We start from the raw sequence: 112,781 nt of genomic DNA on the forward strand, positions 1-112,781 counted from the left end.
CCGACGATGCGCAATTCGCGGTCGAGCAGGACCCAGAACGGCTCGTAGCGCTGGTCATCCAGCGCCGCGCCATAGGTCCGGCTCACGGCGCGGTCGTAATCGAGGAAGTGGCGAATGCCCGGCAATTCCTGCGCGATCCGCTTTTGCGCAACATCGGACGGGTCGACCGTGACGCCGAAGAAGATCGCGTTCTCGTCGTCGAATAAAGCGCGGTTGGCCTTCATCAGGTCGAGCGCCTCTTTCGCCGCCGGCTGGCTCGCCGTGCCGTAGAACAGCATCAGCACATGGCGCCCGCCGACCGAATGGAAGGCGTAGCGGTCCGCCCCGTCTAGGGCCTTGGCGTGGAACCATGGGGCGTAATCGCCGGTCACGGGAGGCGGTGTCATGGCAGTCATGCAGCGCTTTTATCGCGCGCACTCGCCCCCCGCAATCGTGCTTAGAGCCAGCCCTCGCGCTCGTACCAGCGGGCGGTCATGGCGAGGCCTTGCGGGCCGAAGATGCGCGGTGTCCAAACCTCTGGTGGCGCGGCGCGTTCGGGGCGGCAGACCCAGTCGGGATGGGCCATGTAGCCGACCCGGTCGGGAGTGAGCTTCGCCTCATCTCCGCGCAGCAATCGGTCGCCGCGGGCGGCAAGCTTGAGGATGGGTTTGGGCAGGTGCGGAGCGAAAACCTTGCGGCCCACCGCACTGCCGATCAGCCGCGCCAGTTCGCCATGCTCGTAGCCACCCGCCTTGCCGTCATCGGGTTCGAGCGTCGCGCCCGGGGCAACACCCGCCGGGGCAAGCGCGAGCAGGCATTCTGCAAGATCGTCGACATGGATGATCGAGGTGTGGCCGCGCGGCGGGACGGGCACGACGCCGTATTTTGCCGAGCGGAACAGTTCGAACATATCCTTGTCGCGCGGGCCGTAGACGGCAGGCGGACGGACAATCGTGAAGTCGAACCCGCTTGTCTCGACAAAACCCTCCGCCTTCGCCTTGGACGCGCCGTAGAGCGAGAGCGAGGGCTCGCGCGCCGAGAGCGAAGAGATGAAGACGAAGCGCTGGACACCTGCCGCGCGCGCTGCATCCATGAGCCGCGTCGTCCCCTCGACATTGGCAACGTCGAACTGGCGCGGATCGGGCGTGTTGGTAAGGCCTGCGACATGGATGACGCTGTCGGCGCCTTGGCACAGGCGCTCGAGAGAGGCGCTGTCCGACAGGCTCCCCTCGACCCAGGTCACCCCTTCGCGCTGCTCTTGGCTGCGGCGGGTCAGGGCGCGAACCTCGATACCCTGCCGCTCGGCCGCATCGAGCACCGCTTGGCCTACGAAGCCGGTCGCTCCGGTCAGTGCGACTATCACGCGCGCACCATATGATCGCGGTGCACGACGGCGGCGCGCGGGGCATAGCCCAATTTGTCCGACTGCTGGTCTTCTCGCAGGCCGAGGATCGCGCGGCATTCCTCGGCTGTGTATTCTACGAGGCCTTGTCCCAGCCGTTCGCCTTTCGCGCCGTGGATGGCGACGAGGTCGCCGCGGCGAAAATCGCCCTCGACCTCGGTCAGTCCGGCGGCAAGGAGGCTCGCGCCGTTGGCCAGCGCCGCGGTGCAGCCTTCGTCAACGGTCAGCACGCCCGCGGGCGCGAGGCGGCCGGAGAGCCACGCCTTGCGCGCGCTTTCGTCGCCCTGCGGCCGGAACAGCGTCCCGCGCCCGGCGTCCAGCGCGCGGGCGATGGGTGAGGGGTGGGTTCCGTTTATGATGGCGAGCGCGATGCCCGCACGTTCGGCGATGCGGGCGGCCTGCAGCTTGGCGAGCATTCCGCCCGAGCCGAGGCCGGAGGTGCTTTCGCCCGTCGCCATGGCGATCACTTCGGGCGTCACGCCTTCCACCGTCTCGACCAGTTTTGCGCCGTCCTCTCTCGGATCGCGGTCGTAGAGACCGTCGACATCGGACAGCAGCAGCACCGCTTCGGCCTGCGCCGCCTGCGCCACCCGCGCGGCGAGCCGGTCGTTGTCGCCGAAGCGAATTTCCTCGGTCGCGACGCTGTCGTTCTCATTGACCACGGGGATTGCGCCAGCCTCGATCAGCCGTTCGAGCGTGGCGGAGGCGTTGAGATAGCGCCTTCGGTCTTCAAGATCGTCCAGCGTGACGAGCATCTGCGCCGCGATCAGGCCGTGCTGTCCCAGCATTTCGGACCACAACCGCGCCAGTTCGACCTGTCCCACGGACGCCGCGGCCTGCGCGTCGGCAAGGCTCCCGCGACCGCCCTTCGGAAGGCCCAGCTTGGCCGCTCCCAAGGCAATGGCGCCCGACGAGACCACGATAACCTGCGAGCCCGATGCCCCGATCCGCGCGATTTCCTGCGCCAGCGAGGCCAGCCATTCGCCGCGCGCCTTGCCTTCGCTGATGAGCAGGGCCGAGCCGACCTTGATTACCAGCCGCTTGGCGTCACGCAGTCCGGAAAGCGTCGTCACCGTCATGGGGCGTCAGATGGGCGACCAGTCGGGCTCGTCGCCCTCGTCCTCGACCTCTTCGGCCTGCGTTTCGGTGGAGGTGCGATCGGGCAGATAGGATAGCGTCGCGTCGAGCAATTCCTCAATGCCTTCGCCGGTCGCGCCCGAAATGGTGAAGACCTTGTCGGCGCCTGCGGCCAGCAATTCCTCGGCGAAGGCTTGGCCCAGTTCCGTGTCGGCAAGGTCGAGCTTGTTGAGCGCGACCAACTGCGGTTTATCCGACAGGCCTGCGCCATAGGCTTCCAGTTCGGCGTTCACCGTCTGGTAGGCCTCTGCCGGGTCCTGCCCGGCGATGTCGATCAGGTGGATCAGCACGCGGCAACGCTCGATATGGCCGAGGAAGCGGTCGCCGATCCCGGCGCCTTCCGCTGCGCCCGCGATCAGGCCGGGGATGTCGGCCAGCACGAATTCACGGCCCTTGTGTCGCACCACGCCCAGCTTGGGGACGAGGGTGGTGAAGGCGTAGTCGCCGACCTTTGCCTTGGCGTTGGTCACTTGGTTGATGAAGGTGCTCTTGCCCGCGTTGGGCAGGCCGAGGAGGCCGACATCGGCCAGCAGCTTCAGCCGCAACCAGACCCACATTTCCTCGCCCGGAATGCCCGGCTGGTGCTGGCGCGGGGCGCGGTTGGTGGAGCTTTTATAACTGGCGTTGCCGCGGCCACCCATGCCGCCTTCGAGAAAGACGATCTCCTGGCCGACCTCGGTGAAATCGGCGAGCACCTCTTCCTTGTCTTCCGAGAGGACCTGCGTGCCCACCGGCACATCGATCACCAGGTCGGGCGCGCCCGCACCGGTCTTGTCCTTGCCCTGTCCGTGCATGCCGCGCTTGGCCTTGAAATGCTGCGCGTAGCGGAAGTCGATGAGCGTGTTGAGGCCCTGCACGGCGCGGAAGACGATATCGCCGCCCTTGCCGCCGTTGCCGCCGTCGGGGCCGCCGTATTCGATATACTTTTCGCGCCGGAAGCTGACGGCGCCGGGGCCGCCCGCACCGGACTTGAGATAGATTTTGGCCTGGTCGAGAAAATGCATGGAAGCGCCCCTAATCGCTTTTCGCGCGCAAAGCGAGGCGCTTGGTCAACCTTAGCGAGTGAAGAAAGCCAATTGGGCCTTCTTGCCCCGGCCTCGCGTCAATTGCCTGTGTCCTCGTCGCTCCAATCTTGACAAGGACCCCTTTTGTTCTCACTTAGTTCCATCTGATTCGCAGGGGAGATCGCAGGGATGCAGGCCGATTTTTCGTATGAGCCCGTCCATGACGGGGCCGGATGCCAGATGAGCGTGACCGTGCTCGCCGACCGTGATGGGGTGCGTGACGAGATGCGCTGCGATGCCGAGGCGGCGGGATTTCGCGTGCTCGAATGCTGCGGGTTCGACGAATTTGCCAGCGGGGCGAGCGGGGCGCTGGGCGACCTCGTGCTGGTCGATTGCGGAGAGGTCGATCCGGCCTGCCTAGCGCTTTTGTCGCGGCTCGATATGCGCTGCGGGAAATCGGGGGCGCAGCTGGTCGTCTCCACCACGATGGAAGCGCTCGACGCGGTGTTCGGCTGCTTTGCCATGTCGGGCGCGCAGATCCTCGTTGATCCCGGCCGGGCCGAGCGCGTTATCGCCATCGGGAGGGTGCTGGCGGATGTCCCGAACCTGCGTCTTCGCGAGCTGGCGGAAGAGGACCGGCTGATGGTCCTGCGCCTGACCGAGCAGGTCAGCAAGCTGGCTGCAAGGCTGGAAGGGCTCTCTCCCGGACAGGGTGAGGGCGGCGGTGCGTTCCGGCTGGCCTCTCCCGTACAGGACTGGAAAGCGAGCGGTGACCATTATGTCATGGTGGACGCAGCCGATGCTCCGCAGCTGCCGCGCGGCGATGTCATCCGCAAGCTGATCCGCGCGCGTCAGCTGCGGGCGCGTTTCTTCGATGCCGAACTCTTTGCGGATCCGGCGTGGGACATTCTGCTCGACCTTGCCGCTGCCCGGTCGGAGCGCGCGCAGGTTTGCGTGACCTCGCTGTGCATTGCGGCAGGTGTGCCGGCGACCACGGCGCTGCGCTGGATCTCGCAGATGGTCGACAGCGGGCTCCTCATGCGCATTCCCGATCCCGCCGACCGCAGGCGCGCGCATATTGCGCTGACCGATGGCACGACCGACCTCATGGCGCGCTATTTTGCCGCCGTCGAAGTGGGCGCGATGGGCGAATTGCAGGCGGTTTAGGGCGGGTGCCGGATTTCTGGAGTTAGTCGACCAGCCACTCCGGCACACGCTCGGCGTCCATGATCGCCCCTGCGGCGATACGGTCCGCGACCACGGCGTATTTGTCGCCATCGACCAGCACCTCGGCCACGAAACCGCGCGAATTGTAGCTCGACGCCATGGTCGCACCATAGGCGCCCGCGGTGCGGAACACGGCGAGGTCTCCTGCGCCCAGGACGTCGATTTCGCGATCCATGGCAAAGGTGTCGCCCGTTTCGCAGATCGGCCCGACGATATGCGCGATGGTTTTCTCGCCGGTCGGCTCGACCGCTTCGAAATCGTGCCAGGCCCCGTACATGGCGGGGCGGGCCAGATCGTTCATGGCGGCGTCTACCACGAGGAAGGGCCGCTCGATCCCGCGCTTCACCCGGATGACGCGGGTGAGCAGGACGCCGGCGTTGCCTGCAATGACGCGGCCGGGTTCGAACATCAGCTGCACGTTCCAGTCCTTGGTCACGCGGGCCACCATGGCCCCGTATTCGGCCGGGGCGGGCAATTCCTCGCCTGCCTTGTAGGGGACGCCGAGACCGCCGCCGAGGTCGGCATGGGTGACCGTGCAGCCGCCCGCGCGCAATTCCTCGATCAGTGTGCCGACCTTGCCGAAGGCGGTTTCCAGCGGCTCTAGATCGGCCAGCTGGCTACCGATGTGAACCGCGATCCCGCGCATATCGAGACCGTCTTCCTTCGCCAGCGCCGTATAGATCGCAGCCGCGCGATCGAGTGGAACGCCGAACTTGTTCTCGCGCTTGCCGGTGGAGATCTTCTCATGCGTGCGCGCGTCGACATCGGGATTGACGCGCAGGGCGCAGGCCGCGCGCTTGCCGAAACGGCGGGCGATGGCGGCCAGCTCGTAGCCCTCTTCCTCGCTCTCGATGTTGAACTGGCCGATGCCTTCTTCGAGCCCCTGCTGCAATTCCGCATGGGTCTTGCCGACGCCGGAGAAGACGATGTCCTTGGGCTTCATCCCCGCCTTCAGCGCACGCGTCAGCTCGCCGCCCGAAACCACGTCGGCACCATAGCCCTCGTTCGCCAGCACGCGCAGCACGGCAAGGTTGGGATTGGCCTTTACGGCGAAGGCGATGTGTGGCTGTTTCAGCTCCGAAAGAGCGTCGCGAAATACGCGCGCATGGCGCACAAGGGTCGCGCGCGAATAGACATAGACAGGCGTGCCGACTTCCTCGGCAATCAGGGGGAGGGGCACGTCTTCTGCGAAGAGCACGCCGCTGCGGTGCTGGAAATGGTCCATGGCAGCGTCCCATGCCGCCGCGCCTCGGCAGAGTCGAGACAGCTTAGGTTCGCGAGAGATTATCTCGCCTTGACGCGATCAGGCGGGATCGTCGTCCTCTTCGGGCGGCAGGTCGAAGGGATCGTCCTCGCGCTCTTCGGAACGCGTGCGCAATTCGACCGAGCGATCGGGCGCGGCCTGCGTGTCGAGTTCGAGGAGGTCACGCGCGTCAGGCTGTACTTCCGCGCCGAAGGGTTTGGGCGGCAGGCTCTGTCCTGCAACCGGCGTCAATTCGGCCTTCTGCCCGCAGGCGGATAGTGCGACCAGCGCGGCAAGGGCGGCAAAAGTGCGTGTCACGATGCGAAATTCTCCAGCCGCTTGCGGGCTTCTTCGACCTGCTCCCTAACACGGACCGGCGCGGTCCCGCCATAGGAAGCGCGCGCGGCGACCGAAGCGTCCACCGAAAGCGCGTCGAACACGCGCTCGTCGATCCGTGTGTCGATGCTCTTGAGATCATCGATCGACAGTCCGTCGAGGGCGACACCCTTCTCGTCGGCGAGTTTGACAGCCGCGCCGGTGATGTGGTGCGCCTCGCGGAAGGGGATGTCGGCTTGCCGTACCAGCCAGTCGGCGAGATCGGTCGCGGTGGCGTGGCCCGCCTCGGCCGCCTCCCGCATGCGAGCGGTCTGGAACGTAGTGTCTGCGACCATTCCGGCCATGGCGGCAAGGCTCAGGTCGAGAAGGCCCGCCGCCTCGAAAACGGGCGGCTTGTCGTCCTGCATGTCCTTGGAATAGGCGAGCGGCAGGCCCTTCATGGTCACCATGACGCTGGTCGCGCAGCCGATCACCCGCCCCGCATGGCCGCGCACCAGTTCGGCCGCGTCGGGATTGCGCTTCTGCGGCATGATCGAACTGCCGGTCGAGAGCGTGTCGGGCAGTTTCACGAAGCCGAAGGGCTGGCTCGCCCAGATGATGAATTCCTCCGCCAGCCGCGACAGGTGGAGCGAACACTGGCTGGCCGCCATCAGGTAATCGAGCGCGAAATCGCGGTCGGACACGGCGTCGAGACTGTTGCGGGTGGGCGCCGCAAAGCCGAGCGCGGAGGCCGTCATCTCGCGGTCGACGTCGAAGCCGGTCCCCGCCAGCGCCGCCGATCCCAGCGGGCACTCGTCCATCCGCACCAGCGCGTCCGCGAAGCGCGAACGGTCGCGCATGAGCATCTCGAAATAGGCGAGGAGGTGATGGCCGAGCGTAACCGGCTGCGCGGTCTGCAAATGCGTGAAGCCGGGCATGATGCTGTCCGCGTGTTCGCCTGCCCGCCCGACCAGCGCACCCAGCACGGCGTCGATGCCTGCGATCGCGCGCTGCATGGCGCTGCGCACCCACATACGGAAGTCGGTCGCCACCTGGTCGTTGCGGCTGCGCGCGGTGTGGAGGCGTCCGGCAGCGGGGCCGACGATCTCGGTGAGGCGCGATTCCACGGTCATGTGGATGTCCTCGAGGTCCCAGTCCTCGGGCACGCCGTCGCGCTCGTATTCGGCCGCGACCTGCTGCAGCCCCTCGTCGATCGCCTTGGCGTCGGCCTCGCTGACGATGCCCTGCTTCGCCAGCATGGCGACATGCGCGCGGCTGCCTGCGATATCCTCGCGCCAGAGCGCCTTGTCGAAGGGGATCGAGGCGTTGATTTCGCGCATGATCGCGCTAGGCCCTTCGGCGAACCTGCCGCCCCACATGCTGTTGGAGCCCTGATTGTCCCGCTTTTCGCTCACGCTCGTATCCATTTTCGCCCTGTCGCTGGCCGCCTGCGATAGGAGCGCACCCGACGCGGCGCAAGAAAGCGGTGCTTCGAGCGCGGCAAGCGGCGAGATCGACCGCGGCAACGCGGGCGCGCTGATGCCTGCCGCCAATTTGCGTGACCTCGAGGAACGCGAACTCAATCTCGGAGCGGTGCAGGGCACGCCAGTGCTGCTCAACCTGTGGGCGACGTGGTGCGCGCCCTGCATCAAGGAAATGCCGCTGCTCGACGAACTGGCGGGCGACTATGGCGAAAGCTTGCGGGTCCTCACCGTGAGCCAGGACATGGGCGGCCCCGACAAGGTGGCGGATTTCTTCGCCCAGAACCGATTCGATCACCTGGAATCCTGGATGGACCCGCAGGCCGAACTCGGCTTCGCGCTGGGCGGTGGCTCGCTGCCCACCACCGTCATGTACGACGCGCAGGGGCAGGAAGTCTGGCGCGTGCGCGGCGACTACGACTGGTCGAGCGAAGAAGCGCGCGCAGCCATTGACGCGGTGCTGGCCAACTGAGTCTCCCCCTTGTGCGAAGCGCCCTTATGGTAGATAAGGTTTTTCTAATATAAGGTGGGAAAAGCGCGAGAGGACACGATCTTGGCCAGTGACAACAGCGATTTCGAGATTGTTATCATCGGCGGAGGCGCGGCAGGGATTGCCACCGCAGCGTCGCTTCACAAGCGAGAGCCGAGCCTCAAGATCGCAATCATAGAGCCTTCCGGCACGCATTACTATCAACCGGGCTGGACGATGGTCGGTGGCGGCGTATTTGATCCCGAGCAGACTGCGCGAGAGATGGCGCGGGTCATGCCGGATTACGTATCGTGGATTCGCCAATCGGCTGCTGCATTCGAGCCCGGCGATAACACCGTCATCCTCGCTGACGGGTCGCGGATCAAATATGTCTTTCTTGTCGTAGCCGCGGGTCTGCAGCTCGATTGGGATGGCGTTGAAGGGCTCTCCGACACGCTCGGGCGGAACGGCGTGACATCGAATTACCGTTTCGACCTCGCTCCCTACACATGGGAGCTCGTGCAGCAATTGCGGTCTGGAAAAGCGCTGTTCACGCAGCCGCCCATGCCGATCAAATGCGCAGGCGCGCCGCAGAAGGCGATGTATCTGTCCTGCTCGGAATGGCAAAAGAGGGGTGTTCTCAAGGACATCGATGTTCACTTCCACAATGCAGGCGGCGTGCTGTTCGGGGTGGCCGAATATGTTCCTGCCCTGATGGAGTACGTCGAGCGCTACGGTATCTCGCTCGATCTGAACGAACGCCTGACGGCAGTGGACGGGAGTGCGAAGACGGCCACATTTGCGACCGAGAACGGCAGCAAGACCGTTGAATTCGACATGCTGCACGTTTGCCCCCCGCAATCCGCACCCGACTTCATAAAATCCAGTCCGCTTGCAGGTGAGGGCGGTTGGGTCGACGTCGATCAGGAGACCCTTCGCCACGCGCGGTACGACAACGTGTTTGCCTTGGGGGATTGCTCCAACACCCCGAATGCGAAGACCGCCGCCGCGGCTCGCAAGCAGGCGCCGATCGTCGCAAGCAATCTGATCGCCACGATCCTGGGCAAGCCACTTCCCTCGCGATACGATGGTTATGGCAGTTGCCCGCTAACGGTCGAGCACGGCAAGATCGTACTCGCCGAATTCGGCTACGGCGGAAAGCTTCTGCCAAGCTTCCCGGGATGGGCGCTCGACGGACGCAAGCCTACCCGACGCGCATGGGTGCTGAAGGCCGATGTCCTGCCGAGGATCTATTGGGAGGCCATGCTCAAGGGCCGCGAATGGCTGGTCAAACCGGGACACGTTGGCTGAGATGGATCTGGTCTACTGGCTCTCGGGCGCGCTTTCGGGTGGTGCCACGGGCTTCGTGCTCGGTCTGATCGGTGGGGGCGGATCGATCCTTGCCGTACCGCTGATGGTCTATGTGGTGGGCGTCGCCAATCCTCATACGGCAATCGGGACCAGCGCGCTTGCCGTGGCAGCGAACGCGCTTGCCGGTCTTGTGAACCATGCGCGCGCAGGCACGGTCAAATGGCCCTGCGGCATGACCTTCGCCGCCGCCGGGATCCTCGGCGCGCTGGCCGGATCGACGGTGGGCAAGAATTTCGACGGGCAGAAGCTCCTGTTCCTGTTCGCCTTGCTGATGCTGGTGGTCGGCGTACTGATGCTGCGCGGCAAGGGGCGGGTGGCGGATGACGATGTGCATCTCGACCGGGGCAACGCACCCAAGCTGCTCGCCAACGGCCTCGGAGCCGGTGCGGTCTCGGGTTTTTTCGGCATCGGCGGCGGCTTCCTGATCGTGCCCGGCCTGCTCGGTGCGACGCGCATGCCGATGATCAACGCGGTGGGCACCAGCCTCGTCGCGGTGACCGCTTTCGGAATCACCACGGCGGGCAATTACGCCCTGTCGGGCTATGTCGACTGGGCGCTGGCAGGCGTTTTCGTGGCAGGCGGTGTGGTCGGTAGCCTGCTGGGCACGCGCCTTGCGCGCAAGTTGTCGAGCACCGGTGCGCTCACGAACATCTTCGCAGGCGTGATCTTCCTCGTCGCTGCCTACATGCTATGGCAAAGCTGGATGGCGATGTAAGGGGAGGCGCCCGTCGCTTGCGCTCGGGAGTTTTGATGCAAATCCATCCTCCGGATGGATTTGTCTTATCGAAACTGGTGGGCGCTGACGGGCTCGAACCGCCGACCCTCTCGGTGTAAACGAGATGCTCTACCAACTGAGCTAAGCGCCCCGACCGGTATCGGGTGAAGCGCCACATAGCGCGGCTGACACATAAATCAATTGCCGCTAACGCGCCTTCATGACGAAACTCACCGTTCTTGCCACCGGCGGCACTATTGCCGGCATCGCCGGCTCGGCCATCGCCCAGGATTACCGGGCTGGCGAGATCGGAATCGAGGATTATCTCGAAAAAGTCGGCGGGCTGGGGCTGGAGGCGGAGCTTTCGGGCCGCCAGATCGCCAATATCGATTCTGCCGACATGGGCCCGGCGGTATGGAACGCCCTGCACCCCGCGATACTGGAGGCCCTGGCCGACCCCGAATGTTCGGGCGTCATCGTCACCCACGGCACCGACACGCTGGAGGAAACCGCCTTTCTCCTCGACCTGACGCTGCCCGCCGACAAGCCGGTGGTGGTAGTCGGTGCGATGCGGCCTGCCGATGCCGTGGGCTATGACGGCTTGCGGAATTTCGCCAATGCCGTGCGCGTTGCCAGCGATCCGCAAGCCGCCGGGCGCGGCGTGCTGGTGGTGATGGGCGACCGCGTGTTCGCCGCGCGAGATGTGCGCAAGGTCCGCACGCGCGGGACCGAGGCGTTTCGCGGCTTCCCACGCGAATCCATCGGCTTGGTCACACCCTCGACGCTCGAATGGTTCGGCGCGCCCTGGCGGCAGGGCAAGGCGGCGCTGTCCGACTGGTACGACGACCTGCCCGAAGTCGTGATCGTCTATGTCCATGCGGCGCTCTGCGCGGAGGAAGTGTTGCGGCTGGTGGGCGAGGACACGCGCGGCATCGTGCTGGCCGGGGTGGGCGAGGGCAACATGCCCGAACGCGTGCGGCAGGAACTGGCGCTGTTCGCGCAAAACGGCATTCCCGTGGTCCGGGCGAGCCGTGCCGACGAAGGGCTGGTGGACCGCGAGCCCGAAGACGACGCCAACCGCTTCGTCGCCGCGCGCGCGCTCAATCCGCAAAAGGCGCGCATCCTTTTGCAGCTGCTGGTGGCGGGCGGGATCACCGACCCCGCCGCCATCCAGCGCAAATTCGACCGCCGCTAGGCCGGCGCGATCAGCCCTGAGGCGTGACGAGGTACTTCTCGCCCGTCTTCATCTGGCGATAATCGAGGATCGCGTCCTTCGTCAGCATGCCTTTCAGATTGACCTTGGTCTTGTAGCTGCTGTCAAAGGTGGTGGTCAGGTTGTCGAGCACGCGCTTGCGCATCCGCATCACCGTTTCCATGCCTGCGTTCTGCAGGAACGGCGTCAGCAACCAGCCCGACAGCGTCCAGCCGAAGCCATAGGCCGGCGTCAGCACGGTCGGGCCGAAATCGAGGCGGCCGTAAATGAACATGCGCTTCGCCTGGTTCGAACCATAGCGCGAATATTCGCTCATCTGGGATACGGCGACCTGCTCCATCGCCTTGAAGCAGCTGTCGACCATCTGGCCGCCGCCGATGGGATCGAAGCCGTAGAAGGCGCCCGTTTCCGAAATCGCCCCGCGCAGCTGGTCCATGAAATCGTCGTCGGACGAGTTCACGACATGCTTTGCGCCCTGCGATTTCAGCAGTTCGGCCTGATCGTCCTTGCGCACGATATTGACCAGATCCATGCCGTCCTCGAGGCAGATGCGGTTGAGCATCTGGCCAAGGTTCGACGCGCCCACGGTGTGCAGGATCGCCTTCTGGCCGTCGGCCTTGGCGTTTTCGACAAAGCCCAGCGCCGTCATCGGATTGACGAAGCTCGACGCGCCCGTCTCGCTGCTGTGGTCTCCTAGCGGCAGGCACATGGCGGCATCCGCAATGGCGTACTGGCTGAAAGCGTTGCCCGGCACGCAGGCGACGCGCTGGCCCATGAGCGCCTTGGCCATGTCGCTGTCACCGGTGGCGACGACGGTGCCGGCGCCTTCGTTGCCGGCGGGCAGCTTCTGTCCGTGACGCGCCTTGCTGCCGGTGTTGAACGGTTCGGGCATCTTGGCGACGACCTTGCCGGGCGAATAATCCGCGTTCTCGAAATCGGCAGCCCCGGTCAGGATCGCGAGGTCCGACGGGTTGATCGGCGCCGCTTCCATCTTGACCAGCACCTGGTTGCCGGTCGGCTCAGGGAAGGTGACGTCCTCCAGTTCGAGCGTGAGCGTGCCGTCGCTGGTCAGCGTGGTGAAAAGCTGTTTGCCGGTGGTCATCCAATTCCCTTTCGTTGCGGTTCGAAACCTGTTTGTGGGCCTCGCTACGCCTCGTTCAAGGGCTTGGCTAGGGTGCCGTTACGTCAGGCGTCGTCCGGATAGGTCGCATCGACGAAGTAGAGCCCGTGGGGCGGCGCGTTAAGACCGAGCGCCTGCCGATCCTTCGCTTCCAGCGCCTCTGCCAGCTGCTCCTCGCGCCAGCGCCCCATGCCGACGAGCGCTAGGCAACCGACCATCGAACGCACCTGATGGTGGAGGAAGCTGCGGGCGGCGGCGTGGATGCGCACCTCGTCACCTTCGCGCTCGACGTCGAGCCGGTCGAGTGTTTTCACCGGGCTTTGTGACTGGCACTGGACCGATCGGAAGGTGGTGAAATCGTGGAGGCCGACGAGCGCCTTGGCGGCGCGGTCCATCGCCTCGTGGTCGAGGTCCTGCGGGACCTGCCATAGCCGGTTGCGCTTCAGCGTCAGGGGCGCGCGGCGGTTGGCGATGCGGTAGACGTAGGAGCGACCCGTACAGGAAAAGCGCGCGTGCCAGTCGTCGGGCACGACCTCGCAATGGGTCACCGCGATGGGGTCTGGGCGGACCTGCGCGTTCAGCGCTTCCATCAGGCGGAAGGGCGCGATGTCCTTTTCGATATCCATGTGGCTGCGCATGGCGAGCGCGTGGACACCCGTATCGGTGCGGCCCGCGCTGAAGAGGCGCACGTCTTCGCCAGTGACGCGATACGCCGCTTCCTCGAGCGATTGCTGCACGCTCGGCCCGTTGTCCTGCCGTTGCAGCCCGACAAAAGGCGTCCCGTCGAATTCGATGGTAAGCGCGAAGCGGGTCACGATAGCGTGGCGCCCTTCTCGATAGCGTTGCCGCGCTGGAATTCCGCCCGGTCCATTGCGGGCTTGCCTGCGCGCTGGAGGCGTAGGGGGCGGATCGCGCCGTCGCCGCAAGCGATGGTGAGGTCGTCGTCGACCACCGTCCCCGCCTCTCCCGAGCCTTCGCCTACCTCGGCGCGCAGGAATTTGACCCGCGCTCCGTCCACTTCCGACCACGCGCCAGGGAAGGGTGAGAGACCGTGGATATGACGAACCACTTCCTCGGCAGTGCGCGACCAGTCGATCCGCGCCTCGGCCTTGTCGATCTTTTTGGCGTAGGTCGCCGCGCCGTCGTCCTGTTCCACCGCGTGCAGCGCGTCGAGGTCGATCAGCGTGCCGACCATCAATTGCGCGCCCAGCTCTGCCAGTTCTTCGGTCAGTTCGCCGGTGGTCTTGTCTTCCACCGGCGTGCGTACGGTGGCGAGCATGGGGCCGGTGTCGAGGCCCGCTTCCATCTGCATGATCGTCACGCCGGTCACCTCGTCGCCTGCCATGATCGAGCGATGGATCGGCGCCGCCCCGCGCCAGTGCGGCAGCAGCGAGGCATGGACGTTGAGGCAACCATGCTTCGGCGCATCGAGCACCGCTTGGGGCAGGATCAGGCCATAGGCCGCGACCACGCCGACATCGGCATCGAGCGCTGCAAATTTCTCTTGTTCCTCAGCCGATTTGAGCGAAGTCGGGTGGCGTACCTCGATGCCAAGCCTTTCGGCCAGCTGGTGGACGGGCGTCTTGGTAAGTTCCTTGCCGCGGCGCCCGCCGGGGCGGGGCGGCTGGGTGTAAACGCACACCACCTCATGCGCGGCATCGACCAGCGCCTGCAGCGTCGGCACGGCAAATTCCGGCGATCCCATGAAGATTATGCGCATGAAGCCTCTGTCTGGCCTTTCTCTGTTCCGCCAAGGCCCCTATCTGTGCCTCCATGGCATCGCAAGAGATCGAGACGCTGGCCTCCGCGCTGGCCCGCCTTCCCGGCCTCGGCCCGCGCAGCGCGCGGCGCGCCGTGCTGTGGCTGGTGAAACGCCGCGAAAGCGCGCTGCCCGCGCTGCTCGAAGCGCTTGCCACGGTGGGCGAGGCGCTGGTTGAATGCGACACTTGCGGCAATGTCGACACCACCAACCCCTGCGGCATCTGCGCCGACCCGCGCCGCGACGGCAAGGGACTGTGCGTGGTGGAGGACGTGGCCGACCTCTGGGCACTTGACCGCGCGAAACTCTTCACCGGCAAATACCATGTGCTCGGCGGCAAACTGTCCGCGCTCGACGGCATCCGCCCCGAGGACCTCAACATCGCGAGCCTGCTGTCCCGGGTCGAGGAAGGCGGGGTGGACGAGGTCGTCCTCGCCATGAACGCCACCTTGGAAGGCCAGACCACCGCGCATTACCTCGCCGAGCGGCTGGAGGACTTCCCCGTCCGCATCACCCAGCTTGCCCATGGCCTGCCGGTGGGAGGCGAACTCGACTATCTCGATGAGGGCACTCTGGCTCAGGCGCTGCGCGCCCGCAGGCCGCTCGGCTAAGCGATAACTGTGTCCGCCCCATTTCGATTGAAAAACGCGGGCCCCGCGCCTATCTGACGCTCCATGGCTATCCGTGAAATTCTCGAAGTGCCGGATCCCCGGCTCAAGGTCGTGTCCGAACCCGTGACCGAGTTCGACGACGAACTGCGCACCCTCGTCTCCGATATGTTCGAGACGATGTATGACGCGCCCGGCATCGGCCTCGCCGCGATCCAGGTCGGCGTGCCCAAGCGCGTGCTGGTGATCGACCTCCAGCCCGAAGACGAGGACGCGGAAGGCGAGGTCTGCAACCATGGCGGTCACGAGCACGTCCACTATCCGACGAAGAAAGAACCGCGGGTCTTCGTGAACCCCGAAATCCTCGACCCGGCGGACGAACTGGCGACCTATCAGGAAGGCTGCCTGTCGGTCCCCGACATCTTCGCCGATGTCGACCGCCCGGCCACCTGCCGCGTGCGCTACCAGGATCTGGAAGGCGAGACACACGAGGAAGAGCTCGACGGGCTGATGGCCACCTGCATCCAGCACGAGATGGACCACCTCGAAGGCATTCTCTTCATCGACCACCTCTCGCGCCTCAAGCGCAACATGGCGCTGAAGAAGCTGAAGAAATTGCGCGAGGCGGCTTAGGCTCAGTTGAAGAACCGAAATTCACACAAGGGCGATCGGTCTAGAGCCGCTCGCCCTTTTTCGTGTCTAGGCCAAACTTGGGTGGATTGTTGCGGCAAGGGGCTGGCGTTCCGCATGTGTTCCGCTTAATCTGCGCGGATGGAATTGGCTGTTATCGCAATCGTCGCGCTGGTCGCGGGTCTTGGTCTCGGATGGTTTTTCGGGTCGCGGCCCGTCGCCGAATGGCGTGTCCGTCACGGAGAACGCGAAGCCCAAGCGCGCGCGAGCGAGGACAAGCTCAAGGATATGACGCGGGACCTGGCGACCATGTCGGAACGGGCAGGTCGCGCGGACGAGCTGGAACGCAAGCTTGAGGCCGAGCGTGAGGCGCATGGCTTGCTCAAGGAAAAGGCCGCCGGGTTCGACGAACAGAAACGCCTGCTCGAAGAGAGCCGCGAGAAGCTGCTGAAGGAATTCGAGAACACGGGCGCCAAGGTGCTGGGCGCGGCGCAGGAGAAATTCCTCGCCAGCGCCAGCGAACGGTTCGGCCATTCGGAAAAGGCGAATGAGGAAAAGCTGAAAGCGCTTCTGTCGCCCGTCGGGGAACGACTGGCCAGATACGAAAAGCAGGTTGCCGAGCTGGAGGAAAAACGCACCGACGCCTTTGGTCGCCTCCACCAGCAGATCACCGAGATGCAACGCGGGCAGGAAGAGGTCCGGCGCGAGGCGCAGCGGCTGGGCAACAGCCTGACCAATGCCCCCAAGGCACGCGGACGCTGGGGCGAGCGGGCGCTCCAGAATGTCCTCGAACAATGCGGCCTGTCGGAACACACCGACTTCAACCTCGAACAGTCGATCGAGACCGATGAGGGACGCCTGCGGCCCGACGCCATCGTCAACGTGCCGGGCCAGAAGAAGCTGGTGATCGACGCCAAGGTCTCGCTCAACGCCTATCAGGCGGCCTTCGAAGCCGATGACGACGAGGAACGGCGGCGGCATCTCGACCTCCACGCAAAGTCCATGCGCAACCATGTCCAGACGCTCGGCAGCAAGGGCTACCAGAGCCAGTTCGACGATGCGCCGGATTACGTGGTGATGTTCGTGCCGGGCGAGCACTTCGTTTCCGCCGCGCTCGAACACGATCCCGAATTGTGGGACTTCGCCTTCCGCAACAAGGTGCTGCTGGCGACGCCCACCAATCTCGTCGCCATCGCGCGCACCGTGGCGCAGGTCTGGCGGCAGGACACCATCGCACGCGAAGCGGTGGAAATCGGGAAGGCCGGGGCGGAACTTTACGACCGTCTGGCAGTCGCCGCCGAGCATATGAAGCGCGTGGGCGGCGGGCTCGAAAGCGCGGTCAACAATTACAACAAGTTCGTCGGCAGTTTCGAGCGCAACGTGCTTTCTGCGGGCCGCCGCCTCCACGACAAGGGCATCGAGATCGGCAAGCGCGAGATCGAGGAAATCCCGCTGGTCGAAGCCAATCCGCGCTACAACGCTGAAGATGCAGCGCAAATCGAAGATGGAAGCGCAGAGAAGCGCGAAGCCGCCGAATAGGCCTCCTCCCAAAAGCCCCCTCCAGCTTAGTCATTCTTCAACCAACCTCTCCTATGAACGCCTGAAAGACGCCACAAGCAGACCGGGTCGCGCCGAAATTTATAATTTTGAATGTGCCGGAGCGGGCAAATGGAACTACGCAGGGAAGAGCGCTACTCGATCACCACCAACGGGCGGTACCGCAAGGGCACCGGCGTGCGGTTTGACATCGCCATCCGGAACCTGTCCGAATACGGTTGCAACTTTGCCGACCTGGTGGGGCGTGTCGAAGTGGGAGACGAGATCACCATCCGCATCGGCCAGATAGGCCCGATCGAATCGCAGGTCCGCTGGATCGAAAAACGCCAGGTCGGCGTCCAGTTCGACCAGCCGCTGCACCCTTCTGTCCTCGATCACATCATCGCGGCCGGTGGGCGCAACGAAAAGGCGGCGTAGGCCAGCGCCCGCGTCCGGGACTTGGCGAGCCCCCGCTTGGCCCTACAGGGGAACGGGCGGGGGCTGCAGGCCGATCTCTTCGATACACCAGCGGCGATTGCGGCCGGGAGGCAAGGGGCTGATCCAGGCCGTTCCGTCCAGCAGGTTGGCGTTGGCCGGATCAAGAAGTTGTAACGACACCGTCCACGCGACCGGACTTGGCCTCGCTGGCAAGGGGTCGGCGATGTTGACGCGGAATGCACCGAGACCAGCGACGCGGTCCGAGAAGCCCGCTGCTCCTGACAGCTCGCACCAGAAGGCAGCTGCCTCTTTGCTTCTGCCGCTCTGAAGCGCTTCGAAATAATCTGTGACCACTTCGCGAATCGGGGCGGGATCGACTGCCTCGGCGGCGTTATTCGGCACGACGTGCTCCTCCGGGCCGATCGGAGCCTCGTCTGTAACGGATTGGGGCTGGCACGCAGTCAGGAACAGGATAGCAAGGCCCGCGCTGGAAGTGCGCAGACCACTCATTCCCCGCGGGCCGGGGAATGCTCGAGCCCGGCCAGGACCTCGTATCCCAAGACCGCTGCGGCCACCGCTGCATTCAGACTGTCGGCGTGGCCTTTCATCGGCATGGTCACACGCAGGTCGCAGGCCATTTCATAGTCTTCGGGAAGGCCGCGGCTCTCGTTGCCGACCATGACGAAGCAGGGCGCGGCATAAGGCGCGCCGCGATAGGGCTGGGCGTCGCGCAGGGAGGCGGCGACGAGCTGGCCTTCTCCTTCGCGCAGCCAGCTTTCGAATTCGCCCCAATCGGCCTGCGCTATGTGTTGCGTGAACACCGCGCCCATGCTGGCGCGCACGGCTTCGACGCTGAAGGGATCGGCGCAGTCGTCGATCAGGATCAGCCCGCCCGCGCCGATGGCGTCGCCCGTGCGCAGCATGGTGCCGAGGTTGCCCGGATCACGCAGCGCCTGCGCCACCAGCCAGATGTCCGCGTGGCTGCGGTCGAGCGCACCCAGCGAGGTATCGAACTCGGCGAAGACGCCGGCAACGGCCTGCGGATTGTCCTTGCCGGTTATCTTCGCGAGGATGTCGGGCGTGGTCTCGATCACTTCGCCGCCGCTGGCCTCGACCGCCTCTTCCAGGGCCGAAAGCAGCGGGTGCGGATCGCGCCGGTCGGCCAGCACGAGCGTTTCGGGCACATGGCCGCATTCGCGCGCATCGGTGAGCAGGCGCAGGCCCTCGGCGAGGAACTTCTTCTCGCGCTTGCGGTGCTTCTTCTCGCGCAGCGCCCGCAGCGCCTTGACGGTGGGGTTGGAAAAGCCGGTGATGACACGGCGGTATTCGGCCATGTCAGGGCTCCCCGAAACCGTCCTCGACCATGGCGGAGAGGTCGGCGAGCACGGCGTCGGCTCCGGCACCTTCGACGATGATCTCGATCGTATCGCCCTTGGCCGCGCCCAGCATCATCAGGCCGAGGATGGAGCCGCCCGCGGCCTCGTTTTCGCCCTTGGCGACGCGCACCTTGCACCCCTCGGGCACCTCGGCCACCGCGCCGACGAACTTGGCGCTCGCCCGCGCGTGAAGACCGCGCTGGTTGACCACCAGCACTTGTTTCCTTGCCTCGCTCAACTTGCCTTCCGCGCGCTGTCGAGATCCTGGCCGAGGAATTCGCTGGCCACGGTGATGTAATTGCGCCCGGCGGTCTGCGCGGCGTTCACCGCGTCGACCACGTTCATGCTCTTGCGCGCGCCGGCAAGGCGGATGAGCATGGGCAGGTTGATCCCCGCAATCACTTCCACCCGGCCCGTGTCGAGCAACGAGATGGCGAGGTTGGAGGGCGTGCCGCCGAACAGGTCGGTCAGGATGATGGCGCCGTCGCCCGTGTCGACCGCTTGGATAGCGTCGGCGATATCCTTGCGCCGCTGCTCCATATCGTCGTTTGGGCCGATGCAGATGGTGGCCACGCCGTCCTGCTTGCCGACCACATGCTCCATCGCATCGATGAAGTGTTCGGCGAGCTTGCCGTGGGTAACGAGGATCATTCCGATCATGCGTAAAATAGCGTCCGTTTGCGAATTACCGAAGGTGTCAGGCTCGTTATCTCGATCATCGCCCGGTGGGGTCAGCTGCGCTCGATCGGGTCGGCGGGCCGGTCTCCCAGATTGCGGTGAATGACCGTGGGCGAAAATCCCGCCTTGCGCAAGACCTCGGCGGCGGCCTCTGCACTGTAGACCGAGCGGTGTCTCCCGCCGGTACAGCCGAAGGCGATGTTGAGATAGCTGCGATCCTGCGCGGCGTAGCGCGGCAGCAATTCGAGCAAGGTCTCGGAAATGCGGGCAAAAGCCGGCGCAAAGGACGGGTCCGCCTCGATATGCGCAGCGACGGGGGCATCGAGCCCGGTCAGCTCGCGCAGCTCCGGCACCCAGTGCGGATTATCGATGAAACGCATATCGAAGAGCAGGTCGGCCAGCGGCGGCATCCCGCGCGAAAAGCCGAAGCTCGACACGGTGACCGTCATCGGGCGCGCTTCCTCGCTGGCGAACTGTTCGCGCACCACCTGCTGGAGCTGGTTGCCGCCGAAGGTGCTGGTGTCGATCAGGACCTGCGCCCAGCTGCGCAGCGGTTCGAGCAGCTCGCGTTCGGCCTTGATGCCGCCTGCCACAGGCCGTTCGCGCGCCATGGGATGGGGGCGGCGGGTCTCGTTGTAGCGGCGTTCGAGTTCGGCGGCCGAGCAGTCGATGAAAAGCGTCGACAGCTCGACATCCTCGCGCGCGGCCAGCGCCTCGGCCTGCGCGATGACCTCGGCGGGGACGAAGCCGCGGGTGCGCGAATCGAAACCGATGGCGACGGGGCCATGGGTGTCGCTTCCCGTCTCCACGAGACTGGGGAGCAGCCGGAGCGGGAAATTGTCGATCGCTTCCCAGCCCATGTCTTCGAGCACCTGCAGCGCGGTCGACTTGCCCGCGCCCGACATGCCGGTGACGAGCAGGATGCGATGCCGCGTGCCGGGGGCGCTCACTGGCGCAGCCTCACTGGGCCGCCTCTTCACCCCTGTCGCCCATCTCGGGCACGACGAGGCCGTGCTTGCCCAGCGCGAATTCGGCGCGCAGCGCCTGCGTCGCGTCGCCGGGACGGAACAGCAGCACGGGAATGCCGGTCTGGGCGAGCTTGGTGGTCGCCAGCTCCATCGGATAGCGCGGCGCGAGCGTGGTCAGCTGTAGCACCAGCGCAATCGGCGCTTCGCAGGTCGGCAGCTCGACGAGGCCGACATTGCGCACCTCCAGCAGGCCGCGCGTGGTCTTGGGCGGGCAGGCGAGCGGGTAGCCGTCGACATCCTCGATGATGAGGCCGTCGTCGCCGATCAGCGTGGCGCCGCGATCGATCAGCGCCAGCGCGAGCGAGCTCTTGCCGCTGCCCGCTTCGCCCGCAATCAAGAGGCCGCGCCCGTCGATGGCGACGGCGGTGACGTTGGGTAGCCGTGTCTTCATCGGGCCGCCGGCAGATCGAGCACGAAACACGCGCCGCTGCCCCCGTCTCTGCGGCGTTCGACGTGAAGAGTGCCCTCATGCGCTTCGGCGATGGTGCGTCCGATCGCGAGGCCGAGGCCGGAGTGGTTGCCGAAATCCTCGCCTTCGGGGCGGTCTGAATGGAAACGGTGGAACACTTTCTCTCGCTTTTCCTCCGGGATACCCGGCCCTTCGTCGCATACGGTGAGGACGACACGCCCTTCGCGCCGGACGAGCCGCGCGTCAATAGCACCGCCCTCGGGCGAGAAGGAGACGGCGTTGTCGAGCAGGTTCTCGATCACGCGCTCGAGCCGCATGCCGACACCGGCGACGCAGTGGTTCGCCTCGTCGACTTCGACAGTGAGTTTGCGGTCCCTGTTCTCCCCGCGCGCCTCGCGGCTGGCGACAGTGTTGCGGAGCAGTTCTTCCATGTCGACGCGTTCGAATTCGGTCCGCGACATTTCCGCATCGATCCGGCTGGCGTCGGAGATTTCGGTGACGAGTCGGTCGATCCGGCGCACGTCGTGGGTGGCGATGTCGAGCAATTGCGCGCGCAATTCGGGATCGTCGACCTTGCCGAGCGATTCGGTGGCGCTTCGCAGGCTCGCGAGCGGGTTCTTGATCTCGTGCGCGACATCGGCGGCAAAGCTTTCGACCGCGTCGATACGGTGGCGCAGCGCCCCGGTCATGTCGGAAATGGCGCGCGCGAGCATGCCGATCTCGTCGCGCCGGTCGGGCAGGCGCGGCACTTCGACCTGCCGGTCACGCCCCTGCCGCACGCGGACCGCGGCCTGCACCAGCTCGCGCAAGGGTCGCACGATGGTCTGGGCGAGGAAGAAACTTAGCAGTGTCGACACGAGGAGGAAGAGGAGGACGACGAGCGCTACATTGGTCCGCGCCTCGCGCACGCTCTGGGTGATGTCCGCCGGGTTGCGGGTGATCATCAGCGTGTCGCCGTCGAGACCGACCGGTGCGGCGGCGTTGATGACATGGGTGCCGTCGGGCGCGTCGCGCAGGACGATCTGGGTCAGGCTTTCCTCGCGCGCGCGGACCAGTTCGGGCCAGGCGGCGGCTTCGTCCAGTTCCGGCTCGCGGTAATCCGGGAGGGCAGGCGCGCCGACCACACGGTCGAACCAGCGGTCCATGCGATAGGCGAAATCCGCGCGGTCGACTTCGGACGCTTCCGGTAGGTCGAAACTCGGCGGCGCGAGCTGGAAGCTGTCCGATTCCAGATTGCCCTCCGGTCCGTAGACCCGGATGCGCAGCCGCTGTTCCTTGCCGATCTGGATCAGCAGCGCGTCCTGGCGCTGCGGTGTCGCCCCGGCGAGCGCTTCGGCTGTGATCTGCGCTTCGACCAGAGCCAGCTTGAACCGCTCGTCCAGCAGCTGCTTGCGATAGCTGTCGAGATAAAGGACGCCGCCGCCCAGCAGCACCAGCGGCAGGACGTTGACGAAGAGGATGCGGCTGGTGAGCGACAGGCGCCGCGACCAGCGCAGTTTCTCGAGCCGCGGATCGCCCCGAAGGACGTTGCCCTTCTCAGCCATCGCTATAGCTGTAGCCTGCGCCATAGAGCGTCTCGATGGCCGAGAATTCGCCGTCCACGCTGCGGAACTTGCGCCGCATACGCTTGATGTGGCTGTCCACCGTGCGATCGTCGACGAAGACATCGTCCGGGTATGCCGCATCCATCAGCTGGTTGCGGCTCTTGATGACGCCCGGATGCTGCGCAAGCGCTTCGAGCAACAGGAACTCGGTCACGGTGAGCGAGACCGGCTTGCCGTCCCAGGTCACATGGTGGCGGGCCGGGTCCATCCGCAGGCGGCCACGTTCGATCACTTCGGGTGCAAGCTCGCCCGGCTCGATCGGCATCGGGCGACGCGCGTCGCTGCGGCGCAGGATCGCGCGGATGCGGGCGAGCAGCAGGCGCAGGCTGAACGGCTTGGCGATGTAATCGTCGGCGCCCATCTGGAAGCCGGCTTCCTCGTCCTGCTCGTCATCCTTGCTGGTGAGGAAGATGACCGGCAGCGGGGAATGTTCGCGCAGGCGGCGCAGCAGCTCCATCCCGTCCATCTTGGGCATCTTGATATCGAAGATGGCGAGGTCGGGCGGGTTGCCGAGCAGGGCGGACAGCGCCTGTTCGCCGTCCGAATAGACGCGGGTGGCGAAGCCTTCGGCCTGCAGCGCGATCGAGACCGTGGTGAGGATATTGCGATCGTCGTCGACCAGCGCGATTACCGTGCGATCGTCGTCCTGCGGCGTAGCGCCCTGTCCGGCTTCAGTCTCCATATTCCAGCCGGTTAACGCAGTTCTGCGGGCAAGACAACGCGAACCCTCGCAGGCGCGGGGAATTGTGCCGCAGCGGATTTGACCTTGCGGGGTCGCGGGACTATTGGCGGAGGCGACGGGTGCGCATTCGTATGCGCGCATGATTCTCGACTGACAAATTGTCTCTTTGACGCTGGAGATTTCAGTGACCACCGCACTTTCCCACTCGCTTGCCGCGCAGGGCATCGAGACCGCTGCCACGATCCATCCGAACCTCACCTCGGAAGAACTGACCGCCGCCGCGCTGGAGCGCGGCGAGGGGCGCCGCGCGAAGGACGGTCCGCTGGTGGTCGAAACCGGCAAGCACACCGGTCGCAGCGCGAAGGACAAGTTCATCGTCCGCAACGCCGAAACCGAAGACACGGTGTGGTGGGACAATAACGCCTCGATGACGCCGGAACATTTCGCCGCGCTCAAGGGAGATTTCATGGCCGCCGTGGCCGACAAGTCGGACCTCTTCGTGGCCGATCTTTTCGGCGGTTCGCAGCCCGAATATCGCGTGAAAGTGCGCGTGATCAACGAGCTCGCCTGGCACAACCAGTTCATCCGCACTCTGCTCGTGCGTCCGACGGCGGAAGAGCTTGATGGCTTCACGCCCGAATACACCATCATCGACCTGCCGACCTTCCAGGCCGACCCGGCGCGCCACGGTACGCGCAGCGAAACGGTGATCGCGGTCAATCTCGAAGAAAAGCTGATCCTCATCGGCGGCACCAAATACGCCGGCGAGATGAAGAAGAGCGTTTTCGGCATCCTCAACTACCTGCTGCCGCCCAAGGGCGTGATGCCGATGCACTGCTCGGCCAACATCGGCCCCGACGGCAAGAGCGCGGTGTTCTTCGGCCTGTCGGGCACCGGCAAGACCACGCTTTCGGCCGACGCCAGCCGCACGCTGATCGGCGATGACGAGCATGGCTGGTCGGACACGGCGGTCTTCAATTTCGAAGGCGGCTGCTACGCCAAGATGATCCGCCTCGACCCCGAGAGCGAGCCGGAAATCTACGCCACCACCAAGATGGCAGGCACTGTCCTCGAAAACGTGGTGATGGACGAGAACGGCGAGATCGACCTCGACGACAACAGCCTCGCGGAGAACACCCGCGGCGCTTATCCGCTGTCCTCGATCCCCAACACCAGCGCCGACAACCTCGGCCCGCCGCCGTCGAACGTCATCATGCTGACGGCCGATGCCTTCGGCGTGCTGCCTCCGATCGCGCGGCTGACGCCCGACCAGGCGATGTATCACTTCCTGTCGGGCTACACCGCCAAGGTCGCCGGCACCGAAATCGGCGTTACCGAGCCGACCGCGACCTTCAGCACCTGTTTCGGCGCCCCCTTCATGCCGCGCCACCCGAGCGTTTACGGCAACCTTTTGAAGAAGCGCATTGCCGAAGGCGGGGCCCAAGGAAACGTGACCTGCTGGCTGGTCAACACCGGCTGGACCGGCGGCAAGTACGGCGTCGGCAGCCGCATGCCGATCAAGGCCACCCGCGCGCTGCTCAACGCCGCGCTCGACGGCAGCTTGAACGACGCGGAATTCCGCAAGGACCCGAATTTCGGCTTCGAAGTGCCGGTGTCGGTTCCGGGCGTCGACAGCACCATCCTCGATCCGCGCGCGACGTGGGACGACAAGGACGAATACGACCGCACCGCACACAAGCTGGTGCAGCTGTTCGTGGACAATTTCGAACCCTTCGCCGCTCATGTCGACCAGGGCGTACGCGACGCCGCCCCCGCAGCCGCCTGATGAGATAGCCTGCAAGCGCAGGCGCACAGTTGGAGAGGAGGCCCCCGGCCGCGCCAAGGAGAGAGGGCGCGGACCGGGGGCTTTAAATTTGCTCGCTCCCCCTTCATGCTGCGGAAAGCCCACATGGTTGATTAGGACCGCCATGAACTTCCGCTCGTTCTTCCTGCCGTTTGCCGCCCTGTCGCTTGCCGTTCCTTCGGCGGCGCAGGCACCGGCCGAGCCGGTTGCCGTCGAGGAGGCCTACGCCGGCCCTACCGTCTATGTGGCGGATGTCGTGGCATCTTATCCGCACGATGCGAGCGCGTTTACGCAAGGTCTCTTGTGGCACGACGGCGCGCTTTACGAGAGCACGGGGCGCGAGGGGCAGTCGGTAGTCCGCAAAGTCGAACTTGAGACCGGCAAGGTGCTGGCACAAAGCGCCATCCCGCTCGACCAGTTCGGCGAGGGGCTGGCCCTGTGGGAAGACGAGTTCGTCAGCCTGACCTGGCGCGACGGGGCGATCCATCGCTGGAACACCGAGACGCTGGAACCGGTGTCGTCACGCGAAGACTATCCGCTCGAGGGATGGGGCTTGACCACTGCGCCCGAGGGGCTCGTCCATTCCGACGGAAGCGACACGCTACGGGTGCTGGATCCCGAGACCTATGAGGTACGTCGCGAAATCACCGTTACCATGATGGGCAAGCCCTTGCGGCGCCTCAACGAACTCGAATGGGTTGATGGGCTGGTCTACGCCAATGTCTGGAAAGCGCCATACATCGTCGCGATCGATCCTGCGGACGGGGTGGTGAAGAAGCTTATCTGGCTGAAGCCTCTGGTAGACACGACGCCGGTGGCCGATGGCGAGAGCGTGCTCAACGGGATCGCGTGGGACGCGGACAATGGCCGCCTGTTCGTCACCGGCAAGCTGTGGCCGTCGCTTTACGAGATCAGGCTGGTCGAAACCGACGGTCGGGTAAACTAGGCCCCGCTTATTCCTCCGCAGCGGTCACGGCGTTGCCGACCGCTTTTGCGGTATCGCGCGGTATCCACACGGTCCCTTCCTCCTCACGCTCCAGCTGCGCGATGTAGCGCCGCGCGGTGTCGGGCAATTCTCCGCCATGCGGGTCGCTGGCCAAGGGCGTCAGAGCGTCGATGGCGCGACCTATCTTGCCCTCGCCCGCCAGCATCAGGCCCGCATTCATCGCCAGAGCCTGATCGAACGGAGCGAGTTCGGCTGCGCGTTCGAGCGCGCGGCGCGCCGTCTCGTTGGGCTCGCGTCCCTGTTCGAGGAAGCTGCGATAGTAATAGATCAGCGGGAGCGGATGGTCGTTCTCGATCCGGTTGAGCGCGCCGAAGGTGCCCATGGCTTCGCGATAGGCAAGGTCCTTGTCCGCTTCGTCCGCTTCGGCCGCCAGCGCGAACTGCGCATAACCCTTCTGGACATAGGCGTTGGGCCGTGCCGGATCGAGGGCAATTGCGCGGGTCGCCACCTCAATGGCGGCCTGGTAATTGCCCGCGTCGTGCTCGGCCTCGGCCAGCGCGACGAGCACACCGGCATCGTCTGGATAGCGCTCGGCGATCTTGCGTGCTTTTTCGACCAGCTCCAACGCCTCTTCACGCGTGACGCCGCGCTGGGAGACCATGCGCACGTCCATCATCTTCGCCTCGCCCTCAGGTAATTCCCGCAAGACAACGCTGGCCGTGGGCGGCAGATTGTCGGCGGCAAGTGGAAGATAGAGCATCCGCCGCTGGCGCATATAATCCTCTAGCTCGTCATCGAGGACATCGAGGTCGCCGAAGACCTCGCGTCCGGCTTCGAGCGAGCCCTTTCCGGCAGCAACGGCCTGCCAGTATTCGTTGAGCTGGCCCTGCCGTTCATCGCTGAACCACAGCATATGAAACAGCGCCCAGCTGGTTCCGTAAAAGGAGCCGCGGTTGGTGCCGCCGCTATCGCGCGAATAGGCGCTGTCGAGCAGATCTTCGGCCGGGACGGCGCCGTCATAGCTTATCTCGGTCGCACGGTGATGGGCGGGGCGCCCAGTTTTCATCCCTCCGTCCTTTTCGAAACTGGAAGAGGAAAAGAACTCCGCTGCGCCCTCGCTCAGCCAGCGGGGCATGGCGAAACGCGAGCTCGAAATAAGAAAATGGTGGGCGTATTCGTGGAGCAGGACGACCGTCGAAAAGCTGGGATAGCCGCTCTTCATCTTGATATCCTGGACGAAGGCACGTGAGGCACCGGCACGCGGCTGGTAGAAGCCCGCGACGTTGCGGTTACCGCGGCTCAGCCGCCGAAGATCCCCGCGATCGCCCACCACGAAGATCGTGACCCGGTTCGAAGGGCTAGGCATTTCGGTCTCGCGCCCGGTCAAAACCACCATGGCAGAATGGAACCGTTCAAGATTCTCCGCGAATTCCTTGATGTCCTTCTCGCTGTCGTCGGCGTAGATGACGAAATGTTCGCTGGAGGCTTCGTACCAGTCGGCCTTCAGCGGCGCGGCTGCAAAGAGACCGAGCGATCCCGCCAGAAAAACAGTGCCTCTTATGCGTCCCATGACCGACCTCCCGCTGAACAATTCACGTATAGCCTAGCATTACGGGAAGGAAATTGAAGAAAAGGTTGAGCGAATTTCTTGGCTCAGACCTCGCTGGCGGGCGCGGCCAGCTTGTCCACGAAATCCCAGATCCGGCTGACCACCACCGAGCCTTCGCCCACCGCGCTCGCCACGCGTTTGACCGATCCGGCGCGCACGTCGCCCACGGCGAAGATGCCGTCGGCGCTGGTTTCGAAAGGGGTCGGGCGGCCGACTTCGGCGCCGGTCTTCACGAAGCCCTTCTCGTCCGTCTCGGCCATTCCGGCGAGCCATTCTGTATTGGGCGCGGCTCCGATCATGATGAAGAGCGCGCGGGTTTCGACACGCTTTTCGCCCTCGGGTCCGCGGAATGTTACCGCCTCGAGATGGTCCTCGCCATGCAGTTCGGTGACCTCGGTGTCGTAATGGATGGTGATCGCAGGGTCGGCTTCGAGCCGCTGGGTGAGGTAGCTCGACATGCTGGACGCGAGGCTGTCTCCGCGCACCACCAGGTGCACATGGGCGGCGCTGCGGCTGAGATACATGGCGGCCTGGCCTGCCGAATTGCCGCCGCCGATGACGACGGCCTCGGTGCCGTGGCAGAAGCGCGCTTCCATGTCGGTGGCCGCGTAGAAAATGCCTGCGCCTTCCATCTCCTCCAGCCCGTCCAGCGGCAGGCGGCGGTACTGCACGCCGGTCGCGACGAGGATCGCTTTGGCGCAAACCTCGTCGCCATCGTCGAGCGTGACGCAAAAACTGCCGTCCGCGCGTTTGGCGAGGCCGTGGACGCGGCGCGGCATGGCGAAGCGCGTGCCGAATTTCATCGCCTGGATCTGTCCGCGATAGACTAGGTCGGCCCCGCTGATGCCGGTGGGGAAGCCCATGTAGTTCTCGATCCGGCTGCTGGTGCCCGCCTGCCCGCCAATCGCCGTGTCCTCTATCGTCAGCGCGCACAGGCCCTCGCTTCCCGCATAGACGGAGGCCGCCACCCCTGCCGGCCCGCCGCCCACGATGAGGAGATCGTAAAGCGTCTCGCGGCAGACATCGAGATCAAGCCCGAGGAACTGGGCAACCTTGCGCGGGCTCGGGGCCTCCATCACGCGGTCCTTGCCGAGGATGACCGAGGGCCTGTGATCGGTCAGATTGCAGACCGCCAGCGTTTCGTCGTCGCGGCCGTCCATGTCGAGGCTCTGGAAGGGTATGCGGTTGCGGCTCAGGAACTGCTCGACCTTCTGGACCTTCGGATCGCGGTCGGCACCGATGAGTTTCACATTGCTGTTCTTGAGTTCGAACTGGCGTCGCCGACGGGCGGAGAACACCCGTATGACATGGTCGGACAATTCGGGCACCCGCGCCATCAGGTCGAGCATTGCGACGCGCGGAACTTCGAGAGTTCGCGTCCGCTTGGCAGCGCGCATCGGCAGGAGATAGGTGCCGGCGTTGAGAAAGGATATCTCGCCCATGAACTGGGTGGGGCCGAGCGAGCTTTCGAGCAGGCGGGCCTCCGAATAGGGGTCTTTCACCTCGATTTCGCCTTCGAGAACGTAGACAAAACGGTTCATGGTCTCGCCCACTTCGGCGACCATTTCGCCAGCCTCGTACTCGCATTCGCTTCCGATCTCGCGCAGCATGGCCACATGCGCGTCGGCCAGCGGCACGCGCGGCATGGTCTCGAGATTCTCTCCAAGCGTTTCCATCGTAATCCCCTTGGTGCCGCCTCAAGATAGGGACGGGTTAAGGGCAAAAAAGGTCCGGACGGCTCGTGAGGGCCTACCTCTTCTCCCGCTCATATTGCTTTGCGACCAGCGCCTTCATGGCGTCGGTCTCGCAAAAAGGATCGATGGGATCCTTCCCCTTGTCCATGGCGCGCTTGCACTCGAACGCGGCTGCGTTTTCGGGGATGAGCCGGGGCGGGTGCGACGTGGTTTCACCATCGCGGGTCACATCGGCCAGGAGCGCGATACGCTCGCGCAGATAGGTCCAGTCCTTGTCGCTGTCCGGAAGGGAGGCAAGCGGGATGGTATCCAGCACGGCGAGCGCTTCCTCGAACCGGCCCAACTCGCGATAGGCGTTGGCGAGGAGAAAGCGCAGATAGACCGATTCCCGGTCCTTGAGGTCGAGCGGCAAGGCTTCGACGCGTGTCGCGAATTTGGCGAGATAGCGGCCGCGGGTTTCCGGTTCGCGGTCGCTCTCCCAGATGGCGCGCATGAGCAGCCAGGGCGGCGTCTCTTTGCCGAGCAGGCGATCCTCCAGCCATTGCGCGCGGTAATAGGGTGTTTCATCCAGCTCGCGGTATTCGCTACGCTCGATCAGTTCTTCCAGCTGCTCGATTTCGGCCTCGTCGAACTTGCGGTACATCAAGAGGCCGTTGCCGGGGCATTCGGGAATGGCGAGCGGGAAGGACCAGCTGCCATAGGGCTTGCCGTCGGGGCGGCGGCCCCAGACCGAATAGCTGCCCGTGGTCTTGTGCTTGAATGTCTCGCCGCCGACCGCGCAGGTCATCTCCTTCGTGTAGGGAAAGCTGGCGGATGCGGGCGAGGCGGCTGCCAGAGCGATGCCGCCGGCAAGGCCCGCCAGGGCGAGCCGGATCACCCCCTTGCTCCTTCGATATAGCGCGTCACATTGGCCTCCATCACATTCATCGGTGCGTTCCCGCCGAGCACGACGGCGTCGTTGAAGGCCTTGAAGTCATAGGCGCTCCCCAACGCGGCTTGGGCGCGGTCGCGCTGCGCGACGATGCGGCTGTGGCCGAGCTTGTAGCCGGTCGCCTGTCCCGGCCAGCTGCAATAGCGGTCGACCTCGCCCGCCACTTCCTCGGGCTTGGAGCCGTTGCGCTCGACGAAGAACTGGCGCGCCTGTTCGCGGCTCCAGCCCTTGGCGTGAAGCCCTGTGTCGACGACCATGCGGCAGGCGCGGAAGGCGAGGGACTGGAGATAGCCGAGGCGGCCGACCTTGAACTCGTCGTAAGCACCCAGCTCGTCGGCAATCTGCTCACCATAGAGCGCCCAGCCTTCGCTGAAGGGGTTGAAGGCGAGGATCGAGCGGATGAGCGGGAGGCGGTTGGAATATTCGCCTTCCCAGACGTGGCCGGGGATCGTCTCGTGATAGGTGAGGTCGGCGAGGTCGTATTTGCGGTGGAGGTCGGTGGTGCGCAGGTTGATCCAGAAGCGGCCCGGGATGGTGCCGTCCTTGCTGCCCGCTCCGCCATAGGCACCCGGTGCGCCCGCTTCCTCGGCCACCGGGATGCGGGTGACTTCGAGGTTCGGGTCGACCAGCGTGTTGAAGGCGCGCGGCATCTGCCCTTTGATCCAGTCGATCCGCTCGTTGATGAAAGCGAAGATTTCCTCGCGGCCCTTGTCGCCTTCGGAGAATTTGTAGCGCGGGTCGTCGCCCAGGACCTGCATCCGGTCCCCCACCGATCCTTCGGTATAGCCGATTTCGCGCAGGATCGGATCCATGCGCGCGTGCAGGGCTTCGAGCTCTTCCAGCCCCTGCCGGTGCACCTCGTCGGGCGAAAGCGTGGTGGTGGTGCTGGAGCGCAGCGCCCAGGCGTAGAACTCGTCGCCCTGCGGACGCGCGGAGATGCCCGGCGCGGAGGTGGCGACGGCGCGCTCGGCCTGCAATTCCTGCAGCTGGGCGAACAATGCCTGCGCGATAGGGCCGGTTTCCAGCGCCAGCGCCGTATCGGCGCGCGTTTCGGGCAGGCCGGCCTCGGCCAGCTTGGCGCGAAGGTCGCCGGCGAAAAGTTCGCCCTTGCCCGCGCTTTCGATGGTTTGCTCCATCTGGCGGATCGCCTTGTCGAGCAGGAAGTCGGGCGGCACGACGCCCATGGCGCGCGCGGCGCGAATACGTTCGAGTTCGCCGCCGAGGACCTTGGGCACTTCTTGCAGCCGTTCGACATAGGCGTCAGCGTCGCTGGCGTCTTTCACCATGTGCGTCGACTGCATGAAGCGCGGCAGGCCGATATAGGCGCCGACGTTCTGGATCACGACATAGGGCGCGGTGCGCCAATTGCCGACCGGCACGTCGCCATAAGGCAGCGCAAATCCGTCGAGCGCGAGTTCATAGGCGCTTTCGACCACTTCGAGATTTGTAACATTGGTGCTGTCCAGCCCTTCGCGCGGGAAGGCGCGGACGCGGGCGAGGTCGCTCTTCAGCGTCGCGGCATAGGCGTCCTGCCCTTCTGGCGAGGCGTCGCCAAGCTGGGCGCGCAGGTAGGCGTATTGCCCGGAGTCGACGCCGAGGCCCGTGGCGCGGCCCGGCTCATGCTTGAGCAGGTTGTAGGCGACGTCCTCCAGCAGCGCCTCGGCCGTCTGGGCTGAGGTCCCACGCGGAACGCTGGCGCATCCGCCAAGGGTGAGGGCAGTCGTCGCGCCAAGTCCGGCGAGGACCTGGCGGCGGGTGGCTTCAAAGGTGCGTGTGGTCATGCGGGAAGTCTGTGCGCCCCCCGCATAACCCTGTCAAATCAATCGAGGAATTCGGCCGGCACCTTGCCGCCATTGGCCGACAGTTCGCGCATTGTGCGCTTGTGCAGCCATATGTTGTCTTCCGCGCTGCCTTCGTAGTTCTCGCGGCCCAGCTCCTGCGCCAGCGCCTTGCGGTTCTCGTAGGAGGAATCGACTCCGATCAGCTTCATCAAATCGACGATCGAGGTGCGCCAGTTGAGGCGGTCCGCGCCGGGCATGGAATCGAGGCTGTTCTCGACATCGACGACCGGGGTTGCGCGGCTCTGGGTGACTGGAGCATCGGCCCAGGCGTTGCCGGTCTTGGTGTCTGCCGGGACTTCGTTGGCCTTGGCTTCCTTGCCGAAAATCGCTTCCTTGATCTTGGTGAAAATTCCCATGGGTCACTCCCCTTCAAATGCGGTGCGGCGAAGGTGCCGCCTTCTCGCACTACCAACGGCAGGATCGCGCGCGCGTTCCTGCGCGAAGGATTCCCAAAGCGGGAAGCGGAGGCTATTGGGGGCGCATGCTCGACACCGTCCTTTCGATTACCGTCCTTGCCGCCATCGCGCTGTTCTTCGGCGCTTTCCTGCTGTGGCGGCGCACCGGCAATACCAAGAACGCCATGCTCATGGTCATCCTTGCGCTGGTGGCGCTGGTGAATGTGGCGATCTGGACAGTGCCTGCTGCCGACGGCGAAGCCCCGCTCGACAAGGTCGAACGGGGCTCGCGCTAGGCAGGTCTGGCCCGCAGGAGGCTATTCGGGCAGCTGCCAGCGCACCGAGGACGAGAAACTTCCCGCGACCGGTTCGCCATTAGGCCCACGCGCCGGTTCGAACCGTGCACGGCGTTGGATGAGCTTGCAGGTCGCCTCGTCGAGTTCGGAATGGCCGGTTGTGCTCGTGATCCGGCAGCCGGTGACCTTGCCCGAGGCGGCAATATCGAGCCGAAAGCCCGCCACGCCGGTGTATTCTCGCCGCACCCAGCTGGAACGATAGTCACTGTTCGTGAGCCAGGCGCCCGGATCGTTGCGCGGCTTGGCCGAGACCGGATCGAAGGTAGGCGTGGGCGCGGGCGGCGCGGGCTCGATCTTCGGCATGATCTTGGGCTGCGGCGGTCGCGGCGGCGGGAGGAGATCGGTCACGTCGATCTTCGGGGACGGCACCTCGAACTGGATGCGGGTCGGCGGGACATAGGGCGGAGGCGTGCTCGGCACCTGTTCGCTTACTTCGGGCTGTACCTCGGGTTCCTCCGGTTCCGGCGGCGGATCGAGCGGATAGTCGATCGGGTCCATGGGGCCGGTTTCAATCGGCGGCGCCATCTGCGTGACGCTCAATCCGGCGATGACGAGCGCCCCGATCGCGGACTGGACGATGATCGAACTGGCCAGGCCGGCTGGCGAAGGTCCGTTGTGCTGGTCGACATATGACATGGTCGTATCCTCTTCCTTGCGTCTCCCACTGATAGCAATGTTACAACATATCAATCAGAATGCAAGGCGCCTGTCCGAAATGACGTTTGAACAGGCCACGCGCACCAAAAAAGGGCCCGAAAAACGAACCCCTTAAAGAAGTCTATTGCAAAAACGGTCCGCGACTAGCGGACCGCAAGGCCGACCGGCCGCCCGCAGGTGCTCGACGCGGCACGCGTCGAAATAGCACCGAGGACGCTCGCGCGGAGGCGCGAGCGAAAATCCAATTACGTAATCGGGCAGGCCGGATCGAGGCGGAAGTCGAGATAGTTGTCGACCGACTTCATCAGCTCTTCCTGCTCGTTCTCGAAGAAGTGGTTCGCGCGCGGGATTTCCTCGTGATGCACGGTGATATGCTTCTGGGTGCGCAGCTTTTCGACGAGCTTGGTGACCGCGTTGGGCTGGACCACCGTGTCCTGCGCGCCGTGGATGAAGATACCGCTCGCCGGGCAAGGCGCGAGGAAGGAGAAGTCATACATGCTGGCCGGGGCGCCGATGCTGATCCAGCCGCGGATTTCCGGACGGCGCATCAGCAGCTGCATACCGATAAGCGAGCCGAAGCTCACGCCGGCAATCCAGGTGACGCTCGCATCGGGATGGACCTGCTGCACCCAGTCGAGCGCGCTCGCAGCGTCGGACAATTCGCCGATGCCATTGTCGAAGCTGCCCTGGCTGCGGCCCACGCCGCGAAAGTTGAAGCGCAGGGTGGCGAAGCCGCGGTTCACGAAGGTCTTGTAGAGACGCTGCGTGATCTGTTCGTTCATGGTGCCGCCGCCCTGCGGGTGCGGGTGCAGGATCATCGCCACGGGCGCGCGCGGACGCGGTCCGGGAGAGAAACGGCCTTCGAGACGGCCTTCGGGGCCGGGAAAGATGACGGTCGGCATGGGGAGGTGTACCCTGGCAGAAATGTGAGGTGCGCGGCCTGTTAGGGCTTCACGCGAAGTTGCGCGCTATATAGGGATTTGTCTCCAGTTCGCAATTATTTCGAGCACGTCCCGTCCCGACACGAATTTATCTCGATCACGCCGCCACCACGCCGCTCCGCCCGGAAGCGCGCGCCGCGATGGAGGAGGGCTTTTCGCTCTGGGCCAATCCCAGCAGTCCGCACGCCGAAGGCCGCAAGGCGCGCGCGGCGCTGGAGGATGCGCGCGAGCGGGTGAAACGCGCCCTCGGCTGGGAAGGCGAGGTGATCTTGACCTCCGGCGCGAGTGAGGCGGCTGCGCTGGCTTTTGGCGAATCCCAAGCAATGTACGAAGCGGTCAGCAAGGTCGAACATGACGCGCTTTGGTCCGAAGTAGAATATCGCGGAGCGAGCGCGATTGAAGTTGCGATTGATGGCTCGATAGACTTCACCAGCATTGAAAAGGCTGTGGTTGCAGCAGAGCCATATATCGATTTTCCCTACACGGTGGCGGTTGGTGCGCAGCACATCAATTCGGAAACTGGCAATCGTCAGGACATCGGTTCGATCGCTTCGCTTGTTCACGGCAACGACGGGTTGTTAGTCGTCGATTGCAGTCAATCCGCGGGAAAGTTTGCGATCCCAAAGCTCGCCGATATGGCCATCGTTTCGGCGCACAAATTCGGCGGTCCCATTGGGGTCGGCGCTTTGCTTGTTCGCGATTTTTCCATCCTTCATCCGCGCGGCGGGCAGGAGCGCGGCTATCGACGCGGGACCGAGAACCTGCCCGGCGTGCTCGGCATGGCGGCGGCGCTGGAGGCTTGCGGCGAACCCTATGTCGACCCGGGCATCCTAGAACCGCTTGACCAGCTCGCTCAGGAATGCCGCGACCTTGGCGGCACATGGCTGCCCGACCGCCTCTCCGACCCAACGCCCTATATCCGCGCCATCGCCATGCCGAAGATGAGCGGCAGCGCGCAGGTGATGCGCTTCGACATGGCGGGCATCTCGGTTTCGCAGGGCAGCGCCTGTTCCTCCGGCACGATGAAGACCAGCCACGTATTGCAGGCGATGCAAGTCGAACCCGATGTGGCCGACCGTACCATCCGCGCCAGCTTCGGCTGGAACACTACGCGCGAAGAGGTGGAACGCTTCTGCGAGGTATGGCTTGAACTGGCGAAACAGTAGTGTCCGTTCGTGCTGAGCCTGTCGAAGCACCGTCCTTCCTTTTGACTAGCGTGGCACCCGAAGTAAGTACGGCCGTAGGGCGTTTGCCCACCTACGGTTCCGACAAGCTCAGGGCGAACGGATAAGGGCGTTTGCGCACCGATGATCTACCTCGACTACCAGGCCACCACCCCGCTCGCCCCCGAAGCGCGCGACGCCATGCTGCGCTGGCTCGACGGCCCGGGCGGCACCGGCTTCGGCAATCCGCATTCCCCGCACAAGATGGGGCGGCAGGCCAAGGCGGCGGTCGAATTCGCGCGCGAGCAGGTCGCGGCGCTGTTCCCGGCAGGCGGCAAGGTCATCTTCACCTCCGGCGCGACCGAGGCGATCAACCTCGCCATCCGGGGCACCGCTCCGAAAGGCAAGGAGGCCGGCACGGTGTCCGTCTCCGCCATCGAACACGCCGCCGTGCTCGATACGGCGAAGGACGCAGGGGCCTGCCATGTGCTCAACGTCGCCAAGAACGGACAGTGCAACACAAAGCAGAGCCTGCCGCAGGATACGCGCCTCGTCTGCCTGATGCAGGTCAATAACGAGATCGGCACAATCCAGCCGACCGTCGAATGGCACCGCAAGGCGAAGGAGAACAACGCGCTCTATTTTTGCGACGCGGTGCAGGCCTATGGCAAGATCGAGGTGACCGGCGCCGACATGATCGCGATCAGCGCGCACAAGTTCCACGGGCCCAAGGGTATCGGCGCGCTGTGGGTGCGCGACGGGGTCGACTTGCACGAGGTGCAGACCGGCGGCGGGCAGGAACATGGCCTGCGCTCGGGCACGCTCAGCCCTGCGCTGATCGCCGGAATGGGCGCGGCGGCGGCCGAGGCGAAGGACCGGATGGAGCAGGACGGCGAACACGTGCAGAAGCTCTGGAAGCGGGCGACCGAAGTCTTCGAGCATTGGGAACTCAACGGCAGCGCGGAGGCGCGCTATCACGGCAATCTCAACATCCGCCCGCGCGGTCCCAACGGCGGGGGGCTCGACGTGAACCGCCTGATGAGCGATTGCCGCAATGTGATGTTCTCGGCAGGCTCGGCCTGCGCCAGCGGATCTGGCCGCACCAGCCATGTTCTGGAAGCGATCGGCCTGCCCAAAAAACTCGCCAAGTGTTCGATCCGCCTGGGCTTCGGGCGCTACACCACGCTCGAGGAGATCGAGGAAGCGGGCAAGGCGATCAACGAGGCGGCCAAGGCGCAAGGCTCGCTATGAAAGTCTCATTCCTCACCTCCGAAGGCGACCGCGTGGATGCGCAAGGCGAGCCGGGCGACAGCCTGCTGCGCGTGGCACAGGCGGCGGGAATGCCGCTGGAGGGAACCTGCGAGGGCCAGATGGCGTGTTCGACGTGCCATGTCGTGGTCGACAAGGAGTGGTTCGGACAGCTGCCGCAAGCCAGCGAGGAAGAGGAAGACATGCTCGACCTCGCCGCCGGAGTGCGTCGCACCAGCCGCCTTTCCTGTCAGATCGTGCTCACGGAAGAACTCGACGGATTGACGGTGAGCATCCCCGCCGAGAGCCACGACATGAGCCGTTAGTCCGACTTCGGTTCCTCCGGTCGCGTCCAGCCATCGTCGCCGATGCCGGTGGAGAAGCCGAGCCGCTTGAACAGTCGGATAGCTCCCCAGACCAGCAGACCGATGGGCAGGACCACGGTGACGAGCAGCATCAGCAGCGCAATGAGATTGCCGAAGATCGCGGCGAGGCTGCCCCAGGCGCCGCGGATCGGGTCGAGGAAGCCGCCTTCGGTCGGCGTGCCCGCCTCGTATTCCAGCGTCATGGTCGTGTAAGCAACGCGGCCGCGCATTTCGGTGAGCCAGCTGCGCGCCTGGTCGATCTCCTCGTTGACCTGCGCCACGCCGCGTTCAGCCTCGACCAGTTCGGCGACCGTGCCCTTGCGGTTGCGGAGCACCTCCATCAGCCGGTCGCGCAGCACGGTGCGGGCGCGCAGGCGGGCTTCGGTGTCGACGATGCGCTTGGACAGGTCCTCACCCTGGATCGAGGAGGAGACAAGCTCGCCCTTCATGCCCTCGGAAGTCGCGGTGAGCGCCTTGCCGAAAGTCCGCGCCTCGCCGCTGGCGATGGCGATCTGCAGGCTGCCATAGGCGTAGTCGCCCTCGCTCTCGCCCGAGTTCATCGAAACGATGCGGCACACTTGCGGCCCCTTCGCCTCGCACATGTCGGCGTGCTTTTCCTGCATCGGGCGGATCAGCTCGGGCGCGACGCGAAAGCCATAGGCAAAGGTGTAGGCGACCTGCGGCATGCCGACGGGGAGCGGGGCGCTGGCGGATGGGAGGATGGGATCGCCGGGCGACGATGCGCTTCGGGGCGGGGCGGGCGGCGGCGGCGGCGGAACGGCAGCGGCGCGGGGCGCTGGCGGGCTCGAAGAAAAAACCCCTTCTTCGCGCGCCTCGTAGAACCCGAAATCCGCCTGGGGCGCTTCAGCCGCGTCGACCGTGGTCACACGCTCGGTGACCGAGTGCTCTTCGCCTTGGCCGCATGACGCCAGCGCAAGGGCCGAAAAGCCCGCCAGCAAGAGGGAACGTTTCTGCATCGAATCTCTCCTCACCATAATTGCGCCACAATGTGGCCACAATTTTGCCTCAATTGCAAACCCATTCGAATGTTACAACGTATCATTTAGGTGGGTGAGGTCAAGCCGGATGCAAAAACGGCCCCGCTGCGCAGAGCAACGGAGCCGCCAATTTCGCTTATGCGATGAGGGAGTTACGCGCTTTCGAGCTCGCGCTTCTCCACGGTTTCCCCGAGCATTTCGATAAGCGCCTTGCTGAAGGCAGGAATGTCATCGGGGTTGCGGCTGGTGATCAAATTGCCGTCGACGACTGCTTCCTGGTCGACCACATTTGCGCCGGCGTTCTTCAAATCGGTGCGGATCGAGGGCCATGCGGTGACCGTCTTGCCCTTAATGATGTCTGCCTCCGCGAGCAACCACGGTGCGTGGCAAATGGCGGCAATCGGCTTGTTCGCCATGTTGAATTCACGGACGATGGCAATGGCGCGATCGTTCATGCGCAGGATGTCGGGGTTCATCTGGCCGCCGGGGAGGAGGAGCGCGTCGTAGCCCGAACAATCGGACACTTCGTCGACCGTCATGTCGACCGTGACGCTCTCACCCCAATCCTTCTGGTCCCAGCCCTTGATTTCGCCCTTTTCCAGACTCACCACGGTGGTCTCAAAACCGGCGTCTTCCAAGTTGGCCTTGGGCTTCATCAGTTCCGACTGTTCGAAGCCGTTGGTGGCGAGGATCATTACGCGCTTGGTCATGGGAGTTTCCTTTGATTTCGTGTTACCCATGCAACGTGTGGGGATGACGAGCCGTTCCGTGCTGACAGGCGAGCCGTGGCTCTGATAGGGCGGATGAAAGACTCAGCTGGAAACCGTTCGGGCTGAGCTTGTCGAAGCCCCGTCCTTTTCTTCTGACGCTTGCTCAAAAGTGAAGTGCGGCCCTTCGACAAGCTCAGGGCGAACGGGAATTTTAGGTAGTTTATGGCCGCCAACGACACGACTCTCGACGACAACGACCCCTTCGACGCGATTGTCGATGCGCCCTTCGATTCCGCGCTTTCCGAGCGCTATCTCGTCTACGCGCTGTCGACGATCACGGCGCGTTCCCTCCCCGACTTGCGCGACGGGCTGAAGCCGGTTCACCGCCGCCTGCTGTGGACGATGCGCCAGTTAAAGCTCGATCCCGCCAGCGGGTTCAAGAAGTCGGCCCGCGTCGTGGGCGAGGTGATCGGTAAGTACCACCCGCATGGCGACACCGCCGCCTATGACGCGATGGTGCGCCTCGCGCAGGATTTCGCGCTGCGTTATCCGCTGGTCGAGGGGCAGGGGAACTTCGGCAATATCGATGGCGATAACGCCGCCGCCTACCGCTACACCGAAGCGCGGCTGACCAAGACGGCGATGCGCCTGATGGAAGGCCTCGACGCAGGCACGGTCGATTTCATCCCGACCTACAATAACGAGGAAGAAGAGCCGGAGATCATGCCGGGCCTCTTCCCCAACCTGCTCGCCAATGGCGCGAGCGGGATCGCGGTCGGCATGGCGACCAACATCCCCAGCCACAACGTCGCCGAAATCGTCGACGCGACGCTCGAAGTCATCGACAATCCGCATGTCGAACACGCGCGGCTGATGGAAATCTTCAAGGGGCCGGATTTCGCCACCGGCGGTGTCGTTCCCGAGAGCGCCGAGGTGATCAGCCACGCCTATGAAACCGGGCGCGGGTCCTTCCGTGTACGCGGACGCTTCCACGCAGCCGAGGCGGAGAAGGACGAGGACAAGGCGGCCGGTATCGAACGGCTGGGCGGCGGCCAGTGGCAGCTGGTCATCTCCGAAATCCCCTATCAGGTTGCCAAGGGCAAGCTGATCGAGCAGATCGCCGCAGCGATAGCCGACAAGAAGCTGCCTATCCTGGAAGACGTGCGCGACGAAAGCGACGAGCAGATCCGCATCGTGCTCGTCCCGCGCAGCCGCAATGTCGATCCGGAGCTGCTGAAGGAGAGCATCTACAAGCTCACCGACATGGAAACGCGCTTCGGCCTGAACCTCAACGTGCTCGACCGCACGCGCACGCCGATGGTGATGGGGCTGAAGGAACTGCTCGACAACTGGATCGCCAGCCAGATCGATATCCTCCAGCGCCGCAGCCAGCACCGTTTGGACCAGATCGCGCGGCGGCTGGAGCTGGTCGAAGGCTATATCATCGCCTTCCTCAACCTCGACCGCGTGATCGAGATCATCCGCACCGAGGATGAGCCCAAGCCGGTGATGATGGAGGAATTCAAGCTCACCGACCGGCAGGCCGAAGCGATCCTCAACATGCGCCTGCGGTCATTGCGCAAGCTGGAAGAGATGCAGCTGCGCAACGAGAAGGACGAACTGCTGAAAGAGCAGGACGAGCTGGAGAAACTGCTCGGCAGTCCGGCCCGCCAGCGCACGCGTCTCAAGCGCGACCTCAATGCGCTGCGCAAAGAGTACAGCGAGGACACCGCGCTAGGCGCTCGTCGCACCACCATAGAAGAGGCTGCGCCGGCAGTTGAATTCAGCATGGATGCGATGATCGAGAAAGAGCCGGTCACCGTCATCCTCTCGCAAAAGGGCTGGATTCGCGGGGCCAAGGGCCACCTGCCGCTCGATCAGGAGTTCAAGTACAAGGAGGGCGACGGCCCGGCCTTCGTCCTTCACGCCCAGACTACCGACAAGCTGCTGCTCATCGGCAACGACGGGCGCGCCTTCACGCTGGGCGCGGACAAGCTGCCCGGCGCGCGCGGATTCGGCGAACCGGTGCGCAACACGCTCGACATCGACGGGCAGGCGCAGATCGTCTCGGTGGTGGTGCATGGCGAAGGACAGGAAGTCCTGCTCGCCGCCAGCAACGGCAAGGGCTTTGCCGTCGGCACCGACGCGATGCTGGCCGAAACCCGCAAGGGGCGGCAGGTGATGAATGTGAAGGGCGATGTGAAACTTGTCGTCGCGCGGCCTATCGAGAAAGCGCACGACCACGTCGCCGTGGTGGGCGAGAACCGCAAGCTCGTCGTCTTCAACCTGGAAGAGCTGCCGCGCCTCGCCAAGGGGCAGGGCAACAAGTTGCAGAACTACCGCGACGGCGGCCTGTCGGATGCCACGACCTTCACCATGGAAGAAGGTCTCAGCTGGACCATGGGCGGCAAGGAAGGCCGCACGCGGACCGAGCCTGAGATGTGGCAATGGAAGGTCGCACGCGGTGGTGCAGGCCGCCTGCCGCCGCAGGGCTTCCCGCGGGATAACAAGTTTGGGTAAGAAAAAGGGCCGAGAGCGTTAGCTCCCGGCCCAGTGCGACCCTGGATTTCGGTGGCTCCAGGGGAACCGGTCAGCGAAAAGCTTCGCCGAATTACTGACCGCCGGCAGTGGCGTCCGCGCTTGCGGCCTGCGCCATGGCAGCGTCGATCTGCGCGATCGTGAGCAGGGCCATCAGGCCGTGGTCGGTCGCGGTGAAGTGTTCGCGCAGCAGCGTGACCTTGTTGGTCTCGTCACCGCCGCGGGCGATCACGACGTTGTCGCCATCGATCTCGAGGATCGTGCCGAGCGGTGCGTGCTCTGCGTCCATCGGCGTTGCGCCGACAACGAGGGCGGCTTCGAGCTTGGCAGCGGCTTCAGCGAGCTGCGCGTCGATCATGCCGTCGAGCTGCGCCTTGGTGACGGTAATCGTCGGGCCTGCTTCGCCCTGGCCGTACATGTTGACGGCGAGCGGAACCTGGTGCTTGCCGGTGTCGAGGACGGCCTGGCCGTTTTCGACCGAAAGGATCGTACCGACGGCGTTGCCCTCGGGGCCGGTCACGGTCGCACCCGCAACTACGGTGTCGTTGGCGAGGGCCGGAGTGGCGGCGAGAGCAGCGGCGACGATGGCCAGCTTTGCGAATTTCATGTGAATCTCCAAGACGTGTTCAACTCAATCGTCCCCCACACGCGAAATGCGCGTTCAGAACGAAAACTTCGATTGAGAGCGGCAACGAGAGTGGATGCCTCGTAGATCGGCCGCTTGCCCCCTTCCCGAGGAGCGGCCCGCTCTATGCCAAGCGGTGTGCTGGGTGGCAACCGCTGCAGGCCCTTTATGCTGCATTGCAGCTTAAGCGAAGATGAAGACGCAAAAAGGCAGCGTTAAGCTCTGGCGGATAGGGCCGCTTTTGCTAACACTGCCGGGAGGGCCTTTCGATGGCCCGCCGGAGGGTATCTAGGGACGCATGGACGCTACATCGCAGCAGAGCGCGCGGGCGCTGGAACCGCTCGCCTATCATATCGCACTGCAAGATCACTTGCGCGAGCACGAGCCGCAGGTCTGGGACAAGGTTGCAGGCGGGATGGACGAGGCCGAGCTTGCCGAACTGCGCGACACCATGCTGCGCAACACCTACCGGCTGGAGGAGGCGGGCCATCCGCAGGTCTTCGCGGCGCTGAGGACCGCGATGGAACGCCTCGGGATCGAGGCGCCCGCCACGCTCTACCAGGCGAACGACGGCACGATGAACGCCTCGCTGATCTATGTGCCGGGCGAAGTGCATCTCACCTTCTTCGGGCCGATCCTCGAAAAACTGTCCGAGGCGGAGCTTCTCGCGCTGATGGGGCACGAGCTGTCGCACTACCTGCTGTGGCAGATGGACGAAGGCGCGCACCATCGCACCAGCCGCATTTTCGACCACGCGCTTTCTTTCCCCGACGCCAAGCCCGCCCACCGCGAAACCGCGCGGCTGCTGAGCCTCTATACCGAACTCTTCGCCGACCGCGGCGCGGCCATTGCGGCGCAGGACACGGCCCCCGCCATTGCGGTGCTGGTCAAGACGATGACCGGCCTGACTTCGGTCGATCCCGAAGCTTACCTGCGGCAGGCGGAAGAGCTGGAGGCCAAGGGCGGCAAGTCGCAGGGGCATTCGCACCCCGAAGTCTATCTGCGCGCCCGTGCGCTCAAGCTGTGGTGGGAAGGCGATCCGCAGCTCGAAGACTGGCTCGAGGCGCGGGTGCAGGGGCCACTTTCGATCGAGGGGCTGGACCTCATCGGTCAGTACCGCCTGACCGCGCTCACCCGCGGCTTCCTTGCCCGGATGCTGGGCGAGGTGGAGGAAGGCTCGGACGAGATCGTCACGCAGGTGAAGGCGGTCTTTCCCGATTTCGCCGCGGACGAGGAAAAGCTCGATCTTGCGAAAGTCTCGGTCGAAAAGATCGACGACGCCACGCGCGACTATTTCATCGCCCTGATGTTCGATCTCGCCATGGCCGATAGCGATGCGACCGATGTGGTGATGCTCGCCGCCGCCAAGACCGCTGCCGCCATGGGCGCGACCGAGCGGCTGACCGGCTCGCTGCGACGCGACCTCAAATGGACCAAGGCGCGCGCCGACAAGCTCGTCGCGCAGGCGGCGAAGGCGGCATGAGCATGGACCAGACCCCCGAGATGCAGCCCGAAGCCAGCGCTGCCCCGCTCGAAGCCGGCGCGGTGAAGCCGCTGCGCGAAGTGCTTACGCAAACGAGCCAGCTTCCGCCCGACGATCTCGTCCACGCCATGCTCGGCCTGATGGTCGAGGTCGCCGAAATCCACGAGCAAGGCCGAGTCGCGCGCATCGGGTTCGATCATGTTGTCGAGACCACCGACGGCAGCCTCTCGCTGGTCGACCGGCAGGGCGAAGCGCCGCGTTCCAACTTGCGCGCCATCCATGCGGTCCAGCCGCAGGTCTCCAGCGCCTTGAAGCTGGTCGGCAATTACCGCGTCACGCAGGACGAAGGGCGCGGGACCAAGGTCGACGATCTCTCCGTCCTCGACGGCGACGAATTCGAAGTCACCGAGCCGGTCTACATCACGCGGCTGCGCAATTGGGAAACCGAGCTCGGCCATCACGACGAGATTACCGATGTCTTCCAGCTGGGCATGGTCATGGCCTGCCTCGCCTGCGGGCTGGACCCGATGGAGTTCGAGGACATCGAGCGGTTCTCGATGCACCGCGACAACCTCTTCGCCATCGCGCCGCGCCTGCACCCCGTCATCGCCTCCATCATCCTCGAGGCGACGCATCTCAACCGCCACGAGCGCGCGACCGATGTCGCCGAACTCGCGCGCCGTCTCGACACCTGGCGCGATCAGCCGACCGGTATCGAGGTGGAGCGCGTCATGGCCGAGGCGCAAGGCGTGCCCGGCCGCCGCGCTGCCGTGCTCTCGCACCTGCGCGACCGCTTGTTCGACCTCTCGCGCCGCAACCGGCTGATCCATTTCCGCGCAACGCAAAGCTCGATCAACTTCACCGATGCCAGCATGCCTATTGTCATGCGCATCGAGAGCGTGCGGGCGGATTCGCTGTGTACGTGGAAGGGCAAGTTCGTCGACGACGTGCTTGCGGGCGCGAAGGTGCCGCTCAATCGCTGGCTGCGCTTTGAAGACCAGCCGCAGATCCCGAGCCAGCTCGACCGGATCATGCAGGAAAACCGGCGTAACAAGAACGAATACGGCTTCTCCAGCCTGCGCCTGACCGTCGCCTTCCTGCACTGGCACAACCTCAAGGAAGCGCCGAACGAGCGCATCACTTCGCCGCTGCTGTGGCTCCCGGTCGAGGTCGCCAAGCGCAAGGGCGTGCGTGACCGTTATGTGATGACCTGCGCGGAGCCGATTGCCGAGTTCAACCCGGCGCTGCGCCACATGCTCCGCCAGCTCTACGACATCGAGCTGCCAGAGGCGGTGGACCTCACCGAAACCAGCATCGACGCCATCCATCAGGCGATCCGCGCGCAGATCCACGAGAGCGAACCGGGTGTGCGGCTGGAAATGCAGGAACGCCCGCAGATCCAGATGATCCTGCGCCGCGCGGTGCAGCGGGTGAACACATTCAACCGCCGCCGTTCCGGCTCGAAACAGACCATCAGCGCCAAGGCGGATTTCAGCTATGCGCGCGACGATTACCGCCCGCTAGGCCTCGCCCTGTTCGAGAAATTCGTGAAGCCCGATCCGCTGCCGCAGCGCGTGGCTGCGGGGGGCAGGGCATCGCCCAAGCGCGAGCTCATGGTCGCCGAAACCGAAGCGCAGACTTACGGCAAGGTTTCGGGCGCGGGCCACAAGTTCAGCTGGGAGATCGACCTCACGCAGGTCACGCTGGCGAACTTCAACTACAAGAAGATGTCGCTGGTGCGCGACTACAACGCGCTCATCGAAACGCCCGAAACGCAGCCCGCCTTCGACCAGGTCTTCTCGATCGAGCCCAAGCCTTTCACCGAAGGCGCGCCGCCGCCAATCCCGGCGGGTGAGCAATGGGGCGTGGTGCCGAGCGACGCGACGCAGGAACAGGCGGTCGCCTTTGCGCGCACGGGGCGCAGCTACATCATCCAGGGACCTCCCGGCACGGGCAAGTCGCAGACGATCACCAACCTGATCGCCGACTATGCGGGGCAGGGCAAACGCGTGCTCTTCGTGTGCGAGAAGCGCGCCGCGCTCGACGTGGTGTTCCACCGGCTGGGGCAGGCGGGTCTCGATGGCCTCGCGACCATCATCCACGACAGCCAGGACGACAAGAAGGAGTTCATTGCCGACCTGCGCGATCATTACGAGCGCTGGGGCAAGAACGCCGACGGGCTGGAAGAGGCGCAGGCGGAACGCGCGCGGACCGTCGCCGCGCTGGAGGAGCACGTCTCGCAGATCGCTGCCTTCGAAAAAGCGGTGGGCCATGCCGATGCCGAGGGCGCGATACCCTTGCGCGATCTCGTCCGCCGGGCCGCCGCTCTGCCTACACCGCCGCAGGGCATCGGCGCCGCCGAGCGCGAGACGCTGCCCAGCCTCGGTGACTGGGACGCCGCGCGACCGATGGCGGAGCGCGTCTTCCGCGCCCTGTCCGAGATCGTCGGCGCGTCCGACCTTGCGAGCCATCCCTTCGCCCGCCTTGCGCCCGCGCTGGTGCGGGACGATCGGCCATATGCGGTGCTGGAGGCGGCTATCGGGGCTGCCGAGAGCCAGCTCCAGCGGCTCGACCCGCTGGTCGAGGACGCACAGTTTCCGATCTCAAGCGCGACCCCGCTCGGCGAAGCGCGCGCGGCGCTGACCTTGGCCGAGCGCATGGTGTCGACCGGATTGGCGGAAACGCCCGGACTGCTCGACCCGCTCTCTCCCGCCTCGCAGGCGCTGCAAGGCGACATGGCGCGTATCGCCACGCTGGAAGCGCGCGAGAAGGCCGCGGCCGAGGAGGCGAGCGGCTGGCATGACCCGTTCTCGCCGGCGGACACCGCCGCCGGTCTCGAATTGGCGCGAGCCAAGGAAGGCTCGCTCTTCGCCTTCTTCAGCGGCCCGTGGCGCGAACTGAAGAAGACCGTGCAGGCGCGCTACGATTTCGCTTCCCACGCGGTGAAGCCGAAGATCGCCGCCGTGCTCGAATTGCTGGCGGCGCAGCACGCGGCCGGCGCCGCCGTGGATGAGGCGCGGAGCGAGGTGCAGGCACGGCTCGGCACCTCGGACTTGCCCGGCTTGCTCGCACTCCGGCAGGAACTCACGGACAGTACGCAGGACGGCGCGCCAGCCAAGGTGGCCGCCCTGTCGAAATCCGGCGACGGCGCCCATGTCCTGGCTCGGCTGGGTCAGGGCGCGGCGGCCATGCGCGCGCTCGACGAGGCGCTGGGCGGCGCGCTTGCCGGGATCGACGCTCTGACGCTCGACGAACTGGGCGAATTGCTGCGCGACCTGCGCGAAGCGCTCGACGATCTGCCCGATCTCCTGCCCTTCCTGGCCGAAGTCCATGGGGCCGAGCCAAGCGTGGCGGGCGTGCTCACCACGCTTGCCCAGCCGCTTGCCCAGATCGAGGCGCTGGTGGTCGACGAGGCCATCGCCGCGCGCGAGCGGGCCGCTCCCGACATCCGCCGCTTCGACATCGACCGCATGATCGCCCTTTCGCGCCGCGCCAGCGCCGCGCGCGACCTGCTGCGCGACCAGAACGCCGCCGCCATCCGCGCGACGCTCCACCGCCAGTTCCGCGACAATGTGAAGCTGTCCGAAACCTCGGTCACCCAGCTCGATACGCAGCAGCGCGCCTTCAAGAAGGTCTACGCCACCGGTCGCCGCGAGCTGGAGCACGAATTCGGCAAGTCGATGCGCTACAAGTCGATCCGCGAGATGGCGAGCGGCGACAGCGGGCGGGTCGTGAACGATCTGAAGCCGATTTGGCTCATGAGCCCGCTCTCAGTCTCCGACACGCTGCCGCTGGAACCCGAACTCTTCGACGTGGTCATCTTCGACGAGGCCAGCCAAATCCCCACCGAGGATGCCGTACCCGCGCTCTGCCGTTCGCGGCAGGTGGTCATCGTCGGCGACGAAATGCAGCTGCCGCCGACCAGCTTTTTCTCGGCGACGCTCAACGACGAGGACATGGAAGTGCTGGCCGAGGAGGATGGCGAGCAGATCGCCATCGTGCTCGACGCCGACAGCTTGCTCTCACAAGCCGCGCGCAACCTGCCTGCAACCCTGCTGGCATGGCATTACCGCAGCCGCTTCGAGGCGCTGATCAGCTTCTCCAACGCGGCCTTCTACGCCGGCCAGCTGGTCACCATCCCCGACCGCACGCTGCGCGCGCAGCACGATGCGCACGAGCCGGTTCAGTCGGACAGCGAGGAGGCGTGGAGCCATGGCACCAGCCGCCTGCTCTCCGCCCCGATTACCGCGCACCGAATGGAGGACGGCGTTTACGATCGCCGCTCGAACCTTCCTGAAGCGCGCTACATCGCCGGGCTGGTCCGCGACCTGCTCGCCCGCGAGACGGGACAGAGCATCGGCATCGTCGCCTTTTCCGAAGCGCAGCAGACCGAGATCGAGGATGCGCTCGAGCGGCTGGCGAATGAGGACAAGGATTTCGGTGCGGCGCTCACCCGCGAGATGGAGCGCGAGGAGGACGGGCAGTTCGCCGGGCTTTTCGTCAAGAACCTCGAAAACGTGCAGGGCGACGAGCGCGACATCATCCTGATGAGCGTATGCTATGCGCCGGGCCGCGACGGCAAGATGGTCATGAATTTCGGGCCCATCAACCAGCGCGGCGGCGAGAAGCGCCTAAACGTCATCTTCAGCCGCGCCAAGCGGCACATGGCTATCGTCAGCTCGATCCAGCCCGAGCAGATCACCAACATCCACAACGACGGCGCGCGGGCGCTGCGCAACTTCCTCGCTTTTGCCGAAGCGCAATCGGCGGGCGCGCATGACAACGCGCAGGCGGTGCTCGGCACGCTCAACCCCGATGCCGCGCGCACTTTCGACGCCGCGCTGCCGCTCGATCCGGTGCGCAGCGCAATTGCCGAGGCGTTGCGGGCACGCGGTCACGAGGTGCACGAGCATGTCGGCGGGGCGAGCTTCCGCTGCGACATCGCCGTGGTCGATCCGGCGGGCGGCGGCTACGCGCTCGGCGTGCTGCTCGACCGCGAGGGCACCGGCGAGACGGCCATCGAGGAGCGCTTCGTCTTCCGCCCCGGCATATTGCGCGCCTTCGGCTGGCGCGTTGTCGATGTGCCGGTGACCAGCTGGCTGCGCGCTCGCGAGCCGGTGATCGAGCGGATCGAGCAGGAGCTCAAGCGCTCCAGCTGGGACCTTGCCGACAGCGATCCGCTCGCCGGTACCACCGCGCCCGCGCCGCCGCCAAAGCCGCAGCCGGTCTCGGTCCCGACGACCGCGAAGAGCGAGCCCGAGCCGCCCAGGCCGCCAGAGCCCGAACAGGCAGGCGGGATGACCGAATACCGCCTCGTCGCGGGCGCATCGAACAAGTTCTGGCGCATCGGCGTCGAGGGCACCGATCTCACCGTCGAGTTCGGCCGCGTCGGCACCAAGGGCCAGCGCGTGGTGAAGAGCTTCGACGACGAGGACCGCGCGCGGCGCGAGATGAACAAGCTGGTCCTCGAAAAGACCCGCAAGGGCTACGAGGAGTTCGGCTGAGGCCTAGGTGTTCAAGTGCTTGAGCAGCGGCGCCTGTATGCTGCGATGCTCGACCACTTTCGACAGGCGTAGCGCGGCGGCGTCGATGTCGTTCCCGCCCATGGCGATCAGCGTCGCGATGGCCGCGTTGGCAATGATCTTGGAGCGGATCGCGTCGTCGCCGTAGGAGAGGTAGGTGGCCGCACTCTGAGCGGTCTTTTCCAGCCCTTCGATCGCGCGCGCACGGTCCGGCATGAGGGCGGTCAGCCATACCGCGCCGCGCAGGAACTCCTCGTTCTCTACGCTCACGCGCATCCATCCGCCGAGCGTATGGTGCGTGTTCAGCCTCTGGGGGTTCGCGTAGCTCGGCTGGCGCAGATGGAGCAGGCCGGTGGTGGCGGACTTGTTCTTGTAGCTGCGGTCGTCGTGGCGGACGAGTTCGGGGTGGAATTCGCGCGAGACGGTGTCGTTGCCGCCGCTTGCGACCACGATGGCGATCGCCCGGCCAAGCGCACGAACGTCGTTGACATGGCGCTCGGGCCATTCGGGATGCGCCTCTTCCAGCTTGGCGATGGCGCTGACGAAACGCTCGCCCTTGCGCACCTCGGTATAGCCCACGCGGCCGAGCACCGGCGTGTGGAACAACGCAAGCCAATCGTGCAGGCGCGCCTCTACCGTCTCGACACCGATCGGTTCGCACAGGGCGAGCGCTTCCTTGGCCCAGGCCTTGGTAGCCTTGGTTGCGCGGCGGCTGGTGATCATATGCTCGACCAGCGCGGTCCAGTCGGGGTCTTCCAGGTCGGCGAGCACATCGAGGCCGGGTATCTGGTCGGTCGTCCACAGGTAGCGCGAATGCGCGACCGCCGGGGCGATTGTCGAGGGTAGGTCGCGGTAGGCATCCGGATCGGTCCATCCGTTGCGCTTGCCGTTGTGCTCCTTGAGCTTCGCCGTCGGCGCCCCGCTGGCGCGCCATTTCGCATACTCCGGCTCGACCTCGCCCCAGGTTGGCCATTCGGCGGCAAAGGCCTCGGCGCTCTTCGACCAGGCGGGACTGCCCGAACCCTTGGTGTCGCGGCGGATCTCGTCGAGCCCGGCGGTGGTTTCAGCAAACAGGTCGGCCCAGAACTGCGCGTTGGGGCGGGCGGTGTCGGCGAAGGCCCAGGGGTTCTCGGCCCCTTCGCAGCGCTGCATCAGGAATTCGGTCGCGCTCACTTCGACCCCGGCGAGCTTCTCCAGCTTCTCGGCGCGGGCGAGCAGTTTGCGCTTGTTGGCCTTGTCGCGGAAATAGTCCTTCTCGCGGATCTGCGTCGCCATGGCGGCGAGGTCCTCGCAATCGCCCGCCGAGAGGTAGGCGCCCTTCTTGATCGCGCTGTTGATGAGGGCGAGAAGAGCGGCGAACCGGTCCTCGTTATAGGTCTGCGTGCGGTAGCCTTCGATCCCGGTAAGCAGGCCAAGAACAGCGCCGAGGTCTTCGGCTTCGATCTCGGTTTCGACATTGTTGCGCAGGACCTGTTCGCGCGCCTTGGTCATTACCTGTTCGCGCGGGGTGGGGTCCTTGATGAATTCGACGAAGGCGTTTTCTTCGCGGGTGCAGGCCACGAGCAGCTCGCCGCGTTCATGGGGAGCCATGTCGCGCACGACCTCCCAAACGAAATCGGCTGGCTGGCGCTTGTATCGGCTGGTGGTCTTCTGTCGGCGCGCCATCTCCTCGACATCGGCCACCAGGCGGTCGAGCGCGTTGCCCTCGCTACGGGTGCGCAGGCCGACACGCCGCTGCGGGGCGGCGCCGGCGATATTCTTCTTGCCGAAGACCTTGCCGCCGAAAATCCCGCGACCGAAATTCGAAAAACCCATCCTGCGACCCTCCTGACTTGGGAGGTTACTTATTCCGGGCGGGTTTCAAAGCGGTTTATGAAGCGGCCAATTCCTGTTCGAGCAGTTCGAGGACGCGGGACCGGTCGGGGAAGCCTTCCTCGACCCAGCGCGCTTCGACGGCGCGCAGCGTGCGAGCGACTTCGGGGCCTGCGCCAACGCCGCGCGCGACGATCTCTCCGCCCTTGAGCGGAAGCTGCGGGACGTCCCAATCGCGGAGTGCTGCGACGCTTTCGCCCTTCAGCAACAGCCGGTCGCGCGCGCCTTCGACCCCTTCGAAATAGGCCAGCGCGCGCGGGGCGGCGGCGTCTTCCTCGCGGCGTTCGGCGGCGCAGATCAGTCGGGCGCGCTGCTGGCGCGAGAGGCGCAGGCGTGCGGCAACGCTCTCCGCAACACTCTTGATCGGCGGGAGCAAGGCGGCGAGGCGGCGGACGGCGTCGCCTTCCACACCTCCGCGTGCCTCTGTCTCGACCAGCTGCGCGAGGCATTGCGTCTCGCGGTCGCGCGCTTCGGGCAGGATGACTTCGAGCACGCCGAGGTCCTTCATCAGGCGAAGCGTGGGCGAGGGCGCGGGCAGGGCGAGGATGGCGAGCAGTTCCATCGCCACCCGCTCGCGGCTAAGGCCTTTCAGCGTGTGCGCCAGATCGCGGCAGGCGTTAACCGCCTCCTCGTCCAGCGCATCGCCGAAGCGTGCCTGGAAACGGAAATAGCGCAGGATGCGAAGATGGTCCTCGCGGATGCGCTCTTCCGCCTCGCCGATGAAGCGGACATGGCCGCATTCGAGGTCCGCCACGCCGCCGAAGAAGTCATCGATCTCGAGGCTTTCGGGATGGGCGTAGAGCGCGTTAATGGTGAAGTCGCGGCGCGAGGCGTCGTCCTTCCAGTCCTGCGCAAAGGCCACGGTGGCGCGGCGGCCATCGGTCGACACATCGCGGCGCAAGGTGGTGATTTCGACCGGGCCTGCGGGCAGGATTGCGGTCACCGTGCCATGGTCGATGCCGGTCGGCACGGTGCGAATGCCCGCCTCGCGGCAGCGGTCGATCACCTCATGCGGCAGGAGCGGCGTGGCCAAATCCACATCGTGGATCGCCTTGCCGAGCAGCGTGTCGCGCACCGCGCCGCCGACATAGCGTGCGTTGTCGGCCCCCAGCGCGGCGATCAGCTGCGCGAGGTCTTCGCGTTTCGTCCAGTCTGCTAATGGCAAAGTGGCCAACTTAAGATCCGTTCGTGCTGAGCTTGTCGAAGCGCCGCTCTTTCTTCGAGTGCAGCGCCTAAGTGAAGTACGGCACTTCGACAAGCTCAGTGCGAACGGGGTTGGGGGTTCATCGGGTCACCCACGCCAGACGGCGCGAAAGATTGATGCAGATCGCGGCGGTCACGCCCCAGATGCGGTAGCCTTCGTGGTCCATCTCGTAATAGCGGCGCATGGCGCCCTTCCAGAAGACCTCGTTCTCGCTCCACCGCTTGCGGTCGAGGAGGTGTTCGAGCGGCGCCTCGAACCAGCTTTCGACCTCGCGCGGGTCGGGGCGGATGGGAAGATCGGCGGGCACGGTGGCGAGGACCGGGGTGATGTCGAAGCCGGTGCCGGTCTGGTAGCGGTCGGTCGTCCCGATGACGCGGACCGCCTCGCGGGTGATGCCGAGTTCCTCCCAGGCCTCGCGCAGGGCCGCCTCCACCGCATCCTCGCCCGCATCGATCTTTCCGCCCGGAAAGGCGACCTGTCCCGGGTGATCGCGCATGGTACGCGGGCGCTGGGTCAGGAGGACGGTCGGGTTTTCGCTCTCGGTCACCGCGATGAGCACGGCGGCATCGGCGGTGCGGTCGAGATCGGCAAAGCGCGCGTCGGAAAGGAGGCCTTCCACCTCTCGCGCATGCCCCTGCTCGAACAGCTGCGTCAGGCGGTCGAAGAGCGCGCTCATCCGGGGAGGAGGGAGAAGGTCTCGCCGCCGCTGGTGACGGTCCAGTCGTCCCCTTGGGCCAAGGCGATGCGGGCAAGCTGTTCGTAAGTGGAACGGTTCAGCCGCGCCTCGCAGCCGCGGCGAACGTGGAGATAGAGCGCTGGCTGGTCGGCATCGCCGGTCGCGCGGATCGGGTTCTCGGGCCCTGCGATCACCAGCTCGTCGGTGTTGAGGCGGAAGGCGAGGTCGCCGTCCACCTGGCTCACATCGGTGGCGATGAAGCAGGCGTCCTCCACTTCGATGGAAAGCTTCTGGTACGGCACGACCAGCCAGTAGCTGCCGTCTTCCTCGCGGTTGAGGAGGCCTGAAAAAGCGCGCACCATTGCTTTGCGGGTAATCTCGCTGCCGTCATGCAGCCATGTCCCGTCGGCGCGGATGACCATGTGGCTGTCGTCGACATTCTCGGGCGACCATTGCTCGACCGGGGGCAGGCGGCGTTCGGCCACGGCCTCGGCGATGTCGGCAAGGCTCATTCCGGCGAGTTCGGGGGGCGGGGTGTAGACCATGGTGGGAACAATGGATGGCGCGGGTCTTGGTGCCGCGCAATAGCCACTGCGAATAACGGGTCAGCGCGCCGTTTCGCTCGTCTCGTCGGTCCAGGGGCCGAGCATACCCTCGGAAGGCAGGATCGAGGGATTGCCGGTCCTCAGCAGCAGGCGCTCGCGCTCGAAGGGGCCGGGGCAGTGCCAGCCGCCGATGTGGTCCGCGGTAAAGCCCCATTGCCCGTAATAGTCGGGATCGCCGATCAGCACCTGCGGGAAGGGCGGCGCGCCGTCGTCGAAAGCGGCATCGATCGCGCCGAGGCTCGCGGCCATCAGCGCCTTGCCGAAGCCTTCGCCCTGCCGTCCGGGCATGACCGCAACCGGTCCGACCATGATCAGCGGATGAGGGCGGCCCTTGGGATCGGTCAGCGCGACCGGCCAAAGCTGGATCGAGCCGACAAGGTATTCTTGCTCGTCCAGCGCGGCGAAGCTGAGCGCGGGCAGGGGATCGAGCCCTTCGCGGATGCGATAGGCGGTGCGCGCGTGGCGCTGCTCGCCGAAAGCGGCGTCGAGCAATTGCTCGACCAACAAGGCGTCGATCGCGGAGAGGGGGACGAGTGTCGCCATGGGCCGCGCCGATTAGGGGCGCGCGCCCATGCTGTCGATCAAATTCGCCTTATTGCGGGCGAAGCTGGAGCAGGCGTCCGCCTTCTCCGTCTTCGAGCACCCACAAGGCGCCATCGGGACCTTCGATGACCGAACGGATGCGCTCGCCCATGTCGTAGCGTTCGACCTCGCGCGCCGTGTCGCCATCGAAGCTGACGCGAATGAGGGCCTTGGTCTTGAGGCCGGAGATCAGCGCATCGCCTTTCCACGCCGCGAAAAGGTCGCCGTCGAGGATGGTCATGTTGCCGGGCGCGATGACCGGGGTCCAGCTGATGACGGGCTTGGTAAAGCCGTCATCGGGCGTGTGGTCGGGAATGTTCGTGTCGTTGTAATTGATCCCGTTCGAGCGCACCGGCCAGCCGTAATTCGCCCCGCGCTGGACGAGGTTCAGCTCGTCCCCGCCCTTGGGGCCATGCTCGACTTCCCACAGCCGTCCCTGCGCATCGAAATCCATGCCCAGGATATTGCGGTGACCATAGGACCAGATCTCGTCGCCGAAGGGATTGCCCGCGGCCGGCGTGCCGTCGAGGTTCAGTCGGACGACAGTGCCGAGCGTGTTCGAGAGATCCTGTGCGGGCTCCTTCTTCTGCCGCTCGCCGCTGGCGATGTACATGTAACGCTCGTCCGGGCTGAAGAGGATGCGGTGCGAATAATGGCCGCGGCCCGAGACCTTGGGGCTCTGGCGCCAGATCACTTCGAGGCCCTGGATCGCGCAATCCTGATGATCCTCGCACACCATCTGGCCGCGCCCGACCACCGCGCCGCGCGTATCGCCATCACCGGCCTCGACCCAGCTGAGATAGATCGTGCGCCGGTCGATCGTGGAGGAAGCCTCGCTCGGCAGGAAGGCGATGTCGCCAAGCCCGCCCTGTCCGCCGTAGTCTACCTCCGGCACGCCAGAGAAGAAGATCGCCTTGTCGAAATTGCCGGTCTGGACGCCGCGGATCGTGCCGCTTTTCTCGGTCAGGACCAGCACATCGGTGCCGGGAATGAAGGCCGCGGCCCAGGGCTCGTTGAAACTGCCGTGCTCGGTGATCGCAAAACCGCTGAAGCCCGTGTCGGGCGGCGAGGTCGGCGTCGGCGTGGAGACTGCCTCGCCCCCACCGGTGGATGACGAGCCGCCGCAGCTTGAAGCCATGAGCAGCGGCGATAGGATGGCGGCAAGGACGGTAACGCGCTTCATGTTCTCTTCAACTCCCGCAGATGGCCTTCGCGATGCCCCCCTGATCGTGGGGGTGGACGAGGCCGGGCGTGGCCCGCTCGCCGGCCCGGTGGTCGCCGCCGCCGTGGTCTTGTGCAAGCCATGCCCGGGCGGCCTCGACGATTCCAAAAAACTTTCCGCCGCCAAGCGTTCCAAGCTCGAACCGCAAATCCAGCGTCGCTGCGCCTGGGGGCTGGCGGTGGTGGAGCCCGAAGAGATCGACCGGCTCAACATCTTCGGCGCGACCATGCTGGCGATGACGCTGGCGACACAGCGCTGCGTCGAGGCTTTGGGCGCCGAGCCGGTCGAGGTGCTGATCGACGGCAACATGACCCCGCACGGCAGGCGCGAGGAATGGCGCTGGCCCGCACGCGCCATCGTCGGCGGGGACGGTAAGGAAGCGTGCATCTCCGCCGCCTCCATCCTCGCCAAGGAATACCGCGACCGGATCATGGTGGAAGCGGCAAGGTCGCACCCGCATTACGGCTGGGAAAGCAACAAGGGCTACGGCTCCAAGACCCACATGGAGGCGCTTCGCATCCATGGCCCGACCCCCTTGCACCGCCGCAGCTTCGCGCCCGTCAGCCAGATGGCGCTGCTCTAGCCCAAGGTGGCGGAGACCAGCTTGCTGGGCAAAACGATCCGGCATGTCGCACCCTTGGAGGGGTAGTTCATCTCAACATGCGCATCGGCGCTTAGCGATGTCTGGATCAGGCGCGTGCCAAACCCTTTGCGTTCGGGCGCGCTCGCTTCGGGGCCGCCGGTCTCGGCCCACATAAGCTCGACATCGCCGTTTTCCAGCACCCGGCTGGTAATAACGATACGGCCCGTTTCGTTGGACAGAGCGCCGTATTTGACAGCGTTGGTGCCCAGTTCGTGCACCACCAGTGTCAGGCGTTCGGCCACCTGCGGCTTGATGGCCAGACGTTCGTCGATGTCGATGACCACCCGGTCCGCCAGTTCGGGCATGGACGCGCGTTCGCTGGTGTAGACGTCGCGCACCGAGACCCGCTCGTTGCGCGTGTTATAGGCCAAATTGTGGCTGCGCCCGATTGCCTTCAGCCGTTCCTGTAACACCTTGGCGTTTTCGATCCGGTCGCCGCCCTCGCGCGCAGCGAGGGCGATCAACCCGCTGATCGACGCGATGATGTTCTGCAGCCTGTGGTTGAGTTCGGCCGTGACGAGGCGCAGATGCTCCTCGTTGCGCTTGGTGTCGGTGATGTCGATGACATGGCCGATCAGGCGTTCAGGCCTTCCTTCGCTGCCTTCCAGCGGACGCCCATGCGCGCTGATCCAGCGCGTCAGCCCGTCGGCCCGACGAATACGGCATTCGAAAGCCCACTCGTCGCCATTGTCTAGGGCCGCGCCGTAAAGTTGATCGACCCGCTCGCGATCCTCGTCCACCACATGGCCGAGGAAATCGTCATAGGTCCAGCTGTCGAGCTTTTCCTCGTATCCGAACAGCTGGTCGTGCTTCGAATTGCGCCAAGCTTCGCCGGTCGCGGTGTCGAGTTCCCATATCCCGAGATGCGCGAAAGTCGCCGCCAATTTAAGATGATCGATTGCACTTCCGCGCGCGGCGAGTTCGCGTTCCATACTTCAGCCCCTTTTTCGACGGCCTTTATGGTAAGGATCGCGAACAATATCAAGATGTTGGGAGTCGGTTGATTGTTTCGGCTCAGTGCGGCTGGGGGTTGGGAATGTCGATGCGCTGGATGGCGCTCTGGCAATTGGGACCGCCGACCAGCCACACGCCGTCTTCCGACACCAGTTCGAGGAAGCAGATCGGGCGGCCTTCCTCGCACAGCTCGGCCCATTCGCCGCGGGCGTTCTTCTTGGCAACGTCGAGGGCGCCGCCGAGCGAGCCGGCTTCGAAGGCGTAGATGTTGATCGAACGGTGATCGTTGGCGGGATATTTCAACTGGTAGTGCGGCATACGAACCCTCGGATCGGGGGCAGATATGCGAACCGATTATGTTGTTACCTGCGGTTGCAGAACTGGGAAGGAATTGCCCTGCGGGAGCACCCAAGCGCATACATGATGCTCAATGCACGGCGACGGGGCAAGGCCGCGTCTGCCCGGCCATCCCGACCGCTGCACGTCTGGGCGAAAAGAATGAGGCGATGGGCGGTCGCACGTCGGCCCATCCATCTTGGTGCCGGGAAAAACGACCTGTGAGTCCTAACCGCCACACCCCACCATCTGGAGTCTGGCCGGAGGCTTCGGACTCAACATCTGGTGGGGGACTCGTTTCGTTCTCCCATGGTTAACACCATCTTTAGAGGTTGCGCCTAAACAACTGTCTTGACGCGGAATCCGTTTGGATTCACCCTGTGGATAACTACGGACAGGGGAATATCTATGGCGGTCCTGGAGACCACGAAAACGCGCGCCAAGGCGCCGGCGAAACGCGCACCGAAGCAGCTTTCGGTGGAACTGCCACTGGGTCAGATCCTCGATGGCGACTGCGTGGAAGCCATGCGGCAAATCCCTTCGGCCAGCATCGATCTGGTCTTCGCCGACCCGCCCTACAATCTCCAGCTTGGCGGCGATCTCAACCGGCCCGACGGCAGCCATGTCGATGCGGTGACCGACGATTGGGACAAGTTCGACACCTTCAAGGCCTATGACGATTTTACGCGCGACTGGCTGATCGAGGCCAAGCGCATCCTCAAGCCCGACGGCGCGCTGTGGGTGATCGGCAGCTATCACAACATCTACCGCGTCGGCGCGATCCTGCAGGATCTGGGCTTCTGGATCCTCAACGACATCGTGTGGCGCAAGTCCAACCCCATGCCGAATTTCCGCGGCACCCGCTTCACCAACGCGCATGAAACGCTGCTGTGGTGCAGCCAGGGGGAGAAAGCGAAGTACCACTTCAACTACCGTGCGATGAAGACGCTCAATGACGAGCTCCAGATGCGCAGCGACTGGGTCCTGCCGATCTGCAACGGCGCGGAGCGGCTGAAAGAGGGCGGCCACAAGGTCCACCCGACGCAGAAGCCCGAAAGTCTGCTCTACCGCGTGCTGCTCTCCACCACGGAGAAGGGCGACGTCGTGCTCGACCCCTTCTTCGGCACCGGCACCACCGGCGCGGTCGCCAAGCGCCTGGGCCGCGAGTGGATCGGCTGCGAGCGCGAGGGCGTCTATCGCGACGCAGCGCTGAAGCGGATTGAGAAGGAACTCCCGCTCGACGAAAGCGCGCTCACCACCATGCAGGCGGGCCGCAGCGCCCCCAAGGTGGCGTTCGGCGCGCTGGTCGAGAACGGCTACATCGCGCCCGGCACCAGGCTGTTCGACAAGAAACGCCGCTGGACCGCCACGGTGCGCGCCGACGGTTCGCTGGCGTACGAGAAACAAACCGGCTCGATCCACGGCCTCGGCAAGGAACTGCAAGGCGCGCCCAGCTGCAACGGCTGGACCTTCTGGCACTACGAGAACGGCGGCGAAGTGAAACCGATCGACGCCGCGCGGCAGCTGTACCTGCTGGCGGTGGAGGATTAGTCTTAGTCAAACTTTCCGGAAAAAGGTGACGCATGCCCTACCTGTGTTAGAAGGTGGGCAATGACGGACCTGAGGCCATTCGAAGAACTGAGCGCGGACCATCTCCGTCTCATCTTGAATACGGCGCATATCGGCATCTGGGAACTCGACCTGGAATCGGGCCACGCATCCAGAAACCACCATCATGACCGGATATTCGGTTATCACGAGGGGCTCGCCGAATGGACTTACGACAAGTTCATCGAACATGTGGTGCCAGAGCAGCGCGAGGAAGTTGATCGCCTTCAGAAGGACGCAATTGCATCCGGGGTAGAATGGGCCTTCGACTGCGCGATCATCACGGCCGATGGCGAGAGAAAATGGATCAGTGCCGCTGGCCGACCTCTTGCCGGACCGGGTGGCGATCCTGCGAAGCTCATCGGTCACGTCATCGACATTTCGGAGACGAAGGAGCGGGAAGCTAGACTCAGTCTTCTGACGGAAGAATTGAACCACCGGGTGCGGAACATGTTGTCCGTGATCAAGTCGATCGTGCGGTTGTCTGCGCGCAAGGCCAATACGGTGAACGACTTTGCGACTGCGCTCGAAGGGCGCGTCGCTTCGCTTGCAAGAAGCCATAGCCTCATGGTGGCGGACGCTTCGGCCAAGCTATGTCCGAGCGAAATTCTGCAGGAAGAGCTGGCTGCTATTCCCGGGATCGAAGATCGCGTGGATGTTCAGATCATAAACGAAGAGGCCATAACCGGCGCGGTCGGTCAGGGTTTGTCGCTCGTCCTGCACGAGCTTGTCACCAATGCCCTGAAATACGGCGCACTCTCCGGAAAAGAAGGAAATGTGAGTGTCTGCATTGAAGAGGTGGATGGCCAAATCAAAATTGCATGGAGAGAGTGCGGAGGTCCGCGGGTCGATACGGAACGCAAAGCCGGGTTCGGCTCTAGCCTGATCGCACAAGCTCTTTCGGGCCACGGAAAGGTTGATCTGCGTTACCCCGTGAGCGGTGTGGAATGCGATATTTCGCTCACGCCGTAACGAGGAAGTGGAGCAGGTTGTATCTGGATATATACGTAAAAAGCTCTGCGCTACTTTCGCCTGTTCCATTCTGATTGCATTCGGATAGGGCTCTCACATGACTGACAGCATCTACATTCGCCCCCTGGGCTTCGTTCCCGGTCCGCAGGCCGAGCATGGCAACGCTATCCGGCTGGCGGGAGGGATGGTCTATGCGAGCCGCTTTGCCGTCATCCTGCGCCGCGATGGTGCGGTTGCGGAGCGGTGGCTGGCGGCGCCCGATACCATGGCCGAGGTGCTGGGGCATCTGCCCGACACTGTCGCTGCCGACGCGGAAAGCCAGTGGGCGAACCTCACCCTCGCGCATCCGGCGCTGGAGCTGGGCGCGCGCACGGTGCAACTCGACCAGCCGCAGGTGATGGGCATTCTCAACGTCACGCCCGACAGCTTCAGCGACGGCGGCAAGCATGACGACGTCGAAACCGCGCGCGAGCACGCTGCGGCGATGGTCGAGGCGGGCGCGAGCATCATCGACATCGGCGGCGAGAGCACGCGGCCGGGCGCTAGGCCCGTCTGGGAAGGCGACGAGATCGAGCGGGTCGTCCCCGTGATCGAAGTCTGCGCGGCGATGGGCGCGGCGGTCAGCGTCGACACGCGCAAGGCGGCAGTGATGGAAGCCGCGCTCGACGCGGGCGCGGCCCTCGTCAACGACGTCTCCGGGCTCACCCACGATCCGCGCAGCGCCGAAGTGGTCGCTGCGCGCGGTTGCCCCGTGGTGCTGATGCACTCGCCGGGGCGGGGCGAGGACCTCCACGAGGGCGGCGACTACGACAACGTCGTGTTCGATGTCTTCGACGAGCTCCGCAATCGCCGCGATGAGGCGCTGGAAGCCGGAATTGACGCCAGCCGCATCCTGCTCGACCCCGGCATCGGTTTCGGCAAGAGCCTCGCCGAGAACCTGCTGCTCATCAACGCCCTGCCGCTGTTCCACGCGCTCGGCCACCCGCTCCTGCTGGGCGCGAGCCGCAAGCGGATGATCGGGGCGCTGGGCAAGGAAGAGGATGCCGACAACCGCCTCGGCGGCAGCCTCGCTCTGGCGCTCAAGGGCATGGACGCCGGCGTCCAGCTCGCCCGCGTCCACGACGTCCCCGAAACCGTCCAGGCGCGCAATGTCTGGCGCGGCCTGCGCGACGCGGCGCTGACCGATTTTTCGGATCTGCCGGGCTAACTAGCCGGGCGAGGCGGCACTGCCTGCGAGCAGCCCGCCGTCGAGCGTGAGCTCCGCGCCGGTCATGTAGCCACTTTCCGGCGAAGCGAGATAGACGCAGAGCGCGGCGACCTCCTCCACCGTGCCGAAACGCTTCATCGGCGTGTCAGCGACCAGCGCGGCCATCTTTTCCTCGCGGTCGGGGCCGTCGCCCAGCATCGGCTCCCAGATCTCGGTCAGGATTGCGGCGGGGTGGATCGAGTTGCAGCGGATCGCCCAGCCGTTCTGCGCCGCGTAGAGCGCGACCGATTTGGAATGATTGCGGATCGCCGCCTTGCTCGCCGCATAGGCCGCCGCGCCGGGTATCCCGACGAGACCAGAGCGTGAGGACATGTTGATGATCGAGCCCGCGCCTTTCTCCTTCATCGCTTTCAGCGCATAGCGGCAGCCAAGGAAGCAGCCATCGGTGTTGACCGCATGGACGCGGTGCCATTCGGCAAGGCTGGCGTTTTCGGGATCGTGGGCGGCAGGACCGTCCTCGAAGCCGGTGATGCCGGCGTTGTTCACCAGCAAGTCGATCGCGGGATAGGAATTGGCGAAGACGCTCCAGTCCGCCTCGCTCGCCACGTCCAGTTTCTCGAACTCGCAGCCGAGCTCTGCGGCGGCCCTGCGGCCTTCCTCAACGTCGATATCGGTCAGCACGACCCGCGCGCCTTCAGCTACAAAGGCCGCACACACGGCCTTGCCGATGCCGCGCGCACCGCCGGTTACCACGCAGAGCGTGTCGTTCAATTTTTGCATGGGATCACTTCCAGGAAATTCAGGTGAGGCAGAACGGGACTCCATGGTCCCGGATCGTATCATATCCGCCGCGGCGGTGGCCTTAGTTCACCTGACATGCTCCTCGAATGCGTGGACGGCCCAATGCCAGCCCTAGGCCGCGTTGTCGATCCCGAGTTCGTGGAGCTTGCGGTAGAGCGTCGAGCGACCGATGCCCAGGCGGCGGGCCACTTCGGTCATCTTGCCGTGGTAATGCCCGATGGCGAGGCGGATGATGTCGGCCTCGATTTCTTCCAGCGAGCGGATATTCCCGTCGTCCTGGTAGAGCAGCACGCCGAGCCCGCGCGCCCGGCTCTCGCCGCGGTCGGCATCGCCGAGCAGTTCGTTCAGGTGTGGGAAGCTGTGCGCGGTGAGCGCCTCGCGCTGTTCGTGGACGCAGGCGCGGAACAGCACGGTTTGCAGCTGGCGAACGTTGCCCGGCCAGTCATAAGCCTCGAGCAGCGACAGGCCGCTGTCGGCGATGGAATGGTGCTTCATCCCCTCCAGCTCGCCGATCTTGCCGAGGAAATAGCGGGTGAGGGCGGGGATATCGCCGGCGCGCTCACGCAAGGGCGGCAGCACGATGCGCGTGGCGGAGAGCGCCTCGAAGAGGCGGGCGCAGAAGTGCCCGTCCTCGACCAGCAGGGCCAGCGGACGGTCGCTTGCGGCAAGGATGCGCAGGTCGATGCGGAAGCCGTGCGCCGCGCCCGTAGGCCGGACGATGCCGGTCTCCAGCACATCGGCGAGCCGTTCCTGGATGTCGGGCGGAAGCGTGTCGACGCTGTCGAGCAGCAGCGTGCCCCCGTCGCAGGCGGCAAGCGTCCCTTCCTGCCGGTCGAAGGCGCCTGCAAAAGCGCCCTTCTCATGGCCGAAGAGCAGCGATTCCAGCGTGTTGTGCGGCAGCCCCTCGCAGGATACGAGCCGAACCGGCGCCTTGGCGCGGGTGGACGCGTGCTGGATTGCGCGCAGCAGCATTTCCTTGCCGGTCCCGCTCTCGCCCTCGACCAGCACGTGGCCGTGCCCGCGCGCGGCGGTGGCAGCCTTGGCGATGGCGGTGCGGAAGCTTCCGTCGGTCCCGACCATGGCGTCGAATTCGAGGATGGAGGGCAGTTTCTCGGTCAGCGGCTGCAACTCGTCGCGCGCCGGGAGCAGCCGGGTAGCGCTGCGCAGCGCCACCGCCAGCCGCTCGGGCGCGACGGGTTTCACCAGATAGTCGATGGCGCCCGCACGCATGGCCTCCACCGCGAGCAGCGGCGAGGTGCTGGCGGTGAGCATGATGACCGCCACATCGGGGCGTTTAAGCTTGATCTGGCGGATGAAGTCGCAGGCTTCCTCGCCCGGAACGCGGCCATCGACCAGCACGGTGTCGACATCCTTGCCATCCTTGCCCGCAAGCGTGGACAGCGCCGCGTCGCAGCTTTCCACCGTCAGCGCGCGCCAGCCTTCGCGGGTGGCGAGCGAGGAGATCAGGCGTGCCTGGGCAGGCTCGTCATCGACCAGCATCAGCAGGCGGGCATCTTCGGTCGCCATCGCGAACGGACTCCTCGATCTGTGCGCTTTGCCGGGAAATCGACGCACGCATTCTTGTGGGGGGCATCCTAGGACAAAGGGGTAAAGGTGCGATTAAAGACAATTTTCCGCCTTGCGTGGGGGATGGGCACCTCGCCTTTCCATACCCCCCTTGCCCGGTGCCGAAGGGCGATATAGACCTCCCCTCCAACAGACCATTTATCCAAAGAGGTACCGATCCATGAATTCCGCCAACGACCGGAAGGCGCACGAGAAAACCTACGGCGCGTTCATCGACATGCTGAAGTGGGTCATCCCCCTGCTGGCCGTGATCACCGCGGTCATCGTCGTGATGATCTCGGGCTGAGATAGCGCCTTTGCGGATCGCGGTGCTGAAAGAGCGGGCGCCCGGTGAAAGCCGGGTCGCCATCACGCCCGAAACGGTGAAGAAATTCGCCGCCCTGGGCGCCACCATCGCGGTCGAGGGGGGGGCGGGTGTCGCCGCCTCCATACCCGACGAAGTCTATAGGGAGGCCGGGGCCGAGGTCGCGACCGGCCCCAAGGCGGTCGAGGGCGCGGATATCGTGCTGGGCGTGCAAGCGCCCGATGTGATGGCGCTGGCCGGAGCCAAGCCCGGGGCATGGGTGGCGGCGACGTTCGATCCCTTCCGCGAGAAAGAGCGGGTCGAAGCCTATGCCAAGGCGGGTTTCGAAGCGCTCTCGATGGAATTCATGCCGCGCATCACGCGCGCGCAGAGCATGGACGTGCTCTCCAGCCAGTCGAACCTTGCCGGCTACAAGGCGGTGCTGACGGCGGCTAACGAATACGGCCGCGCCTTCCCGATGATGATGACGGCGGCCGGCACGGTGCAGGCGGCGAAAGTTTTCGTGATGGGCGTGGGCGTGGCGGGCCTGCAGGCGATTGCCACCGCCAAGCGGCTGGGCGCGCAGGTGAGCGCGACCGATGTTCGCAGCGCCACGAAAGAGCAGATCATGTCGCTCGGCGCGAAACCGGTGTTCGTGGAAAATGTCGCGGGCATCGAGGGCGAAGGATCGGGCGGCTATGCCACCGAAATGAGCGAGGAATACCAGAAGGCGCAGGCCGAACTGATCAGCTTGCACATCGCCAAGCAGGACATCGTCATCACCACCGCGCTTATCCCCGGTCGGCCCGCGCCGAAGCTGATTTCCGACGCGCAGATCGCCACGATGAAGCCGGGCAGCGTGATCTTCGACCTCGCCGTGGCGCAGGGCGGGAATGTGGAGGGCTCGCAGCCCGACCAGACGGTCGAGAAGCACGGGGTGAAAATCGTCGGCTATTCGAACACCGCCGGACACCTTGCGGCGGATGCTTCGGCTCTGTTCGCGCGCAACCTGTTCAATTTCCTGTCGGCCTTCTGGGACAAGGAGTCCGGCAAGCCGATGCTGGACGAGGAAATCGGCGATGCCGTGCGGCTGACGCAGGGTGGGAAGATCGTAAACGAGAGGCTGCTTGGGTGAGGTGGGCGTTTTTGGTTCTCACTTGCTCGCCGATAGTGGCAAGTTGCTCGCAGCTTAGCCCCGATCCTGTGTACACTGAGCGTGATGCGCGCGAAGGTGCGGTATTCCGTGCTCAAATGATCAGCCTCATGTTCAGGTTGGACACGGCCTGCATACCTCGCGATCGCGACGATTTGCGGGCTCTCATGAACAAGCCTGCCCGCGAGTTTGAAAGCTTTGTGGCGAGCTTGGCGGGGTCAACACGTGGTGTCGATGCTGCCGTCGCAGGTGCGGATTACAACCTTCGAAAGGCGCATGAGTTGTTGGCTACCGAAGGGATGGCTTGCTACAATTCTCAAGAGGATCCTGATGAGTTCTGGACGGGACAAGCACGTGTCGCGTCGGCCGAGATCAAGAACCTTAAGCAGCTGGCTAAGCGGATCGAAACCGGAGAGGAATAGACCTTGGACTTTATCAGTATCCTGTCGATCTTCGTGCTGGCGTGTTTCGTCGGCTATTACGTGGTCTGGTCGGTCACGCCCGCGCTGCACACGCCGCTGATGGCGGTGACCAATGCGATCTCCTCTGTGATCATCGTCGGCGCGCTGATCGCGGCGGCGGCGGCGAATGTGCCGGGGGCGAAGTGGCTGGGGCTGCTCGGCATCGTGCTTGCCAGCGTCAACATCTTCGGCGGGTTCGCGGTGACGGCGCGAATGCTCGCCATGTACAAGAAGAAGGAGAAGAAGTGATGTGCGACGTCCCTCCTTGTCCTCCAATTCCCGCCGAGATGATGGATCCGCCGACAGTCGAGGCGGCTGTTGAAGTTGCCGCGCACGCGCCCGTAAACCCCTGGGTGGCGCTCGCCTATCTCGTGTCGGGCGTGTTCTTCATCCTCGCGCTGCGCGGCCTGTCCTCGCCCGCGACGAGCCGGGCGGGTAACCGCTTCGGCATGATCGGCATGTTGATAGCCGTGGTGACGACGCTGGTGACGCATATGCCGCGAAAGGTCGGCGATGTGGCGAACAGTTATGTCGGTCCCGACTTCGCCAGTCTCGGCGAGATCCTGGTCGCCATCGCCATCGGTGCGATCATCGGCATAACCATTGCCCGCCGTATCGCGATGACCGCGATGCCGGAGCTGGTCGCTGCCTTCCACAGCCTTGTCGGCCTAGCCGCGGTGCTGGTGGGCTGGGCGGCCTATCTCAATCCGGGGGCGTTTAACCTGCTGACTTCTGACGGCGGAATAGGCGCAGTCTCAAAGGTCGAGATGGGCCTCGGCATCGCCATCGGCGCTATCACCTTTTCCGGCTCGGTCATCGCCTTCCTGAAGCTGTCGGGGCGGATGAGCGGTTCGCCGATCCTGCTGCCTGCGCGCCATGTCATCAATCTCGGCACGCTGGCAGCGATCATCGTGCTGACCGCGCTCTTCGCGATGGCCAGGCCTGCCGAGACCATGCCGCTGATCATTGCGCTGACGGTGCTCGCCTTCCTCATCGGCTTCCTGCTGATCATCCCCATCGGCGGGGCGGACATGCCGGTCGTGGTCTCGATGCTGAACAGCTATTCGGGCTGGGCGGCGGCGGCGATGGGCTTCACGCTCGGCAATACGGCGATGATCATCACCGGCGCGCTGGTGGGTTCATCTGGCGCGATCCTCAGCTACATCATGTGCCGCGCGATGAACCGCAGCTTCATCAGTGTTATCGCGGGCGGCTTCGGCGCGGACGACAGCGGCGCAGGCGGCGGCGAGGCCAAGGAGCAGCGCCCCTACAAGCAGGGCAGCGCGGCCGATGCGGCCTTCATGCTCGAACAGGCGGAAAAGGTCATCATCATCCCCGGATACGGCATGGCCGTGGCGCAGGCGCAGCACGCGCTTCGCGAAATGGCCGACCTGCTTGAGGAAAAGGGCGTGGAAGTGAAGTACGCCATCCACCCCGTCGCCGGACGTATGCCGGGACACATGAATGTGCTCCTCGCCGAAGCCAGCGTCCCGTACGAGAACGTCTTCGAGTTGGAGGACATCAACTCCGAATTCGCGCAGGCCGACGTCGCCTTCATTATCGGCGCGAACGACGTGGTGAACCCCGCGGCCAAGTCCGACAAGTCCTCGCCCATCTACGGTATGCCCGTGTTCGATGTGGACAAGGCCAAGCAGGTCTTCTTCATCAAGCGTTCGATGGGCGGCGTAGGCTATGCCGGTGTCGACAACGATGTCTTCTACATGGACCAGACCATGATGCTGCTGGCGGATGCCAAGAAGATGGTCGAGGAAATCGTGAAGGCGCTCGACTGACATCATGCGCAAGGCAATCATCTGGATAGCCGTGCTGGCGATAGTCGGCATGGGCCTGTGGGGCTATTTCGGCGGGTTCGAACGGGTGACTGCGGGCCGTATCGAAAGCGCGCTGGTGACGCGCGGTGTGCCGCAGCCGGTCGCCGCCTGCATGGGCACGCGCCTTTCCGAACGCCTCACCATCTCGCAATTGCGTGATCTCGAACGTATCGGGGAACGCGAAGCCGAGGCAGGCCTGCCCACCAGCACGGTCGAATTCCTCGAACGCATCCGCTCGGTGGAGGACGCCGAACTGATCGAGGTGGTCGGCACTTCGGCCGCCATCTGCTCGTTCACGGCGCGTTAGACGCGCTTGCAATAGTCTCCCCGCTCGGCACTATGCCAGTTCTGAGAGGGAGAGACTCATGAAGCGCATTGCCATCTTCGCCGCCTTGCTGGCCGGGGCCAGCCCTCTGGCCGCCGAGGTCCACACCGTCACGCCGGGCGAGGGCGCGCAGGAGCGGTTGCAGGAAGCGCTGATCCTTGCCGAGCCGGGCGACGAGATCGTTCTTGAGGCAGGCCGCTACACGCTGACCGACGGGCTCAGCCTCGATGTCGACAATGTCACTGTGCGTGGGGCCGGGATGGACGGCACCGTACTCGATTTCACCACCCAGGCGGGCGCGGGCGAGGGCTTGCTCGTCACCAGCGACAACGTCACCTTGCGCGATTTCGCGGTCGAGAACCCCAAGGGCGACGGGATCAAGTCCAAGGGCGCGGATAACATCGTCTACCACCGCCTGCGCGTCACCTGGACGCGCGGACCGCACCCTGAGAACGGCGCCTATGCGATCTATCCGGTCGAAAGCACCGGCGTGCTGGTCGACGGGGTCAAGGTCACCGGCGCCAGCGATGCGGGCATCTATGTCGGCCAGTCCGACCGCATCACCGTGCGCAATTCCATCGCCGAGGCCAATGTCGCCGGGATCGAGATCGAGAACAGCCGCAACGCGCTGGTCGAGCATAATGTCGCCACCCGCAACACCGGCGGCATCCTCGTCTTCGACCTGCCCGACCTGCCCGTGATGGGCGGCGGCAATGTGATCGTGCGCCACAACCTTGTGGTCGCCAACGACACGCCCAATTTCGCGCCTCCGGGAAATATCGTCGCGGGTGTGCGGCGGGGCACGGGCATCATGGTGATGGCCAATGAGGACGTGTTGATCGAGGATAACATCCTCTCCGGCAATCCGACCGCACCGGTCATGGTGATCGCCTATGTCCAGCCCTATGACGACGAGCGGTACAACCCGCTCGCGCGCAATATCGTGGTGGGCGAGAACGCCTTCAACGGCGGCGGCTACGATCCGCAGCTCGACGGGGCGGAAATGCTGACGGCGGCCTTCGGAGGCGAATTGCCGCCGGTCATGTGGGACGGCCTCGGCAGCCTCTACGTGGCCGAGGGTACGCCGGGTTGGACGCTGAACCTGACCGAACAGGGCAAGGGGCTGGGCGGTGCGCGACCTGCGCCGCTCACGGTCGAACCGCCGGCCGGCGCTTTCGATGTCAGCGGCATCGGCGCTCCTGCCGAAATGGAGGCGCGGCTGGGCGGATGATCGGGCGGCTTCTCCTCGCACTTTCCGCGTGCTGCGCGGCAGCGGCGATGGCCATGCCGCCCGCCATGCCCATGAACGTGAGCTATGAGGCGATCCTTGGCGATGGCTATCCCAGGACGCTGTCGGAATACGGCTTCTTCCGCGAGACTGCCGAGCATACGCCGGTTCCGGGCGTCTTTCCCTATCGCCTCAACACGCCGCTCTATTCCGATGGGGCGGACAAACTGCGTTTCATGCTGCTGCCGATTGGCGACAAGTTCATCGCTTCGGGCGAGGGGCTGATCGATTTTCCGGTCGGCACGGCGCTGATCAAGACCTTTGCGTTCGGCGAGGGCGAGGGGCGGCGGCTCATCGAGACCCGCGTGCTGCTCCATCGGGAGAGCGGTTGGGTGGCCTTACCCTACGTCTGGAACGCGGAGCAGACCGACGCTACGCTGGCGCTGGCCGGGGCGCGGATCGACCTGACGACACCGAAGGGCGAGGCGTTCAGCTACCGCGTGCCGAACAAGAACCAGTGCAAGGAATGCCACGCCGTTGATGGTGCGGTGGTGCCCATTGGCCCGAAGGCGCGCAACCTGTCACACGAATTCCTTGCGGAACTGGTGAACCGGGGCGCGCTCGACACCGTTCCCCAAGGTGCTGATCAGCTCCCCGTGTGGGAAGACCGCGAGAGCGCGAGCGCAGCTTCTGCCGCCCGCGCCTATCTCGACGTGAATTGCGCGCATTGCCACAGGCCGGGCGCGACCGCTTCGAACAGCGGGCTGGACCTGCGATGGGAGCAGGACGATCCGAAGGCGCTCGGCGTGATGAAACGGCCGGTTGCCGCGGGGCGCGGGGCGGGTTCGCACCTCTTCGACGTGGTGCCGGGCAAGCCCGACCAGTCGATCCTGCTCCATCGGATGCTCAGCAACGATCCCGGGGTCGCTATGCCCGAACTCGGCAAGGCGACGGTGGACGAGGAAGGGACAGAGGCGGTGCGGCGCTGGATCGCGGAAATGCCGGCGCGCTGACTTTCCTACCCCAAGCCATGGGCGCTATGGGGAGGGGCATGAACGAAACGCCGACATACGCGAGGGAAGAGGCTGGAAGCCGTCCGGGAAATTCCTTTCCAGGACTGTGCTCCATGCGCTCCATCCTTAAGGCTAGAGCGCGCGAAACTGAACGGGGAGCGATCGAATGAAGTGGGTCTGGCGCGGATTGGGCGTGATTGCGGCGCTGCTGGTGGCGGCGTTCCTTGTGCTGCGGGTGCCCGACACCGATCCTGCCGAAATGCGCGCCAAGTATGGCACCGCGCCCTCGCAGTTCCTCGACATCGGCGAGGGGCGCGAGATCCATGTGCGCGACGAAGGCCCGCGCGATGCGCCGGTCATCGTGCTACTCCACGGCTCCAACGCCGACCTGCACACATGGCAGGAATGGGCCGAAATCCTGCGCGAGGACTTCCGTGTGATCCGCTTCGACCAGCGCGGCCACGGTCTCACCGGGCCTGCTCCCGACGACGACTACAGCGCCGAAGGCTTCGGCGTGGATATCGACGCGGTGACGGCCAAGCTCGGCGTCGACACCTTCACGCTTGCGGGCAATTCCATGGGCGGCGGGATCGCGATGGCTTACGCACTCGACAAGCCGTGGCGGCTCGATGCGCTGGTGCTGGTCGATGCAGGAGGCGCGCCCGTGAAGCGCGAGGGCGGGGGCAATCTCGCCTTCACCCTCGCCGGAATGCCGGTGGTGGGCGATGTGCTCAGCCAGTTGCTGCCGCGCAGCCTTGTCGCCAAGAGCCTCTCGCAAAGCGTCTCCAACCAGGAGGTGGTGACCGAGGAAGCGGTGACCCGCTATTGGGAACTGGCGCGCTATCCCGGCAATCGCGGCGCGACGCGCAAGCGCTTCTCTGCCCCGCGAACCGCCTTCGACCCGGCCGAGATCGCCCGGGTGAAGGTCCCGACGCTGGTGATGTGGGGCAAGGAGGACGCGCTGATCCCCTATGCTGCGGGCGAGTGGTACGCCGAGCACCTGCCGGGCGCGACGCTGGTCGCCTATGACGGGATCGGCCACATTCCCATGGAGGAGGCGCCTGAACGCAGCGCGACCGACCTGATGATCTGGCTCGGCGATGCGCTGGTGCCGCCCGAATTGCCGAAAGCCGAGAGAGATATGGAACCGGCGCAGGGCGAGGCCGTTCTATCCCCTTGAACATGAGGGGCCGCTCAGGGGGCGGCGCAGTTCTGCAAGAAGGGAGCGCCATTTGCGCACTTTGGGTCTCATCGGCGGGATGAGCTGGATTTCCACCCGCGCCTATTACGAACGGATCAACAAGATGGTCCAGAAGCGCGCCCAGCCGATGGCCAGCGCGCCCATGCTGATCGAAAGCCTCGACTATTCGCGCATCGCGGCCGCCAAGGGGCAGGACGATTGGGATGGCATCGCCTCCATCCTCGTCGAAAGCGCACGGCGGCTGGAAGCGGCCGGGGCGCAAGGCATCGTCATCGCCGCCAACACCATGCACAAGGTTTACGACCGCGTGGCGGAAGGCATCTCCATCCCCGTGCTGCACATCGCGGATTCGGTGGGCGAGGCCATGGCCGAGGCCAAGTGCGAGAACGCCGCGCTGCTGGGCACCCGCTTCGTGATGACCGAGAGCTTCTATCGCCAGCGGCTGGTGTCGCATGGCGTGGACCTCCTCCCGCCCGACCCGAACGATGTCGAGCTGGTCGATGGCATCATCTACAAGGAACTGATGCTGGGTCGCGTTACCCGCGATGCGGAGCGCGCGCTCAAGACGGTTATCACCATGAAGGACAAGGAAGGCGCGGACGCCATCGTGCTCGCCTGCACCGAGTTGGAGCTGGTGGTCGATACCGACGCCAACGTCCTGCCGGTATTCGATTCCACCGACATCCACTGCCGCGCGGCGACCGACTGGATCCTCGAAGAGGGCTGATTTTCCCGCAGCCTCGCACCTTCCTGCCGAAAAGCGTTGACGTTCGCTTTTCGTTCACGTTGTCGCGGCGAATCGGCTGACCTAAGCCTTGCCGCTCCATGGAAAGAGCTCCTTACGCCGCTGACCCAGCGCAATCGCGCGGACGTGAATTCGCCGAAGACCGCGACGGCGCGCGCGGCCCCCGCAGCGAATTCCAGCGCGACCGCGACCGGATCATCCACTCGATCGCCTTCCGCCGACTGCGCTCCAAGACGCAGGTATTCGTCGCGCCCGATGGCGACCACTACCGCACGCGGCTGACGCATAGCATCGAGGTCGCCCAGATCGGCCGCGTCATCGCCCGCGAGCTCGGGCTGGACGAAGACCTCACCGAAGCGCTCTGCCTCGGCCACGACATCGGCCATCCGCCCTTCGGCCATGCCGGCGAAAAGGCGCTGGAAGAAGCGATGGGACACGCAGGCGGTTATGACCACAACGCCCAAGGCATCCGAACGCTGGCGCGGCTTGAAAGCCCCTATCCCGATCACGTCGGTCTCAACCTGACATGGGAGACGCTGGAAGGGATGGCAAAGCACAACGGCCCCGTTAGCGCAGCCAATTGGGCCTTGTCCGAGATCGATGGCGACTTCCCGCTCGAACTCGGTGATTGGCCCTCGCTCGAAGCCCAGGTGGCCGCGGTGGCGGACGATATCGCCTATGACAATCACGACATCGACGATGGCCTTCGCGCCGGTTTCCTCGACCTCGACGACCTCATGGAGCTCGATTTCCTCGCCGACCAGTTCCGGCGCGTGGAACAGCGTTTCCCGAACGCCCCGCGCGACACGCAATTGCGCGAGCTCGTGCGCACCCAGATCGGCCTGATGGTCAACGATGTGATCGAGCACACCCGCGCCAATGTCGAAGGGATGGACAGCATCGGGCAGGTGCGCGGGGCGGGCAAGCAATTGGCCGGTTTCTCTCCCCGCCTCGCGGGCGAGGAGCGGCGGCTGAAGAAATTCATGTACCAGCGCCTCTATTACCATCCCGAGCAGATCCAGACCGCGGAAAAGGCGCGCGACGTGGTGGCGCGGCTCTTCGTCGCCTACCAGCAAGACCCGACGACCATGCCCGATGCCTGGCTCGAGCGCACGCCGAAGGACGACCCGGAAAAGAGCCGCCACATCGCCGATTTCATCGCCGGGATGACTGATCGTTTCGCCATCGAACAGTGCCGCCGGATTTACGGCCGCGCGCCGGAAGGCCTGTCCAATGTCTGAGGCGCTGCGCCTCTGCCTTGTCGGCGCGACCGGCCTCATCGGGGGCAAGGTCATGGAAGAATGCGTCGGGCGCGAGGACGTGCGCCTTCAGGCCATCGCACGCCGCGAAGCCAAGCTCCCGCAAGGCATCCGCATCGAATATTTCGTCGCCGACCCCGACAAGTGGAGCGAGGTCTTCGAGGCGCTCCGCCCAAAGGCTGTGATCTGCGCGCTGGGCACGACGTGGAAGAAATCGGGCGAGGACGAAGCGGCGTTTCGCGCGGTCGACAAGGATCTCGTGCTGGCGACCGCCAAGGCGGCCCTCGACAACGGTGTCGACCGTTTCGTGGCGGTCAGCTCGGTCGGGGCGGATGCCGCATCGAAGAACTTCTACCTGCGCGTGAAAGGCGAGACCGAGCGCGAGCTGACGCGGCTGCGATTCCCGCGTCTCGACATTCTGCGGCCCGGCTTGCTGATCGGCGACCGCGAGAACGACCGCCGTGTGGGCGAGCGCCTCGGCATTGCGGCAGCGCCAGTCGCCAACCTCTTCATGCATGGCAAGTATCGCCAGTATCGCGGAATCAAGAGCGAGATGGTGGCGAAGGCGGCGATTGCGCTCGCCAAACGCGCCGCACGCGGCCGCTTCGTCCATGACAACGACGCCATCCTGCGCGCAGCCAACACCCTGCCGGCGCTGGTCGAGAACTGAGGGGCACAGCCATGTGGACGACCGCTTTTGCCGCCGCCAATTTGCTCGCGCTCGTGATGTGGGCGGCGCTCATCCTATTGCCGCGCTGGCCGGCGCTGCTTGCTGCTGTGCTCTATCTCGGCATCGGCCTGCTCTGCCTCGCCTATGCCCTTGGCCTTGTCGGTATCCTGACAGGCGCGCTCGACCCGGTCGGTGGCAGCGGTGGGGCGAATTTCAGCACTATCGAAGGCGTGCGCTCCATCTTCGCCAGCGACGCCGGGGTGACCATCGGCTGGATCCACTACCTCGCCTTCGATCTCTTCGTCGGCCTGTGGATCGCGCGCGACGCCGATGCGAAGGGCTTTTCGAGGGTAGTACAGGCGCCGATCCTGTTGGTGACTTTCCTCGCCGGGCCGCTGGGCTTGCTGGTCTGGCTGGCGATCCGCGAGCGCCGGGCACGTGCGGGTGGGCGCTGGCAATAGGGTCCTTGCGCGCTTTCCCACGCATGGCATGATGCTCTTCGAGAGGAGAGCCGCATGTCAGAAGAGCCGAAGCTGAGTTTCGACCAGTTCATTCGTCACTGGGCCAAGGAGAGGCCGGGACACACGGCGCTCGAACAGGATGGCGCGGCCATCACTTTTGGCGAGTTCGAGGAGCGCAGCCGCAAGATCGTCGCCATGCTGGCGGCGCACGGCATCGCCAAGGGCGACCGGGTGGCCTGGCTGGGCAAGAATTCGCGGCTCTATTTCGAATTGTTCTATTCCGCGGCGCGCATGGGGGCGGTGATGGTGCCCATCGGCTGGCGGCTGGCCGCACCGGAAGTGGCCTTTATCCTCGGCGACACGGGCGCGAAGCTGCTCTTCATCGGCGAAGGGTTCGAAAAAGCAGCGGCCAAGGCCTGCGGGCAGATGGAAAGCCCGCCTGAGGTGATCTCCACGCCCGATGCGCAGGAGGCCATCGACAGCGCGGGGGCAGACGATTTCGAGCCCGCCGGTCCCGACGATGCCGTGCTCCAGCTCTACACCTCCGGCACGACCGGCAATCCCAAGGGCGCGGTGCTGACCAACCGCAACCTCTTCGCGCTGCGCGTGCCGAGCGAGGAGGAGGGCCAGCCCTGGTCCCATTTCGACGAGGACGAGGCGATACTTGTCTGCATGCCCTGCGCGCATATCGGCGGAACAGGCCTCGGCATCATGGCGATGAGCAGCGGGATACGCGCCATCGTGCAGGCGGAATTCACGCCCGACGGCGTGCTTGACGGGTTCGAGCAGGGCATCACGCGGCTTTTCATCGTGCCCGCTGCGCTGCAGATGGTCGTCCAGCATCCACGCGCCAAGACCACCGATATGTCGGCGATCAAATACGTGCTTTACGGCGCGGCGCCGATCCCGCTCGACCTGCTGCGCGAAGCGGTGAAGACCGTTCCCGATGCCGGTTTCCTCCAGTGCTACGGCATGACCGAGACCACCGGCACTATCGCCGCGCTGCCGCCAGAGGATCATGACTTGGACGGCAACCAACGGATGAAATCGGCGGGCAAGGCCGTGCCGGGTGTCGAACTCAAGGTGATCGGCGAGGATGGCCAGGAATTGCCGCGCGGCGAGGTGGGCGAGCTGATCTGCCGCAGCCCCTCCAACATGGCCGGTTACTGGAACCTGCCCGAGGCAACCGAAAGCTCGCTGGTCGACGGCTGGATGCACACGGGCGACGCCGCCTATATGGACGAGGACGGCTACGTCTACATCCAGGACCGGATGAAGGACATGATCATCTCAGGCGGCGAGAATGTCTATCCGGCACAGGTCGAAAGCGCGATCTACGGCCACCCGCAGATTGCCGAAGTGGCGGTGATCGGCGTGCCCGACGAGACCTGGGGCGAGGCGGTGAAGGCCTGCATCGTGCCCAAGGCTGGCGAGGAACTGGACGAAGCCTCGGTCATCGCATGGACGAAAGAGCGGCTGGCCGGGTTCAAGGTGCCGCGCAGCATCGATGTGCTCGATGTCATGCCGCGCAATGCCAGCGGCAAGATCCTGCGCAAGGACCTGCGCGCCCCCTATTGGCAGGGCCGCGAAAGGCAGGTCAATTGAAGCGCCACGCGCCCGCGACCGCGCGCAATTCCGAACCGCTGGCCGAGGTGCTGGAGAAGGAATTGCCGGACTGCGGCCTGGTGCTGGAAATCGCCAGCGGGACGGGCGAACACGCCATCTTCATGGCGCGGCGCTTCCCCATGCTGCGGTGGCAACCGAGCGACCAGGATGCGTCGGCGCTGGAATCGATCGCCGCCTGGGCGGGGGAGGCCGGCCTGGCAAACCTGCAAGAGCCGATCGAACTCGACGCCTCGGGCGAAGCATGGCCGATCGACGCAGCCGATGCGATCCTGTGCGTCAACATGATCCACATCAGCCCCTGGAGCGCGACCGAAGGTCTTTTTCGCGGCGCGGCGACGCTTCTGGATAAGGGCGCGCCGCTTATCCTTTACGGCCCCTACCTGGAAGAGGGCACGGAGACGGCCGCATCCAATCTCTCCTTCGACGCAAGCCTCAAGGCCCGCGATACGGCCTGGGGCCTCCGCTTGCTCGAAGCCGTCGACGAGCTTGCCGCAAGCAATGGGTTCACCCGCAGCGCGCGTCATAAGATGCCCGCGAACAATCTCACGATCGTATTTCGCCGGACATAGAAAAACGCCCGCCGGTAAGGGCGGGCGTGTTTCTACCAACTGTCCGGAAAGTCAGTTGATGGCTTCTTCTCCGGCTTCGCCGATGGACTGGACGTCCCTGCCGAAGCCCTTGACCGTGTTGCAGCCGGCCACCACCACCGACATGGTCAGAACAGAAAGAAGAAGGGTAATTTTCTTGGTCATTGGGATCGATCCTTAATCGATCGCGTCTTCTCCGGCTTCACCCACCGATTCCACGTCACGACCGAAACCCTTGACAGTGTTGCAGGCGGTCGCGGTGAGCGCAATCGAAGTGATACCGAACGCGAGGAGTAGCTTCTTGATCATCGGTTTTCCTTCCCGAAGAGCCCATTGGTGGCCTTCTGACGCTTAACAACGCCTTACGAGGTACCGGGTTCCGCTGTCGGAAGGGTCGAAACGGGCTTGGCGCAGCGCTCGGGCCACACCATATGCGCGCGGCAATGCACGACTTCCTGACCTTTGCCAGCGATGCCGACCTTCTCGCCATGTGGGGCGCGGCCTTCCTGCTGCTCGCCGGTTTCACGCTTATGATGGACCGTCGCCGCCAGAAGCGCGCGCGGATCGATGGGGTCGGGTGGGTGCCTTGGACCGGCCTGTTCCTGACCTGCGTGGTGGTAGGCGGCGGCCTGCTGGCCGTCGCCGTACCGGGAATTATCCGCGGCTAATGCCTTAGAGACAGGCTTCCAGATACGCCTGGTCGAAGCCGAACTGGCGCGCCTTTTCCAGGGTGTAGGGACGCAGGCCCGAAGCGCGGAATTCGCCGATGATCTTCCCGTCGTCGCTCTCGTCCAGATACTCGAACTTGAAGAGGTTCTGCGTCACGATCACGTCGCCTTCCATGCCGATCACCTCGGTGATGTCGGTGGTACGACGCGAACCGTCGCGAAGGCGCTTTACCTGCACGATCAGGTCGACCGACTCGGCGATCTGGCGGCTAATGGCTTCTTTCGGGATCTTGATGTCGCCCATCAGGATCATGTTTTCCATACGGCCGAGGCACTCGCGCGGCGAGTTGGCGTGAAGCGTACACATCGAACCGTCATGGCCCGTGTTCATGGCGGCGAGAAGGTCGAAACATTCCGCCCCACGAATTTCGCCCAGGATAATGCGGTCAGGACGCATACGCAGCGCGTTCTTCACGAGGTCGCCGATGGTGATGGCGCCCTGGCCTTCAAGGTTCGGCGGACGCGTTTCAAGCGGCAGCCAGTGCGGCTGCTGCAGGCGAAGTTCGGCGGCGTCCTCGATGGTGAGCACGCGCTCGCCCGGGTCGATCATCTTCGACAGGGCGTTGAGCATGGTCGTCTTACCCGAACCCGTACCGCCCGAGATGACGATGTTCATGCGGCAGGCGCCGGCAATCTTGAGCGCGGTACACATCTTCTCGCTCATCGAGCCGAAGCCCTGGAGCATGTCGAGCGTGATGGGCTTTTCGGAGAACTTACGAATCGAGAGCGCGGTGCCGCGCAGCGACAGCGGCGGTACGATCACGTTCACACGTGAGCCGTCCTTCAAGCGGGCGTCGGCCAGCGGTGTGGTCTGGTCGACGCGGCGGCCGACCTGGTTCACGATGCGCTGGGCAATCTGGAACAGGTGCTGTTCGTCGCGGAAACGGATCGGCGCAATCTGCAGCTTGCCCTTCTTTTCGACGTAGGTCTGGTCGGGGCCGTTGACCATGATATCCGAAATATCGGGGTCGTTGAGCAGTTCTTCCAGCGGACCGAAGCCGAGCAATTCGTCGACGAGGACCTTTTCGAGCGCGAACTGTTCGCGGCGATTGAGGGTGACCTTAAGCTCGGCCAGCACTTCCATGATGATCGGACGGAATTCCTCCGACAGTTCATCCTTGGTCAGCGTGGCGGCCGCTTCGGGGTCGACGCGTTCGAGCAGGCGGGGAAGCACCTGCTCCTTGATCTTGTGGACGCTCGCCTCGAAACCGCCGACTTCGCCTTCTGTCTGGTGCGTGGCGTTCATGCGCTCGTCGAGGCGCGACATCGCATCGCTGTTCGCCGCACGTCCGGCGGAACCGGGCGCAGGCGCGCCTTCTGCGGGGAGCGGCGGGAACTGTTCGCCGCCGTTTTCGTCGCCACCGGCAGGCGGCTTGGCGCCTCCGCCGTTCATGGGACGGGCCACACCGAATTGCGGACGCGCGCCGGAACCCATGCCCGAAGGACCGTTTTTCCGACCGAATGCACTCATTGCGTAAACCCCCGAGGTCGATAATTCATCGCACGCACCCTTTGCCCGACGGACAGCGAAGCGCGCGTTTGGATGTTTGGTGAATAAGTTGGAAACCTTGATTTTTTCCTAACCGCCCGAAACGAGGAAGCGAAAAATTTACCAAGGCGACAACCGGCTGGCGCGGTGCTTTACCGGCTGCGGAGCGTGTTAAAGTGCCCTGATTTCAAGATGGTAAAGGTGCCGGTTTGCAGGATAGAGGCTCGTGCCCCATCTGCCGCAAGCCGCACTTCGCACGCGATTTTGGCGGGTTTTCCCATCGTGCAATTGCTGTATGCGCTGCGCCCAGAACCCTTCACCGCATTCCCAATCGAAAGCCCCATTTCCGTCATGCAGCAATCCGAGCGCAGTGGCATCCTGATCGCGCTTTGCGGCTTCGCGCTGCTGAGTGTCGGCGATGCCGTGATCAAGACAATGGCGGGCGAATTCTCGCCGCTGGGCGTGGCGGCGCTGCGCTTTGCGCTGGGGGCTGCGGGCCTGTCGATCCTGCTGTCGGCTAATGAGGGCAAGGCCGCCTTCCGCCCGCGCAATCTGCGCCTCCAGGCCATTCGCGGCGTGTGCCTTGCGGCTGCCTCGCTGTGTTTTTTCTCGGCCATCTTCGTCATGCCACTGGCGACCGCCATGGCGCTGGCGTTCGTCTCGCCGGTGATCGTCGCGCTGCTGAGCGGTCCGCTTTTGGGCGAGAAGGTCCGTCCGGCGGTCTGGGCGGCGAGCTTCGTTGCGCTGGTCGGTGTCGCCATGGTGCTGCGCCCCAATCTGGCGGAGCTCGGTCTCGTGGCGCTGCTCCCGCTCGCCTCGGCCTTCTTCTTTGCGCTCATGATCATCGCCAACCGCGCCAGTGCGGGGCAGGGGAGCGCGCTCTCCATGCAGGTTTTCATGCAGATCGGCGCCATGCCCGTGCTCATCCTCGCAGCGCTTGGCGGCCATTTCTCCGGTATCGAGAGCCTGCGCCTTGAATTGCCGGACTGGACGGTTTTAGCGCGGTGCGCCGTGGTCGCGGTCACCGCCAGCAGCGCGCACTGGCTCGCTTATATCGGCACACAGCGTGCAGGCGCGGCGACCATTGCGCCGACCACTTATGTGCAGATGCTGGTCGCGACCTTTCTCGGCTGGTGGTGGTTCGACGACGTTCCCGACCTCCTCACGCTGGCGGGGGCGGCCATCATCATCGGGGCGGGCCTCCTGCTCTGGTGGAGCACGCCGCGGGAACCGGCACCCGTCCGCGCCGATTGATTGGCCGACGGGAGGCGCTACATCTGCGTCTGACAGACATTCAAGGGGTCACCATTTATGTGCGGAATTATCGGTATCGTCGGCAGTGAAGCTGTGGCCGATAGGCTGGTCGACGGGCTGAGGCGCATGGAATACCGCGGCTATGACAGCGCGGGCGTATGCACGATTCACGAGGGCGACCTTGTGCGCCGCCGCGCCGAAGGCAAGCTCAACAACCTCGTCGCCGAGCTGGTCAACAATCCCGCGCCGGGCGAAATCGGCATCGCGCACACCCGCTGGGCCACGCATGGCGCGCCCACGGCCAACAACGCCCACCCGCATGCGACAGACAAGGTGGCGATCGTCCACAACGGCATCATCGAGAACTACAAGGAACTGCGCGCCGAGGTGAAGGCCGCCGGCCGCACGATGGAAAGCGACACCGACAGCGAGGTCGTCGCGCACTTGCTGACCCGCCGCCTCGAAAACGGCGAGACGCCGCACGAAGCCGTCGCCAATATGCTGCCCCGCCTGCGTGGCGCGTTTGCGCTGGCCATCGCCTTTCGGGACTACCCCGACATGCTGATCGGCGCCCGCCGCGGTTCGCCGCTGGTGGTCGGCTATGGCGAGGGCGAGAACTACATCGGCTCCGACGCGCTGGCGCTGGCCCCGCTGACGCAGCAGATTTCCTATCTCGAGGAAGGGGACTGGGTCGAAGTGACCCGCGAAGGCGCGAAGATATTCGATGAGGAGAACCAAGAGGTCACGCGCGAAGTGCGCACCTCCGGCGCCTCCGCCGCTGCAACCGAGAAGGGCAATTACCGCCACTTCATGCAGAAGGAGATCTTCGAGCAGCCGACCGTGGTGGCGCAGACGCTCTCCTCCTACCTGCGCCGCGAGGACGTGTCCGTCGCACTGCCGCAATTCGACTTCGATATCTCCAGCATCCGCCGCGTGACCATCGTCGCCTGCGGCACGTCCTATTACGCGGGCATGGTGGCGAAATACTGGTTCGAGCAGTTTGCGCGCGTGCCGGTCGACATCGATGTAGCTTCCGAATTCCGCTATCGCGAGCCGGTGCTGGAAGACGGCGGCTTGTCGCTCTTCATCTCGCAAAGCGGGGAGACCGCCGATACGCTGGCCGCCCTCCGCCATTGCAAGGAAGCGGGCCAGACCATCGCCGCCGTCGTCAATGTGCCGACCAGCACCATGGCGCGCGAGGCGGATTTGCTCCTGCCGACCCACGCCGGGCCGGAAATCGGCGTCGCCTCGACCAAGGCTTTCACCTGCCAGCTCGCGGTCCTTGCCGCGCTCGCCGCGCATATGGCGGTGAAGAAGGGGCTGATGAGCCGCGACGAGGAATATGAGGTGGTCAAGCACCTCCTCGAAGCGCCCGCCTGCCTCAACGCCGCGCTCGACCATGATGAGGACATTGCAGCCATGGCGCACCTCATCGCACCGGCGCGCGACGTGCTCTATCTGGGCCGTGGACCGGACTACCCCCTGGCTCTCGAGGGGGCGCTGAAGCTGAAGGAAATCAGCTACATCCACGCCGAGGGCTACGCCAGCGGCGAGATGAAGCACGGTCCCATCGCGCTGATCGACGACGATGTGCCGGTGATCGTGCTCGCCCCGTCGGGGCCGCTCTTCGAGAAGAGCATCTCCAATATGGAAGAGGTCCGCGCGCGTGGTGGGCAGATCGTCCTGATTTCGGATGCCGCGGGGCTTGAAGATGCGGGCGAGGGGTGCCTTGCCACGATCGAGATGCCACGCGTCCACCCGCTGATCGCGCCGCTGGTCTATGCAATTCCGGTGCAGCTACTTGCTTATCACGTGGCCTGCGTGAAGGGTACCGATGTCGACCAGCCGCGCAATCTCGCCAAATCGGTGACGGTGGAATAGCAGAACCATGGAATCGCTTTTGCGTTCAGACAGTTCCGCCACGCAGCCTATCGCCGCCCGCTCGCAATGAAGGGCCGTCTCTTTACTCTGAAATAACCTTTCGGGGGTAAGCCACGGGTGTGAGCGAGACGAATTTCGAGACGTCCTTCGGGGACGCGCCGCTGAACATGCGGCAGGTCATCGGGCTGCAGGCCTCCGGTGACTTCGACTATGGCCGCGTTCACGGTCGACAATATGCGATGGTGACCGAGCGGTCCGGAACGCGCATCGTCCTCCATTCCTTCGCAGCGCTGGTCACCTACTGGATTTGCCGCGACAGCGTGCCCCAGACGATCCTGCTCGCCCTTGCCGCGACGCTGGCCTTTGCAGTAGGCTACGCCTTCTTTCTCGACCGCCGGTTGAGCGATGCGGAAGAGCGCTTTTTTTCGCTCGCCGAGATGAAGCAACACGCGCTCGGCGCCTGCTTCAAGGGCCTGACCTGGGCGATTGGCCTCGGAGTGCTCGCCTTCAGCGGGGCGGGCGACAAGCTGGCGCTGCTCTGGGCGGTCGCCGGCTTCCTCATTTTAAGCAGCTCGGTCAGCCGCTACAGCGCGCCGCTGAGCGCGATCTGTTTCGCCTTGATGGTAAGCGCAGGCGGACTCGTGGCGAGCCTTGCCGCCTTCAATTACCCGCTGGCTCTTGTCGTCCTCGCGACGGGCACCTTCGCCTGCTTCGGGGTCATCGAGACTGCGCGCACCTCGCTCGGCGCACGCATTGCAGAGCTCGCAATGCAGGAGAAGAGCGAGACCGTCTCCATGCTGCTGCGCGAGTTCGAAGACGGGCAGGCCGACTGGCTGTGGCAGATCGACGTAAAGCGCCGCCTGCGTTCGGTCAGCCCGCGCCTTGCCTTCGCGATGGGCCGCGAGATTGCCGATGTCGAGGGCAAGTCCTTCCTCCAGCTGATTTCCGGCGACGGGTGGAAAACCGGCCAGTTCCCTGCAAGCCTCCACGATCTGGCCGACCGCCTGAAAGGCCGCGAGAGCTTCTCCGGACTCGTCGTCAAGGCGCTGGTCAACGGGCAGGTCCGCTGGTGGGAAATGTCCGGCACGCCGATGTTCGACGAAGACGGCAAATGGCTCGGCTTCCGCGGTGTCGGTTCGGACGTCACTACCCAGCGCGAGAGCAGCGAGAAGATCGAATATCTCGCGCGCTACGACACGCTCACCCAGCTGCCCAACCGCCTGCAGGTCAACGAATCCCTGGCCGAGGCGCTCGCCTATGCCGAGCAATGGCGCACGCGCTGCGCGCTGCTGATGATCGACCTCGACCGCTTCAAGGCGGTGAACGATTCGCTCGGTCATCTGATCGGCGACCAGATGCTGGCGCAGGTCGCCGGACGTCTCAAGCCGCTGATGGACGAAGGCGAGCTTTGCGGCCGCCTGGGCGGAGACGAGTTCGCCGTCATCATCCGCGATGCCGCCGACCGCCGCCGTGTCGACACGTTGGCCAAGGCGATCATCTCGGCGCTTTCCGCGCCTTATCACGTCAACAATCACGTGCTCTATGTCGGCGCCAGCGTCGGCTCGGCCATCGGTCCGCGTGACGGACGCAAGGTGGAAGAGCTGCTGCGCAACGCAGACCTCGCGCTTTACGCCGCGAAGGACGAGGGCGGCGGCACGCATTGCGAATACGAACCGTCGCTCCACAGTGTCGCCGAAGAACGCCGCGTACTGGAAATCGCGCTACGCAGCGCGCTGGAACGCAACGAGTTCGAGCTGCATTACCAGCCGGTAGTCGACGCGAATACCGAAGAGGTCGTCAGCTTCGAAGCGCTGATACGCTGGAACAGCGCCGAGCATGGCTTCGTCAGCCCGGCCAAGTTCATCCCGCTTGCCGAAGACACGCGCCTGATCGTGCCGATCGGCACATGGGTGATGCAGGAAGCCTGCCGCGAGGCCGCGCGCCACTGGCCGGACCATGTGAAGGTGAACATCAACGTCTCGCCCGAACAGCTGATCGAGCCCGATTTTGCCGGCACCGTGGTGCGCGCGCTCTCGCATAGCGGGCTCGACCCCAAGCGCCTCGAAATCGAGGTGACCGAGAGCATCTTCATGCGCGACGCCGATATCGCCCGCAAGGCGCTGGAGCAGTGCATGGCGCTGGGCTGCTCGGTTGCGCTCGACGATTTCGGCACCGGCTATTCCTCGCTCGGCTATCTGCGCAAGCTGAAGTTCACGACCATCAAGGTGGACCGCCTCTTCGTGCAAGGGGCCGCGCAGAGCAGCCCCGAAAGCCTCGCGATCATCCGCGCCGTGGTGGCCATGGCCGACAGCCTCGGCATGACGACGACCGCCGAAGGGGTGGAGAACGAGGACGAGGCCGATCTCATCCGCCGTCTGGGATGCAACAAGATCCAGGGCTACCACTTCGGGCGCCCGATGCCGGTCGACGATGTGCGCAAGATCTTCTCGCGCGGGGGCCGGCGCAAGAGCGCCTGAGCCGGATCAGGCGCTGGCGAGCGCCTTCATTGCACCTTCGAACAGAGCCAGCCCGTCGGTCCCGCCATGCGCGGCGTCGACCGCGCGTTCGGGGTGCGGCATCATGCCCAGGACATTGCCGGCCTTGTTGAGCACGCCCGCGATATCGCGGCGCGAGCCGTTGCAGTTCTCGAGGTAGCGAAACGCCACGCGGCCTTCGCCTTCGAGCCGGTCGAGCGTATCTTCGTCGGCGAAATAATTGCCATCGTGATGCGCCACGGGGATGCGGATTTCCTGTCCGGCGTCATAGCCCTTGGTGAACAGCGATTCCGCGTTTTCGACCTTGAGACCGACGGTGCGGCAGATGAAATGCTGGCTGGCGTTGCGCATCAGCGCGCCGGGGAGCAGCCGCGCCTCGGTCAGCACCTGGAAGCCGTTGCACACGCCCAGCACGGGAACGCCGCGGTCGGCCGCGCGCACCACTTCGCGCATGATCGGGCTGTTTGCCGCCATGGCGCCCGAACGCAGGTAGTCGCCATAAGAGAAGCCGCCAGGCAGCGCGATGAAGTCGAGCCCGTCCGGAAGCTCGGCATCGCCGTGCCAGACGCGCAGCGGTGCGGTGCCGGCGACCTGCTCCAGCGCCACCGCCATGTCGCGGTCGCAATTGGAGCCGGGAAAGGTGATGACGGCGCTGCGGAAAGCCATCAGCCCAGCTTCTCGATCGTGTAGTTTTCGATCACCGTGTTCGCGAGCAGCTTCTCGCACATCTCGGTGAGCGCTGCGTCGCTCGTGTCGTCGGCGACATCGAGTTCGACCGTGCGGCCGATGCGGACATCGTCGACGCCCTTGAAGCCGAGCCCTTCGAGCGCGTGATGGACGGCGCGGCCCTGCGGGTCGAGCACGCCGGGCTTGAGGCTGACGAGAACGCGAATCTTCATGGGCGGCCTTTCGGGTTTCACCGGGTGGGCATGTTTGGCGCGCCTATGCCGCGACAGCCCCTTTCGCGCAAGGCTTGAGGGAAAGGCGAGCGGGTACAGAGGCTTGTCGTCGAGGTGTGCTGCTACCGAATGTTACCGCGATGCAACATACGGCAAAAACCGCAGGGTTCTGCGCCTCGGTGACTCGTAAATCGTGACGTTTCGGCTACGGGCGCGCGGGTCAATTCAATTCTCCCATCCCACCAACCCGCGCGCACAAGGATCATCGCGCCGGGCCAAAAGGATTACCTCTCCCATGATTGACCGCTCCCTTACCCTCCGCCTCCTCTCCGCCAGCACGCTGACGCTCGCCTTCGCGCAGCCAGCCATGGCGCAGGACACCATCGACAGCTCCGACAGCGAAGCCACCGGCGCCGAACAGGCTGACAACGGCGCGCTCGACGTGATCGTCGTGACCGCCAACCGCCGTGAGGAAAACCTGCAGGATGTCGCCATTTCGGCCGCGACCATCTCGGCCGATGCCGCGCAGACGATCTTCGACGCCGGCGCCGATGTGACCGCGCTCGCCGCACGCGTCCCGGGCCTCTTCGTCGAAAGCTCCAACGGCCGTGCAGCCCCGCGTTTCTACATCCGCGGCCTCGGCAACACCGACTTCGACCTTGCAGCCTCGCAGCCCGTTTCGGTGGTGCAGGACGATGTCGTCCTCGAAAACGTGACGCTCAAGAGCTTCCCGATCTTCGACGTCGAGCGCATCGAAGTTCTTCGCGGCCCGCAGGGCACGCTGTTCGGTCGCAACACGCCGGCCGGTATCGTCAAGATCGACACCACCAAGCCGGGTGACGAATTCGCCGTGCGCGGTTCGGCCAGCTACGGCAGCTTCAACTCGGTCGCCATCGACGGCGGCGTCACCGTTCCTCTCGTTCCGGGCGTCGCCTCGGTCCGCCTGTCGGGCCTGTGGCAGCAGCGCGATAACTGGGTCGACAACGGCTTCACCGGTCAGGACGACGTCTATGGCGCCTACAGCGACATTGCCGGCCGCGCGCAGCTCCTGCTGACGCCGACCGATCGCATCTCGATCCTCGGCAGCTACGCCGTGCGCGATCTCGACGGCACCTCGACCCTGTTCCGCGCCAACATCCTCGGCCCGGGTTCGAACGACCTCAACGAAAACTACGACCGCGACACCGTGTTCTACGATGCGGGGGCTGGCAACCAGGCCCAGTATGACGCCGAGATCGCGACCGTGAAGGCCGAATACGACGCCGACTTCGCGACTTTCACCAGCATCACCAGCTGGGCCAACAGCGAAGGTTCGAGCCGCGGCGATATCGACGGCGGCAATGTCGTCTTCGGCCCCGGCCCGATCCCGTTCCCGTCCGACACGCGCGATTCCATCGTGCTCGACCAGTTCACGCAGGAAGTGCGTCTTGCCTCGAACAGCGGCGGTATGATCGAATGGCAGGTCGGCGGCTTCTACTTCGACAGCGATTTCGACGTGACCACCGTCGGCTTTGATTTGGCTGGCAATGTTGATTTCCCGCCGTCGACTACGGTGAACCATACGAACGAAAGCTGGGCGGTCTTCGGTCAGGTTACCGGTCAGGTCACCGACCTGCTCAAGCTGACCGGCGGTGTGCGCTACACCGAGGACGACAAGGACTTCTTCGTGCGTGACGCAGCCGATCCGCAGGCACGTTCGGTTTCGGACGAGCGTATCAGCTGGGATCTCGCGGCCTTCTACGAAGTCAGCGCCGACGCCAGCGTTTACGCCCGTGTCGCCAGCGGCTTCCGCGCTCCGACCATCCAGGGCCGCGACGTGGCGTTCTTCAACCCGCCGTCCGTTGCGACCAGCGAAACGATCATGAGCTACGAAGCGGGCCTCAAGTCCGAACTGCTCGATCGCCGCGTGCGCTTCAACCTCGCCGGTTACTACTACACCATCAACGACCCGCAGTTTTCGGCCGTCGGTGGTGGCGGTAACCTTGTCCAGCTGGTGAACGCCGATAAGGGCCGTGGATACGGCTTCGAACTCGACAGCGCGTTCCAGATTACGCCGGACTTCCTGATCACCGCTGGTGCCAGCTGGAACAACACCGAAATTCAGGACGAAAACCTGCTTGTGGGCGTGTGCCAACCGTTCCCCGGCGCACCGGTCCACTGCGCCGTGACCGATCCGACTGTGGTCGTCGACGGGGCAACCCGCGCGTTTGTCGACGGCAACCCGTTCCCGAACGCTCCGGAATGGATCGCCGATGTCTCGGCCCGTTATGCCGTACCGGTCAGTTCGGACGGCGAGCTCTTCGCCTACACCGACTGGACCTATCAGGGCGCGACGAACTTCTTCCTCTACGAGAGCATGGAGTTTAATTCGGACAATCAGATCGAAGGCGGTCTGCGGGTCGGCTACGCCAAGTTCGACGGCAGCCTCGAAGTGGCGCTGTTCGCGCGCAACATCACCGATGAGGACAATGTGAAGGGCGGCATCGATTTCAACAACCGCACCGCATTCGTGAACGATCCGCGCGTCATCGGCGTCTCGGTGCGTTTCCAGCACTGATCGCCGACTGTCAGCGACACATAAAAAGGGCCGCGGGGGATATCCCTCGCGGCCCTTTCTTTTGTCCGGTTAGGCCTATTCGCCTTCGACGAGGCTCTCGTGCACGATCCGGATACGCAGCGCCTCGGCCGGGTCGAGATAGCGCTGGGCTGCAGCCTGCATCATTTCCGGCGTCACCGCCTTGTAACGGGCTTCTGCCGTGCGCACGCGCTCCAGCCGGTCGGCTCCGAGCTGCGCCTCGTCGGCCACGCCCAGCCACCAACCGTTGTTCTTGCGCTGTTGCGTCAGCTGTTCAAGCAGCGGCTTCAGCGCGCGGTCGAGGGTGTCCTGATCGACCGGGTTGGTTCGCAGATCGGCGACGATGCCGTCTACCACGCCAAACACTTGGTCGGCCTGCGAAGGCTCGACGATGACCGAGGTGGAGAAGGTGCCGTAGCCGTCATAGAGGTCGGACATGGAAGAGCCGACGCCGGGCGAATAGGACGCACCCAGTTCCTCGCGGATGATGTCGGTCACCTTCAATTGCATGACGCGCGAAAGGAGCGCCATCGTCGCTTCTTCCTGCGCATCGTCGTCGTCGTTCGTCGCCCAATAAGTGAGCGCCAGCGCCTGGTCCGGTGCCCCTGCGTGGGTGAGCACACGTTCGCTGCGGTCGGTCGCGAAGTTCGCCACGCGGCGCTCGTCATGGCGTGCGACGGCCGTCTCGCGCTCCGGCAGGGCGCCGAAAGTGGAAGCGACGGCCGCAATCACTGCGTCGGCATCGAATTCACCGACGACGGCGATTTCGATCGGGGCGTTGGAGAACTCGTCGGCGACAATCGAACGCGCCACATCCGCATCCACCGCCAAGAGTTCGGCTTCCTCAGGGAGGCCAAAGCGACGGTTTCCATCCGACACGATGCGGGCCGCCTCGAACTGCGCAACCGACTGTGGGGTTGCATCCGTCTGGGCGAGGAAGGGAGGCACCACGCCCAGCCAGCGGCTCTTCATTTCGGGGCGCAACCCCGTATCGGTGAGATAGGCCGCGGAGACGCGCATCTGGTCGGCGATATCGGCCATGGTGCTGGCGCCGGTTACGGTGAACTTGTCGCTGTCTACTGCAAAGCCATAGCGAAGGCTCCGGCCTGCGAAAATCTGGCGCAGCTCGTCAAAGCTGTGCTTGCCAACGCCGCCCTGTCCGCTGAAATTCGCCAGCCAGACCGCTTCGGCCATGTTCTCGGTCGGGAAGGCCAGCTGGCCCGATCCGACGCGGATCGAATAGCGCAACCGATCGTCCTCGAAATCGGTCGGCTTGAGGTTGAGGCGCACGTTGTTGGCAAAGCGGATGGTGCGAATGCCGAGATCCTCGATGGTTTCGTCGGCCACGACACTGCCGGTCTCGCCGAAGCTGTCATAGGCAAACTCCACGATCCCGCGATCTTCGGGAGCGGCGACCGCGACACTGGCCGAGGCGTCATAGGCGGCGAGGATGGTCGCTTCCGCGTTTTCGATCGGCTCCTTGGTGGAAACATGGATCAGCGGGTCGGACAGGGCAAAGTGGCGCGCAAAGGCGGCGTTCACCGCGTCGAGCGTCAGCTGCGGCTTGAGCATCTCGAACAGGGCGAAGCTGGTGCTCGGCTTGACGAAGAGGCGTTCGGCGCGCGCAGAGGCAAGGATGCCCTCGGCCAGCGCACGGTTGCTGCGCGTGCCTTCCTGACGGGCCGCATCGCCGAGACCTTTCTCGAAATTGGCAAGCTGTTCGGCCAGTTCGGCGGTGGTGAAACCATGCGTTACCGCACGGCGCCATTCCTGCTCGCCGGTTTGCAGGGCCGCTTCCCATTCGCCTTCCTTGGCCTGCAGCTGGATGGCGGCTTGCGCGTTGATGTCGAAGAAGTCGCTCGACGAGGCGCTGCCGCCCAGGATCGTGGCGTCTTCGCTATTGGCGATCTTCTGGAGGCGGCGGTTGAGCATCGCCGTGCCCAGATTGCGGAGCAGCTGGGTCTTCAGCTCGGCGACGGTGGTTTCGGTGTCGGTATAAGGCGCGAAGCGATCGATGGTGACGAGATAGGGCACGTCCGGATCGACGAAATTGCCGGCCGCGGGTCTGCGCGCGATGTCGATGACGCCTTTTTCGACGCGTTCTATCGGGGTGGCCGGGGCCTGCCAGCTGGAGAAGCCTTCGACGATTTTCGCCTCGATCGCGTCCACGTCGATGTCACCAACGAAGACCAGTGTCGCGTTGTCGGGGCGATAATAGCGCGCGTAGAGCTCGCGCAGGACCTGTCCGGGGGCCGCGTCGATATTCTCGACCGTGCCATCGGCGCGGAAGCGCGCGGCGTAGCGCGTGTCGGGGGCGACGAACTTGAAGTAGTCCTTGAAGCGGCGGATGCTGAAGTTGTTGCCCGTGCGGGTTTCGGACTGGATGATCCCGCGTTCGCGATCCACCGCGCCGTCGGTAATCGTCAGTTCGGACGCGGTTTCGCGCATGAGCATGAGCGCCGTGTCGACGACCTCGTCATCCACGCGCGGGAGGTCGAGCTTGTAGATCGTGTCCTCGAAGCCTGTGGAGGCGTTGGTATCGGCGCCAAAGGCGAGGCCCAGCCGTTCGAGCAGCTTGATCATCTCGCCTTCGGGCACATTGGTAGACCCGTTGAAGGCCATGTGCTCGATCACGTGGGCCAGGCCCAGCTCCTCGTCGCGTTCATCGATCCAGCCCACGTCGAAACCGAAGCGGATGACGGCGGTGTCCTCGGGCGTCTCGTTGCGCGCGATGGCGTATTTCATGCCGTTGGGCAGGACGCCGAAGCGCACGTCGGCATCGGCCGGGATATCGTAGACAGGGATACCCCAGGGGGTTTCGCCCGCCTGCGCCACTTCGGCAGGCACCGGTTCCTGCGCGGCGACGGAGGCCGGCACGGCCAGGGCGATAAGCGGCAGCGCGGCGATGGCGCGCGAGAAGTTACGAAAAGTCATAGAGCGTCCCTCCCTGCCGCGGGGATCGCGGCAGTCCCATCATTACCGTACGAGTCGAGACCTGCCGGGCAAGGGCTGGACGCCGTCCTCTCTGCAAAAGGCGGACATCCACCGACGAATAGCGTTTTCTCTTTGGTCGATGGGAGGTTACACGCCGGAACCATGATTGCGCTGGACCTCGTCTACAACCCCGTATCCGGCAGCTTTTCGCCGGCACATCTCGAAAAGCTGGTGTCTGCGCTCGAAGCGGAAGGGTTTGCGGTCTCGCCGATGCCGACCACCGCCGAGGGTGCGCAGCTTTCCGGTAAAGCGGATCTCATTTGCGTCCACGGGGGCGACGGGACGTTGCGCGACGTTGTCCGCACGCTTGGCGAGGATGCGGGTGCCGTTCCCCTTTGCGTCGCCCCTTCGGGTACGATCAACCTCGTCGCGCGCGAACTCGACTATTCGCGCAAGCCGGCCCGCTTCGCCCGCGCCCTGCGACAGGCCTGGGATCGCGGCGCCAAGAGCTGGGTCGAGGCCCCGCTCTACCGGCTCGGCGATATGCCGATCGTTTCCTGTCTTTCCATCGGGCCGGACAGCCACGCCGTGGCGCGTGTTTCGGCAAAGCTCAAGAAACGGATCGGGCGCTACGCCTATGTCGTGGCGATGATGCAGCAGATGCGCGAATGGCCGCGCGCGCCAATGCAGGTGAGAGGGATCACGACATCGGGCGAGGATTTCGCGTGCGAGGCGGAGGCCGTCATCGTCTCCAACGCGGCGCTTTACGCCGGGCCTTTCCGGCTCAGCCCCGAGGCCGCGCTGCACGCCGATAGCGTCGAACTCATCACCGTGGGCGAGGGCACGCGGCTGAGGATCATGGCGCTGAGCTTCGCCGCCATGCTTGGGCTGCCGGTCGAGCGGTTCGCCAAGGCGACGGTGCGCAGCTGCAAGCGCGTCGAGTTCGACCGCTGTGTCACCCCCGTCCAGGTCGACGGCGATCATATGCCCGACTGCGCCTACGCCATCGCGCCGAGCGGATTGAGCCTACGCTACGTCGTGTGATAGGCTGCGCTCCATGAGGGGGCGCGCATTCATCGCAGGACTTGTTGCCGCAGGTTTGCTCAGTGTTTCTGCGGAGGCACGGGCGTGTGTCTGGAATTTGCCCATGGAGGTGCGGCTTGAATACCCGGCGCCCGATGGCATGACCGACCCGGCCGATATCGCTGAGTGGGAAGCGCAACGCGAAGCCTTCGCCGAGGCCTATGACAAGGTCCGGCTGGAACAGCAGATGCGCGAACGGCGTGCCGCTTTGGCCCGTTACGCCGCCGACGCCGCCGAACTCGATGCGGAACGTCTTGCACGCGACCTTGCGGAAAACCTGACGCCGCCGCTCGTGGCTGCCTTCGCCAGCCGCGATTCCTGTGGCGGGATCCATGGCCCTCCGGTGCTCGATCCACAGGGCTACAGTTGCATCGCGGGGTTCGAGGCGATGGCTCTTGAAAGGGGTGTGTTCGAAGATTCGAAGGACGCGAAATTCATTCCGCGGCGGCTGGTGCGCGGTCTTACGCGCAGGAAAGCGAGCGATGAGGTCGGAGGATGCCTCGGCGAGGCGCGGGCGGCGGTTGCCGTCGGCCTCCTACGGCGTTTCTCCTGGGAAGAACTTGCTCACGCGATGACGATCATTCGCGCAAACGCCTACGACCGAGTGCCCGATGACAATTTGCCGCCGCACTACAGGATCAGCGGCACGGGCGATCATCGCCTGCTGGCTTTTGTGGAGGGCCGGGAAGGCCCCCTTCGCTTCAACGACAGCGCGCTCCCGAATGACATTTATCTGGGCGATAAGGTGCGATACGCGCTGTTGAACGAGCAGCGAAGCACCATGAAGGCCTTCTTTGCGGAGGATGCGGTCGGCCGCGCCATGCTTCTCGAAGTCGAGCGGGTCGTCGCCGATGGCACAGCCGCCTGCCCCGTCGCCATGGCGGAGCAGGAGGCCTTCTGGAACGAGGTGCGCGACCTCACCCTGAAGAACAAGGCAGAACGCTTCGAACGCCGCAGGGCGAGGGCGGGTAGCCCTACTTCTTAAAGCCCTACTTCTTGGGCGGTGTGATCTTGTTGCGCAGGCGGCTGCGGTGCGCGCCCATGTCGAGCACTTCGCCGGGGCCGTTGTCTTCGTTCTGCAGCAGGCCGAGACGGCGCGCGACTTCCTGATAGGCTTCGCTCTCGCCGCCCATGTCGCGGCGGAAACGGTCCTTGTCGAGCTTCTCGCCGGTGTTGATGTCCCACAGGCGGCAGCCGTCGGGGCTGATCTCGTCGGCAAGGATGGTGCGGCTGTAATCGCCGTCCCAGATGCGGCCGAATTCCAGCTTGAAGTCGACGAGGCGGATGTCGATCGCTGCAAACATGCCGCACAGGAAATCGTTGATGCGGATGGCCATGGAGGACATGTCCTGCATCTCCTCGTGGCTGCACCAGTTGAAGCAGGCGATTTCTTCTTCCGAGACCTTGGGGTCGCCCAGCGCATCGTCCTTGAGGCAGTATTCGATCAGCGTGTGCGGCAGCAGCTCGCCTTCTTCGATGCCGAGGCGCTTGGAGAGCGAACCGGCGGCGACATTGCGCACGACCACTTCGAGGGGAATGATCTCGACCTGGCGGACCAACTGCTCACGCATGTTGAGGCGGCGGATGAAATGCGTCGGGATGCCGATGTGCGAAAGGCGGGTGAACACATACTCGCTGATGCGGTTGTTGATCACGCCCTTGCCGTTGATCGTGCCCTTCTTCTCGGCGTTGAAGGCGGTGGCGTCATCCTTGAAATACTGGATGATCGTGCCCGGTTCGGGGCCTTCGTAGAGGATCTTGGCCTTGCCTTCGTAGATCTGGCGGCGACGTGCCATGGGTGCATTCCTTCGCGCGAAAATAACTGCGCCCCGGGGAGTGGAATCGCAAAGAGATCCGCACGGTCCGGGGCGTTCGGCTGGCGCTTACCGGAAGGTGATGGCGAAAGCAATTGTCGCGCCTCTCCCTGCCCCCTGCGCCGTGTAGGATCGAAAGTCCTTTCCTACTGCAAAAGCCGTTCAATAGTTCGCCCGCTCCTGTTGAAACGAAGGAGCATCTTAATGACGACAGTGGCAACGCGCGCAGGCGCAATCGGGCAGGATTTCACCGGGTCCGAGATCATCGAAACGGCTGGCTTTTCGGCCAAGGGCGATGGCGGGGAAGGGCGCTATTACCTGATCGACCCCGCAACCTACACCGGAACGCCTGCCGATGCCGGGCCGGGCACGATCGAATGCGCCAACGGCTGGTACCGCCTGATGGGCGCAACGCTCTACATCGAGCAATTCGGGGCAAGCGGCTTGGGCGCCGATGCGGCGACGATTGACGGCAGCGCAGGCTTTGACAGCGCCCCCGCCATCAACGCCGCCATCGCCTTTGCGAATGCCAGTGGCGCGAGCCGTGTGTCGGCTAGGACGAAGGGCCAGTTCGGCGTGGGCGCGCAGATCGTGATCGACAGCGACCGGCTTACTTTCGGTAACGGCCTGTCGCCCTTCAGCATGGCTCTTGTGGCGCTGACGACCAACAGCTTCATGGCGGATGAAGGCATCATCGAGTTGGTCAAGAACCGCACCTCCATCGACGGGGTATGGCTGCGCATCCCCACCGGGGTCTACGATCCGGTCACCGACACCGGCACGCGGGTCTCCGGCCTGCGCACGCGCAACGCGACCGAGAAGATCTTCCACAACCGCATCTGGAATGCCGAAGTGGTGGGCGGCTACAAGTCCTTCCATATCGAAGGCTTCGAGGGCGATCTGCGCAAGACGCGCGCCTTCGGCCCCTACGCCTATGGCTATCACGTCACGGGGGCGGACACCGAGTTTTCGCCCAGCTGCACCGCGAGCGAGGGCGATGTCGGCTTCTACACCAGCGCCGGTGTCGAAGGAGCGATGCATTGCGTGCGCAACCGCATCAACTTTCATTTCGAGGGCGGCCTGCCCAACCGCATGTACTGTTTCGACGATACCGCGCTCGAAACCGGCATCTGGTGCGACAATATGCGTGGCGGCCACTTGCTGACATTTCATACGAAGACCGGCCAGAATGCCAGGGCCGTCGGACCCGTCCACTTTCTCAGGATGGAGCGTTGCCGGGCCAACACGATCGAGAACGTCGGCGTTTATCGCGCGTCGGACGAAGCGACGCTGGCGGTATCGGCCCCGACCTATTTCCTCGACATTCCCGCCGAATGGCAGGGCGATCCGTGGACGACCATCCGCAACCGTTTCCTCGGCTACCGGCTCGACGAGGTGGACATGGCGCGCGATGCGGACATGCTGCGCCGGGTGGCGCGCAACACCTTCCTGGGCTGCGAGGGCAAGCACGTGGCGCGGCTGGCGGGCGACAACCACCAGTTGACCGGCGCGGGCGAAAGCCTGATCGCGGGCGGCACGGCGCGCTTCGAACGCTTCCTCACGCGGCGTCCCGGCGGCGAGGGGAGCCATGTACTGCGGGTGCTCGGCCGCGCAATCGTGTCGGTCGGGCCGGAAGAAGACGCGCTGTTCGACCTTTCGCTGCGCGTCCCGATTTTGGAGGGCGATGCGACCGAGTTCACCGGCACGGCGACGGTGCGCGAACGTGAACGCAGCGGGCCCGAGGAGATCGCGATTTCGGTCAGCGACGTGGTCTACGATGCCGAGGACAATCGCATCGCTTTCGACCTTACCGGGCCCGCCATGTTCCCGACCAAATGCGAGGTCGTTCTGACCGACGTGCTGTGCGACAACGGCGGCTTCTGATGCAAATGCGGGCGGGAGGGGCTGCGGCCTCTCCCGCTCAGTGCACGGTTTCGGCGCTTTCCTCGACCGCAGGTGCGTGGTCGCGCTTCAGCTTGTCAATCAGGCGGCCAAGCGTGGCGCGCTGGACGAGGACGCTGAAGAGCACGGCGGCAAAGGTCGCGGCGAGGATGTAGTCGCGCGTTTCCCCGGCGGGCAGCGAGAGCGCCAGCGCGATGGAGATGCCGCCGCGAAGGCCGCCCCACCACAGCACGCGGCCCGCGCCCGTGTCTTGCAGGCGCGCGGCCGGAATTGTCTTGGTCGAGACGAAAATGCCAACCGCGCGCGCCACGAGCGAGAGCGGGATGGCGAGCAGGCCGAACAGCAGCACATCGCCGCCCACGGTCAGCACGATCATCTCGAGGCCGATAAGCAGGAACAGGACCGAGTTCAGGAGCTCGTCCAGCAATTCCCAGAATTTCAGCAGGTAATCCCGCGTCACATCGCTCATCGCGTAGGTTACGCCGTGATTGCCGATCAGGAGACCGGCCACTGCCATCGCCAGCGGGCCGGAAATATGCAGCTGGCTGCATAGCGCATAGCCGCCCATGACGACCGCCAGCGTAATCAGCACCTCCAGCGTGTATTCGTCCATCCCGGCGAGCGCGCGATAGCCCAAGTACCCGGCGACAAGGCCGACGAGGATGCCGCCACCCGCCTCGATGGCGAACAGCTCCGCGCCTTCAAGGAAGGAGAATTCGCTCCCGCTCACCGCTGCGCCCAGCAGGATGATGAAGACGACGATGCCAACGCCGTCGTTGAACAGGCTTTCTCCCGCCACCGCACTTTGCAGGGACTTGGGCACGTTCTCTTCCTTGAGCACGCCGAGGACGGACACCGGGTCGGTCGGAGCGATCAGCGCGCCGAAGACGAAATACCAGATCGGTGCGAAGCTAAGGCCGATCAGCGAACCCACACCCCACATGGCAAGGCCAACCAGGACGGTCGAAATCATCACCCCGACCGTCGACAGCAGCAGGACCGGAAGCCACGCCACCTTCAGCCGGTCGAGATCGACATGGAGCGCGCCAGCAAACAGCAGGAAGCTCAGCATCCCCTGCAGCAGCGTCTCGGTGAAGTTCATCTGCTCCAGCGTGTCGGCGACCCAATTGTCGAGCGTAATGCCCGGAATGATCGCATCGACCGCCATCAGGCCGATCGCCGCCACCGCGCCCATCACGGTCAGCCCGATGACATGGGGCAGCTTGACGAAGTGATGGTTGAACCAGCCCAAAAGGGCGGAGGCCACCACGAGCAGGGCAGCGATGTCGAAGGCGGAGAGCGCGCTGGCGGTTTCTTCGTGCATAATGAGCGCGATAGCGTGGAGACGCGCCAAGGCAAAGCTTGCCTGTGGATGGCGGCTTGGGCAGCAATGGCAGGGTCATGCAAGGATCGTTCAACTATCGCCATTCGGGCTTGCAGGTGGCCTCGCAGATCGAACTGCCGGAATGGGCGGCGTTTGCGAGCGCTGGAGGCAGTCCAGATGTGCGCATTGTGCTGTCCGACGAGCCGTGCCCCGATTGTCCTAGCGACGGCAGCGTCGCCGTGGGAGAGAGCTTGCGTTTCGCCATCGAGGGGATCGGCGGCTGGCAAGTCGAGGGCGGCCACACGATCCGGCTTCACCCGGGGCTGACGGCGGATTTGCCCGAGCTGCGGCTCTTTACGTTGGGCAGCGCCTGGGGCGCGCTCGGCTACCAGCGCGGGCACGCAATGTGGCACGGCAGCGCGGTAGAGGTGAGCGGACGGACCGTCCTGTTGTGCGGCGATGCGGGCGCCGGAAAGAGCACCATGGCCGCAGCTCTCTGTGCGCGCGGGGCGCGGCTGGTGGCGGACGACCTCAGCCGCATCGAACCGGGGGAAGAGAAAGCACGGATTTATCCTTCCTCGGCGCGAATCAAGCTTTGGCGCGAGGCTATCGAGCGGTTCGGCTGGCAGGAGGCGGTGCTGCAACGCGACTATTTCCGCGACGACAAGTTCCATTGCGCCGCGCCAAGGCACCGGGCGGGGGAGGGGGCGCAGGATCTTCATGCCATCGTCTCGCTCGAAGAATCGGACAGCCTCGATCTCACACGACTGAACGGCGCGGAAGCGCTTGAGACCGCAATGCGCGAGACGATGTATCGGCCCGAAATGCTCGATGCGCTGGGCGCGTGGGGGCAGCAGGGCGGTCTGGCGGCGCAGATCGTTGCGCAATGCCCCGTCTATCGCCTCAGCAGGCCGAAAGACTTCGCCGCGCTGGACGAGGTCTGCGCGCTTATCGAATCGCTGGGAGATAAGTGATCGGGAGAAGTGGTGCCCGGGGACGGATTCGAACCGCCGACACTGCGATTTTCAGTCGCATGCTCTACCAACTGAGCTACCCGGGCTTACCGTCGCTGCGGCCTCTCGTGGGGCTCGCCAGCGGTTGGAGTGCGCGCCTATGGCGAAGCCGCGCGCGCTTGGCAAGGGCCTAATTCAATCGTCCTGTGGCTTGACCACTTCGGCGGCGATTTCTTCGGGCAGGGCAGGCCGGCCCGGCACGGCGTAGCCATCGCCGAACCATTGCGCGAGATCGCGGTCGCGGCAGCGGTCGGAACAGAAGGGAGCGTGCTTTTCGGTGCGCGGCTTCTTGCAGATCGGGCAGGGCTTACTCATGGCTCACGATCTGGGCAGTGGCGGCTTCGATGGCAAGGGCGGGATCGGTCTCTATCTGCAAGGGGCGGCCCGTCCGGCGCTGGACCTCCGTGATCCAGTCGGGTTTGAGCTTCGCCTTGAGCGCGGGATGCACCGTAAGCAGGGTCACCCCGGCCCCTTCGACCATCTCTGCCCGCCGCAGCGCCATGCGCACTGCCATACCGGTGCGCGAGGTAGCGAACCGGTGGAGCAGCGAGGGGGCTTCCAGCCGCGCGACGATCTGGACGAAGCCGAAGCCGTTCATCGCGGTGCGCTCGTGCGGCCAGCCCGCCAGCGCCTCTTCCAGCGCCGTGTCCACGACCTTGCGGTCGGCCTTGGTTTCGAGGGTCGGGAAGTCGACCCCGATGGAACCGCCCAGATCGAACTGCCGCAAGGCTTCAGCCAGCGGCCCGACAGCGGCGAGTGCCAGCGTGCGCGGGTCGAGAGCGCCGTCGATATCGACAAGGGTCATGGCCGGAGTGACCGCAAAGAGCAGCGAACCGCCGTCGAAGGCGATCTCGCCCGAACTGGCAGCGTGCCAGACTTCTTCCCATGTCCCGGCAGGAAAACGGCGGACGCGCTTCCCGCTTTCGAAAACGTCTTCACCCGTCGTCACGGCCGCGGCGGGCCGCGCGGCAGGCAGCTTGTAGCGCCCTCGCTCGGTCATGGCGGCGCGGGTGACGACGAAGTCGATTGTGGCGCCCTCGCTTGCATCGCGCGGAAGCTTGTCGACCAGCACCTCGCGGCCTTCCGGTGTGGTTGCCGAGCCCCGCGTGCCACGCTTGGCGCTCAGTTTCGCGGCAATCGCTTGTCCCGCGTAAAGCTCGCCCGGCCAGCGGCATTTCGCGGCCAGCACCGTGTCACCGTCGAGCAGGATCGCGCGGGTCTCGCCCACGCCCTCCTCGACCAGCCATTCAGGCAATTGGGAACCCCGCCGCCTTCAGCAGCGCGCGCGTTTCGTACAGCGGCAGGCCGACGACGCCCGAATGGCTGCCCTGGATGCGTGTGACGAGACCTTCGGCAAGACCCTGGATGGCGTAGCCGCCCGCTTTCCCGTCCCATTCGCCGCTGGCGATATAGGCGTCGATCTCTTCTGCGCTCAGCCGTTTGAAGAGGACCACGGTTTCGCTCAGCCGCTCGCGCATTGTGCCGTCGGGCGCGCGCAGGGCAATGGCCGAGAGCACGCGGTGGCGGCGGCCGGACAAAAGTTCAAGACACTGGCGCGCGGTTGCCTCGTCCTCGGCCTTGGGCAGGATGCGGCGACCGGCGGCCACAACCGTATCACCCGCCAGCACGAAGCCCTCTACGCTGGCGGCCGCATCGGCCTTCTCGCGCGCCATGCGTTTGGCATAGTCGCGCGGAAGCTCGCCCTTATGGGGCGTTTCGTCGATGTCGGCAGGGGCGATGGCGTCCGGCGTCAAGCCGAGCCGCGCGATAAGTTCGCGGCGGCGCGGGCTGGCGGATGCGAGGATGAGAGTGGGCTTGCCCACCGGGTCTTACTGCGGACCGGGGCCCTGGCCGGGTCCACCGCGACCGGGCATGAAGCGGTAGGTGATGCGCGCCTTGGTCAGATCGTAGGGCGTCAGCTCGCACAGGACCTCGTCGCCCACAAGCACGCGGATGCGGTTCTTGCGCATCTTGCCCGCCGTGTGGCCGAGCACTTCGTGGCCGTTCTCGAGCTCGACGCGGAACATGGCGTTGGGCAGCAGTTCCACAACGCGCCCGCGCATTTCGAGAAGTTCTTCTTTGGCCATTCGTGTCCTTAAGTCATGCAGTTGGTCGAGTGATGTCGCGCGCCCATAGCGGCAGGCGGGATAAAAGGGAAGAGTCTGGCATTCCCCAACAAGCAAGCCACCTTCCGCGACGAACCGATACACGCAATTCCTTGCGGAAGACCGTGCTTTCGCGAAGAACCGAGGCGAGGGGGCCTGACGACCTTACGATCGAAAGACCTGAAGCTTGATGAAAATGTCCCGCAAGTCCGCGCTTTTGGCGCTTACCGCCATATGGGTGTGGCAGGTGCCTGTCGCAAGTGCGCAGGACGAACCGGCCGATGAGGGCGGACCCGAAGCGGCAGCCGAAATGGACGAGGACGGCGATATCGTCGTCTATGGCACCCGGCTCAAGGGCCAGCTCGTCATCGACCAGCCGCCGCTCGCCGAATATGACGAGGCCGACATCGCGGCCTTCGGCGCCAATTCCATCGCCGATGTGATCGCCGCGATTGCCCCTGCCACCGATAGCGGCGCGCGCGGCGGACGCGGGGGCGGACGTCCGGTTTTCCTCATCAACGGCATCCGTGTGTCGAGCTGGCGCGAATTCCGCAGCTACCCACCCGAAAGCGTCGCCAAGGTCGAGGTTTTTCCCGAGGAAGTCGCCCAGCGCTTCGGCTATTCGCCCGATCAGCGGGTGGTGAACATCGTCCTCAAGCCCAATTTTCAGGCCCTTACGGCGGAGGTCGAATACGAACAGCCCGAAGACGGCGGCTATTCGCGCAACGAGCAGGAACTGACCTGGCTGCGGATTGGCGAGAAGGGGCGGCTGAACCTCAATCTCGATGTCGAGGATCGCAGCCTGCTGACCGAGGCGGAGCGCGGTCTGACCACGCCCGGCGCGGAGGACCAGGCTCAGTTTCGCAGCCTCGTCTCGGACACGATGGCCGTGCAGCTGGAAGCCAATTACGCGCGTGCGGTCATCGAGAGCGGCACGTCCTTCAGTCTCAACGGCACGGTCAATTACGGCGAGAGCTTGAGCCTTTCCGGCCTCGCCACCGATGGCGTGACCGTGCTGGAGCGGCGTGGCGAAAGCGACAGCTATTCCGCAGGCCTGACGGTGAACCAGCCTTTCGGCGCGTGGAACGCGACCTTCACCAGCGACAACACTTACGCCAATTCGCAGACCGAGATCGACCGCAACGACGCGAGCGGCTTCGATACGGCGCGCAGCCGCACTTACACCACGGTCAACAAGGCGACCTTGAACGGCTTCCCGCTCCAGCTCCCCGCCGGCGAACTCAGCACCACACTCGACCTCGGCTTCGACTGGAAGCGCATCGAAAGCGAGGACACGCGCGCCGACGAGGACTTCGGCCTGACGCGCCGCCGCCTCAACGCAGGCCTGACTGTGGCAGCCCCGATTGCGCGCCGCGGCGGCCCGCTGGGCGCAATCGGCGACGTGACACTGGTGGCGACCGGCGGGGTGGAGGACCTTTCGGACTTCGGGACGCTCGCCAACTGGAGCCTGGGTGCGAACTGGTCGCCCTTCGACAACCTCAATCTCAGCGCGACGCGGATATGGCGCGAGGTTGCGCCTTCGCTGACCAATCTCGGCAGCCCGCTGATCGAGGAGTTGAACGCAACCGTCTTCGATTACCGCACCGGCGACACGGTGCTCGCAACGCTGGTCACGGGCGGCAACCCGAACCTTGCCGCCGAGACACAGGCCGACTGGAAATTCGGCGCGAACTGGGGCTTGCCGTTCTGGGACGACGCGCGTCTCAACGTCGATTACGGCATCAACCGCTCGCGCGACGTGACCTCGACACCGGCGTTCAGCTCGGCCTTCGAGGAAGCTTTCCCCGACCGGGTGACACGCGATGCAGCGGGCGATCTGCTCGCCATCGATCGCCGTCCGCTGACGCTTTACGAGACCCGCAGCCGGATCCTCTCCTTCGGTTTCAACGTGCGCGGGCAGATCGGCAAAGAGCCCGAGCGCAGTGAGCGTCGCGGTGGTCCGCCGCAGGGTGGGGGTGAGGATGCCGCGCGCCGTGGCGGTCCAGGTGGTGGCTCAGGCGGAGGCGGCTTCGATCCGGCCCGCATGGAGGCCATCCGCGTGGCCTTCTGCAAGGTGCCCGAGGGCGAGACGCCCGATTTGTCGCAGATCCCCGAACAGTTCCGCACGCGTCTGCTCGACGAAAACGGCAATCCCGATCCGGAAAAGATCGCGGCGGCCCGCCAGCGGTTCTGCGGCGCGGAAGCCGAGCAGCGCGGCGAGCGCTTTGCCGCCATGCGCGCGGCGATCTGCGCCGATCCGCCCAAGCTCGACGGCTTGCCCGAACAGATGCTCGCCCGCTTGAAGGGCGAGGATGGCGAAATCGATCCCGCGAAACTGGCGGCCTTGCGCGAACGCATGTGCAGCGCACAAGGCGGCGCACAGGAAGGCGAGCAGGGCCAGCGGCGCGGGCGGGGCGGCATGATGCGCATGTTCGGCGGCGGCAATTCGCAGGATACGCGGCCGCGCTATTTCCTCAGCCTCAACCACAATATCACGCTGGAAAACGAGGTGCTGCTTTCACAGACCGGACCGCTGTTCGACCAGCTCAACGGCTTCGTGCTGGGCAGCGGGGCGATCCCGCGCCACTCCGCGCGGCTGGAAGGCGGCATCTTTTGGGAAGGTTACGGGCTGCGCCTGTCCGGCAATTATGTGGGCGACGCCGTGGTGCGCGGGGGCGATTTCCCCGGCTCGAGCGATCTCTTTTTCGATGATCTCGCCACCTTCGACATCCGCCTCTTCGCCAATCTCGGCGAGGTTTTCGAGACGGAGGACGGCTGGATGAAGGACCTGCGGCTCGCCTTCTTGATCGACAACGTGTTCGACGCGCGCCGCCGCATTACCGACGAGACGGGCGAAGTGCCGGCCGCCTACGATCCGCTGCGGATCGATCCGACCGGACGCTACCTCGGCATCGATATACGAAAGGCGTTCTAGGCCGTCAGTTCAGCGCGCGGCGCGGGAAGAACAGGCTGGCGAGCCCTTGCGCGCGGAAGGGTTTCCACGCGCCTTCTTCCTGTGCCAGCCGGTCGGCGACGGCATAGACGACCGCCGGGTTGACGCCGAGCCCGCAATGGCTGGCCACCACTTCGATATTCTCGCAATCCTCGCGATCGCCGCACTGTACCGAGCCGCGCCAGTGCACCACGCCGTCGGTCCGGGTGAGGATCGAGGTGGTGGGGACGGGCGGGGCATCGCCAAGGCCCTGGAAGCCGCCGTCGCGCAGCGGTTCGGGTTCCTTGCCGTTGAGCAATTCGAACAGGCGGGCGGCGTTGGTGTGGCCGCGATCGTCGCTGATCGGCGAGCCGAGGCTGATCACGAGGCGGACCTTCTCGGGCGCCATCTTGGCCAGTTCGCGCGCGAACACACCGCCAAGGCTCCAGCCGACGATGCTGATCGGGCGGCCGGTGCGATCGTGCAATTCCTCCACGCAGGCCATCATCGCCTCGATCCGGGCGTTGTCGACCTTGACGTTGCGACCCAGCTTCCAGCCCACTGCGTCATAGCCGAGATCGGCGAGCAGGCGGCGCAAGGGGCCGGTCGAATAATCCGACGCCATGAAGCCGGGCAGCACGAGCACACCATGTCCGTCGCCGCGCGGAAGCTGGCCCAGCAGGGGGCGCAGCGCATAGAAGCTGGCGAGTTCGCCGAAAGCGCGGCCGGGTTCGGCGAGCGTCAGCAAGCGGCTGGGCGGTCGGGCCGGGCTTGTCGCGGGGGCAAGTGCCGTCATGTCGTGGATCTTCCTTTCCCTGTCGGGGCAGCCTTCTTACCGCTGGCGACCTTTTTCGTGCCCGCTGTGACGTTCTTCGCGCCGGCCTTCTTCGGAGCGGCCTTTGCGGGCGATTTTCTGGTTGGAGCGGCCCGCTTCTGAGCGGCGGGCTTGGTCTTTCGCTTTGTAGGCGAAGATGGTTTCTTTTTGGTAGCCGGAGCTATCTTATCCGCAAGTTTTGCCGCGTCGCGCAACTCCTCGAAGCTCAACTCCATGCATTCGCGATAGAATTCCGGATCGGGCATCATCTCGCGATCGGCGGTGAAGGCGATGGTGGCCTCGTCGGTATAGCTTTGCACCACATGGCCGAGGCCGAGGCCGTCGGTCAGGCACAGCAGCCCCAGCATGCTCTCCATCCGCGCACCGGCCGAATAGATCGGGATCGGCGGGCCGGGCACATTGGTGACGACGGTGGCGAATATCGGCCCGACGCCGCGATTGGCAAGGCTGAGGCGGGTGTAGAGCTGTGCCCCCAGCGCCATGAACAGAGCGGGGCTGGCCTTGCTCATCTCGGTCATGTTGCGCGCACCCAGCGCGTCGGTCATCGCCTTGGAGTTCTTGGTGCGATTGTGGACCCACTCCAGCCGCTCCACCGGGTCCGCGATATGCGTGCCGAGCGGGGCGATCATGGCCGCCACCTGGTTGCCCATGGCGTTCTTCTCGTCCTTCGCTCGGACCGAAATCGGGGCCATGGCCGTCAGCGTCTTCTTGGGCAGCTCGCCCTTATCCTCGAGATAACGCCGCATGGCTCCGCCGATGATGGCGAGGAAGACATCGTTGACCTTGGCCCCTTCGGCTGCCGTCCGGATCGCCTTGATATCGGCCAGCGGCACGCTGATCCCCTCAACCACGCGGTGCGGCGAAATCTTGCGGTTGAAGCGCGTCTTGGGCGCGATCATCTCGGTCGAGACGTCGAACTCCTTTGCCGCCAGCCCCTTGAGCGCGTTGGCGAGCCCCGGCGCGGCCTTGGCCGCCACTTCCAGCTGTTTGAGCGGATTGGTGATCGCGTTCATGTAGCTGCGGCCGAGCAGTTCGACCGGGTTGGGCAGCTTCTCCGGTTTCCACGTATCGGGCGTGTCGGGCGGAGGCTGGTCGGGGCGCAGCGTGTGGGTCGCCTCCATCAGGTCGATCCCGCTCATGCCGTCGATTGCGGCGTGGTGGACCTTGGTGATGTAGGCGTAGCTGCCCGTGGCCACGCCCTCGACCCCGTCCAGTCCTTCCACGACGGTGATCTCCCACGGCGGACGCGACAGGTCGAGCGGGCGGGCAAAGACCCGCGCGGCCTGGATACAGAGCTGCCGCCAGTCGCCGGGCTTGGGCAGCGCCACGTGGCGGACATGGTATTCGAGATCGAAATCGGGGTCCTCGATCCAGTAGGGATAGTCGAGGTCGAAGGGCACGCGCACCAGCCGCTGGCGCATGGTGGTGGAGAGCTGCAACCGGCTTTCAATGAAGGACAGGATATCCTTGAACCGCACGAAGCCGCCGGGCGCGGTTTCGGGATTGTAGATCAGGATCGAACCGATGTGCATCGGCGAATTGCGCGTTTCCAGCGCAACGAAGCTGGCATCCATGCCTTGCAATTGCTGCATCAGGCTCTCCTGCAAGCGCCCCGCTATTGCGAGTGCACGAAGGCGAGGAGGCTAGCAGAGCCGCCATTCCGGTCAACTTGCCGCGCCGGTCAGCGCGTGCCGTAGCGGTTACAGGGGCTTAGAGCGCCTCGCCCGCCGCAACGCCGCTCGCCCAGGCCCATTGGAAGTTGTATCCGCCCAGCCAGCCGGTCACGTCGACCGCCTCGCCGATGGCGTAGAGGCCGGGGAGTTTCTTCGCTTCCATGGTCTTTGAGGACAGCTCGGTGGTCGCAATGCCGCCGACCGTGACCTCGGCCTTGGCGAAGCCTTCGGTGCCCGAGGGGCGGAAGCTCCAGCGCCTCAATTGCTCCTGCGCGCGGCGCAGCGCCTTGTCGCTGGCATTGCCGAGCTCGGTTTCCACGCCGAGCTTTTCGGCAAGGATGTCGGCCAGCCGGTCGGGCAGGGCATCGCGCAGGATCGAGCGCATAGTGGCGCGCGGATTGTCGCGCTTGGCGTCGAGCAGCCAGTCGCCGGTCGAGCCCGGCAGGAAGTCGATGGCGATCGCCTCGCCCGGCTTCCAGTAGGAGGAGATCTGCAGGATCGAGGGGCCCGAGAGGCCGCGGTGGGTAAAGAGCGCGGCCTCGGGGAAGCTGGTCTTGCCAGCGCTGGCGACAACCGGTGCGGACACGCCCGAAATCTCGCGGAAAAGCACTTCCTCGCCGCCAAGAGTAAGCGGGACGAGGGCGGGTCGCGGCTCGACCACCTTGAGGCCGAACTGGCGCGCAAGATCGTAGGCGAAGCCGGTCGCGCCCATCTTGGGGATGGAGGGGCCGCCGGTTGCAATGACGAGGCTGGGCGCCGTAGCCACTTGCCCGCTCGCCATGACGGCAAAGCGCCCGTCCGCATGCTCGACCGCGCTGACCTCGGCGTTGCATCGGATCTCGACGTCGCCTTTTGCACACTCCTCCAGCAGCATCTCGACGATCTGCTTCGAGGACCCGTCGCAAAACAGCTGGCCCAGCGTCTTCTCGTGCCAGGCGATGCCATAGCTCTCGACCAGTTCGAGGAAATCGCGCGGGGTGTAGCGGGCGAGCGCCGACTTGGCGAAATGGGGATTGCCCGACAGATAGTTGGCCGGGCCAGCGCCGATATTGGTGAAATTGCAGCGCCCGCCGCCGGAAATCAGGATCTTCTTGCCCGGCTTCTCTGCCTTCTCGAGCACCAGCACCCGGCGTCCGCGCTGGCCCGCGCGCGCGGCGCACATCAGCCCGGCCGCACCCGCGCCGAGGATTATCGCGTCATAGTTGTCGGCCATCTATGCCTCGTCGAGCGCGTAGTCCGGCGCCTGCCGTGCGGCGAGGAAATAGAGCAGCGTGCCGCCGGCAAAGAGCCCGCCGAAAGTGAGCCAGGACTGGATGTCCGCATGGCTCGCCACCCAGGCTGTGCTGACGAAGGCGAGCAGGGCCACCACGGAGTGCGTGACGTTCACCTCGCCATCGCGCTTTTCCAGCACGGGCAGCGCCGCGGCGCTGACGAGATAGGTGAAGAGCCGCGTCAACGTTCCGGCCAGCGCGAGTGCCTCGAAGCCTTCCCAGAAACCGAAAGCGATGGCCGCGCCGCCGTAGAACAGGATCGAGTTGGAGGGCGTCTGCCAGCGCGGGCTGACCTTCTCGAACCAGGCAGGCAGCATGCCACGCTCGGCCATGCCGTAGGTCATGCGGGGGAGGGTCACGCCGCCCTGGAAATTGTTGCCCGCAATGCTGAAAGCCGCGGCGAAGACGATGGCCACGGCACCAAAGCGGCCCATGGTCACTTCGGCTGCACCCGCCAGCGCGTTGTCCTCGCCGCCCGTGCCGGGGCCGATGGCGAGATAGGCCCAGATGATTGCCATGTAGAGCAGCGTCACCGCCGCCAGAGTGGTCAGCAGCGCAAGCGGCACGTCGCGGCGCGGCTGGCGCATCTCGCCTGCGGGAAGCGTCACCGTCTCGAAGCCCATGAAGGCGTAATAGAGCAGCAGCACCACCGTCTCGACCTGGCTGAACTGCGGCACAACGAAGCCGACATCGTTCGTGCCCGCAAGCAGCGCGGAGCCGAGCAGCAGCGCCAGCGGGGCGAGCTTCAGCACCGTCATCACCCCCAGCGCGCCGACCGATTTGCGCATGCCGAAGAGGTTGATCGCGGTGAGGATGGCGATGATCGTCGCAACCGCGCCCGCGCGCATGTAATCGGGATCGAGGACCGGAAAAAGGGCCGCGAGATAGGCGACCATGACATGCGTGTTCGCCGCCACGGTCACGATCGCGCTCATGTAGCGCATCCAGCCCGCCTGGTAGCCGACGAAGCGCCCGAACGCCGCCTCGCCATAAAGGACCGGACCACCCGAATGCTCGAACCGCGCGGCCAACCACGCGAAGACGAGGATCAGCGGCGCGAACAGCAGTCCGCCGGCAAGGATCAGCCAGGGCGCGAAATCGCCCACCGCCGCCACGAGGATCGCGGGCATGGCGAAAATGCCGGCCCCGATCATGCCGTTCACCGGGAAGAGCGCCGTGCCCCAGAAGCCGACCGTGCGCGGGGGTGCCTGTACCTGTCCGTCCATGACGGCAGGGGATGGCGGCAAACATCGCTTTGCACAAGACGGCTCTCCGCACTATCTCCACCCGCATGTCGCGCAGCAAGGCAGGTTCCCCCCACGATCCGAGAGGCAAGGAGCGTTTCCACGAGGAGCGCGCCACCAAGACCGTGGCCAGCGCGCAGCCCGACCTGGAGACGGGCATCGCCGCCATCCGCGAGACAGTAAAGACCTTGAAGCCGCGCCCCGGCGTCTATCGCATGCTCGATACGCGCGGCGACGTGCTTTATGTCGGCAAGGCGCGCAGCCTGAAAGCGCGGGTAGCGAATTACACGCAGGTGAAGGGGCTTTCCAACCGGCTCCAGCGCATGGTCAGCCAGTGCCGCGCGATGGAAATCGTGGTGACGAACTCGGAAGCCGAGGCGCTGCTCCTCGAGGCGCAGCTGATCAAGCGCTACAGGCCGCCGTTCAACGTGCTGCTGCGCGACGACAAGAGCTTCCCGTTCATCCTCCTGCGCGCCGACCATGCCTTCCCGCGTATCCAGAAGCATCGCGGCGCGCGGCGGGCCAAGGGCAATTACTACGGCCCCTTCGCCAGCGCGGGATCGGTCAACAAGACGCTGAACGCGCTGCAGAAACTTTTCCTGCTGAGGTCCTGCACCGATAGCTTCTTCAACAACCGCGACCGGCCCTGCCTGCTCTACCAGATCAAGCGCTGCAGCGCGCCCTGCGTAGGCCGGATCGACGAGGCGGGGTACGAAAGCCTCGTCAACGAGGCGAAAGACTTCCTCTCGGGCAAGTCCAGCGCGGTGCAGGCCAATATCGAAAAGCAGATGGCCAAGGCCGCTGAGGACCTCGATTTCGAGACCGCCGCGATCCTGCGCGACCGGCTGCGCGCGGCGACCTTCATCCAGGGAAGCCAGGCAATCAACGCCAGCGGCGTAGGCGATGCGGATGTCTTCGCGCTGGCCGCGAAGGGCGGGCAGATCGGCGTGCAGGCCTTCTTCATCCGCGGCGGGCAGAACTGGGGGCACAAGGCCTTCTTCCCCAAGAACACAGGCGATCTCGAGCATGATGAGGTGCTGTCGGACGTCCTCCTGCAATTCTACGAGGAAGTGCCGCCACCGCGGACAATCCTCGTCGACCGCGAACTTGCCGAACAGGAATTGATAGCCGAGGCGTTGGCGGAAAAGGCCGGCCACGCGGTCGCCATCTCGATCCCGCAGCGCGGCGACCGGCGCAAGCTGATGAGCCAAGCCCAGCGCAACGCGGTGGAATCGCTCGAACGGCGGCTGGCCGAGAGCGGGACCAAGGCCCAGCGCCTGCGCGAACTGGCCGACTTCCTCGAACTGGAGGAACCGCCCCAGCGTATCGAGATCTATGACAACAGCCATATCCAGGGCGACAAGGCGCTGGGCGCCATGGTGGTCGCCAGTCCCGAGGGTTTCGAGAAGGGCCAGTACCGCAAGTTCAACATCAAGAGCGCGCAGACAAACGACGACTTCGGCATGATGCGCGAGGTCATGTCCCGCCGCTTCCGCAAGCTTGCCGAAACCGAGCGCGACAGCGAAGCGGCTTCGAGCGGCAAGGGTCACGAGGCGATCTGGCCCGACCTGCTGCTGATCGACGGCGGCAAGGGGCAGGTGTCATCGGTGATGGCGGTGCTGGAGGACCTCGGCATTGCCGAGCAGGTTCCTGTCATCGGGATCGCCAAGGGGCCGTATCACGGGCGCGAGGGGCGCGAGGTGTTCCACTTTCCCGACGGGCGGGAAAAGACGCTGCCGGTCAATTCGCAGCTCCTCTTCTACCTCCAGACCTTGCGCGACGAGGTCCACCGCTACGCCATCGGCGCCCACCGCGCAAAGCGCAGCCGCGCCATCACCGCCTCGCCGCTGGACGAAATCCCCGGCATCGGTCCGGCGCGGAAACGCGCGCTGCTGCTACACTTCGGAACGGCCGGAAAGGTCCGCGCCGCCGCGCTCGACGACCTCAAACGCGCGCCCGGCATCAGCGCTGGTGTGGCCCAGCAGATCTACGATTTCTACCACGCGGGCGGGTAAGTTCGGGGGCGACCGGCAAGGCCGCCCCCGCATCGCTTAGTAGATATAGATGTCCATCGGATCGATGGCGCCCCAGGCCTTGGCCCCGTGATCGGCGTAAACAGGCTCCGCCATGGCGGGTTCGGAAAGCTCGAAGGCGCTTGCGATATCGAGCGAGGTTTCCGGAGCGGATTGGGCGGCGAGGGTGGCGGAGACCTGTGCGGTCCCGACCTGCACGACATAGCTCCCGGTCAGGCTGCCTTCTGCGCCAACGGTGATCGTGAATCGGCCCGATGCGTTGGCGGTAAAGGTGAAGCTCGCGTCGAAGCCCAGGCCGCTGTCGTTGCCTGAAGTCAAGGTGAAGCCTTGCGTGACGGCGTTACCCGACTTGTCCGCCAGCTGCAGCCAGGGGTCGGCAAGACTACCGTCGGTCCCGAGCGTGCTCATGCCCAGTACCTCGATGGTATAGGTCTCGCCCTTCTGCAGCCGGATGCCGAAGCTGTCGGTTTCTCCGGCGAAATCGATGACGCCGGTGAAGCTGCGCAGGAGCGCGCTTTCGTCCATTGGCATGATCTCGATCCATTCGGTGCCTTCCATGCGGGCATGCATGTAGGAGCCGACCAGCGCATGCACCTGCGCGGTGGGATGGATCGGATCGAAATAGATGAGGTCGGCATAGGCCAGCGGGTCGGCCTCGATCTGTTCGACGGTGATCCCGTTCAGGGCGGCAATCGTCGGCAACACGAGCGAAAGGGCACCTTCCTCGATCACATTCCCGTTGGCATCGGTGATGTCGAGCAGCGGCGTGTAATGGACGGTTACGCCAAGCGCTTCCAGCTGGGGGATGACTTCGGTGCGGACGAGGAAGTCGAAATAGGCGGAATATTCGCTGGCCAATTCGGCGCGGAACTGTTCCCCGCTGTCCAATCGGCCATCGCGGTTGGCATCGTATTCGGGGATCAGGCCGACATCGGGCATGCCGGTCAGCATGATCGTCTTCAGCCCGTCGCTTGCAAGCTGGCTCATTTCGCTGAGCAGTTCTGCAACCGAACGCTGGATATCGAGCATGGCAAGATCGCGGCCGGTCACGGTACCGCTGGCCGGCGCCAGCTCGCGCACATCGTTGCCGCCGATCGAGATGATGGCGAGATCCTGCGCGCCAAAGCGCCCATCGACCGCGTCGCGCAAAGCGTCGGTCTGACCGTCGATACCGGGCAGGAAAGACCCGTCACGGAACACCTGCGCGCCGCCATAGGCGAAGTTGAGGCTATTGCCGATAGGGTCGCGGGCAAAAGGGGCCACAGGCCAGCCGAAGAGGACATCGTCATAGCCATAGGGGAACACCGCCTCGGTCGGCGCACCCACATAGCGGTTCGCGATCAGGTCGGCATAGGTATAGCCGTTGGTGAAACGCCCTTCGAAATAGCCGTCTTCCGGAACTGGCGCGCCTTCCGGCAGCAGCCAGCCGTCGAGATTGTACCAGTCCAGCAACCCCAGCACATTGCCGGAATCCACCAGGCTGTCGCCCAGCACGTAAACATTCGAAAAGCTCAGGGTGTCGTTCGACAGCAGCGAAACATCGCTGCCCTTGTCAGGCCTCGCCATAGCAACCTCTCCTCCTGCGTCGAGGCCGCCGAGCGCATCGTGATGTGGCGCGGTTCCAACCTCGAACAGAGGGAGTGTGCCGATAAAAGCGGCAAGATCAAGCCTTTAGGTATTTTCCAAAGGCGGCTTTCCGCTAGAGGTCGCGTTTCCCGCGCGGTTTGCCCTTACCGGCGAACTTCTTGCCCGCGAACTTCGCGCCGGCAGGCTTGGGGCCTTTCTTGAAAGGCTTGCCGGGCTTTTTTCCGCCGGGGCCATCGGGGCCGCCATGCGGGCCTTTGCGCGGACCCTTGCCGAAGGGCTTGGGGCGCACGCGCGGGCCGTTCCCGGAGCGCGAGCCGCCGCCGAAGTCCTTGCGGTTCTGGCGCGCTTCGATGCGCGGACCTTCGGGCGCTTCCTCGATCAGGATCGCGTCTTGCTCGTCTTCGGAGGAGGCGGTGCGGGCGACCGCTTCGGCGAACTTCGGGGCGACCGCTGTCGGCACCTGGAACCAGGTTTCGAACTGGCCGATGCGGATGGCGCCGATTTCGTTGCGGGTAATGTGGCCGCGGCGGCAGAGCAGCGGGAGGATCCAGCGCGCTTCGGCGTTCTGGCGGCGGCCGACGCCGATCTTGAACCAGACGACGTCCTCGAAGCCCGGCCGGATGCGGTCGGCCTTGGCCTTGTCGCGCGCTTCGGGCGTGTTGGGGATCAGCTCTTCGGGCGTCGGCATTTTGGCGCGATGCGCGCGCACCAGCGAGGCGGCGATGTCTTCGGGCGAGAGTTTCGCCATGACTTCCTGGGCCAGCTCGCGGTCGTGGTCTTCGAACTCGGTCTCGGCGGTGAGGATTTCCAAGAGGCGCGAACGATCCTGCTTGTGGATCATCTCGGGCGTGGGCGCGTCCATCCACTCCGCTTCGATCTTCGCGCCGCGCAGCATGCCTTCGACCCGGCGGCGACGGTTGTAGGGCACGATGATCGCCGCCGTGCCCTTCTTGCCCGCACGACCCGTGCGGCCCGAGCGGTGCTGGAGCGTCTCGGCATCGCGCGGGATTTCCACATGGATGACGAGGCTAAGCGTCGGCAGGTCGATCCCGCGCGCGGCGACATCGGTGGCGACGCAGACTCGCGCGCGGCGATCGCGCAGGGCCTGCAGCGCCTGGTTGCGCTCGGACTGCGAATGCTCGCCCGACAGCGCCACAACGCCGAAGCCGCGCTCCTGAAGGGTCGCGTGGAAACGGCGCACGTTATCGCGCGTGGCGCAGAACAGGATCGCCGTCTCTGCCTCGTGATAGCGCAGCAGGTTCACCACCGCGTTCTCGATCTCGGAGGGCGATACGGTGATCGCCTGGTAGCTGATATCGCCATGGCCGCGGTCCTGGCCGACGAGGC

The 112,781-nt window shown here is 65.0% G+C and carries 104 protein-coding genes and 2 tRNA genes (2 of these 106 only partly in view); 48 read left to right on the top strand and 58 right to left on the bottom strand.

Annotated features, from left to right (window positions below; genetic code table 11):
- The 4 genes in view from K3148_RS09135 to obgE are tightly spaced (at most 41 nt apart) and all read right to left on the bottom strand, a layout consistent with a single transcriptional unit that may run on beyond the window.
- On the bottom strand, positions 1-395 hold the beginning of the coding sequence (locus K3148_RS09135) for a 2OG-Fe(II) oxygenase (RefSeq protein ID WP_221424514.1). 688 nt of this gene lie to the left of the window's left edge; the window shows 395 of its 1,083 coding nt (coding positions 1-395); it begins with the start codon at positions 393-395; its stop codon lies beyond the left edge, outside the window.
- Positions 396-436: 41 nt separating this feature from the next.
- Positions 437-1,342, bottom strand: a complete 906-nt coding sequence (locus tag K3148_RS09140; protein ID WP_247711536.1) for an NAD-dependent epimerase/dehydratase family protein — start codon at positions 1,340-1,342, stop codon at positions 437-439.
- Positions 1,339-2,460, bottom strand: a complete 1,122-nt coding sequence (gene proB / locus K3148_RS09145) for a glutamate 5-kinase (RefSeq protein WP_221424516.1) — start codon at positions 2,458-2,460, stop codon at positions 1,339-1,341. Before proB ends, K3148_RS09140 begins: the two co-directional genes overlap by 4 nt.
- Positions 2,461-2,466: 6 nt before the next feature.
- A complete protein-coding gene (obgE, locus tag K3148_RS09150; RefSeq protein WP_221424517.1) occupies positions 2,467-3,522 on the bottom strand; it encodes a GTPase ObgE in 1,056 nt (351 codons plus the stop codon).
- Between the two features lie 189 nt (positions 3,523-3,711).
- Here obgE and K3148_RS09155 point away from each other — a divergent pair, with 189 nt between their 5' ends.
- Positions 3,712-4,689 carry a helix-turn-helix domain-containing protein gene (locus K3148_RS09155; protein WP_221424518.1) on the top strand — a complete coding sequence of 326 codons (978 nt, stop codon included), beginning with the start codon at positions 3,712-3,714 and terminating at the stop codon, positions 4,687-4,689.
- A gap of 22 nt (positions 4,690-4,711) precedes the next feature.
- On the opposite strand, the gene lysA is transcribed toward K3148_RS09155, so the two are convergent.
- From lysA to argH, 3 genes are all read right to left on the bottom strand, one after another.
- On the bottom strand, positions 4,712-5,974 hold the full coding sequence (gene lysA, locus K3148_RS09160; RefSeq protein WP_221424519.1) for a diaminopimelate decarboxylase: 1,263 nt from the start codon (positions 5,972-5,974) through the stop codon (positions 4,712-4,714).
- A 78-nt stretch (positions 5,975-6,052) separates the two neighbouring features.
- Complete coding sequence (locus tag K3148_RS09165; RefSeq protein ID WP_221424520.1) at positions 6,053-6,310, bottom strand: hypothetical protein; 258 nt, start codon at positions 6,308-6,310, stop codon at positions 6,053-6,055.
- The gene (gene argH, locus K3148_RS09170) at positions 6,307-7,686 is read right to left on the bottom strand and encodes an argininosuccinate lyase (protein ID WP_221426674.1); all 1,380 of its coding nucleotides are present in this window, start codon (positions 7,684-7,686) and stop codon (positions 6,307-6,309) included. The genes K3148_RS09165 and argH overlap by 4 nt, the downstream gene beginning before the upstream one ends.
- Positions 7,687-7,702: 16 nt before the next feature.
- Between argH and K3148_RS09175 the strand changes: the two genes are divergently transcribed.
- The 3 genes from K3148_RS09175 (at position 7,703) to K3148_RS09185 (ending at position 10,343) form a co-directional block, all read left to right on the top strand.
- A complete protein-coding gene (locus K3148_RS09175) occupies positions 7,703-8,260 on the top strand; it encodes a TlpA family protein disulfide reductase (RefSeq protein WP_221424521.1) in 558 nt (185 codons plus the stop codon).
- Positions 8,261-8,341: 81 nt separating this feature from the next.
- The gene (locus K3148_RS09180; RefSeq protein WP_247711537.1) at positions 8,342-9,568 is read left to right on the top strand and encodes an NAD(P)/FAD-dependent oxidoreductase; all 1,227 of its coding nucleotides are present in this window, start codon (positions 8,342-8,344) and stop codon (positions 9,566-9,568) included.
- A gap of 1 nt (position 9,569) precedes the next feature.
- Entirely contained in the window at positions 9,570-10,343 is a 774-nt protein-coding gene (locus K3148_RS09185; RefSeq protein WP_221426676.1) for a sulfite exporter TauE/SafE family protein, read from the top strand.
- Positions 10,344-10,418: 75 nt separating this feature from the next.
- Here the strand turns inward: K3148_RS09185 and K3148_RS09190 are convergent.
- A tRNA-Val gene (locus K3148_RS09190) sits at positions 10,419-10,494 on the bottom strand.
- 69 nt (positions 10,495-10,563) lie between these two features.
- On the opposite strand from K3148_RS09190, the gene K3148_RS09195 reads away from it, so the two are divergent.
- Entirely contained in the window at positions 10,564-11,538 is a 975-nt protein-coding gene (locus tag K3148_RS09195; RefSeq protein ID WP_221424522.1) for an asparaginase, read from the top strand.
- Positions 11,539-11,548: 10 nt separating this feature from the next.
- Here K3148_RS09195 and K3148_RS09200 read toward each other — a convergent pair whose 3' ends face one another.
- The 3 genes from K3148_RS09200 to fmt all read right to left on the bottom strand — a co-directional run bounded on the left by K3148_RS09200 (position 11,549) and on the right by fmt (position 14,396).
- The gene (locus K3148_RS09200) at positions 11,549-12,658 is read right to left on the bottom strand and encodes a zinc-binding dehydrogenase (protein ID WP_221424523.1); all 1,110 of its coding nucleotides are present in this window, start codon (positions 12,656-12,658) and stop codon (positions 11,549-11,551) included.
- An 83-nt stretch (positions 12,659-12,741) separates the two neighbouring features.
- Entirely contained in the window at positions 12,742-13,491 is a 750-nt protein-coding gene (truA, locus tag K3148_RS09205; RefSeq protein ID WP_221424524.1) for a tRNA pseudouridine(38-40) synthase TruA, read from the bottom strand.
- The gene (fmt, locus tag K3148_RS09210; RefSeq protein WP_221424525.1) at positions 13,488-14,396 is read right to left on the bottom strand and encodes a methionyl-tRNA formyltransferase; all 909 of its coding nucleotides are present in this window, start codon (positions 14,394-14,396) and stop codon (positions 13,488-13,490) included. The genes truA and fmt overlap by 4 nt, the downstream gene beginning before the upstream one ends.
- A 53-nt stretch (positions 14,397-14,449) precedes the next feature.
- Here fmt and recR point away from each other — a divergent pair, with 53 nt between their 5' ends.
- The 4 genes from recR to K3148_RS09230 all read left to right on the top strand — a co-directional run bounded on the left by recR (position 14,450) and on the right by K3148_RS09230 (position 17,647).
- The gene (gene recR, locus K3148_RS09215) at positions 14,450-15,046 is read left to right on the top strand and encodes a recombination mediator RecR (protein ID WP_221424526.1); all 597 of its coding nucleotides are present in this window, start codon (positions 14,450-14,452) and stop codon (positions 15,044-15,046) included.
- Positions 15,047-15,109: 63 nt separating this feature from the next.
- Positions 15,110-15,676 (top strand): peptide deformylase, encoded by a 567-nt coding sequence (locus tag K3148_RS09220; protein WP_221424527.1) that lies wholly within the window; start codon positions 15,110-15,112, stop codon positions 15,674-15,676.
- 138 nt (positions 15,677-15,814) lie between these two features.
- On the top strand, positions 15,815-17,212 hold the full coding sequence (locus K3148_RS09225) for a DNA recombination protein RmuC (protein ID WP_221424528.1): 1,398 nt from the start codon (positions 15,815-15,817) through the stop codon (positions 17,210-17,212).
- 129 nt (positions 17,213-17,341) lie between these two features.
- Positions 17,342-17,647, top strand: coding sequence for a PilZ domain-containing protein (locus K3148_RS09230; RefSeq protein ID WP_221424529.1), 306 nt, complete (start codon positions 17,342-17,344; stop codon positions 17,645-17,647).
- 42 nt (positions 17,648-17,689) lie between these two features.
- On the opposite strand, the gene K3148_RS09235 is transcribed toward K3148_RS09230, so the two are convergent.
- From K3148_RS09235 to K3148_RS09270, 8 genes are all read right to left on the bottom strand, one after another.
- Positions 17,690-18,157: a hypothetical protein gene (locus K3148_RS09235; protein ID WP_221424530.1), complete on the bottom strand. Its 468-nt coding sequence runs from the start codon at positions 18,155-18,157 to the stop codon at positions 17,690-17,692.
- The gene (locus K3148_RS09240; RefSeq protein WP_221424531.1) at positions 18,154-18,981 is read right to left on the bottom strand and encodes a TrmH family RNA methyltransferase; all 828 of its coding nucleotides are present in this window, start codon (positions 18,979-18,981) and stop codon (positions 18,154-18,156) included. Before K3148_RS09240 ends, K3148_RS09235 begins: the two co-directional genes overlap by 4 nt.
- A 1-nt stretch (position 18,982) precedes the next feature.
- Positions 18,983-19,261, bottom strand: a complete 279-nt coding sequence (locus K3148_RS09245; RefSeq protein WP_221424532.1) for an HPr family phosphocarrier protein — start codon at positions 19,259-19,261, stop codon at positions 18,983-18,985.
- A complete protein-coding gene (locus tag K3148_RS09250) occupies positions 19,258-19,683 on the bottom strand; it encodes a PTS sugar transporter subunit IIA (protein ID WP_221424533.1) in 426 nt (141 codons plus the stop codon). The genes K3148_RS09245 and K3148_RS09250 overlap by 4 nt, the downstream gene beginning before the upstream one ends.
- A gap of 71 nt (positions 19,684-19,754) precedes the next feature.
- Positions 19,755-20,651, bottom strand: a complete 897-nt coding sequence (gene rapZ, locus K3148_RS09255; RefSeq protein ID WP_221424534.1) for an RNase adapter RapZ — start codon at positions 20,649-20,651, stop codon at positions 19,755-19,757.
- Between the two features lie 10 nt (positions 20,652-20,661).
- On the bottom strand, positions 20,662-21,120 hold the full coding sequence (locus K3148_RS09260; protein WP_221424535.1) for an HPr kinase/phosphorylase: 459 nt from the start codon (positions 21,118-21,120) through the stop codon (positions 20,662-20,664).
- Positions 21,117-22,682: a sensor histidine kinase gene (locus K3148_RS09265; RefSeq protein WP_221424536.1), complete on the bottom strand. Its 1,566-nt coding sequence runs from the start codon at positions 22,680-22,682 to the stop codon at positions 21,117-21,119. The genes K3148_RS09260 and K3148_RS09265 overlap by 4 nt, the downstream gene beginning before the upstream one ends.
- A complete protein-coding gene (locus K3148_RS09270; RefSeq protein WP_221424537.1) occupies positions 22,675-23,424 on the bottom strand; it encodes a response regulator transcription factor in 750 nt (249 codons plus the stop codon). Before K3148_RS09270 ends, K3148_RS09265 begins: the two co-directional genes overlap by 8 nt.
- Before the next feature lie 184 nt (positions 23,425-23,608).
- On the opposite strand from K3148_RS09270, the gene K3148_RS09275 reads away from it, so the two are divergent.
- Together K3148_RS09275 and K3148_RS09280 are read left to right on the top strand one after the other, a co-directional pair.
- Complete coding sequence (locus K3148_RS09275; protein WP_221424538.1) at positions 23,609-25,210, top strand: phosphoenolpyruvate carboxykinase; 1,602 nt, start codon at positions 23,609-23,611, stop codon at positions 25,208-25,210.
- Between the two features lie 142 nt (positions 25,211-25,352).
- A complete protein-coding gene (locus tag K3148_RS09280; protein WP_221424539.1) occupies positions 25,353-26,174 on the top strand; it encodes a glutaminyl-peptide cyclotransferase in 822 nt (273 codons plus the stop codon).
- 7 nt (positions 26,175-26,181) lie between these two features.
- On the opposite strand, the gene K3148_RS09285 is transcribed toward K3148_RS09280, so the two are convergent.
- The 5 genes from K3148_RS09285 to K3148_RS09305 all read right to left on the bottom strand — a co-directional run bounded on the left by K3148_RS09285 (position 26,182) and on the right by K3148_RS09305 (position 32,605).
- Positions 26,182-27,744, bottom strand: coding sequence for a DUF1570 domain-containing protein (locus tag K3148_RS09285; protein ID WP_221424540.1), 1,563 nt, complete (start codon positions 27,742-27,744; stop codon positions 26,182-26,184).
- An 83-nt stretch (positions 27,745-27,827) separates the two neighbouring features.
- Positions 27,828-29,459 (bottom strand): FAD-dependent oxidoreductase, encoded by a 1,632-nt coding sequence (locus K3148_RS09290; protein WP_221424541.1) that lies wholly within the window; start codon positions 29,457-29,459, stop codon positions 27,828-27,830.
- A 73-nt stretch (positions 29,460-29,532) separates the two neighbouring features.
- Positions 29,533-30,354 carry a tetratricopeptide repeat protein gene (locus K3148_RS09295; protein ID WP_221424542.1) on the bottom strand — a complete coding sequence of 274 codons (822 nt, stop codon included), beginning with the start codon at positions 30,352-30,354 and terminating at the stop codon, positions 29,533-29,535.
- A complete protein-coding gene (locus K3148_RS09300; RefSeq protein ID WP_221424543.1) occupies positions 30,351-32,189 on the bottom strand; it encodes a DUF885 domain-containing protein in 1,839 nt (612 codons plus the stop codon). The genes K3148_RS09295 and K3148_RS09300 overlap by 4 nt, the downstream gene beginning before the upstream one ends.
- Before the next feature lie 38 nt (positions 32,190-32,227).
- Entirely contained in the window at positions 32,228-32,605 is a 378-nt protein-coding gene (locus K3148_RS09305; protein ID WP_221424544.1) for a DUF3597 domain-containing protein, read from the bottom strand.
- A 125-nt stretch (positions 32,606-32,730) separates the two neighbouring features.
- Here K3148_RS09305 and K3148_RS09310 point away from each other — a divergent pair, with 125 nt between their 5' ends.
- Complete coding sequence (locus tag K3148_RS09310; RefSeq protein ID WP_221424545.1) at positions 32,731-32,940, top strand: hypothetical protein; 210 nt, start codon at positions 32,731-32,733, stop codon at positions 32,938-32,940.
- Between the two features lie 21 nt (positions 32,941-32,961).
- Here the strand turns inward: K3148_RS09310 and K3148_RS09315 are convergent, their stop codons facing one another.
- Together K3148_RS09315 and K3148_RS09320 are read right to left on the bottom strand one after the other, a co-directional pair.
- Positions 32,962-33,636, bottom strand: coding sequence for an energy transducer TonB (locus K3148_RS09315; protein WP_221424546.1), 675 nt, complete (start codon positions 33,634-33,636; stop codon positions 32,962-32,964).
- Between the two features lie 266 nt (positions 33,637-33,902).
- Positions 33,903-34,559 carry an alpha/beta hydrolase gene (locus K3148_RS09320; protein WP_040965597.1) on the bottom strand — a complete coding sequence of 219 codons (657 nt, stop codon included), beginning with the start codon at positions 34,557-34,559 and terminating at the stop codon, positions 33,903-33,905.
- A gap of 179 nt (positions 34,560-34,738) precedes the next feature.
- Here K3148_RS09320 and K3148_RS09325 point away from each other — a divergent pair, with 179 nt between their 5' ends.
- From K3148_RS09325 to K3148_RS09335, 3 genes are all read left to right on the top strand, one after another.
- Positions 34,739-35,764 carry a cysteine desulfurase family protein gene (locus K3148_RS09325; protein WP_247711538.1) on the top strand — a complete coding sequence of 342 codons (1,026 nt, stop codon included), beginning with the start codon at positions 34,739-34,741 and terminating at the stop codon, positions 35,762-35,764.
- 141 nt (positions 35,765-35,905) lie between these two features.
- The gene (locus K3148_RS09330) at positions 35,906-37,012 is read left to right on the top strand and encodes a cysteine desulfurase family protein (protein ID WP_221424547.1); all 1,107 of its coding nucleotides are present in this window, start codon (positions 35,906-35,908) and stop codon (positions 37,010-37,012) included.
- The gene (locus tag K3148_RS09335) at positions 37,009-37,335 is read left to right on the top strand and encodes a 2Fe-2S iron-sulfur cluster-binding protein (protein WP_221424548.1); all 327 of its coding nucleotides are present in this window, start codon (positions 37,009-37,011) and stop codon (positions 37,333-37,335) included. Before K3148_RS09330 ends, K3148_RS09335 begins: the two co-directional genes overlap by 4 nt.
- Here K3148_RS09335 and K3148_RS09340 read toward each other — a convergent pair.
- Positions 37,332-38,351, bottom strand: coding sequence for a DUF4349 domain-containing protein (locus tag K3148_RS09340; RefSeq protein WP_221424549.1), 1,020 nt, complete (start codon positions 38,349-38,351; stop codon positions 37,332-37,334). The two genes, K3148_RS09335 and K3148_RS09340, sit on opposite strands and share 4 nt — an antisense overlap.
- Before the next feature lie 173 nt (positions 38,352-38,524).
- Complete coding sequence (locus K3148_RS09345; protein WP_221424550.1) at positions 38,525-39,082, bottom strand: type 1 glutamine amidotransferase domain-containing protein; 558 nt, start codon at positions 39,080-39,082, stop codon at positions 38,525-38,527.
- A 222-nt stretch (positions 39,083-39,304) separates the two neighbouring features.
- On the opposite strand from K3148_RS09345, the gene parC reads away from it, so the two are divergent.
- Positions 39,305-41,602 (top strand): DNA topoisomerase IV subunit A, encoded by a 2,298-nt coding sequence (gene parC, locus K3148_RS09350; protein ID WP_221424551.1) that lies wholly within the window; start codon positions 39,305-39,307, stop codon positions 41,600-41,602.
- 91 nt (positions 41,603-41,693) lie between these two features.
- On the opposite strand, the gene K3148_RS09355 is transcribed toward parC, so the two are convergent.
- Positions 41,694-42,227, bottom strand: coding sequence for a hypothetical protein (locus K3148_RS09355; protein ID WP_221424552.1), 534 nt, complete (start codon positions 42,225-42,227; stop codon positions 41,694-41,696).
- A 316-nt stretch (positions 42,228-42,543) separates the two neighbouring features.
- On the opposite strand from K3148_RS09355, the gene K3148_RS09360 reads away from it, so the two are divergent.
- Positions 42,544-43,728, top strand: a complete 1,185-nt coding sequence (locus K3148_RS09360) for a M48 family metalloprotease (protein ID WP_221424553.1) — start codon at positions 42,544-42,546, stop codon at positions 43,726-43,728.
- 2 nt (positions 43,729-43,730) lie between these two features.
- Positions 43,731-49,232, top strand: coding sequence for an AAA domain-containing protein (locus tag K3148_RS09365; protein ID WP_247711539.1), 5,502 nt, complete (start codon positions 43,731-43,733; stop codon positions 49,230-49,232).
- Positions 49,233-49,235: 3 nt separating this feature from the next.
- Here the strand turns inward: K3148_RS09365 and K3148_RS09370 are convergent, their stop codons facing one another.
- The 6 genes from K3148_RS09370 to K3148_RS09395 form a co-directional block, all read right to left on the bottom strand.
- Positions 49,236-51,065, bottom strand: coding sequence for a hypothetical protein (locus tag K3148_RS09370; RefSeq protein ID WP_221424554.1), 1,830 nt, complete (start codon positions 51,063-51,065; stop codon positions 49,236-49,238).
- Between the two features lie 55 nt (positions 51,066-51,120).
- Positions 51,121-52,296, bottom strand: a complete 1,176-nt coding sequence (locus tag K3148_RS09375; protein ID WP_221424555.1) for a CCA tRNA nucleotidyltransferase — start codon at positions 52,294-52,296, stop codon at positions 51,121-51,123.
- A 109-nt stretch (positions 52,297-52,405) separates the two neighbouring features.
- On the bottom strand, positions 52,406-53,002 hold the full coding sequence (locus K3148_RS09380) for a CoA pyrophosphatase (RefSeq protein WP_221424556.1): 597 nt from the start codon (positions 53,000-53,002) through the stop codon (positions 52,406-52,408).
- Positions 52,999-53,547 (bottom strand): DUF1285 domain-containing protein, encoded by a 549-nt coding sequence (locus K3148_RS09385; RefSeq protein ID WP_221424557.1) that lies wholly within the window; start codon positions 53,545-53,547, stop codon positions 52,999-53,001. The genes K3148_RS09380 and K3148_RS09385 overlap by 4 nt, the downstream gene beginning before the upstream one ends.
- 60 nt (positions 53,548-53,607) lie before the next feature.
- On the bottom strand, positions 53,608-54,150 hold the full coding sequence (locus tag K3148_RS09390) for a GNAT family N-acetyltransferase (protein WP_221424558.1): 543 nt from the start codon (positions 54,148-54,150) through the stop codon (positions 53,608-53,610).
- 49 nt (positions 54,151-54,199) lie between these two features.
- Positions 54,200-55,372 (bottom strand): PQQ-dependent sugar dehydrogenase, encoded by a 1,173-nt coding sequence (locus tag K3148_RS09395; RefSeq protein ID WP_221424559.1) that lies wholly within the window; start codon positions 55,370-55,372, stop codon positions 54,200-54,202.
- On the opposite strand from K3148_RS09395, the gene K3148_RS09400 reads away from it, so the two are divergent.
- Positions 55,371-55,994, top strand: a complete 624-nt coding sequence (locus K3148_RS09400) for a ribonuclease HII (RefSeq protein WP_221424560.1) — start codon at positions 55,371-55,373, stop codon at positions 55,992-55,994. The two genes, K3148_RS09395 and K3148_RS09400, sit on opposite strands and share 2 nt — an antisense overlap.
- On the opposite strand, the gene K3148_RS09405 is transcribed toward K3148_RS09400, so the two are convergent.
- Entirely contained in the window at positions 55,991-56,986 is a 996-nt protein-coding gene (locus K3148_RS09405; protein WP_221424561.1) for a sensor histidine kinase, read from the bottom strand. The genes K3148_RS09400 and K3148_RS09405 overlap by 4 nt on opposite strands.
- A gap of 82 nt (positions 56,987-57,068) precedes the next feature.
- A complete protein-coding gene (locus K3148_RS09410) occupies positions 57,069-57,326 on the bottom strand; it encodes a hypothetical protein (RefSeq protein ID WP_221424562.1) in 258 nt (85 codons plus the stop codon).
- 426 nt (positions 57,327-57,752) lie between these two features.
- Between K3148_RS09410 and K3148_RS09415 the strand changes: the two genes are divergently transcribed.
- The 3 genes from K3148_RS09415 (at position 57,753) to folP (ending at position 61,131) form a co-directional block, all read left to right on the top strand.
- A complete protein-coding gene (locus K3148_RS09415; RefSeq protein WP_221424563.1) occupies positions 57,753-58,895 on the top strand; it encodes a site-specific DNA-methyltransferase in 1,143 nt (380 codons plus the stop codon).
- A 60-nt stretch (positions 58,896-58,955) separates the two neighbouring features.
- Complete coding sequence (locus K3148_RS09420; RefSeq protein ID WP_282099572.1) at positions 58,956-59,924, top strand: sensor histidine kinase; 969 nt, start codon at positions 58,956-58,958, stop codon at positions 59,922-59,924.
- Between the two features lie 97 nt (positions 59,925-60,021).
- Complete coding sequence (gene folP, locus K3148_RS09425; protein WP_221424565.1) at positions 60,022-61,131, top strand: dihydropteroate synthase; 1,110 nt, start codon at positions 60,022-60,024, stop codon at positions 61,129-61,131.
- Here the strand turns inward: folP and K3148_RS09430 are convergent, their stop codons facing one another.
- A complete protein-coding gene (locus K3148_RS09430; RefSeq protein ID WP_221424566.1) occupies positions 61,132-61,911 on the bottom strand; it encodes an SDR family oxidoreductase in 780 nt (259 codons plus the stop codon).
- A 132-nt stretch (positions 61,912-62,043) separates the two neighbouring features.
- Complete coding sequence (locus K3148_RS09435; RefSeq protein WP_221424567.1) at positions 62,044-63,459, bottom strand: sigma-54-dependent transcriptional regulator; 1,416 nt, start codon at positions 63,457-63,459, stop codon at positions 62,044-62,046.
- Positions 63,460-63,679: 220 nt separating this feature from the next.
- On the opposite strand from K3148_RS09435, the gene K3148_RS09440 reads away from it, so the two are divergent.
- From K3148_RS09440 to K3148_RS09510, 15 genes are all read left to right on the top strand, one after another.
- A complete protein-coding gene (locus tag K3148_RS09440) occupies positions 63,680-63,805 on the top strand; it encodes an aa3-type cytochrome c oxidase subunit IV (RefSeq protein ID WP_221424568.1) in 126 nt (41 codons plus the stop codon).
- Between the two features lie 10 nt (positions 63,806-63,815).
- Positions 63,816-64,937: an NAD(P) transhydrogenase subunit alpha gene (locus K3148_RS09445; RefSeq protein ID WP_221424569.1), complete on the top strand. Its 1,122-nt coding sequence runs from the start codon at positions 63,816-63,818 to the stop codon at positions 64,935-64,937.
- A 185-nt stretch (positions 64,938-65,122) separates the two neighbouring features.
- Entirely contained in the window at positions 65,123-65,377 is a 255-nt protein-coding gene (locus tag K3148_RS09450; RefSeq protein WP_221424570.1) for a hypothetical protein, read from the top strand.
- A gap of 3 nt (positions 65,378-65,380) precedes the next feature.
- Positions 65,381-65,665, top strand: coding sequence for an NAD(P) transhydrogenase subunit alpha part 2 (locus K3148_RS09455; RefSeq protein WP_160594443.1), 285 nt, complete (start codon positions 65,381-65,383; stop codon positions 65,663-65,665).
- Positions 65,666-65,706: 41 nt separating this feature from the next.
- Positions 65,707-67,209 carry an NAD(P)(+) transhydrogenase (Re/Si-specific) subunit beta gene (locus K3148_RS09460; RefSeq protein ID WP_221426679.1) on the top strand — a complete coding sequence of 501 codons (1,503 nt, stop codon included), beginning with the start codon at positions 65,707-65,709 and terminating at the stop codon, positions 67,207-67,209.
- Between the two features lie 4 nt (positions 67,210-67,213).
- The gene (locus K3148_RS09465; RefSeq protein WP_221424571.1) at positions 67,214-67,555 is read left to right on the top strand and encodes a hypothetical protein; all 342 of its coding nucleotides are present in this window, start codon (positions 67,214-67,216) and stop codon (positions 67,553-67,555) included.
- Between the two features lie 58 nt (positions 67,556-67,613).
- The gene (locus K3148_RS09470) at positions 67,614-68,804 is read left to right on the top strand and encodes a parallel beta-helix domain-containing protein (RefSeq protein ID WP_221424572.1); all 1,191 of its coding nucleotides are present in this window, start codon (positions 67,614-67,616) and stop codon (positions 68,802-68,804) included.
- Complete coding sequence (locus K3148_RS09475) at positions 68,801-69,814, top strand: SO2930 family diheme c-type cytochrome (protein ID WP_221424573.1); 1,014 nt, start codon at positions 68,801-68,803, stop codon at positions 69,812-69,814. The genes K3148_RS09470 and K3148_RS09475 overlap by 4 nt, the downstream gene beginning before the upstream one ends.
- A gap of 166 nt (positions 69,815-69,980) precedes the next feature.
- Positions 69,981-70,994 carry an alpha/beta fold hydrolase gene (locus K3148_RS09480; protein ID WP_221424574.1) on the top strand — a complete coding sequence of 338 codons (1,014 nt, stop codon included), beginning with the start codon at positions 69,981-69,983 and terminating at the stop codon, positions 70,992-70,994.
- Between the two features lie 52 nt (positions 70,995-71,046).
- Positions 71,047-71,742 (top strand): aspartate/glutamate racemase family protein, encoded by a 696-nt coding sequence (locus K3148_RS09485; protein WP_221424575.1) that lies wholly within the window; start codon positions 71,047-71,049, stop codon positions 71,740-71,742.
- A gap of 98 nt (positions 71,743-71,840) precedes the next feature.
- Positions 71,841-73,001 (top strand): deoxyguanosinetriphosphate triphosphohydrolase, encoded by a 1,161-nt coding sequence (locus K3148_RS09490; protein WP_221424576.1) that lies wholly within the window; start codon positions 71,841-71,843, stop codon positions 72,999-73,001.
- The gene (locus K3148_RS09495) at positions 72,994-73,689 is read left to right on the top strand and encodes an NAD(P)H-binding protein (RefSeq protein WP_221424577.1); all 696 of its coding nucleotides are present in this window, start codon (positions 72,994-72,996) and stop codon (positions 73,687-73,689) included. Before K3148_RS09490 ends, K3148_RS09495 begins: the two co-directional genes overlap by 8 nt.
- An 11-nt stretch (positions 73,690-73,700) precedes the next feature.
- Positions 73,701-74,150, top strand: a complete 450-nt coding sequence (locus K3148_RS09500) for an ABA4-like family protein (RefSeq protein ID WP_221424578.1) — start codon at positions 73,701-73,703, stop codon at positions 74,148-74,150.
- A 54-nt stretch (positions 74,151-74,204) separates the two neighbouring features.
- Positions 74,205-75,755, top strand: coding sequence for a fatty acid--CoA ligase (locus tag K3148_RS09505; protein ID WP_221424579.1), 1,551 nt, complete (start codon positions 74,205-74,207; stop codon positions 75,753-75,755).
- The gene (locus K3148_RS09510) at positions 75,752-76,345 is read left to right on the top strand and encodes a DUF938 domain-containing protein (protein WP_221424580.1); all 594 of its coding nucleotides are present in this window, start codon (positions 75,752-75,754) and stop codon (positions 76,343-76,345) included. The genes K3148_RS09505 and K3148_RS09510 overlap by 4 nt, the downstream gene beginning before the upstream one ends.
- Before the next feature lie 51 nt (positions 76,346-76,396).
- Here the strand turns inward: K3148_RS09510 and K3148_RS09515 are convergent, their stop codons facing one another.
- Both K3148_RS09515 and K3148_RS09520 read right to left on the bottom strand, forming a co-directional pair.
- Complete coding sequence (locus tag K3148_RS09515) at positions 76,397-76,528, bottom strand: entericidin A/B family lipoprotein (RefSeq protein WP_006833509.1); 132 nt, start codon at positions 76,526-76,528, stop codon at positions 76,397-76,399.
- Between the two features lie 12 nt (positions 76,529-76,540).
- Positions 76,541-76,672: an entericidin A/B family lipoprotein gene (locus K3148_RS09520; protein WP_006833510.1), complete on the bottom strand. Its 132-nt coding sequence runs from the start codon at positions 76,670-76,672 to the stop codon at positions 76,541-76,543.
- Positions 76,673-76,806: 134 nt separating this feature from the next.
- Here K3148_RS09520 and K3148_RS09525 point away from each other — a divergent pair, with 134 nt between their 5' ends.
- A complete protein-coding gene (locus K3148_RS09525) occupies positions 76,807-77,031 on the top strand; it encodes a hypothetical protein (RefSeq protein ID WP_247711540.1) in 225 nt (74 codons plus the stop codon).
- Positions 77,032-77,035: 4 nt separating this feature from the next.
- On the opposite strand, the gene K3148_RS09530 is transcribed toward K3148_RS09525, so the two are convergent.
- Positions 77,036-78,562, bottom strand: coding sequence for a TadA family conjugal transfer-associated ATPase (locus K3148_RS09530; protein ID WP_221424582.1), 1,527 nt, complete (start codon positions 78,560-78,562; stop codon positions 77,036-77,038).
- A 369-nt stretch (positions 78,563-78,931) separates the two neighbouring features.
- Between K3148_RS09530 and K3148_RS09535 the strand changes: the two genes are divergently transcribed.
- From K3148_RS09535 to K3148_RS09545, 3 genes are all read left to right on the top strand, one after another.
- Positions 78,932-79,834, top strand: coding sequence for a DMT family transporter (locus tag K3148_RS09535; protein WP_221424583.1), 903 nt, complete (start codon positions 78,932-78,934; stop codon positions 79,832-79,834).
- A 57-nt stretch (positions 79,835-79,891) separates the two neighbouring features.
- Positions 79,892-81,715 carry a glutamine--fructose-6-phosphate transaminase (isomerizing) gene (gene glmS, locus K3148_RS09540; RefSeq protein ID WP_221424584.1) on the top strand — a complete coding sequence of 608 codons (1,824 nt, stop codon included), beginning with the start codon at positions 79,892-79,894 and terminating at the stop codon, positions 81,713-81,715.
- Between the two features lie 167 nt (positions 81,716-81,882).
- Positions 81,883-84,192 carry a putative bifunctional diguanylate cyclase/phosphodiesterase gene (locus K3148_RS09545; protein ID WP_221426680.1) on the top strand — a complete coding sequence of 770 codons (2,310 nt, stop codon included), beginning with the start codon at positions 81,883-81,885 and terminating at the stop codon, positions 84,190-84,192.
- 6 nt (positions 84,193-84,198) lie between these two features.
- On the opposite strand, the gene purQ is transcribed toward K3148_RS09545, so the two are convergent.
- Positions 84,199-84,876 carry a phosphoribosylformylglycinamidine synthase subunit PurQ gene (purQ, locus tag K3148_RS09550; protein ID WP_221424585.1) on the bottom strand — a complete coding sequence of 226 codons (678 nt, stop codon included), beginning with the start codon at positions 84,874-84,876 and terminating at the stop codon, positions 84,199-84,201.
- Positions 84,876-85,109, bottom strand: a complete 234-nt coding sequence (gene purS / locus K3148_RS09555) for a phosphoribosylformylglycinamidine synthase subunit PurS (protein ID WP_221424586.1) — start codon at positions 85,107-85,109, stop codon at positions 84,876-84,878. The genes purQ and purS overlap by 1 nt, the downstream gene beginning before the upstream one ends.
- A 295-nt stretch (positions 85,110-85,404) precedes the next feature.
- Here purS and K3148_RS09560 point away from each other — a divergent pair, with 295 nt between their 5' ends.
- The gene (locus K3148_RS09560) at positions 85,405-87,666 is read left to right on the top strand and encodes a TonB-dependent receptor (RefSeq protein ID WP_221424587.1); all 2,262 of its coding nucleotides are present in this window, start codon (positions 85,405-85,407) and stop codon (positions 87,664-87,666) included.
- A 75-nt stretch (positions 87,667-87,741) separates the two neighbouring features.
- Here the strand turns inward: K3148_RS09560 and K3148_RS09565 are convergent, their stop codons facing one another.
- On the bottom strand, positions 87,742-90,618 hold the full coding sequence (locus K3148_RS09565; protein ID WP_221424588.1) for a M16 family metallopeptidase: 2,877 nt from the start codon (positions 90,616-90,618) through the stop codon (positions 87,742-87,744).
- A gap of 162 nt (positions 90,619-90,780) precedes the next feature.
- Here K3148_RS09565 and K3148_RS09570 point away from each other — a divergent pair, with 162 nt between their 5' ends.
- Together K3148_RS09570 and K3148_RS09575 are read left to right on the top strand one after the other, a co-directional pair.
- A complete protein-coding gene (locus K3148_RS09570) occupies positions 90,781-91,662 on the top strand; it encodes a diacylglycerol/lipid kinase family protein (protein ID WP_221424589.1) in 882 nt (293 codons plus the stop codon).
- Between the two features lie 103 nt (positions 91,663-91,765).
- Entirely contained in the window at positions 91,766-92,686 is a 921-nt protein-coding gene (locus tag K3148_RS09575) for a hypothetical protein (protein ID WP_221424590.1), read from the top strand.
- A gap of 4 nt (positions 92,687-92,690) precedes the next feature.
- On the opposite strand, the gene purC is transcribed toward K3148_RS09575, so the two are convergent.
- The gene (purC, locus tag K3148_RS09580) at positions 92,691-93,497 is read right to left on the bottom strand and encodes a phosphoribosylaminoimidazolesuccinocarboxamide synthase (RefSeq protein WP_221424591.1); all 807 of its coding nucleotides are present in this window, start codon (positions 93,495-93,497) and stop codon (positions 92,691-92,693) included.
- A 222-nt stretch (positions 93,498-93,719) separates the two neighbouring features.
- Here purC and K3148_RS09585 point away from each other — a divergent pair, with 222 nt between their 5' ends.
- Positions 93,720-95,399 (top strand): hypothetical protein, encoded by a 1,680-nt coding sequence (locus tag K3148_RS09585; RefSeq protein ID WP_221424592.1) that lies wholly within the window; start codon positions 93,720-93,722, stop codon positions 95,397-95,399.
- A gap of 37 nt (positions 95,400-95,436) precedes the next feature.
- Here K3148_RS09585 and K3148_RS09590 read toward each other — a convergent pair whose 3' ends face one another.
- Entirely contained in the window at positions 95,437-96,741 is a 1,305-nt protein-coding gene (locus tag K3148_RS09590; RefSeq protein WP_221424593.1) for a cation:proton antiporter, read from the bottom strand.
- A 77-nt stretch (positions 96,742-96,818) separates the two neighbouring features.
- Between K3148_RS09590 and K3148_RS09595 the strand changes: the two genes are divergently transcribed.
- Entirely contained in the window at positions 96,819-97,715 is an 897-nt protein-coding gene (locus tag K3148_RS09595; RefSeq protein WP_221424594.1) for an HPr kinase/phosphorylase, read from the top strand.
- 10 nt (positions 97,716-97,725) lie between these two features.
- Here K3148_RS09595 and K3148_RS09600 read toward each other — a convergent pair.
- The 5 genes from K3148_RS09600 to infA all read right to left on the bottom strand — a co-directional run bounded on the left by K3148_RS09600 (position 97,726) and on the right by infA (position 99,841).
- Positions 97,726-97,801: transfer RNA gene (locus K3148_RS09600), tRNA-Phe, on the bottom strand.
- A gap of 88 nt (positions 97,802-97,889) precedes the next feature.
- On the bottom strand, positions 97,890-98,069 hold the full coding sequence (locus K3148_RS09605; protein WP_006833524.1) for a DNA gyrase inhibitor YacG: 180 nt from the start codon (positions 98,067-98,069) through the stop codon (positions 97,890-97,892).
- Positions 98,062-99,009 carry an Rne/Rng family ribonuclease gene (locus K3148_RS09610; RefSeq protein ID WP_221424595.1) on the bottom strand — a complete coding sequence of 316 codons (948 nt, stop codon included), beginning with the start codon at positions 99,007-99,009 and terminating at the stop codon, positions 98,062-98,064. The genes K3148_RS09605 and K3148_RS09610 overlap by 8 nt, the downstream gene beginning before the upstream one ends.
- Entirely contained in the window at positions 99,002-99,577 is a 576-nt protein-coding gene (locus K3148_RS09615) for a Maf family protein (protein ID WP_221424596.1), read from the bottom strand. The genes K3148_RS09610 and K3148_RS09615 overlap by 8 nt, the downstream gene beginning before the upstream one ends.
- A 6-nt stretch (positions 99,578-99,583) precedes the next feature.
- Complete coding sequence (infA, locus tag K3148_RS09620) at positions 99,584-99,841, bottom strand: translation initiation factor IF-1 (protein WP_006833527.1); 258 nt, start codon at positions 99,839-99,841, stop codon at positions 99,584-99,586.
- Between the two features lie 214 nt (positions 99,842-100,055).
- Here infA and K3148_RS09625 point away from each other — a divergent pair, with 214 nt between their 5' ends.
- The gene (locus K3148_RS09625) at positions 100,056-102,794 is read left to right on the top strand and encodes a TonB-dependent receptor (protein ID WP_221424597.1); all 2,739 of its coding nucleotides are present in this window, start codon (positions 100,056-100,058) and stop codon (positions 102,792-102,794) included.
- Positions 102,795-102,798: 4 nt separating this feature from the next.
- On the opposite strand, the gene K3148_RS09630 is transcribed toward K3148_RS09625, so the two are convergent.
- The 4 genes from K3148_RS09630 to K3148_RS09645 all read right to left on the bottom strand — a co-directional run bounded on the left by K3148_RS09630 (position 102,799) and on the right by K3148_RS09645 (position 107,796).
- Entirely contained in the window at positions 102,799-103,587 is a 789-nt protein-coding gene (locus K3148_RS09630; RefSeq protein WP_221424598.1) for a lipase family alpha/beta hydrolase, read from the bottom strand.
- Positions 103,584-105,218, bottom strand: a complete 1,635-nt coding sequence (locus tag K3148_RS09635; RefSeq protein WP_221424599.1) for a WS/DGAT/MGAT family O-acyltransferase — start codon at positions 105,216-105,218, stop codon at positions 103,584-103,586. Before K3148_RS09635 ends, K3148_RS09630 begins: the two co-directional genes overlap by 4 nt.
- Before the next feature lie 118 nt (positions 105,219-105,336).
- On the bottom strand, positions 105,337-106,512 hold the full coding sequence (locus tag K3148_RS09640; RefSeq protein WP_221424600.1) for a BaiN/RdsA family NAD(P)/FAD-dependent oxidoreductase: 1,176 nt from the start codon (positions 106,510-106,512) through the stop codon (positions 105,337-105,339).
- On the bottom strand, positions 106,513-107,796 hold the full coding sequence (locus tag K3148_RS09645) for an APC family permease (RefSeq protein WP_221424601.1): 1,284 nt from the start codon (positions 107,794-107,796) through the stop codon (positions 106,513-106,515).
- Between the two features lie 65 nt (positions 107,797-107,861).
- Between K3148_RS09645 and uvrC the strand changes: the two genes are divergently transcribed.
- The gene (gene uvrC, locus K3148_RS09650; protein ID WP_221424602.1) at positions 107,862-109,829 is read left to right on the top strand and encodes an excinuclease ABC subunit UvrC; all 1,968 of its coding nucleotides are present in this window, start codon (positions 107,862-107,864) and stop codon (positions 109,827-109,829) included.
- A 36-nt stretch (positions 109,830-109,865) separates the two neighbouring features.
- Here the strand turns inward: uvrC and K3148_RS09655 are convergent, their stop codons facing one another.
- A complete protein-coding gene (locus K3148_RS09655; RefSeq protein ID WP_221424603.1) occupies positions 109,866-111,413 on the bottom strand; it encodes an SGNH/GDSL hydrolase family protein in 1,548 nt (515 codons plus the stop codon).
- A 133-nt stretch (positions 111,414-111,546) separates the two neighbouring features.
- Positions 111,547-112,781 carry the 3' portion of a DEAD/DEAH box helicase gene (locus K3148_RS09660; RefSeq protein ID WP_221424604.1) on the bottom strand. Its footprint extends 619 nt past the window's final position, so only the last 1,235 of its 1,854 coding nucleotides appear in the window; its start codon lies off the right edge, out of view; it ends in the stop codon at positions 111,547-111,549.

The organism is Qipengyuania aurantiaca (assembly GCF_019711375.1).
GTDB lineage: Bacteria > Pseudomonadota > Alphaproteobacteria > Sphingomonadales > Sphingomonadaceae > Qipengyuania > Qipengyuania aurantiaca.

Coding starts and splice junctions, on each gene's coding strand:
- proB (WP_221424516.1), bottom strand. CDS start 2,460: ATGACGGTGACGACGCTTTCCGGACTGCGTGACGCCAAGCGGCTGGTA.
- obgE (WP_221424517.1), bottom strand. CDS start 3,522: ATGCATTTTCTCGACCAGGCCAAAATCTATCTCAAGTCCGGTGCGGGC.
- K3148_RS09155 (WP_221424518.1), top strand. CDS start 3,712: ATGCAGGCCGATTTTTCGTATGAGCCCGTCCATGACGGGGCCGGATGC.
- lysA (WP_221424519.1), bottom strand. CDS start 5,974: ATGGACCATTTCCAGCACCGCAGCGGCGTGCTCTTCGCAGAAGACGTG.
- argH (WP_221426674.1), bottom strand. CDS start 7,686: ATGTGGGGCGGCAGGTTCGCCGAAGGGCCTAGCGCGATCATGCGCGAA.
- K3148_RS09185 (WP_221426676.1), top strand. CDS start 9,570: ATGGATCTGGTCTACTGGCTCTCGGGCGCGCTTTCGGGTGGTGCCACG.
- K3148_RS09195 (WP_221424522.1), top strand. CDS start 10,564: ATGACGAAACTCACCGTTCTTGCCACCGGCGGCACTATTGCCGGCATC.
- K3148_RS09200 (WP_221424523.1), bottom strand. CDS start 12,658: ATGACCACCGGCAAACAGCTTTTCACCACGCTGACCAGCGACGGCACG.
- fmt (WP_221424525.1), bottom strand. CDS start 14,396: ATGCGCATAATCTTCATGGGATCGCCGGAATTTGCCGTGCCGACGCTG.
- recR (WP_221424526.1), top strand. CDS start 14,450: ATGGCATCGCAAGAGATCGAGACGCTGGCCTCCGCGCTGGCCCGCCTT.
- K3148_RS09220 (WP_221424527.1), top strand. CDS start 15,110: ATGGCTATCCGTGAAATTCTCGAAGTGCCGGATCCCCGGCTCAAGGTC.
- K3148_RS09225 (WP_221424528.1), top strand. CDS start 15,815: ATGGAATTGGCTGTTATCGCAATCGTCGCGCTGGTCGCGGGTCTTGGT.
- K3148_RS09230 (WP_221424529.1), top strand. CDS start 17,342: ATGGAACTACGCAGGGAAGAGCGCTACTCGATCACCACCAACGGGCGG.
- K3148_RS09235 (WP_221424530.1), bottom strand. CDS start 18,157: ATGAGTGGTCTGCGCACTTCCAGCGCGGGCCTTGCTATCCTGTTCCTG.
- K3148_RS09240 (WP_221424531.1), bottom strand. CDS start 18,981: ATGGCCGAATACCGCCGTGTCATCACCGGCTTTTCCAACCCCACCGTC.
- K3148_RS09250 (WP_221424533.1), bottom strand. CDS start 19,683: ATGATCGGAATGATCCTCGTTACCCACGGCAAGCTCGCCGAACACTTC.
- K3148_RS09260 (WP_221424535.1), bottom strand. CDS start 21,120: ATGAAGACACGGCTACCCAACGTCACCGCCGTCGCCATCGACGGGCGC.
- K3148_RS09265 (WP_221424536.1), bottom strand. CDS start 22,682: ATGGCTGAGAAGGGCAACGTCCTTCGGGGCGATCCGCGGCTCGAGAAA.
- K3148_RS09270 (WP_221424537.1), bottom strand. CDS start 23,424: ATGGAGACTGAAGCCGGACAGGGCGCTACGCCGCAGGACGACGATCGC.
- K3148_RS09280 (WP_221424539.1), top strand. CDS start 25,353: ATGAACTTCCGCTCGTTCTTCCTGCCGTTTGCCGCCCTGTCGCTTGCC.
- K3148_RS09285 (WP_221424540.1), bottom strand. CDS start 27,744: ATGGGACGCATAAGAGGCACTGTTTTTCTGGCGGGATCGCTCGGTCTC.
- K3148_RS09290 (WP_221424541.1), bottom strand. CDS start 29,459: ATGGAAACGCTTGGAGAGAATCTCGAGACCATGCCGCGCGTGCCGCTG.
- K3148_RS09300 (WP_221424543.1), bottom strand. CDS start 32,189: ATGACCACACGCACCTTTGAAGCCACCCGCCGCCAGGTCCTCGCCGGA.
- K3148_RS09305 (WP_221424544.1), bottom strand. CDS start 32,605: ATGGGAATTTTCACCAAGATCAAGGAAGCGATTTTCGGCAAGGAAGCC.
- K3148_RS09310 (WP_221424545.1), top strand. CDS start 32,731: ATGCTCGACACCGTCCTTTCGATTACCGTCCTTGCCGCCATCGCGCTG.
- K3148_RS09315 (WP_221424546.1), bottom strand. CDS start 33,636: ATGTCATATGTCGACCAGCACAACGGACCTTCGCCAGCCGGCCTGGCC.
- K3148_RS09320 (WP_040965597.1), bottom strand. CDS start 34,559: ATGCCGACCGTCATCTTTCCCGGCCCCGAAGGCCGTCTCGAAGGCCGT.
- K3148_RS09325 (WP_247711538.1), top strand. CDS start 34,739: ATGGAGGAGGGCTTTTCGCTCTGGGCCAATCCCAGCAGTCCGCACGCC.
- K3148_RS09330 (WP_221424547.1), top strand. CDS start 35,906: ATGATCTACCTCGACTACCAGGCCACCACCCCGCTCGCCCCCGAAGCG.
- K3148_RS09335 (WP_221424548.1), top strand. CDS start 37,009: ATGAAAGTCTCATTCCTCACCTCCGAAGGCGACCGCGTGGATGCGCAA.
- K3148_RS09340 (WP_221424549.1), bottom strand. CDS start 38,351: ATGCAGAAACGTTCCCTCTTGCTGGCGGGCTTTTCGGCCCTTGCGCTG.
- K3148_RS09345 (WP_221424550.1), bottom strand. CDS start 39,082: ATGACCAAGCGCGTAATGATCCTCGCCACCAACGGCTTCGAACAGTCG.
- parC (WP_221424551.1), top strand. CDS start 39,305: ATGGCCGCCAACGACACGACTCTCGACGACAACGACCCCTTCGACGCG.
- K3148_RS09355 (WP_221424552.1), bottom strand. CDS start 42,227: ATGAAATTCGCAAAGCTGGCCATCGTCGCCGCTGCTCTCGCCGCCACT.
- K3148_RS09360 (WP_221424553.1), top strand. CDS start 42,544: ATGGACGCTACATCGCAGCAGAGCGCGCGGGCGCTGGAACCGCTCGCC.
- K3148_RS09365 (WP_247711539.1), top strand. CDS start 43,731: ATGGACCAGACCCCCGAGATGCAGCCCGAAGCCAGCGCTGCCCCGCTC.
- K3148_RS09370 (WP_221424554.1), bottom strand. CDS start 51,065: ATGGGTTTTTCGAATTTCGGTCGCGGGATTTTCGGCGGCAAGGTCTTC.
- K3148_RS09380 (WP_221424556.1), bottom strand. CDS start 53,002: ATGAGCGCGCTCTTCGACCGCCTGACGCAGCTGTTCGAGCAGGGGCAT.
- K3148_RS09385 (WP_221424557.1), bottom strand. CDS start 53,547: ATGGTCTACACCCCGCCCCCCGAACTCGCCGGAATGAGCCTTGCCGAC.
- K3148_RS09390 (WP_221424558.1), bottom strand. CDS start 54,150: ATGGCGACACTCGTCCCCCTCTCCGCGATCGACGCCTTGTTGGTCGAG.
- K3148_RS09400 (WP_221424560.1), top strand. CDS start 55,371: ATGTTCTCTTCAACTCCCGCAGATGGCCTTCGCGATGCCCCCCTGATC.
- K3148_RS09395 (WP_221424559.1), bottom strand. CDS start 55,372: ATGAAGCGCGTTACCGTCCTTGCCGCCATCCTATCGCCGCTGCTCATG.
- K3148_RS09405 (WP_221424561.1), bottom strand. CDS start 56,986: ATGGAACGCGAACTCGCCGCGCGCGGAAGTGCAATCGATCATCTTAAA.
- K3148_RS09410 (WP_221424562.1), bottom strand. CDS start 57,326: ATGCCGCACTACCAGTTGAAATATCCCGCCAACGATCACCGTTCGATC.
- K3148_RS09415 (WP_221424563.1), top strand. CDS start 57,753: ATGGCGGTCCTGGAGACCACGAAAACGCGCGCCAAGGCGCCGGCGAAA.
- K3148_RS09420 (WP_282099572.1), top strand. CDS start 58,956: ATGACGGACCTGAGGCCATTCGAAGAACTGAGCGCGGACCATCTCCGT.
- folP (WP_221424565.1), top strand. CDS start 60,022: ATGACTGACAGCATCTACATTCGCCCCCTGGGCTTCGTTCCCGGTCCG.
- K3148_RS09430 (WP_221424566.1), bottom strand. CDS start 61,911: ATGCAAAAATTGAACGACACGCTCTGCGTGGTAACCGGCGGTGCGCGC.
- K3148_RS09435 (WP_221424567.1), bottom strand. CDS start 63,459: ATGGCGACCGAAGATGCCCGCCTGCTGATGCTGGTCGATGACGAGCCT.
- K3148_RS09440 (WP_221424568.1), top strand. CDS start 63,680: ATGAATTCCGCCAACGACCGGAAGGCGCACGAGAAAACCTACGGCGCG.
- K3148_RS09450 (WP_221424570.1), top strand. CDS start 65,123: ATGAACAAGCCTGCCCGCGAGTTTGAAAGCTTTGTGGCGAGCTTGGCG.
- K3148_RS09460 (WP_221426679.1), top strand. CDS start 65,707: ATGGATCCGCCGACAGTCGAGGCGGCTGTTGAAGTTGCCGCGCACGCG.
- K3148_RS09465 (WP_221424571.1), top strand. CDS start 67,214: ATGCGCAAGGCAATCATCTGGATAGCCGTGCTGGCGATAGTCGGCATG.
- K3148_RS09470 (WP_221424572.1), top strand. CDS start 67,614: ATGAAGCGCATTGCCATCTTCGCCGCCTTGCTGGCCGGGGCCAGCCCT.
- K3148_RS09475 (WP_221424573.1), top strand. CDS start 68,801: ATGATCGGGCGGCTTCTCCTCGCACTTTCCGCGTGCTGCGCGGCAGCG.
- K3148_RS09480 (WP_221424574.1), top strand. CDS start 69,981: ATGAAGTGGGTCTGGCGCGGATTGGGCGTGATTGCGGCGCTGCTGGTG.
- K3148_RS09490 (WP_221424576.1), top strand. CDS start 71,841: ATGGAAAGAGCTCCTTACGCCGCTGACCCAGCGCAATCGCGCGGACGT.
- K3148_RS09495 (WP_221424577.1), top strand. CDS start 72,994: ATGTCTGAGGCGCTGCGCCTCTGCCTTGTCGGCGCGACCGGCCTCATC.
- K3148_RS09500 (WP_221424578.1), top strand. CDS start 73,701: ATGTGGACGACCGCTTTTGCCGCCGCCAATTTGCTCGCGCTCGTGATG.
- K3148_RS09505 (WP_221424579.1), top strand. CDS start 74,205: ATGTCAGAAGAGCCGAAGCTGAGTTTCGACCAGTTCATTCGTCACTGG.
- K3148_RS09515 (WP_006833509.1), bottom strand. CDS start 76,528: ATGACCAAGAAAATTACCCTTCTTCTTTCTGTTCTGACCATGTCGGTG.
- K3148_RS09520 (WP_006833510.1), bottom strand. CDS start 76,672: ATGATCAAGAAGCTACTCCTCGCGTTCGGTATCACTTCGATTGCGCTC.
- K3148_RS09525 (WP_247711540.1), top strand. CDS start 76,807: ATGCACGACTTCCTGACCTTTGCCAGCGATGCCGACCTTCTCGCCATG.
- K3148_RS09530 (WP_221424582.1), bottom strand. CDS start 78,562: ATGAGTGCATTCGGTCGGAAAAACGGTCCTTCGGGCATGGGTTCCGGC.
- K3148_RS09535 (WP_221424583.1), top strand. CDS start 78,932: ATGCAGCAATCCGAGCGCAGTGGCATCCTGATCGCGCTTTGCGGCTTC.
- glmS (WP_221424584.1), top strand. CDS start 79,892: ATGTGCGGAATTATCGGTATCGTCGGCAGTGAAGCTGTGGCCGATAGG.
- K3148_RS09545 (WP_221426680.1), top strand. CDS start 81,883: ATGCGGCAGGTCATCGGGCTGCAGGCCTCCGGTGACTTCGACTATGGC.
- purQ (WP_221424585.1), bottom strand. CDS start 84,876: ATGGCTTTCCGCAGCGCCGTCATCACCTTTCCCGGCTCCAATTGCGAC.
- purS (WP_221424586.1), bottom strand. CDS start 85,109: ATGAAGATTCGCGTTCTCGTCAGCCTCAAGCCCGGCGTGCTCGACCCG.
- K3148_RS09560 (WP_221424587.1), top strand. CDS start 85,405: ATGATTGACCGCTCCCTTACCCTCCGCCTCCTCTCCGCCAGCACGCTG.
- K3148_RS09565 (WP_221424588.1), bottom strand. CDS start 90,618: ATGACTTTTCGTAACTTCTCGCGCGCCATCGCCGCGCTGCCGCTTATC.
- K3148_RS09570 (WP_221424589.1), top strand. CDS start 90,781: ATGATTGCGCTGGACCTCGTCTACAACCCCGTATCCGGCAGCTTTTCG.
- K3148_RS09575 (WP_221424590.1), top strand. CDS start 91,766: ATGGAGGTGCGGCTTGAATACCCGGCGCCCGATGGCATGACCGACCCG.
- purC (WP_221424591.1), bottom strand. CDS start 93,497: ATGGCACGTCGCCGCCAGATCTACGAAGGCAAGGCCAAGATCCTCTAC.
- K3148_RS09585 (WP_221424592.1), top strand. CDS start 93,720: ATGACGACAGTGGCAACGCGCGCAGGCGCAATCGGGCAGGATTTCACC.
- K3148_RS09590 (WP_221424593.1), bottom strand. CDS start 96,741: ATGCACGAAGAAACCGCCAGCGCGCTCTCCGCCTTCGACATCGCTGCC.
- K3148_RS09595 (WP_221424594.1), top strand. CDS start 96,819: ATGCAAGGATCGTTCAACTATCGCCATTCGGGCTTGCAGGTGGCCTCG.
- K3148_RS09605 (WP_006833524.1), bottom strand. CDS start 98,069: ATGAGTAAGCCCTGCCCGATCTGCAAGAAGCCGCGCACCGAAAAGCAC.
- infA (WP_006833527.1), bottom strand. CDS start 99,841: ATGGCCAAAGAAGAACTTCTCGAAATGCGCGGGCGCGTTGTGGAACTG.
- K3148_RS09625 (WP_221424597.1), top strand. CDS start 100,056: ATGTCCCGCAAGTCCGCGCTTTTGGCGCTTACCGCCATATGGGTGTGG.
- K3148_RS09630 (WP_221424598.1), bottom strand. CDS start 103,587: ATGACGGCACTTGCCCCCGCGACAAGCCCGGCCCGACCGCCCAGCCGC.
- K3148_RS09635 (WP_221424599.1), bottom strand. CDS start 105,218: ATGCAGCAATTGCAAGGCATGGATGCCAGCTTCGTTGCGCTGGAAACG.
- K3148_RS09640 (WP_221424600.1), bottom strand. CDS start 106,512: ATGGCCGACAACTATGACGCGATAATCCTCGGCGCGGGTGCGGCCGGG.
- K3148_RS09645 (WP_221424601.1), bottom strand. CDS start 107,796: ATGGACGGACAGGTACAGGCACCCCCGCGCACGGTCGGCTTCTGGGGC.
- uvrC (WP_221424602.1), top strand. CDS start 107,862: ATGTCGCGCAGCAAGGCAGGTTCCCCCCACGATCCGAGAGGCAAGGAG.
- K3148_RS09655 (WP_221424603.1), bottom strand. CDS start 111,413: ATGGCGAGGCCTGACAAGGGCAGCGATGTTTCGCTGCTGTCGAACGAC.